Below are 112,718 nucleotides of genomic sequence, written 5' to 3' on the forward strand. Positions count from 1 at the left end.
GCTCCCCGCTCCCCGCTCCCCGCTCCCCGCTCCCCGCTCCCCGCTCCCCGCTCCCCGCTCCGAAAAGGCTCCCATCCTGGCCTCTGTTTCACGTGAAACAACGGTCTGCCTGACTTCCTCGCTGCCGAACTAACGACCTCGAGGATCTCCTCGCGCGCCAGGCCCCGGTAGAGGTCGCCAGGAAGCGCACAATGCATTTGCGGTCGACGTGTCCCGGTGTCCCGAGCGGGTCGGCGTGCGTTGGGACGAGCCCTTCACTTCCATGGGCTCGTTCAAACTCCCCCATCCAGCGCGCGGGCAGGCGTCCCTAGCTCCGGTCCGTGTGTCGGGGTGGGCCCCGTAGCGCCAGCTCCGACCGGCCACGGGAGCTGAGCCGAACGACGTCTGATCCGCAGCCCCCCGATCGGCCGTACGGTGAAGGCTGCGGGAGGTGGCGGCCAGCAGCAGCACGCTCGCGGCGTGGGGGTTCGGCGACCGGCGCGTCCTGGCAACTGCCCGCCCGGCCCGCACCGTGCCCCCAGGCATCGCGGCACGCTGCGGCGCCCGGCGAGTCGCGGTTCTCGCGGCCGCGACGGCCGCCGGGGTCGCCGCACCAGGGCGTCGCGGCCAGCCTGCCCGCCGTCACGCGGCCTACCTTGCCGCCGTGACGCGGCACAGGGATCTGAAGGCTGGTTGCACACCCACGCGGCCGACGGCGACGAGCGCCATGCGTGCGTTTCACGTGAAACACCGCGCCCAGCGCCCAGCACCCAGCGCCGAGGGCTCTCTCGTCCGGGGCTCTGTTTCACGTGAAACGGAGCCCCGGTTTCGGTCGCGGCGTCGTGGTGGGGTTCGGCAGGGCGGCTGGTGCTGCGGAGCTCTACTAGGTGTGTGGCGTGGGGGCAGCCAGGGCGTGGTGCCTGCTTGCCTGGGGACTGGAGGCTTTCCCGGAACCTCTGTGTGCTCTGTTGGTCCGGTGCTGGTGACTTGGAGGGTCCCGTTTCACGTGAAACAGCGGGCGATGGGAGCGAGTTCCAGTCAGGGAGGCGGGGTGGGTTTCACGTGAAACAGAGACTTGCCGGGGTGTGGTGTCGTGGTGGGAGGAGGGAGAGGTTTCGTCACCCTGGGCCACCTTGTGGGGGGTGCGGATCTGGCGGTCGTGCTCGGGAGTTGAGGAGGTGGGGAAGTGGGGAGGGTTGGGTGCTGACTACTTTCGGGTTTGAGGAGGCGGCCGGTCCCCTCAGGGCCAGCCGCGGGGACCGGCCGACGTGGAAGGACACGAAAGTAGTCAGCGCTGAGCCTTCGGAGCTTTCCGAGACCTGCACCCTTGAGCAGACCGTCAGGGCCGTGACTGCAAGGTGGCCCGGGGGTTCCGGGATCTGGCCGCGAAGGTCTAGCCGGCACCCGCTCCCCTCAGGAACCTGCACGGACGACCACGCCCGGCGGGATCTGCCACGGACGACCGCTCCTGGCGACAACCCGCGCGGATGGCCGCTCCCGGCGCAGGAATCTTCTCCCCTGGTTGGGCCGCGCCTGTGCGGACGAGGGTTGTGGAGTCGGGGTGGGGGCGGGGGTGGTGGATGGGGGGCGGAGCACTAGGGTCCTGGGTATGGAACGGGTGATCGTGTTGGCCGGTGGCATGTCCTATGAGCGGGAGGTGTCGCTGAGTTCGGGGCGGCGGGTCGCGGACGCGCTGAAGAGCGCGGGCTTCCAGGTGGAGATCCGTGAAGCCGACTCGGCGCTGCTGCCACTGCTGGCCGAGGATCCGCCGGACCTCGTGTTCCCCGTGCTGCACGGCGCGGAGGGTGAGGACGGATCGATCCGCGAGGTCCTCGAGCTCCTCGACATCCCCTATGTCGGCGCCCGGCCCGACGCGTGCCGGCTCGCCTGGGACAAGCCGACGGCGAAGGCCATCGTGCGCGCGGCCGGCCTGGAGACGCCCGAGTCGGTGACCCTCCCGAAGGAGGTCTTCCACGACCTCGGCGCGTCCGCGGTGCTCGGCGCGATCGTCGAGAAGCTGGGCATGCCGCTGTTCGTGAAACCGACGCGGGGCGGTTCCGCGCTCGGCGCGTCGGTCGTCCGGGAGGCGTCGGAGCTTCCCGCCGCGATGGTCGGCTGCTTCTCCTACGGCGACGTCGCCCTCATCGAACGCTTCATCACGGGGACTGAGGTCGCGGTGAGCGTCGTCGAGGTCGACGGGGTCCCGACCGCGCTCCCGGCCGTCGAGATCATCCCGCTCGGCGAGCGCTACGACTACACCGCGCGCTACACCGCCGGCCAGACGGAGTTCGTCACGCCCGCCCGCATCTCCCCCGAGGCCGCCGTCCACGCCCACGACGCCGCCCTCACCGCCCACCGCGCCCTCGGCCTCCGCCACCTCTCGCGCACCGATCTCATCGTCACCCCGGAGGGCACGCCCTACCTCCTCGAGGTCAACGTCGCCCCTGGCATGACCGAGACGAGCCTCCTCCCCTTGGCCCTCCAGGCCGCCAACCTCTCCATCCCCCAACTCCTTCCCGCCACCTGAACCCTCTGTTTCACGTGAAACCGTGGGCTCCGCGTCCCGGCGACGCAGCCTTCGCGGGGCTCCGCAGGCGTGGGCCGGCCTCTCGCACCTCGGGACCCAGCCCACCACGACGCCCCCGGTCCTGCGTTTCACGTGAAACATGACGCGTGGCGGCGTGCGAGTCTCCTCGTGGGCGCGGGCGCCGAGCTTCTCGATGATCGCGCCGACCACCGCGGACGCGCCTAGGCTACGGACCGCCCGGCTCATCCCACGGGCTCGTCTCCGTCGTCGAGATACGACTCCGCGGCCCCCACTCGAAACGCCGGCCGCCCTCCACCATCGGCGCCCGTGCCCGCAGCCAGCTAGGCCGCCGCCCCACGCGCCACGCGCCGCTCTCTGCTTCGCGCCCCTCGCTCGGCGACCGCCGCCCTCGCACTCCTGTGCGCCACGTCTTGTGCTCCGCCCAGCGCCCTGCTCCTCAGCGCTACGCACCCTGCGCCCCGCACCCCTGAGCGCCCCGTGCCGTACGCGCCACGGGCTACGTCTTGCTCGCTGGCCAGTGCCTAGGACCCTGAGCGCTCCCCAATCCGCCCACACCAAGCGACCCGAGCTCCTCAGTGTGCCGGCAAGGCGGCCGGTGCCCAGCACAGGGTGCTCCACGCCGTCGCCTTCGGCGGTCCACACGTGCCGTCTTGCGTGAAGAGATGGCGGCCAAGAGAGGGGTCCAGCTCATCGGAGTGGACACGCGGTCTGGGCTAGCGCCTCGGGGCGCTCATCACGATGTTGCGGGTGACCGCCACTGAATCGTCGCCCTCCGATCCGGCCCGTGCCGGTGCAGCCATTTCAGCGCAGCAAGGGTTGGCGCACCCTGCTCGCACGCCCCCGCTAGCGCGCGCCTGCTCTCGCTCCCCCAACCGGTGCGCCCTCGCTCGTCCTTGCCCCTCGGCGGTGGACCCCCGCCGGGGCAGCGCGTCTCGGGGCAGACCGGGTCGGTCCAGCCTGTGTCGAACGGAGCCGAAAGATTGGTGCTGCGTTGTCAGGCGTCGGGCTGCTGGGCAGGCGGGTAGGCGATGGAGGGGGTCAGCGTGGGGGTGCCCTTCGTTGCCTCCGTGTAGAGAGCACAGGCGGGGTGATGCACGGCAGGCTCGGCGTGGGAGGTGGCTGCTGCTGGGCTCGCTTCGGTTGACGCCGTCGCACCGGGTGCCCGGATCCTCTTCGCGGTGCCGCATGTTTCACGTGAAACGAGGTGCTCGGGTGCGCAACGCCAAACGATGGACCCTCGTGCGAGCCTCAGCAGAGAGCTCTGGGTGCGGGCCTGTGGTGCTGCTCGCGCCGGAGCCAGTGAATTGCTCGGGACGGGGTGGTGGGGCACCAGGTAAGGGGCGGATCGTCAGTCGGCCAGACGGTCATCGGTCCAGGGTTCAGTGTGGTGCACCTTGCGGGTGCGGGGCTGACGGTCGCGCTCGGGGGACGGAGGGGGTGGGGAGCGGGGAAGCCTTGGTGCTTAGCACTTCGGGCTCTTCCACGTCGGCCGGTCCCCTCGGGACCGGCCGAAAGCCTTCCGCAGAGGCATTCGTTGAAATGGCGGTGCTTGTGCGACCCGCCGAGCTCGCTCTGGATTGAGAAGCCGGATGGCTGTTTCACGTGAAACACGGGAAGGTCGAGCAAGACGTTGCGGAGCATGGGGCTGTTCGGGGCTGGAAGGGGCTGTCGGGCCCTGCGGGATCGGGAGATCTCTCAGGGCGGGAAAGGGGTCAGCGAGGGCCCTCGGGCGGGTTCAGAGCGTGTGGGGGCGGGTGTGGGAGGTAGGGGTGAAGGAGAGGGAGGTGTAGAGGCGGAGGGGGGTCGGGTAGGCGGGGTCGGCTCGGGCCAGGACCGTGACGGTGTGGGCGCCGACGGCGGCGAGGGTGTGGAGGGCCGCGGTGCAGGCGGCGCGGGCGAGGCCGAGGCGGGTGTGGGACGGATGGGTGCCGACGGGTTCGAAGCGGGCCGTGCCGTTGGTGTCGTCGTACCAGGCCTGGCAGTAGGCGGCCACCTCCCCTGACGGGGCCGTCACGATGACGTCCAGGGAAGGGCGGTAGGGCCAGCGGGAGCGCATGGCGTCGTGCAGAGCGGAGGTCACCCGGGTGGAGGAGAAGGCGGCCCGGTGAGCGGCCGCTCGTCCTTCGATCTCCCCTGGGGTGGCCACCCACCCCAGCCGGTACCCGTCCGGTAGGGAGGGCGCAGGAGGCAGCGACTCCAGCGAGCGCGACAGGCTGACGAAGTAGGGCCCGCCCTCCGCCACCGGAGCGGCCCCGTACTGCCGCAGGGCCTCCAGCAGATGCCGCTCCGTCCCCAGCACCTCCACGGAGACCGGGCCATCGAACCCCGCCGCCGCCTCCGCCGCCCACCCGACGACGGTCGCGGCCGCTTCCGGTGAGGGCTCCGCCTGTAGGAGCAGCTCCCCCGATGGCTGGAGCCATGCCCATCCGACGGTCCGCTCCCCGTCGGACCACACGGAAGTCAGATGCGCCGCCGGGTCGTCGGCAAGAGCGAGGCACCAGTACCAGGCGAGGTCCCCGGCGTGGTGGAGCGCTCCTTGGGGGAACACCCTTCCGGCGAGTTCCTGCATCGTCGGAAGCGCGACCGGCCAGGCGTGATCGTTGCATCGAAGGCCCATCCGGTCATCCTCCCCACCCCTCCGCCACGACACAACAGGTTATCCACAGCCCTGTGGATAACCGTTCGAGGTCGTGTTTCACGTGAAACAGCGGCCACCGTTTCACGTGAAACAACGCAGGAACCACAACAAACGGGCCCCTCCGCCGAAGCGAAGGGGCCCGTTGAAAAGGGAGGTCTCAAGACGAAGCGTCGTCTCCGTCCGCCTCTGGCGCCATGGCCGAGAGGATCCTGTCGAGGTCCTCCATCGTCGCGAACTCCACGACGATCTTGCCCTTGCGTGACCCGAGGTCGACCCGGACCTTGGTCTCGTACCGCTCGCTCAGCCGGTTGGCGATCGCCTCGAGCCCGGGTGCCGTCGGCTTGCGCACCGGACGCCGCACAGGCGACGGCGCGGCGGGCGTCTCGGCCTCGCGCAGCGCGATGATCTCCTCGACGGCCCGCACCGAGAGCCCCTCGGCGACGATCCTGGTCGCCATGGACTCCATGGCCTCCTGGCTCGTGAGGCCGAGCAGCGCCCGGGCGTGCCCCGCGCTCAGTACCCCGGCGGCGACCCGGCGCTGCACCGCGGGCGGCAGGCCCAGCAGCCGCAGCGTGTTGGTGATGTGCGGCCGGGAGCGCCCGATCTTGGCAGCGAGCTGCTCGTGGGTGGCGCCGAAGTCGTCCAGGAGCTGGCGGTAGGCGGCCGCCTCCTCAAGCGGGTTGAGCTGCTGCCGGTGGAGGTTCTCCAGCAGGGCGTCGCGCAGGAGGTCGTCGTCGGAGGTCTCGCGGATGATCGCGGGGATCTTCCGCAGCTCGGCCCGCTGCGACGCGCGCCACCGCCGCTCCCCCATGATCAGTTCGTACTTGGCCGGCTCGAACGGGGTGTCCGGCGACAGTTCCCGGACGACGATCGGCTGGAGCAGCCCGACGAGGGAGATCGAGGTGGCGAGTTCCTCCAGGGCCTCCTCGTCGAAGTGCGTCCGGGGCTGGCGGGGGTTCGCGACGATCGAGGTGACCGGCAGCTCCGCGAAACGTGCCCCGTCGACGGGGACGAGTTCGGGCAGCACCGACGTTCCGGGCGCGGTCGCCGGCGCGGCCTGCGCCGGCACGGGCGCAGGGGCTGGGGCGATCACCGGGGCCGTCGGAATGAGCGCGCCGAGGCCCTTGCCCAGGCCGCGCGGCTGACGTGATGCGCTCATCAAGATCCCCCGTTGACGTACTCGGTGTTGCTCACGAAGCGACCCCGGCCCAGCGGTGGGCGATCTCCGAGGCGGCTTCGCTGTAGGCGAGGGCACCGGTCGAACCCGGGTCGTAGGTCATGACGGACTGCCCGTAGCTGGGCGCTTCGGACACCCGGACGCTCCGGGGAATGACCGTCTTGAGGCAGGTCTCCCCGAAATGCGACCGGACCTCTTCGGCCACCTGGGAGGCCAGCCGGGTCCGCGCGTCGTACATCGTGAGCAGGATCGTCGAGACGTTCAGCGTCTGGTTCAGGTGCGAGGTGACGAGGTCGACGGTGCCGATGAGCTGGCTGAGGCCTTCCAGTGCGTAGTACTCGCACTGGATGGGGATGAGCAGCTCGTCGCCGCCGACGAGGGCGTTGAGGGTGAGCAGTCCCAGCGACGGCGGGCAGTCGATGATCACGTAGTCGAACTTGGTCTTGTCGTAGGCGTCCAGCGCGCGGCGGAGCCGGGACTCGCGGGCGACCTTCGAGACGAGTTCGATCTCCGCGCCCGCGAGGTGCAGCGTCGCAGGGGCGCAGCAGAGGTTGGGCAGCTCGGGCGAGGCGACGATGATGTCCTCGAGCGGCATGTCCTCGATGAGGACGTGGTACATCGACGGCACGTCCGCGTGGTGCTCGACGCCGAGCGCGGTCGAGGCGTTGCCCTGCGGGTCGAGGTCGACGACGAGGACCCGGGCGCCGTGCATGGCAAGGGCCGCGGCGAGGTTCACGGACGTCGTGGTCTTGCCGACGCCGCCCTTCTGGTTCGCCACCGTGATCACCCGGGTGCTGGCCGGGCGTGGCCACTCGCGGTCGCCCCGACGGGCCATCACTTCGAGCGCCGCGGCCGCGGCGCGGGCGATCGGTGTGTCGGTGGGAGGGCTCGGCTGCGGCACGAATGTTTCACGTGAATCCATGGGCGCCTCGGTCTCCATCCGCGGCTCGACGGAAGCCGTCTCGGCGGTCCCCTGCATACTGAACGCGTGGCCTGATGACGGCTCCACCGCGGTCTCCTTAGTCGAAGAGGGCTCAGTCATGCCGGGACCGGTGACCCTTCCGCTGCTTGGTCTTGCTGCCCCCGCGCTCCGGGGGACGCTCGGCGACGAGCCGAACGAGCGTGGTCGGCGGATCGACCTTACCTTGACCGACCAGCAGGAGTTCAGCCGTACGCACACCCATCTTGCGCAGAACCTCCTCCGCTTCGTCCAGTTCGACGGCTGCGCGCTCTCCCTTGAGGGCGAGAAGTTCGCCTCCGGAGCGCAGCAGGGGCAGTCCCCAGCGCGCAAGCCGGTCGAGCGGGGCGACGGCTCGGGCGGTCACGACGTCGACGGCGAAGTCCTTAACGACTTCTTCGGCCCTCCCCCGTCGGACAGTGACGTTCGTCAATCCGAGCTCTTCGACCGCCTCGTTCAGGAAGGTCGTGCGCCGCAGAAGGGGTTCGAGGAGGGTGATGTCGAGGTCGGGCCGGGCGATCGCGAGAACGAGGCCGGGGAGCCCGGCGCCGGAGCCGATGTCGACGACCGACGCCCCCTCGGGCACCGCTTCGCTGAGGACCGCGCAGTTGATCACGTGCCGTTCCCACAGGCGGCCGACCTCGCGGGGGCCGATGAGCCCGCGTTCGACGCCTGCGGTGGCGAGGAGTTCCACGTACCGTTCGGCGAGGGGAAGCGCGGCCCCGAACACCTCGCTCGCCACGGCAGGAACGGGTTCGGGTACCACGGGCTGGTCAGTCATCGCTCTTCCCCACAATCCACGATGGTTCCACATACGCCGCACCGCTGAGAAACGCGGTGAACCACCGACACGCATAATTCTGGTCAAACGGGTACATCTTCCCTAGGACAAGATCTAGGGAGAGGAAGCATGGGCATCGGAGTCGGATTGACCCTCGTCGCGATCGGAGCGATCTTCGCCTTCGCGTTCGACTTCTCGCTGAGCGGCGTGGACGTCAACGCGATCGGCTGGATCCTCATGGTCTGTGGCGCCGCCGGCATCGCCTTCACCCTGCTCTACGTTCGCCCGCGCCGCGCCGTCGTCCCCGTCACCGAAGAGGACGCGGCCGCGCTTCGCCGAGCCGAGGAGATCCGCGCGGAGGAGCACCGCCGCGACGGCATCCTGTAGCGCGAGCGGATCAAGCGGAAGGCCCCCGACCTCATCACAAGGTCGGGGGCCCCGTTCGTCGGGTGTGTCGCGCGTCAGGAGGCGTACGCGACGACGTAGCGCTCGGGCTCTTCGCCCTCGGACTCGCTGCGCAGGCCGGCCGCGGCGATCGCGTCGTGCACGATCTTGCGTTCGAACGGGGTCATCGGGGCCAGCGGCTTCGGCTTGCCCGTGCGCTTGACCTCTTCGGAGACCTCGGTGCCGAGCTTCGTCAGCTCCGCGCGGCGGCGCTCGCGGTACCCCCCGACGTCGAGCATCAGGCGGGTGCGATTGCCGGTCTGCCGGTGCACCGCGAGCCTGGTCAGCTCCTGGAGCGCCTCGAGGACCTCGCCGCGCTGGCCGACGAGCTCGTCGAGCCCGGTGCCGACGACCGAGACCATGGCGCGCTCGCCCTCGACGTCCAGGTCGATGTCACCGTCGTAGTCGGCGATGTCGAGCAGGCCTTCGATGTAGTCGGCCGCGATGTCGCCCTCCTGCTCCAGCGCTTCGATGTCCGGCGCTGCGGTTTCCGCCACCCGTGCCTCCCTCACCTACTCGTGACCCCGGCCGCATCCGAGCGCGGCCTTCGACCATGGGTCCTGCTCATGACCATGGGACTGTCACAGACGATACAGCGTGCCGGGCACCGCCCGCGCCAGGCCCGCTCCTCCAGGGGTTTCCACGTTCTCCCCACCCGGTTCGGCGCGCCGCGCACCCGGCGACGAACAACGCGCAGGACACCGAATCGTACAACTCGCCGGGGTCCGGACAACAAAAAAAGGCCGGGCGGTCGAAGGACGACGCCCGGCCTGAAAAGCAGGGGATGTCAGCGCTTGGACGATCCGGAGCCGCGCTTGCTGCGGGACTGGCGGACCGGCTGCTTGCGGACCGCCGGCTCCTTGCGGATCTCGGCCGCGGCGGCGGCCTCCTCGGCGCGGCGCTTCTTCAGCAGGCCGCCGGTGGCCGGGGCCTCCTTCTTCGCCGGGGCCTTGGCCGACGAGGCGGTGGCGGCGGAGCCGTTCGTGTCCTGACCGGTGGGCATCGGGTACCGCTTGTAGATGTAGTGCGACTGGGCGAGGGTCCAGGAGTTGGACGTGACCCAGTAGAGCAGGACACCGAGCGGGAAGCCGAGGCCGAAGAGGCCGAAGACCGGGGCGAGCCAGACCATCATCTTCTGGGCGGACGCCATCGGGTTGTCCGGGTCCATCGCCGGCTGACGCTTCATCGACGCCCGCATGGTGAGGAACGTCGTCGTCGAGGAGATGATGACGAAGACGGCGCAGACGATCAGCGCGGTGACCGACTTGGGGTCGTTGCCCCAGGCGGCGATGAAGCTGTCGGAGATGTGGGCGCCGAAGATGTTGGCCTTCTGCGCGCTCTCGACGAGTTCGGGGCTGATGCCGTGGCTGCCGTTGCCCTCTTTGGCCTTGGCGACCTTGCTGAGCACCTGGAACAGCGAGATGAAGACCGGGAACTGCACCAGGAGAGGCAGACACCCGGAGATCGGGTTGGCCCCGTTCTCCTGGTAGAGCTTCATCATCTCCTGGTTGAGCCGCTGCTTGTCGTTCTTGTACTTCTTGCGCAGCGCCTGCATCTGCGGGTTCAGCGCCGCCATCTTGCGCGACGACTGGATCTGCTTCACGAACAGCGGGAAGATCAGGATCCGCATCAGGACGGTGAGGAGCACGATCGAGCCACCCCACGCCCACCCGCTGTCGGGGTCGAGGAAGGTGCTCAGGCCGGAGTGGATCTGGACGAGGATCCACGCCACGGCCCGGTACAGCGGATCAAGCGTCACCGGATGCTCCTAGCGAATCTGAAGGCTCGTGTGTCGTACTGCCTTCGGCGGTCCCGGAGGCGGCCCGGCCTGAGTCCTGGCCGCGGCTTTTTTCTGCACGGTGTGCAGGGACGGGATCGTACCCGCCCGGATGAAATGGATGACACCGGGCGATCCGCCGGATGATCAGCCAAGTACCGTAGAACGCCCCGTGAACCTGGAGCGCCTCAAGCCCGTAGGCGCTGCACGACGGCGCGAAACGGCACGTCGGCGGCAGCATCGGGCTGATCACTTTGCGATAGACACGCACGAAAGCGATGAGCAACCACGCGACCGGACCCGGTCTGTCGTTCATCACCGCCCCTTGCCCGACTGCCGCAGCACCTTGTCCAGAGCCTTGTCGAGGTCCCTGGCCAGTTCCTCGGAGGGCGCCGCCGCCGCGAGGGGGTTCGCGCGCACCACCAGAAGGCTACCCGCCGGAAGCAGGTCGAGCCTGGCCCGGACGAGATGCCTCAGGCGGCGCTCCACCCTGTTGCGCACGACGGAATTGCCCACCGCTTTGGAGACGATGAAGCCGGCCAGAGAGTTCCCCTGGTCATTACCACCGGGCAGAAGGTGCGCAACGAGATGCGGCCGCCCCGCGCGGTACCCGCGCCGGACGGCCAGCGTGAACTCGTGGCGCCGCCGCATCCGGTGACCGGACGGCAGCATGTGCGAACCCGAATCTGGGACGCGAGGCGTCAGACCGCGACGCGGGCGCGGCCCTTGCGGCGGCGCGCGGCGAGGATCGCCTGGCCGGCCCGGGTGCGCATGCGCAGCCGGAAGCCGTGCTTCTTGTGACGACGACGGTTGTTCGGCTGGAAAGTACGCTTGCTCACAACTGGCTCCTGCTGCTCTGACGTGGACATCCGACGGATCGGCCGGAGCCCGGGCGGCGTCGCATCGCGGGCACGTCTGGTCCCTCGCAGCGGGGGCCCGCCCTCGGCGACCCGGCCCTGCCACGGGCAGAGGCGGGACAGATGCGGGCACGCGTCACCATCGTCGATGCGACTCGACCTTAGAACGTTACGTTCTGGCGGGCCGTCGGGTCAAACGGAGACCACGTGTGCGGTCCGTACCACCGCCCGCCAAGTTATACACAGCATGTGGACAAACCTGTGGATGAATCGTGAGAGAGTAGGGGCTCCCGTTCCGCGAAAGTCCCCCTGAGCAGCGCAGCGAAGAGCCCGCGCGAGGACGCCGGGCCGGGGGTCGAGGGTACGAATCCGGGGGGAGGCGCACGTGGACGGACAGGACCTTGAGGCCCTGTGGAACCGCTCCGTTGACGCGCTCCCCGAAGTCCCCGCCCACCAGCGCGCGTGGCTCGGCGTCACACGGCCCATCGGGATCTTCGACGGGATGGCGCTGCTCGCCGTCCCCAACGACTTCGCGAAGAAGACCCTGGAGCAGCGTGTCACGTCGCTGATCGAGACGACGCTCTCCCAGGAGCTCGGCACCCCTGTGCGGGTCGTGCTGACGGTCCAGCCGGACATCTCCCGGCAGCCGCCCGCACCGCAGCAGCCCGCACCCCAGGGATACACCCCGACGCCGCCCGCCGCCCCCGCGCCCCAGCCGCAGCAGCCGCCCGCCCAGTCGCCGTTCCCCCAGCCGCAGGCGCGCCCGGCCGAGCAGCAGGGCCGGTCCGCACAACCGGGGCAGCCCCGGGATGCGGTGCCCGAGACGGCCTTTCCGCGCCCTCCCCAGAACGAAGATCCACAACGTTATCCACAGGATGAGGGCCTCTTCAGCACGGGTTCCGCGAGTTATCCACAGGATGTGGGTTATCCACAGGACGGGTCGCAGCAGCAGTCGCCTCCCCCGGCTCAGCCGTCCCATCTTTCCGGACACACCTTCGGTGGCGGGGCCCCGCAGCAGCCCGAGCCGTTCCCGGCGGCGTCCGGCTACGCGCCGCCGCCCGTCGAACCCGCCACCGAGACCGTGCCGACCCCGGCGCCCTGGCAGCAGGGCGGATCGACCAGCCCCGTCAAGGGTTCGATCGAGGCCGCCCGGCTCAACCCGAAGTACACCTTCGAGACCTTCGTCACCGGCGCGAGCAACCGCTTCGCCCAGGCCGCGGCCGTCGCCGTCGCCGAGTCGCCGGCCAAGGCCTACAACCCGCTCTTCATCTACGGTGAGTCCGGCCTCGGCAAGACCCACCTGCTGCACGCGATCGGCCATTACGCCCGCAGCCTGTTCGACGGCGCGCGCGTGCGGTACGTGAGTTCCGAGGAGTTCACCAACAACTTCATCAACGCGATCCGTGACGGCAAGGCCGAGGGTTTCCGCCGCAGATACCGCGAAGTGGACATCCTGCTCGTCGACGACATCCAGTTCCTCGAGGGCAAAGAGCAGACGCAGGAAGAGTTCTTCCACACGTTCAACACCCTTCACAACGCCAACAAACAGATCGTGATCTCCTCGGACCGGGCGCCCAAGCAGCTCGTCACCCTTGAGGACCGCCTGCGGAACCGGTTCGAGTGGGGGCTGATCACTGACGTGCAGCCCCCCGAGCTGGAGACCCGTATCGCGATTCTGCGCAAGAAGGCCGTCCAGGAGGGCCTCGCCGCGCCGCCGGACGTGCTGGAGTTCATCGCCACGAAGATCTCCACCAACATCCGCGAACTCGAGGGCGCCCTCATCCGGGTGACGGCTTTCGCCAGCCTCAACCGCCAGTCGGTGGACCTGCGGCTCGCGGAGATCGTCCTCAAGGACCTCATCCCCGACTCCGACAGCTCCGAGATCACCATCGGCATGATCATGGCGCAGACGGCGACCTACTTCGGGATCGAGATCGACGACCTGTGCGGCGCCTCCCGTTCCCGCGTGCTGGTGACCGCCCGGCAGATCGCCATGTACCTCTGCCGCGAGCTGACCGACATGAGCCTGCCCAAGATCGGCCTCCAGTTCGGCGGCCGGGACCACACCACGGTCATGCACGCCGACCGCAAGATCCGCTCGCTGATGGCCGAGCGCCGCTCGATCTACAACCAGGTCACCGAGCTCACCTCCCGCATCAAGCAGCAGACCCGCGGCTGACCCGGCTCGCTTCTCCCCCATCTTCACGCACCCCCTCACCACGCTGCCTCGTCGGCCCATTGCCGACCGCCGCGGCCCGTCACGGGCCCGCAGCCCCTCGCTCCGATCGGCACCCGACCCGCCCGGTCCGCTCGTCGCCGTCACTGGGAAATGGCCGCACGTCACGCCTCGTTACCGCCTTTCTCGAAAGTTTCTTCGACCGCGGCCAGAAGCCTCGGCAGAAGCTCCGAAGGCTTGACGCGGTGTCGCCGCCACCGTCGACGGGGAGGCCGTGCCCGACCGGCTCGCGGACTTCCACGCGCTTCTACGCGCCGGACAGGGCACAGGAGGCGCTGAGCGCACTGGGCCCGACCGACTTCCCGCCACACCGCCGCCAAGGCCTCGGCGGCGGGCTCCTGGACGGCGGCATCATGCATCGGCGCAGAGGAGGGCTACTCCCCTCGGCGGTCCCGGCCGCCCCGAGCCTGCCGTCCATCGCTGAGCACAGCTCTCCGAAGGGGGCAGGACCTCGCTGTGGCGGCACTCGCGTCGGGCCTCCAAGACTCACAGGGGGTATGCGCGCTGCGAGGGGGCTCCGTGTGTCTCGCTGTCGGCCACCGCCGTGCGGAGGTGGCCGACGGCGTTCGGGGCCCAGGGCGAGGACTGCAGGGGGCTTCTGAGGCTCACCGTGGATCCACTGAGCGGGGGTGTCCCGGTGCTGTGGACGAGGCCGGGGCGGTGCGGGCGGACCGGGCGGGCTCGGGGCAGGACCGGGACGGCCTGGAAGACGTTCTCCCTGGTCGCAGGGGGCTTTCACAGCTTGTCCACAGGTCGTCCACAGGGGGAACGGGGTTCTCCACAGGTCATCCACAGGTTCGTCCACAGGTTCGTCCACAGGTGCGGGCTTTTCGCGGTTCCGGGGTGGTGATCCCCAGGGGGTGTGGACGGCCGCCGGAGCCTGTGGATATCGGCTTCCGAGGGCTTTCCACAGGCTCGCGGCCGACCCGTAAGGGCGCGCTGACGAGCTTCGAGGTCCGAAGTGTCCGTTCCGGTGCGCACGCGGATCGGGCCTCGGCGGCCTGTCGGCGAGCATCGGCGCAGGTCACAGGCGTATCAGTGATCCCATAAGACGTGTCCGGCCCCGTTGTGCACGGGGGATCACCGCGAAGTCCACAGGATCTCGCCTGTGGATGAAGCTGTGGACCACGTTGGGGACAACGTGTGGATAACCTGTCTAACCTGTGGACGACCTGTGGAGAGTACCGTTCGGTATTCGAATGGCCTGTGGACAGAGCCGTGGATAACCTGTGGAAAAAGTCCCCGAGCCTGTGAATTGCCTGTGGATACCGAGGTTTTCCACAGGCCGGGAGTCCGCAGAGTGTCGTACGCCTATGTCACGATTTACCGTGACTCGCATTTAGCCCTGTGGACAGATCTGTGGAGAACATGTGGACAAGTGGGGGTCCGGCTGTGGACGGAGTGTGGACAACTTTTCGTCGTCCACAGGGGGCTCGGTTGTCCACAGGTGAGTACCCACAGGCGCTGGGGATAAAAAAGTGGCCTTGAGCAGGGGAACCATGAGTTATCCACGGTTTCCACAGCCCCTACTACTACTACGACTCTCTCTCTATAACTGAACAAGGAAAAGCCAGAACCAGTAAGGGCCTTGTGGATCATGTTCCCCGAGCGCCCTTCGCGAAACCCTCAACGATCAAGGAGGCGGGTCCCGTTGAAGTTCCGCATCGACCGTGACGCCCTTGCCGAGGCGGTGGCCTGGACGGCCAGGACGCTCCCGGCGCGGCCCCCTGTGCCCGTGCTGGCCGGCATGCGGCTGGAGGCCACCGAAGAGAGCCTCACGCTCTCGGCCTTCGACTACGAGACCTCCGCCGAGGTCTCCGTCGCCATCGGCGGCCAGGAGCCCGGGACGGCCCTGGTGTCCGGCAAGCTCCTCGCCGACATCTGCCGCGCCCTTCCTCCCCACCCTGTGGACGTCACCACCGACGGGGCGAAGGTCATGCTCCAGTGCGGGTCGGCGAAGTTCACACTCCAGACGATGCCTGTGGAGGACTACCCCTCGCTGCCGCAGCTCCCGCCGGTCGCGGGCGTGGTCGGCAGCGACGAGTTCGCCGCGGCCGTCGCCCAGGTCGCCATCGCCGCGGGCCGCGACGACACGATCCCGATGCTCACCGGCGTCAAGGTCGAGATCGAGGGCGACACCGTCACGCTCGCCTCGACCGACCGCTACCGGCTGGCCGTCCGCGAGTTCAAGTGGACCCCGGAGAGCCCCGACCGCTCGGGCGTCGCGCTCATCCCGGCGAAGACCCTCGCCGACACCGCCAAGTCGCTGACCTCCGGCGCCGAGGTGAAGATCTCGCTCGGCGGCGGCGCCGACGGCCAGGGCGAGGGCATGATCGGCTTCGAGGGCGGCGGGCGCAAGACCACCTCCCGCCTCCTCGACGGCGACTTCGTGAAGTACCGGTCGCTGTTCCCCGCCGAGTACGCCGGCTACGCAGAGGTCCAGACCTCCCAGTTCGTCGACGCGCTCAAGCGCGTGTCCCTGGTGGCCGAGCGGAACACCCCTGTGCGGCTCCAGTTCAGCCAGGGAGAGGTCGTCCTGGAGGCCGGTACCGGAGACGAGGCCCAGGCCGTCGAGGCCCTGGAGGCCACGCTGGAGGGCGAGGACATCAACATCGCCTTCAACCACCAGTACGTCCTCGACGGGCTCTCGCACATCGGCTCGGACATCGCGCGCCTGTCGTTCACCACGCCGACCAAGCCGGCGGTCCTCACAGGCAAGCCGGTCGATGAGGGGGCGCCGACCTACCGCTACCTGATCATGCCGGTCCGGCTGTCGGGCTGAGTCCTGTGGAAAACCCACTTGTCCACAGGCGCCGGCGATCCGGCGCGGCCCTGTGGACAAGTGGGTGTTCGCTTTCGCGGGCGGACGTGCCGATGCCGGGGTAGGGACGGGTTGTGGAGGACTAGCCTTGAAGGCGGTTTCCCACAAGGAACGGCTTTCAGGCACCTCCGCACCGGAGGGCCTGTCCCTAAGAGGAGTGGCATGGAACTGGGACTCGTCGGCCTGGGCAAGATGGGCGGGAACATGGCCGAGCGGCTGCGCCGCGGCGGCCACACGGTCATCGGTTACGACCGCGACCCGGCCCTCAGCGACGCGGGCTCGCTGGCCGAACTCGTCGAGCGGCTGCCCGCGCCGCGCGTCGTGTGGGTGATGGTCCCCGCGGGCGCCGCGACACAGGCGACGATCGAGCAGCTCGGCGAGCTGCTCTCCCCCGGCGACCTCGTGGTCGACGGAGGCAACTCCCACTACGTGGACGACCAGCGCCACGCCGCGGAGCTGAAGGCCAAGGGCATCGGGTTCGTCGACTGCGGAGTCTCCGGCGGCGTCTGGGGCCTGGAGAACGGCTACGCGCTCATGGTCGGCGGCACGGCCGACGACGTGGCCAAGGCCCAGCCGATCTTCGACACGCTGAAGCCCGAGGGCGAGTTCGGCTTCGTCCACAGCGGCGAGGTCGGCGCGGGCCACTTCGTGAAGATGGTCCACAACGGCATCGAGTACGGCATGATGCAGTCCTTCGCCGAGGGCTACGAGCTGATCAAGGCTTCCGGGATCGTCACCGACGTGCCCGCGACCTTCAAGAGCTGGCAGGAGGGGACGGTCATCCGGTCCTGGCTGCTCGACCTCCTGAACCGCGCGCTGGCCGACGACCCGGAGCTGGAGAGCATCCGGGGCTACGCCTCCGACAGCGGCGAGGGCCGGTGGACCATCCAGGCGGCGGTCGACCACGCGGTCCCGCTGCCCGCGATCACCGCGTCGCTGTTCGCCAGGTTCGCCTCCCGGCAGGACGACTCGCCCGCGATGAAGGTCGTCGCGGCGCTGCGCAACCAGTTCGGCGGCCACGCGGTCGTCAAGGAGTAGCGGTTCTCCCCAGCCTGGGGAAGTCCTCCTCGGGCCTGTGGACGACGGCGGGCCGAGCCCCCTGGCTGGACGCCGTCGTCCACAGGCCGCAGCGGCCTGTGGAAAGTCCCGTGGGTGACGCGGGACCGCTCGGTGGGGTCTTCCCAGGGCGGTGTCAGGCCGGTTGTCCACAGGTTGTGCGCGGGCGCCTCCTCATGGCGGGGTCCGCCCTAGACTCGTGGCTGTGCACGTCGCCCACCTGACCCTCGCGGACTTCCGGTCCTATGCCGTCGCAGAGGTACCTCTCGACGCGGGAGTCAGCGCGTTCGTCGGGCCGAACGGGCAGGGCAAGACCAACCTCGTCGAGGCCATCGGCTACATCGCCACGCACGGCAGCCACCGGGTCGCGGTCGACGCGCCGCTCGTCCGCCAGGGCGCGCCGCGCGCGATCGTGCGGGCCCGGGTGCACCGGGACGTGCGCGAGGCACTCATCGAGATGGAGATCAACCCGGGCCGGGCGAACCGGGCGCGGCTGAACCGCGCGCCCGTCCCCAGGCCCCGCGAGATCCTGGGGATGCTGCGCACCGTCCTTTTCGCCCCCGAGGACCTCGCCCTGGTGAAGGGTGACCCGGGCGAGCGCCGCCGCTTCCTCGACGAGCTGCTCACCACGCGCCATCCGCGTTTCGCGGGGGTCCGGGCCGACTACGACAAGGTCCTCAAGCAGCGGAACGCCCTGCTGAAGAGCGCGGCCCAGCAGCGCCGAGGCCTCAGCGCGGAACTCGCCGCGACCCTCGACGTCTGGGACACGCACCTCGCCCAGGTCGGCGCGGAGCTCCTGGCGGCCCGGCTCGATCTCGTGGCGGCGCTTTCCCCGCTGGTCGCCAAGGCCTACGCCGAGCTGGCGCCGGGCGCGGGTGCGGGCCTGGAGTACCGCTTCTCGCGGGGCGAAGGGCCGGGAGAGTTCTCCACAGGCCGTGCGCAACTCGTGGAGTACCTGCTCGAAGGCCTCGCCGAGGCCCGGCGCCAGGAGCTGGCCCGCGGCACCACGGTGATCGGCCCGCACCGCGACGAGCTGCTGCTCAAGCTCGGCGAGTTCCCCGCGCGCGGGTACGCCAGCCATGGCGAGTCCTGGTCCTTCGCGCTCGCGCTTCGCCTCGCCGCCTACGAGCTCCTGCGCGCCGACGGCGACGACCCGGTCCTCATCCTCGACGACGTCTTCGCCGAACTCGACTCCGGCCGCCGCCGCCGCCTCGCCGAGATGGTCGCCCCCGCCGAACAGGTCCTCATCACCGCCGCAGTCCCCGAAGACGTCCCCGTCGAGCTGACCGGCGCCGTCTACACCGTCGCCTCCGGCGAGGTGACCCGTGCCGGCTGATCCGCCGCCCCGCTCGGCGCCGATCCCGGCCCTTCCGGCCCGGGCGGCCCATGACGTTCGTCTTCCCCAGGCTGTGTCCGGAGGCGCGCGGCGGTCTGCGGCGACCGCGGGTTCCTGCGGGTGCGGGGAACCGGTCGGCGCGTCCTGGGCGAACAGTTATCCACAGGCTGTGCGGCGGCTTGGGGCAGCCGGGAATTCAGGTGAGTGCGGCGATCCGGTCGGCGCATCTCGGGAGAGCGGTCGTCCACAGGCTGTGGGACGGGGTGGGGGCTTCGTTCGCGGGGAGGGTGATCGTGTCGGGTGATCAGGGGGCGCGGCCGGCCGAGGAGCCGAAGCCGAAGAGCGGGATCGAGTTGGCGCGGGAGGCGCTGGCGCAGGCCCGGGCCGACGCGGCGAAGCGGCAGTCGGTGCCGGGGCAGCGGCGGCGCAAGAAGAGCGGGGACACGCCGCGGGATCCGACGCGCGGCGGCGGTCCCCAGCTGTTCGGGGCCGGGATCAAGAAGCTGCTCGCCGAACGCGGGTGGGAGGAGAAGGCTGCCGTAGGCGGGGTCTTCGGGAACTGGGCCGCGGTCGTCGGGCCGGAACTCGCCGAGCACACCAGGCCGGGCGCCTTCACCGACGGCGAGCTCACCATCGACTGCGACTCCCCCGCCTGGGCGCAGCAGGTGCGCCTGCTCGCCGGGCAGTTGGTGCGGCGCCTCAACGAGGAGCTCGGGGACAATACCGTCACACGGGTGAAAGTCGTGGGTCCGCAGGCGCAGCGCCGCCCTGGGCAGTGGCGTGTCCGATAAGTCCGCTGGACGTCACCGGCGCGTTTGTCAAGCGCCACGTACGCGCCAGTACGGCCCGGGTCGCGTAGGGGGATGTCACTTCCGGCCCGTTCGGCCGCGAGGCGCGACCTCAGCGACCGTCAGCGCCACTTTTGGAGCCCTGACCCTGTAGACTGGCCATGGGTTCAGGACACTGCACCGTGAGCATGGCGCTCGGTATCGGACACGAGACCGGCGCCATCTGTGATTCAACCAAACCGCGTGTTACGGGGCATGCGCAAGCGGTGGGTGTCCCCGGCAGGAGGCTTCCCTTTGTCGTACGACGCTAGTTCCATCACGGTCCTCGAAGGTCTGGAAGCGGTACGCAAGAGGCCCGGCATGTACATCGGGTCCACCGGTGAACGGGGCCTGCACCACCTCGTCTACGAGATCGTGGACAACGCCGTCGACGAGGCGCTCGCCGGGCACAACGACACCATCGTGGTGACGCTCCGCAACGACGGAGGGGTGAGCGTCCTCGACCGGGGCCGCGGCATCCCCGTCGGGCTGCACCCGGTGGAGCAGGTGCCGGCCGTCCAGCTGGTGCTCACCACCCTGCACGCGGGCGGCAAGTTCGACAGCCAGTCCTACGCGGTCTCCGGTGGTCTGCACGGTGTCGGCGCGGCCGTGGTGAACGCGCTGTCGACGCGGCTCGAGGTCGACGTCCAGAACGACGGCTTCCACTGGCGCCAGCAGTACGAGATCGGTGTGCCGGTCGCTCCGCTGAGCAAGGACGAGGAGACCGAGGAGACGGGCACGACCGTCACCTTCTGGGCCGACGACTCCATCTTCGAGAGCACCGAGTACAGCTTCGAGACCCTGAGCCGCCGCTTCCAGGAGATGGCGTTCCTCAACAAGGGCCTGTCGATCACGCTGATCGACGAGCGCGAGGGCCACGAGACCGACGACGGCGACCCCTTCAGCGTCACGTACCACTACGAGGGCGGCATCTCGGACTTCGTCCGGCACATCAATGCCAAGAAGGACGCCGTCCACAACACCATCATCGACTTCGAGGCCGAGGGCGACGGCATCGCCGTCGAGATCGCGATGCAGTGGAACGGCTCGTACACCGAGTCGATCTACAGCTTCGCCAACACGATCAACACGGCCGAGGGCGGCACCCACGAGGAGGGCTTCCGGGCCGCGCTGACGAGCATCGTCAACCGCTACGCGCGCGACCAGAAGCTGCTCAAGGAGAAGGACGACAACCTCACCGGCGAGGACGTCCGCGAGGGTCTGACGTCGATCATCTCGATCAAGCTCTCCGACCCGCAGTTCGAGGGCCAGACCAAGACCAAGCTCGGCAACACCGAGGCGAAGTCGTTCGTGCAGAAGACCTGCAACGACCACCTCAGGGACTGGTTCGAGGCCAACCCGGGCGAGGCCAAGGAGATCATCAACAAGGCGACGCAGGCGGCCCGCGCCCGGGTCGCCGCGCGCCAGGCGCGCGATCTCACCCGGCGCAAGAGCCTGCTGGAGACCACCTCCCTGCCGGGCAAGCTGAGCGACTGCCAGTCCGCCGACCCCTCGGAATCCGAGATCTACATCGTCGAGGGCGACTCGGCGGGCGGCTCGGCGAAGGGCGGCCGGGACCCGCGGTTCCAGGCGATCCTCCCGATCCGCGGCAAGATCCTGAACGTCGAGAAGGCCAGGATCGACAAGGTCCTGAAGAACACCGAGGTCCAGGCGATGATCACCGCGCTCGGCGCGGGCATCCACGACGAGTTCGACATCACCAAGCTCAGGTATCACAAGATCATCCTGATGGCCGACGCCGACGTCGACGGCCAGCACATCCGGACGCTCCTGCTGACCCTGCTGTTCCGCTTCATGAAGCCGCTCGTCGAGGCCGGCCACGTCTACCTGGCGCAGCCGCCGCTGTACAAGGTCAAGTGGAACAAGACCGGCACGGAGTACGACTACGTCTACTCCGACCGTGAGCGTGACCTCGTCATCGAGCAGGGCATCGCGGCCGGCCGCCGCGACCCGCGCACCATCGACGGCATCCAGCGGTTCAAGGGTCTGGGCGAGATGAACGCCGACGAGCTGTGGTCCACCACGATGGACCCCGCCCGCCGGATCCTCCTCCAGATCACTCTGGACGACGCCGCCCAGGCCGACGACCTGTTCTCCGTCCTCATGGGCGAGGACGTCGAGGCGCGCAGGGGGTTCATCCAGCGGAACGCCAAGGACGTCCGCTTCCTGGACATCTGACGCCCGCCGGCACCCAGACCGTTTCCTTACTTCATGACGCAGTAGAAGAGGTTCGCAGTGACCGAGGTGACCAGCGAGGGCCAGCACGACCGGATCGAACCGGTCGACATCCAGGACGAGATGGCCAAGAGCTATCTCGACTACGCGATGTCGGTCATCGTGGGGCGGGCCCTGCCCGATGTGCGGGACGGGCTCAAGCCGGTGCACCGGCGTGTCCTGTACGCGATGTACGACGGCGGGTACCGCCCCGACCGCGGCTACTTCAAATGCGCGCGCGTCGTCGGCGACGTCATGGGTTCCTACCACCCGCATGGCGACTCCTCCATCTATGACGCCCTTGTCCGCCTCGCCCAGCCTTGGTCGATGCGCTACCCGATGGTCGACGGCCAGGGCAACTTCGGTTCACCGGGTAATGACCCGGCGGCGGCCATGCGTTACACGGAATGTCGGATGGCCCCGCTCGCGATGGAGCTTCTGCGGGACATCGACAAGGAAACTGTTGATTTCTCCCCGAACTACGACGGCAAGCAGACCGAACCCGACGTCATGCCGTCGCGGTTCCCGAACCTGCTCGTCAACGGCTCGGCGGGCATCGCCGTCGGCATGGCCACGAACATCCCGCCGCACAACCTGCGCGAGGTGGCGGACGGCGTCAAGTGGTACCTGGAGAACTTCGGCACCGAGGACGAGGAGCTGCTCGACGCGCTGATCGAGCGCATCAAGGGCCCGGACTTCCCCACCGGCGCGCTCATCGTCGGCCGCCGAGGCATCGAGGACGCTTACCGGACCGGCCGCGGCTCCGTCACGATGCGGGCCGAGGTCGAGGTCGAGGAGATCCAGGGCCGCACCTGCCTCGTCGTCACCTCCCTGCCGTACCAGGTCAACCCGGACAACCTGGCGCTGAAGATCGCCGAGCTGGTCCGCGAGGGCAAGCTGACCGGCATCGCCGACGTCAAGGACGAGACCTCCGGCCGCACCGGTCAGCGCCTGGTCATCGTGCTCAAGCGCGACGCCGTCGCCAAGGTCGTCCTCAACAATCTGTACAAGCACACGCAGCTCCAGGAGACCTTCGGCGCGAACATGCTCGCGCTGGTCGACGGGGTGCCGCGCACGCTGCGCCTCGACCAGTTCGTGCGCTCGTGGGTGACCCACCAGATCGAGGTCATCGTCCGGCGCACCCGCTTCCTGCTGCGCAAGGCCGAAGAGCGCGCCCACATCCTGCAGGGCCTGCTCAAGGCCCTCGACCGGATCGAAGAGGTCATCGCGCTCATCCGCGCGAGCGCGTCGGCGTCCGACGCCGAGCAGGGCCTGATCAACCTCCTGGAGATCGACCAGATCCAGGCGCGCGCGATCCTCGACATGCAGCTGCGCAAGCTCGCCGCCCTGGAGCGCCAGGCGATCCTCGACGAGTACGAGTCGCTGATGGCGGAGATCTCGGACTACAACGACATCCTCGCCTCGCCGGAGCGGCAGCGCTCCATCGTCGCCGATGAGCTCGCGGCGATCGTCGAGAAGTTCGGCGACGAGCGCAAGACCGCGATCATCCCCTTCGACGGCGACATGTCCATCGAGGACCTCATCGCCGAAGAGGACGTCGTCGTCACCATCACCCGGGCCGGCTACGCCAAGCGCACCCGCACCGACCAGTACCGCGCGCAGCGGCGCGGCGGCAAGGGCGTGCGCGGCGCCCAGCTCAAGCAGGACGACATCGTCGAGCACTTCTTCGTGACCTCGACGCACAACTGGATCCTGTTCTTCACCAACAAGGGCCGCGTCTACCGGGCGAAGGCGTACGAACTCCCGGACAGCGGCCGTGACGCGCGCGGACAGCACGTGGCGAACCTCCTGGCGTTCCAGCCGGACGAGAAGATCGCCCAGGTCATGGACCTGCGCGACTACGAGGTCGCCCCGTACCTGGTGATCGCCACCAAGGGCGGCATGGTGAAGAAGACGACGCTCTCGGCGTACGACTCGCCGCGCGCCGCCGGCCTCATCGCCATCGACCTCAAGGACGACGACGAGGTCATCGCAGCACGTCTGGCCTCGCCCGAGGACGACCTGCTCATGGTGTCCACCGCCGCCCAGTCGATCCGCTTCAAGGCCGACGACGACCAGTTGCGGCCGATGGGCCGCGACACCCGGGGCGTCATCGGGATGCGGTTCGAGGAGGGCGGGGAGGTGCTCGACCTCCACGTCGTCCGGGAAGGCGCCGACGAAGAGGTCCTCATCGCCACCGAGGGCGGTTACGCCAAGCGCACTCCCGCCGAGCAGTACCCCGTCCAGGGACGGGGAGGCAAGGGTGTGCTGACCGCTAAGATCGTGCAAAACCGCGGCAGGCTCGTCGGGGCCCTTATGGTCCGACCGGAAGACGAGGTATTTGCTATGACCTCCAGCGGTGGTGTCATCCGCACCAGCGCCGGGGAGATCAAGCAGTCCGGCCGTCAGACGATGGGCGTCCGGCTCGTCAACCTCGCTGAGGGCGACGTCGTGGTCGCCATCGCCAGGAACGTAGAGTCGATCGAGGACTCCGCGGACGCCGAGCCGGGGGACGAGGGAAATGAGAACTCGTGAGCACCACCTCTAAGAACGAGAACCGGGCCGGCGGGCCGCCTGAGGGTGGGGCGGCCGGGGGCTCCGTGAGCGGCGAGGCCGCGGCGGCGAAGGCGGATCCGGGGAAGGCCGAAACCCAGGTCGACCTCGCGAAGGACGGCAGTGCCGCCGCGGCGTCGGCCGACGCCCCGGGTCCCGCCGAGGCGGATAAGGCAGGCAGCATGGACAAGGTCGTCGCCAACGGCGCCGGGGACACCACCACCGAAACGGTCATCGACCCGCCTTGGGCGAGGGCCGCCGAACCGGCCACCTCGGTGTTCGCTGACCGGGCGGGGGCCCCGGCGTTCGGCCCCGCCGCGGCCCAGCCCGCAGGCGTTGCGCCCTTGCCGCCCGGCGCGGCGGCCGCGCCCTCCGGACAGCAGCCGTCGACGGACCGTCCCGTGGCCTCGGCCGCCGCGGGACTCGGCGCGCGGCTGAGGGCCGCCGCCACGCAGGCCGGGGGCGGTGCGGACGGCAAGAACCCGCGCCGGGCGCACCTGCAGATCTCGCGGTTCGAGCCGTGGTCGGTGATGAAGTTCAGCTTCATCATGTCGCTGGTCTGCTTCGTGGTCCTGTTCGTCGCGGTCACCGTGCTCTACATGATCCTCGCGGGCCTCGGCGTGTTCGATTCCATCGCGGAGGCGATCAACGAGACGACGAGCAGCCCCGGGGGCGGCACCGACGCCGGAAGCTGGTTCTCGGCCGGCCGCATCCTCGGCTACACGGCGCTCATCGGCGCCCTGAACGTGCTGCTCATCACCGCTCTGTCGACCGTCGGGTCGGTGATCTACAACCTCGCGGCGGACTTCGTCGGCGGCGTGGAGGTCACCCTCAAGGAGGCCGAGTAATCCAGTTCGCGTTGCCACGCGCGATGGGGTAATCTCACTTCTCGTCGCCGAGGGAAACCCCCTCAAGGCAACGCCCCGGGCGTATAGCTCAGTCGGTTAGAGCGCATCCCTGATAAGGATGAGGCCCCAGGTTCAAGTCCTGGTACGCCCACCGGAGAAAGACCCAGTTCAGAGGCCGTGTCCCCCGTAAGGGGGAGGCGGCCTTTTTGCTTTCCGCCCGGAAAGCGGGGCGATAGTGGGGTGACTTCGACGGGCCGTTTTCCGGAAGCGGCCTTCCTTTTCTCGAGCTCTGGACGCCGCTCTCCTGAGCGGCTCGCTGCGGCCTTGGATGGGCTCCGCCGTGCGCGGCGGCGGGCTCGGCGCGTTGCGGCCTCTGGTGGCGTTCTGCGGGCCTCTGAAGCATGATCACGGCCCCGGCCCAGGTGCGACGCCGTGGGCGAGGTGCTCGTCTCCGGGTCCCGGGCAGGGCGGGACTCTGCTCACGGTCGAAGCGGACATTCCATGCCTAGCGTGGGGCGGCATGGAAATGGGATTCGAGGAGTTCTACGGGGCCTGCGGCGCGGTGATCAGCGGTGATCGCGAGCAGGGGAGGCGAGACCTGGAGGGGGTCCTGCCCGCGGTCGTCGCGAGGGGGCCGCGCTGGATGGAGGGGCTGGTGCGGGTGCTGCTCGCCGACCTCGCCGGGCGGAGCGGGGACGTCGGGGAAGGCCTCGGGCAGCTGGGAGCCGCGGTGGACGCAGGGTGGAACGACTGCGTCGCGTGGGGAGAGGAGGCGGGGCTCGCGGCGCTGGCGGGGTCGCCGGGCGGCCTGGAGCTGCGCGGGAGGATCGCGGTGTCGCCCGCCGACCTCGAGGAGCTGCGGTGGATCCACGCCGAACGGGCGAGCGTCGACCACGACACGATGATGATGATTGGGGAGAACATCGGCCGTAAGGACAGCTCCGCCACCGAAGTGCCGCAGGTCGCCCTGCCGATCCGGTCCCCGGACGGACTCGGGGTGCTCGCGGCCCGGGCGATGCTGCGGATGCGGCAGCGGAGCCAACTCGACTCCGTGCTCGCCTCGGACACGATGCGCCGCTCGCACGTCACGTCGATGTCGATCATCGGCAACATGGGGTCGTCGCCGTTCGGCGGGTCGGGATTCGGATCGGGCTTCGGCTACGGCTCGGCGGCGATGGAGGCCGCTTCGTCCCAGGCGCTCGCGAACTCCCGGGCCGCTACGCGCCGCCAGGCGGTGCTCGCTCGTTCGTTCCGCCCGACATCCGGCCTGTCCAACGTTCCCGTCCCGGTGGCCTGAAGGCCCGACGTTCAGAGGTAGTGGAAGGTCGGGTGGGGGTGCATGAGGAAGGAGTGGTGGGAGATGTTCCAGGCGTAGGCGCCGGCCATGGAGAAGGCGACGAGATCGCCTACGCAGACGTGCTCCAAGGGGATGTCGCGAGCGAGGACGTCCTTCGGGGTGCAGAGCTGGCCGACCAGGGTGACCGGCGTGTTCAGGACGGAAGGCGCGTCGCCGAGGCGGGGGCCGGGGACGAGGTGGAAGGGCTGGTCATGGCCCTTCGTCGCGGGAGTGCGCAGGTGGTGGGTGCCTCCCCGGACGATGGCGTAGGCACGTCCGTGTGCGGTCTTCACGTCGAGGACGTCCGTGACGTACCAGCCGTGGTGAACCGTCATCGCCCGTCCGGGTTCGATGCGCAGGGTCTCGCCCGGAAGGGCGAGTGAAGACAGCGCCTTGCCGTAGGCGGCCCAGTCGAAGCGTTTGTTGGGACGCGCGTAGTCGACGGCCATTCCCCCGCCCAGGTTCACCTCGGGAAGGGTGACGCCCGCGCGGGCCAGCCAAGGCCGGGCCCAGTCGAGGATCTCGCGCTGCTGCGCGATGAGTTCGGGCACGTCCAGGCCGGACGCCAGATGGGCGTGCACCCCGCGTAGCCGCAGCCGGGGCGCGGCCGCGAGGATCGGCAGGCAGTCGCCGATGAGACCGGGGTCCATCCCGAACGGGCCGCTCATCGCCAGTGCCGCGCCCGCTCTGTCGCCGGCGAGGTTGACGCGCAGCAGCACGTCGACGTCGCGATCCTCCCCCTCGGCGGCCTCGGCGGCCTCGGCGAGCCTGCGCAGCTCGTAAGGGCTCTCCACGTGGACGCGCTCGGCCCCGAGCCGGACGGCGAGGCGGAGTTCCCGTTCGGTCTTCCCGGGCCCGCCGAAGGCGATCCTGGCATCCGGCAGCAGCCGCCTGACGTGCTCGAGCTCTCCCCCGCTGGCCACCTCGATCCCGGCGACCTCGGCGGCCACCGCGCGCAGCACGGGCGCGTCGGCGTTGGCCTTGGCGGCGTAGAACACTTCGGCTCCGCCCGCGACCGCGGCGACGACCTCCCGGGCGTACTCCCCCAGCCCGGAAATGTCGTACACGTACGCGGGCAGCCGCTCCTCCCCCAGTCCCGCCGCGAACCCGTCCACGTTCACCGGCACACCGGCCTCCCTCCGCGCCACGCCCCCGATCATGCCGCTTCGGCCGCATGCCGGGTCGGCGGGGCGCATTGCTCCCGGCGCGCCGCCGCCGACCCCGCCCCCCGTGGGACGCGGCCCCCTGCCGCTTCCGACAAGTCCCGAGGATGTCCTGCGGGGCCGTCGAAGACTCCCTCGAATGGGGGATTCCTTGTGATCTTTCGGGTTTCTGGGCGGTCCAGTCAAGGGCACTCGGTGCCTTAATCGCAGGGGTGGGCGGGATTTGCGGAACACCGACCAGAGAAGCGGGCGAAATCAGTTTTATCGGCTGGGATAGAGGGGCTGAATACGGTGAATCGTGACACCATGGTCCTCAGGAATCCCGCCGGAGCGCGGGCCGGTGAGCGCACGGGCAGCGCACGCCGGGCCGACCGGGGCGGCCGGAGGGCCGGGGCGGCCGTCCGGAACCCCGAGGCGGGGCCGCGACCGACGCTGAGGAGACCATGACCCGGACACACCGGGCGTGTGCGACCCGCGCTGCCGAAGGCCGAGTCCGGATCGGCCATCACCGCGCAGGACCGACGACCGCCATCCCCTCCCCCGACAGCTCCCCCGAGAACCCCGCCGAATCCTCCATCACCGGGCCCGCACCGAAAGGGCGACGCTGATGGCCGAACGCTCAGGCTCGTGGCCGAAGAGCAGCCTCATAGGCACCCTCACGGAACAGGAGCGAAGCGAACTCCTCCATCTGGGCACCAAGGTCGAGTTTCCGCACAAGGCGGTCCTGGTCCTCCAAGGCGACGAGGACAACGACGTCCTGTACATCCTTCTCGACGGCTTCGCCAAGGTGACCGTGGACACCGCCGACGGAAACCACACAGTCCTGGCCATCCGTTCCCGGGGCGACCTCATAGGAGAGTTCGCCCTTCTCGACGGAGGCCCCAGGACGGCCACCGTCACCGCCATCAACACCGTTGTGGCCGTCCGAATAGGCAAGTCGGCAATGGACGCCTTCCTCGCCGACCATTCGGACACACGCAACAAGGTCATCGCCAGTCTTCTCGCCAAGATGCGCACCTCCACCGAGCGAAGAGTCGAGGCCAAGGCGTGGGGCGCGAGGGAACGGCTGGCGCGCCTGCTCTGCGAACTCGCCGAACGGTACGGAGAGGAGGACGCCGGCGGCGTCGTCATAGGACTGCCGCTCAGCCAATTCGAACTGGGCGGGCTCGCCGGGGCGGGCGAGGCGACCACGGAACGGGTGCTCAACGAGTTCCGGCAGGCGGGCCTCGTCCGGACGAGTTGGCGGCGGATCGTCGTCCTCGACGAGGTCGGGCTCCGATCCCTCTGGCAGGGCTTCTGAGCCGGCGGTCCGAGCCGTCCCGGTGCAAACCCCTGCAAAGAGGGAGTCTCCCCCGCCGGTCGGCGCGACCATCATCGGATGAGCCGACCGGTGGGCGGGATTAGACGGGTCACGTTGGCGCTCGCGGCCGACGCGCCGGTGCGCGGACTGATCGACCGTTCGCCGTTCGACCGCGCGCTGTGGAACGAGGCGGAGGCGGGCCTGCGTACGGGCGTGTTCCCTCCGGGGGTCGACGAGCCCGATCTGCTCGGCGCGATGGTCGAGACCGTTCGGGACGCGCTGCGTGCCGGCTGCGCCGGGTCGCTGGTCCTCGCCCTGCACGAGGGGCTCGCCGCGCTCGTCGACGGGCAGTTCCGCGGGCCGGGGCTGGAGACCGTCAGGGACCTCGGGCGGGTCCGGTTCGACAGTCCATGCTCGATCGTGATCTCCGGACGCCTCTTCGAGGATCTGAGGGCGCTGGAGCGGCCCGTCCTGCCCGTGCACCGGTTCCGTCCGGTCGCGGTCGGTGGGATGACGGCGATGCGCGCCCACCCGCTCGACTGGTCCTGAGCGGCAGGTACTCCCCCGCATCGGTCCGGTGATCTTAGGCTTGTCCCGTGCGACGTGAACCCGGCCTGCGCGAGCGCAAGAAGCGGGAGACCCGGCAGTCGATCTCCGACATCGCCACTGCCCTGTTCCTCGAACGCGGCTTCGACGAGGTGACGGTCGTGGAGGTCGCGGCCGTCGCGAACGTGTCGGCCAAGACCGTCTTCAACTACTTCCCCCGTAAAGAGGACTTGTTCCTCGACAGGTTCCCCGATCTCCTCGAACGTGTCGCCTCGACCGTCAGAGAACGTCCAGAGGGGGTGACGCCGCTGGAAGCGATCAGAGCCGAGTACCTGGTGATGCTCGACGAACGGGACCCCATGACGGGCTTCGGAGACGACCGGCTCACGGCGTTCCGGCAGGTGATCCGGAACTCGGCGGCCCTCCAGGGACGGGTCCGCGAGGTCGTGCAGGAGCTGGAGGGCCTCCTCGCCCTGCTGTACGCCGAGGCGTACGGGGTGCGCAGGGACGATCCAGAGGTCAGGATGGCCGCGGTGACGACCGTGGGCGTGCTCCGGACCATCAACTGGGCCAGCGCCGGGATGCTCGCCGAAGGCGTGTCCGGCGAAGAACTCGCCGACCGGCTGCGCGACCTGGCCGAGGGGATGTTCACCCGCCTCGAACGCGCCCTTGACGCCGGTTGACGCTCCGCGGGGCGGGGGAAGGCCCGCAGCAGAAGGGATCTGTGTCCCGCGAAGAAGGTGACCCCGAAGGTGACCTAGGACAGGTTCGGTAGTGTACGAGGCGTTGCTAGGTTTGAGTTCTGTCCACTTTCGAAGGTGAAGGGGTCCTCATGAAGAAGCTTCTCGTGCTCGCCGTCCTCGCGCTCGGCGGCTTCGCCGTCTGGAAGCGCCTCCAGCAGGACCGCGCCGAGCTCGACCTGTGGACCGAGGCCACCTCGGCCGAGTAAGGCGCCCCGGGGACGGCCCGGCGCCGCGCCACCCGCGGCGCCGCCGCCCCATTTCCCACTCACCCCCGACCCCCGGTACGCTGACCACGCACATGGGGCCATAGCTCAATTGGTAGAGCACTTGCCTTGCATGCAAGAGGTCTGGGGTTCGATTCCCCATGGCTCCACAGAAGGCGCCCCACCGGCTTCGGCCGGTGGGGCGCTTCGCGTTTCGGGGGTGGGGCGGCGGGGGACGGCTGGATGCTGCGGCGGGCGTGAGGGGGAGTGCGGTCGGTTTCACGGGCGGTGGCAATTCGCGGGTCCGCTGTTCTTGTCGGCGGTGCGACGGCGAACGTGTCAGGTGACATGGATTTGCATTAGTGAATAACCAGTTGGTCACTGTGCGGATTCTTTTCGGTATCAGGATTGAACGAGAGGTGGTGACGGGACATTTAATTGCGGGGGCAAGTGCTTCGGGGGAGGGGCGGGGATCGTGCGGGGCGTGGTTTGCGTGTTGCTCGTGGGGGCCTTGGTCACGGGATGCTCCGCGGTGGGGCAGCCGCCGGCGGGCGGTGCGGTGCCGCTCGGGGCGGAGGGAAGGACCCCCGTGGAGAAGGGGCGGATCGGAGAGATCGTCGAGGACGGCGGATTGGCGTTCAAGGTGACCGCGGTCCGCAAAGGCCCGAAGAGGATCGGCGAGATGGCGGCCCGGGGAAAGTTCGTGCTCCTCGACGTGACCGTGCGCAATGTCGGGACCGGCCCCGTGTTCTTTTCCGGAGTGGAGCAGGAGCTCATCGCCGGAGGAACGGCATATGAGGCCGACAGTGAGGCCACCGCACGGTTGGGGCAGAAGGCGCGGAGCCTTCTTGAGGAGATCGAGCCGGGCGGGCTGGTCAAGGGAATCGTCGTCTACGACATTCCGCGGAATGCGCGGCCGAGCGGGGTGGAGTTGCGCGCGTCGGTCCTGTCCGACGGGGTCCTCGTGATGCTCGGCAAGGTGTGACCCTTGTCACTGGAGTCTTCGCCGGGCCTCCGCAGGGGGGTGTCCGGGATGGCCGCACCGTCCGTTCGCCTGGCATTGACCTCTTGGACATTCCACCTGTTTCCTTCTCATAACAAATCTGCACATCCCTCGGAGCGCCGGTTGTTCCGGCTGTACCGGCTGGAAGAGTTGCGGCTGGTCGTATAGACGGATTTCTTCTGACGCGGCACCGCGCCTCCTAAGGTTGGCCGCGGACGCCTGGACGACACGGGGGAGTGGATGGTGCGCAGAGTCCTGGGGGCATTCGGCGGAGGCCTGATCCTCCTCGCCGCCGCGTCCTGGCCCGCCCAAGCCGCGCCCCCGGCGGCCGTCGACCTGGTGCCGGTGAAGGCAGGACACGTCGATCTCCTCGTACCGAAACTCGTCAACGGTGCTCTGGAGGTCTCGACGATCGTCGAGGCCGAGCCCGCGGTCGCGGCAGGGGACAAGGACGTGCTGCTCGGCGATGCGGACAAGGTGCAGCTGACCGGTTCCCCCGCCCTCGCGGATGGAGACTGGTGGGCGAGTCCCGAGGTCGCGGACGCCGCGAAGGGGCCGCTCCTGGGGATCTCCCCGGCCGACGTCCAGACGACGGGCACCACGGAGGTCACGCTCAACCTCCTCGCAGACAAGGTGGAAGCCCCGGCGGGCGCCACCTTCGAACTGCTCAACGAGCCGCCCCTGACGGCCGCCAAAGCGAACCGGCTTCTGTCGTCCGACGCGAAGGAGAACCTCCTCACGCACAAGCTCGGCGCCGTGCATGAGGACTTCTCCTGGACGTTCAGCGATCAAGGACGGTACCGGCTGCCCTTCACGATCAGCGTGAAGACGGCGAGCGCCACGGTGACGTCGCGGCCGATCACCCTGACGTTCTTCGTGGGCGCCGGTGTGCTCGCGAACAAGGACCTTGTGGCCGCGACGCCTACGACCACGACGGTCACCGCGGCCGCGGGCGCGACGGCAGGGCAGACGGCCCTCACTGCGACCGTCGCCGGGGGAAAGGCGGGCAGTCCTCGGGGGTTCGTGGAGTTCAAGGACGGGGTCGATGTCCTGGGGACGGCACCTGTGGCCGTCGAAGGAGGGGTCGCGAAGGCGGAGTTCGCGCTTGCCGAGGGTGAGCATGAGCTGACCGCGGTCTTCTCCCCCAAGTACCTCCTCGACTACGAGAAGTCTGCCGAGTCGGCGCCCGTGGTCTACACGGTCCCGGACGGCGCCGGCGGCGACCCCACCGAGAGCCCGTCCCCGACGGCCTCGCCGACCGAGACGGACGACGAGCCCGCCGACACGGACTGCACGATCATCACCGACGGCGATGTCGACTACGCCGTCCGCGTCACCGGCGGGAAGGCCGAGTCCGGCGTCAAGGACGGCTCCACGCTCTGGCTGGATCCGGCCGAGGCCGTCATCCGGGTGCCGGACGCCGCCAAGGTCGCGCTCCCGGAGGGGCAGGCGTTCCTGGGCGACGCGGGCGAGGAGGCGTGGCTGCTCCCGCAGGCGGCGCAGGCGGGGATCCCGTCCGTGGGCTGGGCCGCCGAGGGCACGGCGGCCACCTGGAAGCTCACGGAGGCCGACGGCCCCGGCAAGGCGGTCCTGTTCGAGACGGACGGGGACGGCACCCCCGAGGTCGTCTTCGACGGCGCGGGCGACTCCAGGCAGCTCACCGCCTCCGAGCACGGCCACGCCACGTGGGGTTTCACGGCCCCCGGCGTCTACCGGTTGACGTTCCAGCACACGACGGCGTCGCAGGGCTCCGACGAAGGCGTGCTGACGTTCGCGGTGGGCGCCTACGACGAGGCCGACCTCCCCTCCTGCGAGGTCCCGGAGGACGGCGCCGACAGTCTCGCCGACACGGGCGCTCCGGTGCTCCTCTACGGCTGCGTCGGTGTGATCTTGGTCACCTGCGGTGCGGTCCTGCTCACGGGGGTCAACCGCCGGTTCGGGCTGTTCTGAGGACAAACGCGAGGTCCGCACGAGGTCCCCGTGTCGCAGGCTTCGCAGGGGGTATGGCCGTCCGGTTCGGCGACCCGTGCGGGTATGCTGGGCAGTCGCCACGGAAAACACGGGCAATAAGGGCCCGGCGATCCATGGCGTTAGACCGCAACCATGTCGGCGCGCCGTTGCCTCGGCCGCCGGGCTCGTCCTTGCAGCGACCCTCTTGTCGACCCGTACCGTGCCCCGCCCTGCGGGCTGTGGTGCCGAGGGCCTCCCGAGACGTGCCCCCCTCTCGGAAGGCTGTACGTGTCAGACGTCTCCGCTGCTGTGTCCAACGCTGCCCCGGAAGAGGAGAACCTCCCTTCCTTCGCAGAGCTGGGCCTGCCCGCCGCCCTCGTCGAGTCCCTGGCTCGCGGCGGCATCACCCACCCGTTCCCGATCCAGGCCGCGTCCATCCCGGACGCCCTCGCCGGTCGCGACATCCTCGGCCGGGGCAAGACCGGCTCCGGCAAGACCCTCGGCTTCGGCCTGCCGCTCATGACGCTGCTCGCGCAGCGCCAGGCGCGTCCGAAGAAGCCCCTCGGCCTGATCCTCGTGCCGACGCGTGAACTGGCCCAGCAGGTCCAGACGAACCTCGAGCCGCTCGGCCGGGCCGTCGGCCTGCGCATGAAGACCGTCATCGGGCAGACCTCGATGCCGCGCCAGATCGACGCGCTGCGCCGGGGCGTCGAGATCCTGGTGGCCACGCCGGGCCGCCTCAAGGACCTCATGCGCCAGGGCGCCTGCGACCTGTCCGACGTGCAGATCGCCGTCCTGGACGAGGCCGACCACATGGCCGACATGGGCTTCCTGCCCGACGTCACCGACATCCTCGACCAGGTCCGCCCCGGCGGCCAGCGGATGCTGTTCTCCGCGACGCTGGACCGCGAGGTCGACGTCCTGGTGAACAAGTACCTGAACAACCCGGTCACCCACGCGCTCAGCGAGATCAACGACCCGGTCGACACGATGGAGCACCACCTGATCCTCGTGCCGCCGAAGGAGAAGAACACGATCACCGCGGAGATCGCCAACCGCGAGGGCCGCACGATCATCTTCGCCCGCACCAAGCACGGGGTGGACCGGATCGCCAAGCAGCTCACGTCGGTGGGCGTCCGGGCCGCGGGCCTGCACGGCGGCAAGTCGCAGAACCTGCGCACCCGCACCCTCGCGGAGTTCCGTGAGGGCCGGATCGGCGTCCTGGTCGCGACGGACGTCGCCGCGCGCGGCATCCACGTCGACGACGTGAGCCTCGTCCTGCACGTGGACCCGCCGGCGGACCACAAGGACTACATGCACCGCGCGGGCCGCACCGCCCGGGCGGGCGAGAAGGGCACCGTCGTGACGATGGTGCTCTCCCACCAGGTGCGCGCGACCACGTCGATGATGCGGCGCGCGGGCATCCAGGCCGAGCGGCTCAAGGTCACCTCGATGGACCCGTCGCTGGTGAAGCTGACGGGCGCGCGTGAGCCTTCGGGCGAGCCGATCCCCGAGCCGATCATTCCCGAGCACGACAAGCGCCCGGCGCGTCGCCAGGGCGGCGGCGGAGGCGGTTACGGCCGCGGCCCGCGCCGCGGCGGCGGCCCCCGCCGGTTCCGCGACGGCGAGGGCTCCGGCGAGGGCCGGCCGCGCCGCGAGGACGGCGGCCGCTCCTTCGAGCCGCGCGGCGAGCGCGGCGGCTACCGCGGCGACCGCGAGGGCAACAGCGGTGGCGGCTACCGCGGCGGCAACAACGGCGGTAACAGCGGCAACAACGGTGGCTACCGCGGCGGCGAAGGCAACGGCGGCGGCTACCGGGGCAGCGAGAGCAACGGCGGCGGCGGTTACCGCGGCGGCGAGAGCAACGGTGGCGGCGGTTACCGGGGCGACAGCAACGGTGGCGGCGGCTACCGGGGCGGCGAGAGCAACGGCGGCGGCTACCGCGGTGGAGACCGTGAGGGCGGCCACCGGGGCGGCGACCGTCCGCACCGGACCGGCAACCGGCACAGCGGCGGCGGCCGTCCGCGGCGCGCGACGAACGCCTGACGAAACGGCGAAAGGCCGGAATTCTCTCAGGGGAATTCCGGCCTTTTGTATTGGTTTTTCCGCTGAAGCGCCGTGGTGGCCTCCGGGGTCCTAGACTCCAAGGGTTCATGGTGGCCACGGAGTAAGCCAGGGGATCTGTTGCGTCTGGGCGAGAGACCGGCGACCGCTGTCGCGCTGGCGGCCGCGGCCCTGCTGCTCACCGCCGGGTCGGTCCCGGGCTCCGGCACCGTGCCCAAGACGCCCACCGCGGCCCCCGTCGTCAAGGCGACCCCTGCGGCCTCGCCGAGCCGCCCCCCGCTCAAGGACTTCCAGCGCCCGGTCACCGACTGCACCGTGCACAAGTGCGTGGCCCTGACCTTCGACGACGGCCCGGGCGACCACACCGGCCGCCTCCTCGACCTGCTGTCCGCTGCGAAAGCGAAGGCGACGTTCTTCGTCGTCGGCGGACAGGCCGTGCAGTACCCCGATCTCGTGTTCCGCGAGGTCGAGGAGGGCCACGAGGTCGGCAACCACACCTGGCACCACACCCAGCTCGACGCGGCTTCCACGGCGCGGATCAAGCGCGAGGTCGAGGGCACGTCCAAGGCCATCGAGCGCATCCTCGGCTTCAAACCGACCCTCATGCGCCCGCCCTACGGCGCCACCGACTCCCGCGTCGCCAAGATCGCCAAGTCCAACGGCCTCGCCGAGATCATCTGGTCCGTGGACACCGACGACTGGCTCGACCGCAAATCCTCCGTCGTCGCCCGCCGCGCCATCCGCGGCCTGCGCCCCGGCGCGATCATCCTCCTCCACGACATCCACCCCACCACCGTCGCCGCAGTCCCCGCCATCCTCAGGGCCGCCAAGAAAAAGGGCCTCACCCTTGCCACGGTCACCGACGTCCTCGGCGGCAGACTCGAACCCGGCAAGAAGTACATGGGCCGCTGAGAGGCCTGCGGATTCGCCTTAGGCGGGGTCTTTGCGCATTCGGTCTTGGAACTCTTGGAGGCCTTCCATGGTGAGGGCCAGGAGGGCGAGTTCTTCCGCGGTGGGGACGGGGCGCTCCTTCATGGGAGGGATCCAGCCCTCGTCGGGGTCGTGGCGACGGAGGATCTTGGCGGGGATGCCGCCGATGACGCAGTTGTCGGGGAATTCGCCGCGGACGACGGCGCCGGCGGCCACGGCGACGTTCTTGCCGAGTTTCGTGCCGGGGAGGATGACGGCCTGGGTGCCGAGCCAGCAGCCGTCGCCGATGACGACGGGGGAGTTCTCCGGCCACTGGCGGCCGATGGGGGCGTCGAGTTCGGCGTAGGTGTGGTTCTGGTCGGTGATGTAGACGTAGGGGCCGGTGAAGACGTCGTCGCCGATCTCGATGGACTGGTGGCCGACGATGTGGCTGCCGCGGCCGATGGAGCACGCCGAGCCGATCTTGACGATGACGTCGGGGCCGAGGTCCAGGTCGGGGACGAATCCGGCGGAGATCGACACGTGGGTGCCGACGAGGGTGTGGGCTCCGATGGAGATCCAGGGGTCGCCGAAGATGGCGCCTTGCGGGAAGGCGATGCAGACGCCTTCGCCGAGGTGGTGGAACCGCTTGCCGCCGGGGGTGGCGGGGGTGATCTCACCCAGTCGGCGGACCGTCGCGCTCATGCGGTGCACGGCCGCCGCGGCAAGCTTGCGTACCCCATCCTTCAACATGGGGCAAAGGTACCGGTAACCGAAAAGTCGGCTACCTGCCGGTAGGCAGGTAGCCCGCCGACCGGGCGCGCGGGTTCCCGGGGCGCCCGGTCAACGGCCTAGGAGCGTTCAGTCGTGGCCGATGCCGCGGCTGTGGCCGGTGCCGCCGCCGCGGCCCATGCCGCCGCTGTAGGAGGAGCTGCTGTAGCCCGTCGCGGGCTGGTAGGAGCCCGAGGTGTGCTCGTCGGTGTACTGCCGCTCGCTGATGCCGATCTCCGGCTCCAGCAGGTCGGCGAGGCGGTTGCGACGGCGGGCCGCGATGATCCCGGCGCAGGCGCAGCCGAGGGCGAACAGCGCGGCCCCGCCGACCATCATCGACCTGCCGCGGCGGTGCCGCGTCGGCTCGACCCAGTGCGCGGTGCCGTGCATCATCCCGCTTATGCGCGGCGCGATGTAGTCGTCGAAGAAGTCGGCCGAGCGGTCTATCTGCGGAGCGGTCCAGCCCCGGGTGGCCAGCATCCGGTCGGTGGCGAAGCGCCTGGTGCTCCCGTAGGCCGGCGACATCCAGCCCGCGGCGTTCGAGGCGCCGCTGCGCGCATGGGACATGGCCGAAGTGCCGTAGTCCATGAGCCGCTGAGACCGGCTGACCTCCTTGGGAACCCTGCGAATTGACAGTCGTATGGACACGCTTCCCCCCGATGCCTGAAGTTCTGAAACCCACCATTCCCCGCCCCCCGGACATCACACCTGGTGACGATACGGGCACTTCGCGCTGTGACCCGCGTCGTCCGGTGGGACGCGGTCGTGGCAGGATGACGGGAGAGGCAAAGAGAACCAACGACGGAGGACTTCACCATGGCGGAGACGCTCGCCACCTTCACCACCAACCAGGGCACGTTCAAGGTCCGGCTGTTCCCCGACCTCGCGCCCAACACGGTCGCCAACTTCGTCGGGCTCGCCGAGGGCACGAAGGAGTGGACGCACCCGGAGACCGGTGTGAAGTCCAAGACGCCCCTGTACAACGGGACGATCTTCCACCGCGTGATCGACAACTTCATGATCCAGGGCGGCGACCCGCTCGGTCAGGGCATCGGCGGCCCGGGCTACGACTTCGACGACGAGATCCACGCGGAGAACAAGTTCAACCGCCCCTACCTGCTGGCGATGGCCAACGCGGGCAAGCGCGGCGGCCGGGGCACCAACGGCTCCCAGTTCTTCGTCACCACGGTGCCGACCCCGCACCTGAACGGCGGCCACACCCTGTTCGGCGAGGTCATCGAGGGCCAGGACGTCGTCGCGGCGATCGGCAAGACCCAGACCGGCCGCAACGACAGGCCGGTCAAGGACATCGTGCTGGAGTCCGTGACGATCGAGCGCGCCTAGTCGTTGTCCCTGACGTGACCGAGCAACCTCCCGCCCCGCACCCGGCCGAGGCGCCGCCGCAGTGCTACCGCCATCCCGGTCGGGAGACCTATGTCCGCTGCACCCGGTGCGATAGGCCGATCTGCCCCGACTGCATGGTCCCCGCGTCGGTCGGCTTTCAGTGCCCGGAGTGCGTGCGCGAAGGCAACAGGACGGTCCGCACCGCCACCGGCAGGTTCGGCGGCGACGTCGCGACGCGGCCGGTGCTGACGTGGACCCTGATCGGCGCCAACGTCGCGGTGTTCCTGCTCGCGTACCTCACGAACGGGGTCGCGAGGTTCGAGGCGGCCTTCGGGCTGCGACCGTTCGACGTCGCGATGTACGACGAGTACTACCGCTTGGTCACGTCGGCGTTCCTGCACTACGGCCTGCCCCATCTGGCGCTCAACATGTGGGCGCTGTGGGCGCTGGGCCAGTCGCTGGAGCTGTCGCTGGGGCGTGTCCGGTTCGCCGCCCTCTACGTGCTGAGCGCATTGGGCGGCGCCGTGCTCGTCTACTGGGCGTCGCCGCTGTGGTCGGCGACGGCGGGCGCGTCGGGCGCGATCTTCGGCCTGTTCGGCGCGGTCTTCGTGCTGTCGCGCAGACTGAACCTGGACATCCGGCCGATCGCCCTGATCCTCGTGGTGAACCTGGTCTTCACCTTCCTGCCGGGCTTCAACATCAGCTGGCAGGGCCATATCGGCGGTCTTCTCACGGGCGCCGTCGTGGCGGCGGTCTACGTCTACGCTCCGCGCGCGAAGCAGACGCTGATCCAGGCCGCCTTCTCGGTGGCTCTCCTGGCGGTGTTCGTCGCCCTGGTCCTGGCCCGCACGGCGGTTCTCTTCTGACGCCGCGGGCCGCGCCCGTTCCGCGAAGCCGGCCGATCGCCGCCGCCTCGGCGCGCGTCGGCCGGTTCTGTTCTTTTCCGGAGGCCCATCCCGGTGCGAGCGCATGACGGAGCACCCCTGTGGATAACTCGAAGTTATCCACAGGGGTGTGGAAAAAGTCGTGGATTAGTGCTGCGAAAAAGTGGGTAGGGGCTAGCGCCACTTGGTCGACAGGACCACGCCGACGATGATCAGCGCGAAGCCGATGCCCAGGTTCCAGTTGCCCAGGTCGCTGATCAGCGGGATGGTCGAGCCCGTGCTCGCGCCCACGTAGTAGGTGGCGATCCAGCCCAGGCCGATCAGCCAGGCGGCCAGCATGACGGGCACCAGCCAGCGGGGCGATACGGCGGCCTGCTCAGCCCGCACCGGCGGGGTGTAGACGGCCTTCTTGCGGGTCTTGGACTTGGCCACGGCTTCTCCTATTGCGGTGCGCGGTCAGCGCGCCCGCGCAGAAATCCAGTCGGGGGAAGTCTAGTCGCCTACCTGCGGTGCCCACAGCGTCCGAGTCGCCCCGAGACGCGAAGTGGCCGCCTCGCGCCGCGCTGATAGGTTGACGCCATGATCCGCGGCTTCATCAAGGGTCTGGGGGAGCTGTTCCTGACCTTCGGGGTCGTGGTCGTCCTCTTCGCCTGCTACACGCTCTGGGGAACCGGCCGGTACACCACCGAGGCCCAGGAGGACCTGCACCGGCAGCTCGACCGCGTGTGGGCGCAGCCCCAGAAGGTCACCACCGAGAAGGTCAGACTCGGTGAGGGCGTCGCTCTCATCCGTATCCCGAAATTCGGGAAGAAGTACCGTTTCGTCATTGTGGAGGGCGTCGGGGTGCCCGACCTCCGCAAGGGACCCGGGCACTATCCGGACACCGCCATGCCCGGCGGCCTCGGCAACTTCGTGGTCTCCGGCCACCGGACGACGTACTCGGCGCCGTTCAACCGGATCGGCGAGCTGGACAAGGGCGATGAGATCCTCATCGACACGCGGGAGATGCAGTACGTCTACAAGGTGACCGACCGCAAGGTCGTCACGCCCGACCGGGTGGATGTGACCGATCCTGTCCCGTTTCATCCGGGAAGGAAGCCAAAAGACCGACTTATCACTCTGACGACGTGTCATCCGAAGTACTCTGCGGCGCAGCGGCTCATCATCTTCGGTGAGCTCGACTCGCAGACCCCCCGGGTCACCGAAGAACAGAGGAAGTCCGCCTGATGTACCTGTGGATCTGGCGCCACCTGCCCGTCCGGCACCCCGCCGCCAAGGCCGGGATCTCGCTCCTGCTCGTGCTGATCGCCGCCGCGGTCCTGTGGTACTGGGTGTTCCCGGCGGTGATGCCGATGCTCCAGTTCGACAACGGCACCGTCCATGACGGCACCTGAGCGGCCCCGCGTCCTCGTCGTCGACAACCGCGACAGCTTCGTCTACAACCTCGTCCAGGCGCTGCTCGCCCTCGGCGCGGACTGCGACGTCAGGGAACGCGCCCGCACCTCGCGCGCCGACGCCGCGGCCGCCGACGGCATCCTGATCAGTCCGGGCCCCGGCCACCCCGCCGACACCGGGATCTGCCTGGACCTCCTGCGCGACGCCGAGACCACGCGGCGGCCCGTCCTGGGCGTCTGCCTCGGCATGCAGGCCCTCGCGCACGTCCACGGCGCCTCCGTCGGCCACGCGCCCGCCGTCGTGCACGGCTACACGAGCGAGATCCACCATGACGGCGCAGGCGTCTTCGCCGGGCTGCCCTCCCCGTTCAAGGCGACCCGGTACCACTCCCTCGCCGTGGATCCCGCGACCGTCCCCAAGGTCCTTGAGGTCACCGCCAGGACGCCCGACGGCGTCGTCATGGGCCTGCGGCACCGGACGGCACCCGTCGAGGGCGTCCAGTTCCATCCGGAGTCGATCCTCAGCGAGCACGGCGACGCGATGCTCGCGAACTGGCTCAGGAGCCTGCGGCGGGATCCGGAAGAAGATTCCTTCCACCGGATCTGAGAAACCTGTAACGGGGGTGTACGAGGCCGCGATCACCGTATGAGGGGTTTCCGCCATCGCCCCCGAGTGGCGGAAGCCCCTTGTGCATTTCCGCGGCCTGCCGAAGGCCTCAGACGCAGAGGAGCCCGGACCCTTCGAGGGTCCGGGCTCCGGCGTTCTCAGCGGACTCAGGGCTCCCGGTAGAGCCCCTCGCGGACGCCGTCGTCGCCTTCGACGGGCGGGGTCGGCACGTTCGGGTCGACCGGAGGCGTGGTCGCGGTCGGGTCGGTCGGCGGCGTCTGGATGTCCTCGGCCACGTAGACGACGATCGACTGGTCCTTCTTGACCTGGGTGCCGGCCTCCGGGTTGGTCTTGAAGACCGTGCCGGGCTCGACGTCGCCCTCGGGGGCCACGGTCTGGAACCGGAATCCGGTCAGGCCGAGGCGTTCGAGTTCGGCCTGCGCCTCCTGCGGGTTGAGTCCGAAGAGGTCCGGCATCGTGATCAGCTCTTCGGCCTTGGCGACCGTGACGGTGACGGTCGCGCCCGACTCGACCTTCTGTCCGCCGCCCGGCTGCGTCTTGATCACGGTGCCCGGCGCGGCGCTGTTGGTGACCTGCTTGACGTTCACGGACAGCCCGAGGTCCTCCAGGGTCCGCCGCACGTCGTCGAGAGGCTGACCGTTCAGGCCGGTCGGGATCGTCACCTTGCCCTTGCCGGAGGAGATGAACAGCGTGACGTCGGATCCGGCCTTCACCTCGGTGCCGGCCTCAGGGTCGGTGCGGGTGGCGTTGCCCGCGTCGATGTCGTCGCTGGGCTCCTGCTGGGTCTTCACCGTGAGCCCGGCCTTCTCCAACGAGGCCTTGGCGTCCGCCTCGGACTGGTTGACGATGTTGCCGATCGTGACGGTGTCGCTCGAACCGTCGTCCCCGCCGCCGCCGCTGGTGACCCAGGCCACCAGGCCGGCGAGCAGGCCGAACACGACGACGCCGACCAGCACGTAGAGCGCGAGGTTCTGCGCCTTCTTGCCGGGCTGCTCGTCGTCGTCACGGCCGGTGCCGCCGGCGCCGCCGGGGCCGCCGGGGCCCTGCGCGCGGTTGCCGTACTGGGTGTCGTCGTAGCGGACCGGCGGGAGGTCGCTGTAGCCCTGGCCCGCGTAGGTCGCCGGGCCCACGGGCGGCTGCACGCGGGTCTGTCCGGGCGCCGCGCCCATCACCTGGGTGCCGGCCATCGGCGGCACGACCATCGTGGACGTCGACTGCGAGGCCACCTGCAGGCCCTGCATGGCCCGCTGGATGTCGGCGCGGAACTCCGAGGCGCTCTGGTACCGGTGCGCCGGGTCCTTCGTCATCGCCTTCAGCACGATCCGGTCGGCCCACTGGGGGATCTCCGGGTCGATCTGCGACGGCGGGATCGGCTCCTCGCGGACGTGCTGGTAGGCGATCGCCACGGGGGAGTCGCCCTGGAACGGCGGCCTGCTGGTCAGCAGTTCGTACAGGACGCAGCCCGCGGAGTACAGGTCGCTGCGCGCGTCGACGCGCTCGCCGCGGGCCTGCTCGGGCGAGAGGTACTGGGCGGTGCCGATCACCTGGGCGGTCGCGGTCATCGTCGCGGCCGAGTCCGACATCGCGCGGGCGATGCCGAAGTCCATCACCTTGACCTCGTGCGAGCGGGTCAGCATGACGTTGGCCGGCTTGATGTCGCGGTGGATGATCCCGCCGCGGTGGGAGTAGTCGAGGGCGCGCAGGATGCCGTCGGTGATCTCCAGCGCGCGCTCGGGCCGCAGCCGCCGCTCCTGCCCACCCTCGGGGCGGATCAGCTCGCGCAGCGTGTGGCCCTCGACGAACTCCATGACGATGTAGGGGATCGGCTGGCCGTTGAAGTCGTCCTCGCCGGTGTCGTACACCGCGATGATCGACGGGTGGTTCAGCGACGCCGCCGACTGCGCCTCGCGCCGGAACCGGGCCTGGAACGTGGCGTCCCTGGCCAGGTCGGTGCGCAGTGTCTTGATGGCGACGGTCCGGTCGAGGCGAAGGTCACGGGCACGGAACACCTCGGCCATGCCGCCGCGCCCGATGACCCCACCGAGCTCGTAACGGCCACCGAGCAGCCGAGGCTGTGTCATGTCTTCGAGTTCCTTCGATCCGAGTCAAACCTTGTTACCCGAACCTAGCGCCCGAGGGGTAGTGCTCTCGGGATTAGGTTCGGCGAGGGAAGAAGGTGTGGTAATCGTTACCGTGGCTCCGAGCGCGTGCCCGTATGCTTTCCGGAGCGCGGGGATCACGCTGCGCTGTCGTTGCGATGTGATGGGACTCACTTCTTCCCCAGGGCGTCGATGATGTCCGCGGCGATGGGGCCCGAGGTGCTGGCACCGAAGAGGCTCGTGCTGCCTTCGACGAAGACGGCGAAGCCGTACTTGGGGTCGTCCGCCGGGGCGAATCCAACGAACCAGGCGCCTCCTCGGGTAGCCGTCAGTTCCGTCGTACCCGTCTTTCCGGCGATGTTACGTCCCTGGAGGTTCGTCGCCGTTCCGGAGTTGACGACCTCGCGCATCATGTCCTGGAGCTGGCTCGCCACGTCGGAGCTGATCGGCTTGCCGAAGACCTCCTCCTCGGCCTCGTGGATCGTGCCGGTCTCCTCGGGCTTGCCTTCGTCGCCCTCGATCCGGCCCACGGCCTTGGCGACCAGGTAGGGCTTCATCATCTCGCCGCCGTTGGCGATCGCGGCGCCGACCATGGCCATCTGGAGGGTCGTGGCCTTGGTCTCGCCCTGGCCGAACGAGCCCCGCAGGATCTCGTCCCGGTGCCCGGCGTCGTGGGGGTACTGGGAGGCGGGGGCGCTCAGGTCCTGCTCGATCGGGATCTCCTTGAAGAACCCGAACTTCTCCGACTGCGCCCGGACGCCTTCGTTGTCCTCGACGCCCAGCAGCGCGTAGGTGGTGTTGCAGGACTGGGCGAACGTGCCGATCAGCGGGGCGCTGCCCACGCCGCAGATGTTGTCGTTGTGGCTGTTGCCGATCTGGCCGCCGCCGGTCGGCACCGTGGTCGGGGACGGCACCGAGCTGTCCTTGGTGTTGCCGTCCTTGCTGAGGAAGGCAGCCGCGACGACCGTCTTGAACGACGATCCGGGCGGGAACAGCTCGCTGTAGGCCTTGTCGACCATCGGCTGCTGGTCGGCCTTGGAGAGCTTGTCCAGCTTCTTCTGGTCGTCGCCCGGGTTCTTGATGTCGGCGACCGTCGACGGGTCGAACGACGGGTAGCTCGCGGCGACCTTGATCGCCCCGGTCTTGGCGTCCACGACGACGGCCGCGGCGCGCAGCGGGTTCTGCGCGGCGAGCGTCTGGTAGGCCTTGATCTGGGCCTTGGAGTCGATCGTGGTGTACAGGCTGCCGCCCAGGGGCTTCTCCCCGGTGAGCATGCGGACCCACGAGTCGGCGCTGGCGCTCTGCCGAGGGTCGGTGCCGTCGAGCAGGGAGTTGTAGGCGAGCTCCAGCCCGCCCTTCTGCATGGTCCCGGCGTAGTAGCCGGTGACGGGCATGAACGCCTCGGCGTTCTTGATGTAGCGGCGCTGGTACTTGGTCTTGGCGTCGCCCGGGCTGAGCGCGTCGGACCAGGCCATCTTGACCCCGTCGGCCGAGACGATGTCGCCGCGCGCCCGCAGCGCCACGCCCTGGAGCGGCCGGTTGTTCAGGGCGTGGACCCGGAGGTCCTCGGCCTGCCCGGCCTGGATCCAGTTGACGTTGATCGCGAGGACGCCGATCAGCGCCAGCCCGACCAGGCCGACCCGCTTCAGCTCCTTGTTCATGTTGCCCGCGCTCATTCCTGGGCCCCCCTCAGGTTGACGATCTGCGTCATTCCCTCGTCCTGGATCGCGACCGGCGCCGGCTTGCGCGCCTCGTGGCTGAGCCGCAGCAGGATCGCGATGAGGATCCAGTTGGCCAGCAGGGACGACCCGCCCTGGGTCAGGAACGGCGTCGTCAGACCGGTGAACGGGATGAGCTTCGTGACACCGCCGCAGATCGCGAAGACCTGGAGTGCGAAGACGAACGAGATGCCGCCCGCGAAGAGCTTGGAGAACTCGTCCTTGGTGGCGATCGCGATCTTGAAGCCGCGCTCGACGAGCAGGACGTAGACGAGCAGGATCGCCATGAGGCCGGTGAGGCCCAGCTCCTCGCCGAACGAGGTGAAGATCTCGTCGCTGAAGGCGAGGTCGTTCAGGTACGGCTGGCCCTGGCCGAGGCCGGTGCCCATGATGCCGCCCTGGCCGAGCGCGAACAGGCCCTTCATGAGCTGCTCGCTGTTGGAGATGTTGCCGCCGCTCTCGACGCAGGCGTTGTAACCGTCGAGGTCGCTGACCTTGTTGAAGATCTCGCCGCCGTGCGAGCAGCCGTTGCCGAAGAACGCCTCGGGCTCCAGCCAGATCTCGATGCGCTGGTTGACGTGCTCCAGCGGTCCGCCGATCACGTGCGCGAGGCCGTAGAGCAGCAGCGCGCCGCCGAGGAACATGCCGACGCCGATGATGACCCAGGAGGCCTTGCCGGTGGCGATGTAGACCATCGAGACGAACAGGCCGAAGAACAGCAGCGCGGTGCCGAAGTCGTTCTCCACCGCGAGGATCATCAACGCGATCACCCAGAAGACGAGGATCGGCATCAGGTCGCGCGGGCGCGGCAGCTCCAGCGGGCCGACCTTGCGGCTCACCAGGGACAGCGCCGCCCGCTTCTTCACCAGATACGCGGCGAAGAAGGCGATGAAGGCGAACTTGCAGAACTCCGCGGGCTGTACCGACAGCGGACCGAGCTGGATCCAGATCTTGGAGCCGTTCACGCCCGGGAAGAAGACCGGCGCGACGAGCAGCACGAGGCCGATCGCGCCCAGCGTGTAGTGGTACCGCTGGAGGATCTTGATGTCGCGCAGCAGGATCAGCGCGCCGATGAACAGGCCGATCGACAGGACCGTCCACAGCAGCTGCCCGTTGACGTTGGCACCCGCGCCGAACGGCACGTACTTCTCACCGGGGTGGGCCGTCTCGAAGCGGGCCTTGTCCTCGGCGAACGTGGCGATCGTCGTCTGGTCGATCCGGTAGATCATCGCCAGGCCGAGGCCGTTCAGCAGCATCGCCAGCGGCAGCAGCACAGGGTCGGCGTAGGGCGCGAACCTGCGCACCACGAAGAACGCCACACCCGACAGGGCCGCGATGGCCAGGCCGTAGCTGTACATGCCCGTCGGCAGGGTGCCGTCGCGGGCCAGGCCGACCTGGGCGAAGGCCGACACCGCGACGACGATCGCGAAGATGAGCAGCCCGAGGGATGCCCCGAGACGGGTGCGTCCCGCCGTCGGAGTCGCTGCCTCGCTCATGAGCGGTGGAATCCCTTCCTCGTCTGCTCGATCAGCCTGAGCACGAGTCCGTGTCGGCCCGGCACTTGCCGACCTGCGCCTCAAGGACGGTGAGCTTCTCGATCGCGTCCTCGACCGTGGGGTAGGTCGTGGCCCTGATGGACTCGAGGTCCTTCGCGGTCAGGAACTTGACCTCGGGCCTGGGGAGCTCGGTGCCCCCCGTGTCCTTGGTGATCTGCTCGGGGGTGCAGCCCTCCTGGTCGTCTCCCTGGACGATGGCCAGGAACTTCCCGTCGGGGCTCTCGGTGATCTTGAACTGGCACCTCTTGCCGCGCAGTTCCTCGATCCGGTCCGCGATGCCCGCGGTGGAGTTCGCCTTGAGGCCCTTGCCGCGCACGTCCTGCTGCACGCCCTTGGGGAGGTCGTCGAGCCTGAGCTGCGGATCCGGCTGGACGCTGCCGGGCGCCTTCGACGACAGGTCGAAGCCGAGCACCTTGCTGTTGCTGCCCTCGTAGACGACGACCTTGCCGCCCTCGTCGCGCAGGTAGTAGCCGCTGTTCAGCGTCTTGTAGCCGAAGAAGGCGGCGCCGATCACCAGGAGGCCGGTCACGCCCGCCGCACCGAGCAGCAGGGTGGCCTTGCGGTTCCGGCCGCCCGAGCGGCCGGTCGGCGCGGCGAGGGGAACCGGCTGCTGGGGCGGCCCGGGAGGCGCGGGCGGCGGGGCGCCGTGCTGGTAGGGCGGCGGCGGGGCCGAGGCGGGCGCGGGCGCCGGCGGCGGGGCGTACTCGCCGCCGTTCATCATCAGCGCGGGCTGCGGGAGGGTGTCGCGCAGGTCTGCGGCGCGCTGGGCCGGGGTGTCGGCGGGGCGCGGTCTGCCCTGCTCGGCCTCCTGGGCCTTGCTGGCCGCGGCGCCCACGAGCAGGGAGCGGTCCGGCGGCGGAGCCGAGGAGTCCAGGTCGATGACGTCGGCCATGACGCAGGTGATGTTGTCCGGGCCGCCGCCGCGGTTGGCGAGGTCGATGAGCTGCCGGATCGCCCCTTCGGGGGTCTCCTGGCTGGTGAGCACCTGGTGGATCGTGTCGGCAGACACGACGCCCGACAGGCCGTCGGAGCACAGCAGGTACCGGTCGCCGACCTGGGCCTCGCGCAGCGACAGATCGGGCTCGACCTCGTTGCGGCCGTCCAGCGCGCGCAGGAGCAGCGAGCGCTGCGGGTGGGTGGCCGCTTCGTCGAGGCTGATCCGGCCCTCGTCCACGAGCGACTGGACCAGGGTGTGGTCGTGCGTGATCTGGAACAGCTCGCCGTTGCGCAGCAGGTAGGCGCGCGAGTCGCCGATGTGCGCGAGCGCGACCTGCTGGCCGGACCACAGCATGGCCGTCAGCGTGGTGCCCATGCCCTGGAGCGACGGGTCGCCCTCGACGGTCATGTGCAGCCGGTCGTTGGCCGCCCTGACGGCGTGCTCCAGCGCGGCGAGGAGCTGGTCGGTGGGGATGTCGGCGTCGAGCCTGCGGAGGGTCTCGATCGCGGTGGCGCTGGCGATCTCCCCGCCCACGTGGCCGCCCATGCCGTCGGCGACCGCGAGCAGCCGGGGACCGGCGTAGCCGGAGTCCTCGTTGCCCTCGCGGAGCATGCCGACGTCGGACCGCGTGGCGTAGCGGATGCCGATACGTTGAGTGTTCATTTGCGCAACTCGATTACCGTCTTGCCGATACGCACCGGGACGCCGACAGGGAGTTGGACGGGCCGGGTCACCTTCGACCGGCCGAGGTAGGTGCCGTTGGTCGAGTTCAGGTCCTCAAGGACCCAGTCGGCGCCTTGGGAGAAGATGCGGGCGTGCCGGCTCGACGCGTAGTCGTCCGACACCACGAGCGTGGAGTCGGGGGCCCGGCCGATGGTGACCGTGCCGGAGGTGGCGAGGTCGATGCTCGTACCGGTGAGCGGGCCCTCGGTGACGACCAGGACCGCCTGCCCCTGCCCCTGGGGCCGCTGCTGCTGCTGTTGCGGCTGAGCGTGCGGCTCCGTCGGAGGGCGGGCAGGGGCGGGTTGCGGAGAAGGGCTCTGACGCTGCTGCCTCGCGCGCTCCTGCGCGCTCTGGCGAGCCGGTCTCGGGGGGCGGTTCGAGGCGCGCTCGGCGGCTTTGGAACCGAACAGGTCGGCTCGGATCACGCCCACCGCGGCGATGACGAACAGCCATAGCACCGCGAGGAACGCGATCTTGATGAGCGTCAGGGTGATCGGGGTCATCGAGGGGTGCTACTCCCGGTCGCGGCGGAACACGAGGTTGGTCCGGCCGATCGTGATGCGGGTGCCGTCGACGAGTGAGACCCGACGTATCGGCTGACCGTTCACGAAACTGCCGTTGGTAGACCCTAGATCCACGAGCACGATTTCGGGACCTTCTACGCGGATCTCGGCGTGATGCCGAGACACGCCTGGATCAACCAGTCGAAGGTCGCAGTCCGTGCCGCGGCCGAGGAGGGTCACAGGAGTGCTGATGTCGTAGGACTGGCGGGCGCCGTCGCCGGTGGTCACGTCAAGGCGGGGCCGTCCGGGGAAGGCGCCGCCGCGCTGCGGGTGGTCGGTGTGCGGCTGGCGGATCTCGTTGTTCTCGATCGTGGATCCGCGCACGACGCCGGACCGGATGCGGAACATCCCGGTGCCGAGGTCGCCGGCCGGCTCGAAGCGGACCCGGACCGGGCCCACGAACGAGAAGCCCTGCTCCTTGGCGTACTCCCTGGCCAGGTTCGCCAGCTCCTGGCTGAGGCTGTCGGCGTAGACCTCCAGCCGCTGCCCGTCCGGGTGCGAGATCTCCACCACGAAGTCGTTCGGTACCAGGGTGCGTCCCTGGGCCACGATGGCCGCGCGCTCGTCCATCTCGCGTTGCACCGCGCTGGCCACCTCGACCGGCTGAAGCTCCGCCTTGAACGCCCGCGCGAAGGCACCCTCGACCATGCCCTCAAGTCGGCGTTCGAAGCGTTGTAGGACACCCACCGGGCACCTCCTCTCCCTGCTCGTCAGACGATCGTATCCATGGAGTGGTTCGCGGCCCGCCGTCGTTTACAAACCACCCTTTGCGTCGTGCTAATCTTTTCAAGCGCCGCCAAGAGCGGCCAGTCGCAAGGGCGAGTGGCGGAACGGCAGACGCGCACGGTTCAGGTCCGTGTGCCCGAAAGGGTGTGAGGGTTCAAATCCCTCCTCGCCCACCCTGGTCAGGGGCCCTCTGGTTTCAGAGGGCCCCTGACGCCTTCTCCGCGACTCCTGCGACATCTCCCCATCCTCTACGGATAACGCTCCGGTTTCCACTGACGCCATGCTCACGGCATGGTCTCTCGGATCGGGCGTGAGCACATCCCCAGGTGGTGGAAGATTGTTGAACGTTGATCTTTTCAATGTTCAGATGGTTATCCACCGGTGGCCTGTGCGTTGTCAACTACTTCAACGTTGAGATATATGCGGTACGGTCTCTGCCGTGGAGGACGCCTCGCGCGGCGGTGTGGACGACGCCGTCGACCGGATGATCGCCCAGTGGCGCGTCGCGCGCCCTGACCTCGACCCTTCCCCGCTCGGGATCGTCGGCCGGGTGCACCGGCTGAACCGGATCGTCGAGCGGGAGATGGGCCGCTACTACGCGCGGTTCGGCCTGGACGGCCCCGAGTTCGACGTGCTCGCGGCCTTGCGCGGCTCGGGCGGCGAGGGGACCCTCACCGCCGGCGAGCTGCTGCGCGCCTCGACCGTCACCTCGGGCGCGATCACCAACCGGATCGACAAACTGGTGCGCAAGGGCCTGGTGGAGCGGGCGCCCGACCCGGCGGACCGCAGGTCGGTGGTCGTCGCCCTCACCGGCCCCGGCCGCGCCCTGGTCGACGACATGCTGGGCGGCTACTTCGCCGCCGAGCAGCGCATCATCGAGTCGCTGCCCGACCCCGACTCCCTCGCTGCGGCCCTGCGCACCCTGCTGGTCTCCCTGGGGGACTCCGCCCCGCCGGGCCCGCCCGGAGGCCTCTGACGTGGCCTTGAGCGGGCCCTGGGGCCCGCCCCGTCAGGCCTCCGGCGCGCCCGGCCCGAGGATCACGGCGGCGAAGGTCGAGGCGATCCTGCGGTAGCCCTCGGTGTTGGGGTGGATGTCCTTGCGGGCGCACATGTGCGTCCACAGGCAGATCCTGGCGACATTGAGGGGCAGCCTGCCGTAGCCGTCGACGGTGGTCTTCGTGCGGAAGTCGGCGGTGGCGTAAGCGCGCTGGACATCGGCGACCCGGTAGCCGGCCAGCAGGTACAAGGTGGAGGCGAAGCCGTTGACGCTCTGCAGGAGCGGCACGGAGAAGGTGGCGAGGGCCTTGCCGGAACCGCCGCTCAGCCAGGACGCGAGGACGGGGTCGTAGTACGTCATCCCCGTGTAGAGCACCTCCGCGCCGCCCGCCCTGCGCAGCTCCGTGACGATCGTCCACAGGTTCTTCGAGAGCGTCTGGAGGTTGCCGTTCAGGCACTTGGGGTCCAGGGATCCGCCGCGCACGCACTGGTTGATGTCGTTGCCGCCTATGTCGAGCGTCAGGTAGCGGACCTGGCCGGGGTGGGCGGCGAGGAACGCGACGGCGGCCTTGAGCTGGCTTCCTTCGGGGTAGGCGCACTTGCCGCCCTTGACCATCGTGACGGTGGTCTCGCCGCTGCAGCCGAGCTTGGCCGGCTCAAGGCCGGGCGTGCGTTCGGCGAGGAGGGGCAGGAGCTGGTCGGGGTATCCGGTGTCGGTGTTCCCCTGGCCCGGCTGGTAGCCGGTGGAGAGCGAGTCGCCCAGGGAGAGGTAGTACAGGGGCGCGGGTTCCGCTGCGGCGGGGGTGCTCGGGACGCCGGTGACGAGCGCGAGGGCGCTCAGGACGGCGGTCAGGACGACGGCGGGCAGACGCCGGGAGAGCATCGCTGTGCCTCTGGCCTTCTCCCCCGAGTTTTCACTTTTGCGGGGCAGTATCCGCGCCCCGGACACGTCCGCGCCACCGGTCTCCGCAAGTCGTTCGGGCACGGTTCAGTCACAGGGTTATCCACACCCCCTGTGGATATCCCTCTCACTCCTCCTTGGGTGTTTTGTCAGTTGATATGTGCTTTTCGCCACTTTGGAGAGGGGGAATCCACTGGCGTCCCCAAGTTATCCACAGGCGTTGTCCACAGACATCCACAGGGTTGGGGACGGCTGTGGAGAGGCATGCTGTACGACATGCCCGAGCTTCCCGAAGTGGAGTCGCTCGCCGCCTTCCTGCGCGAGCACGCCGTCGGTAAGGCCGTCGCCCGTGTCGACGTCGCCGCCGTGTCGGCGCTCAAGACCTATGATCCGCCCGTCACCGCCCTCGGCGACAGGACCGTGGCCGCGGTGTCGCGCCACGGCAAGTTCCTCGACCTCGATCTCGACGCGGGCGGCGACCCCGCCGACCGGCTGCACCTGGTCTTCCACCTCGCGCGGGCCGGCTGGCTGCGCTGGAAGGACGAACTGCCGCTCGCCCTCCCGCGCCTCGGCGGAAAGAACCCCCTCGCGCTGCGCCTGCGGCTGAACGACGGCTCGGGCTTCGACCTCACCGAGGCCGGGACGAAGAAGGGCCTCGCCGCCTACGTGGTGCGCGATCCCGCCGACGTCCAGGGCATCGCCGACCTCGGGATCGACCCGCTCTCACCGGAGTTCACCCCCGCGGCCCTGTACGCCCTCACCAAGGGATCGCGCACGCGGATCAAGGGGCTGCTGCGCGACCAGAAGATCATCGCCGGCATAGGCAACGCCTACTCCGACGAGGTGCTGCACGCCGCGAAGATGTCCCCCTACAAGATCGCCTCGACCCTCACCGAAGAGGAGGCCGCCGCGCTGCACGCGGTCATCGTCGGCACGCTCACCGACGCCGTCGAGCGCTCGAAGGGGCTCGCGGTGGGGGACCTGAAGTCGGAGAAGAAGCTCGGCCTGCGGGTGCACGGCCGCACCGGGGATCCCTGCCCGGTCTGCGGCGACACCATCCGCGAGGTGTCCTTCGCCGACTCGTCGTTCCAGTACTGCCCCACCTGCCAGACGGGCGGCAAGCCGCTTGCGGATCGCCGTTTGTCCCGTCTGATCAGGTAGATGGGGGGTGGGGGCCGCTGTCTAGCGGACCTTGGGCAGCTCGCCGAACAGTTCGGAGACCTTCTCCCAGCGCTCGATCTCGCAGCCGTCCTTGCGCGAGTAGGAGGCGTTGACGGCCGCGCCGTTCCAGGTGCCGGTCACGGTGCCCTGCTCGGGGCCGCCGTAGCCGTCGGTGCAGGCCGCGTCGGCCGGGAGGGGTGCGAACACGTCGGCGCCCCCGGCGGCCAACTGGGCGCAGGCCTTGGCGGCGGCGGGGTGGGTGCCGCCCGCGGGGTCACAGGTGAGCGTCCAGGTCTCCTCCTGGGCGTTCGGGGCCTTCTTGAGCGTGATCGTGAGCTGGTCGCCCGCGGCGGCCGCGTTGGGGGACACGGTCTCCTGCTCGGCCGACTTGGTGCCGCAGGCGCTCACGGCGGCCACGACGGCGGCGGTGAGCAGGAGCAGCTTCGCTGCGTTCTTCGGCGATGAGGTCCTCATGCGCGATTCGACGTGGGGCCTCGTTCCACGGTTCCATGGGTCCGTGACGAATTTCGGCGAGAGCATCCCCACCGTCGGCGCGCTCCAGATTCCGGACGGCGCCTACCTTCTCGACGTCCGTGAGCAGGACGAATGGGACGCCGGCCACGCGCCCGAGGCAGTCCACATCCCGATGAGCGCCCTGAACGAGCGGGCGGGGGAGATCCCGCAGGATCGCGAGGTCTACGTGGTGTGCCGCGTGGGCGGCCGGTCGGCCCAGGTGACGATGGCGCTGAACAACGCGGGCTGGAGGGCGCTGAACGTCGACGGCGGCATGATCGCCTGGGAGCGGGCGGGCCTGGCCGTGGAGGCGGCAGGCGACGCGGAGCCCTACATCGCCTGAGATATCCCACCTCGCGGTGGGTGATCATCGGGGAGAAGGGTACGATTCGCGCCGAATCACAACCTTTCCGCGGGAGCTCGGGAGAAGGCCGGGCTGAGAGGGCGACCCATCTGTCGCCGACCGCATGAACCTGTCCGGGTAATGCCGGCGTAGGGAGAGTGCTCCTCGCATGTCCGCAAGCACGCTTGAAAACCGCCCCCAGCGCCCCGAGGGGCCCGCTGAGGCGCCGCTGACCCTCGACGAGCCGACCCCCCGGGTCCTGTCGTTCTGGGACCAGAGCGCCTTCTGGGCCAACCTCGGCGTCAGCCTGTTCGCGTTCTCCGGCGCCTACACGGTGCTGGCGCCCGACGTGAACGGCGTGCCGCAGCTCTCGATCGCGGCGGGCATCGCCGCGATGATCATCGGCACCCTCGTCGGCGGGCTCATGCTCGGGCTCGCCGCGGTGCCGGGCGCCCGCACCGGCCGCCCGGCGATGGTGATCCTGCGGGGTCTGTTCGGCGCGCGGCTGTCGTACGCGCCGACGGTCCTCAACATCGCCCAGCTCGTCGGCTGGGGGACGTTCGAGCTGATCGTCATCGCCGACGCCGCGCACGAGCTGTTCGGCGGAGGCCCGCGCTGGGTCTATGTGCTCGCCGCGGGAGCGCTCACCACGGTCCTGACGATCTGGCCTCTGGGCTCGGTGCGCCTGCTGCGCCGGTTCGTCACCATCGCCGTGGGGATCGCGCTCGTCTGGTTCTACATCCAGTTCGTGAGGGAGGGCCTGCCCGACCTCACCACCCACCCGGGCGCCGTCGGCGGCGGCCCGTTCGGCTCCGACTGGAGCCTGTTCTGGCTCGCGATCGACGCGGCCCTGGCCGTCTCCATCTCGTGGGTGCCGGTCGCCGCCGACTACACCCGGCACGCGCGCAGTGAACGCGCGGCCTTCGGCGCGGCGAGCGGCTCCTACGCCGTCACGCAGATCATCGCCTACACCCTCGGACTCTTCGCCCTCGTCCTCGCGGGCCAGGGCAACGGCGTCTACGGGCCCTTCCTCACGGTCACGGCCGGCGCGGTCTTCTTCTTCGTCTTCGTCCTGCGCGAAGCCGACCAGTCATTCGCGAACGTCTACTCCACCGCGCTCTCGATCCAGAACCTTGTGCCGCGTGTGGACCGCCGCGTCTTGAGCATCGGCCTTGGCGCGCTCATCACGGTGCTCGCCCTTGCCCTCAACATGGACGACTATTACGGCTTCCTCGCCCTCATCGGCTCGGTCTTCGTGCCGCTGTCCGGCGTGCTCGCCGCGGACTTCTTCCTCGGCCGCGGCAGGACCGGCTGGAACACCGCGCCGGACGCGCCCGCCCGCTGGTCGATGGTCGCGGCCTGGATCGGCGGCTTCGTCACCTACCAGCTCATCAACCCCGGCGAACTCGGCGCGTGGAAGGAGTTCTGGAACGGCGTCCAGGAGGCGCTCGGCCTGACCGTCCAGCCGTGGATGAGCGCTTCGCTGCTGTCGTTCCTCATCGCGGCGGTTCTGGCACTGGTGATCGGCCGGGTCACCGACAGGAAGGCAAAACCGGTTTCCGGCTGAGCGGGAGGCGCCCGCCGCCGCGGTGGGACGATGGCGGGCGTGATGCTCCCAGACGAGGACCGGACCGCGTGCGCGGTGCTCGCCAGCGCCCCCGATCCGATCGTGGCGGTCGACGAGGCAGGCCGGGTGACCCTGTGGAACCCGGCCGCCGAGCGGTTGTTCGGCTGGGCCGCCGAGGAGATCCTCGGCCAGGTGCCGCCGATCATCCCGGACGAGCTGACCGCCGAACACCACGCGGTCCTGGAACGGGTCCGCGCCGCAGGGTCCCACGTCTCCATCGGGACCCGGCGGCGCACCCGCGCCCGCGAGCTGATCGACGTCCGGATCGACACGAGCGCGATCCGCGGATCGGACGCGCGGCTCGTCGGCTGGGTCTCGGTCTTCCACCCCGTGGCCGAGCCCGAGACGCGCGCGGTGGCGGAGAAGGCCCGGCTCGTCCGCCGGCTGAACGACATCCTCGGCGACCTCAACTCCGCGCTCGACCTCGACACCGTCCTCGACCGGATCACCGCGGCGCTGGTCGAGCTGACCGGCGCGGACGCCGCCGCGTTCGTCCGGATCGAGGGCAGCAGGCTGCGCCTGGTGACCGCCCGCGGCCTGCCCGACGAGATGCGCGGCGCGACGGTCGACCTGGAGCCGAGCCTGGTCGCGGAGCTGCTGGAGTCCGGCCGGGACGTGATGCTGGCGTCCGGGCAGCGGGTCACCGACCTCATCTGGCAGCGGCTGCCGGACCTGCACACCGTCGCGCTCGGCATGGCGCACCTCGGCAACCGGCCCTACGGCGCGCTGTACGCGCTGTTCGCCGGGCGGACCACCGGCCACACCGAGCTCGAACTGCTGGAGCTGCTCGCCGGGCACGCGGGCGTCGCCGTCGGCAACGCCGTCGCCTACCAGGAGGTCGTCCGCCAGCGCGCGCACGAGCGCGCCGTGATCGACGCGAGCGCCGACGGGATCGCGGTGCTCGACACCGCCGGGCTCGTCTGCCAGTGGAACCCGGCAGCCACCCGCATCACCGGACGGGACGCCCTCAGCGCGCTCGGCTCCGGGCTGCCTTTTCCCTTCTCCACCGACGAGACCGTCACCCACCTGCTCCCGAACGGCATCTGGATCGATGTGCTCGCCGCCGAGATCGAGGAGACCGGCGAGATCGTCGTGGACTTCCGCGACGTCACCGCCGCCAAGGAGCTCGAAGAGGCCAAGGACCTCTTCCTCGCCACGACGGGACACGAGCTGCGCACCCCCATCACCGTCGTGCAGGGCTTCGCCGACACCCTCGTCACCCACTGGGACGAGCTTCCCGACGCCGAGCGGCGCAAGGCCGTCGGGATGATCGCCGACCGGGGGAGGGCGATGGGCAAACTCGTCGAGCAGCTCCTGCGCGCCTCCCACGCGGGCTCGGCGCGACCCCCGGTGTCCCCTGCGCCGTTCGACCTGGGCGGGCTGCTGCACCGCGTCGTGCCGGCGTTCCGGACGCTCTCGCAGACGCACCGGCTGGTGTGCGAGGTGCCCGAAGGGCTCCCGACCGCGTTTGGCGACGTGATGGCGACGGACATCATCGTGGGCCAGCTCGTCGAGAACGCCTACAAGTACTCCCCCGAAGGCGGACTGATCGAGGTGTCGGCCGGGGTCGCCGGCGAGCGGCTCGTCGTGACCATCGACGACGAGGGCATCGGCATCGCGGCCGGCGACCACGAGCGGATCTTCGAGCGCTTCGTGCAGGGCGAGGCGGGCGACCGGCGCCGCTTCGGCGGGGTGGGCCTGGGGCTGTACATCGCCCGCAGGCTCGCCACCGCCCAGGGCGGCGACGTCACCGCCCACTCCCGGCCGACCCGCGGCACCCGCATGCGCCTCACCGTGCCGATCTCGGGGGCGGCTCCGAGCGGCTGAGCGGCGTCCGAAACGGCGTCCGCCGGGGCGGCGGGTGCGCGAGGGGCGCCCGGTGCGGGTGGCGGCGGCGGGGGTGCCGCAAGGCTCCGGATCAGGGCGAAACGGTCGCGGATGTGACGGACGAAACGTCCGTGTGACGAATAACCGGGCACTCCTGTGGAAAAGTCTTCAGGTGATCGGCCGTGACTTCCAGGTCGGTAGCTCGTTAAGCCGGGAAACCACTGTTTCGTCCTGGTTTCTTGCCAGGTCATACGGGGCATTTCGGTCGGTACAGATGGTCAAGCGGATGGAGGAGGTCCCGACGATGAGCATCGTCCACCTGCCCCATTCAGCCGCCGGAGTCTCGGCGGTGCGGCGGAGACTCGGACGCGAGCTGCTGGAATGGGGCGTCTCCGACGAGGTCGCCGACGACGCCGCAGTGATCGCCAGCGAGCTGATGAGCAACGCACTCCGGCACGCCCGACCACTCCCCGGCCCCGAACCCCAGATCAAGGTCAGCTGGGCCCGCATCGGCGACATCGTCGAACTGTCCGTCTCCGACGGCGGCGCCATCACCGAACCGCGCAAAGGCCAACCCGCCCTGTCCTCACTCGGCGGACGCGGCCTCGGCATCGTCGAAACCCTCTCCCAAGCCTGGGGAGTACGCCGCGACGACCACGGCAGCACCGTGTGGGCCCACCTGCACGCCCCCGCCGTCTTCCCCCAGATGGACGACGTCGGAAGCTTCGTTAAAGAAACCGGCACCCCTCTGCAAAATCTTTCCTGAGGGGACGCTAAGGTCTGCCACAGCTCGGGGTGCTGCCGCGCCCCCGTCGACAGCACCTCGAGCATCCAGCTGCGTTCATGGCCGTTCCGCGGCCTCGTCCGCCCTGGGGGCTCCCGAGGCCGCAGAACGGCTGTTCGGGCGCTCTGAGATCCCGGCGCCCTCACGGGACCAGCGGTGGCTCGGCTGGAAGCCTGGCGGTCGAGCGGGCTGAAGTGGAACTCCCGGTCCTCGGTGGACTTTTGCCTGGTCCTAGGCGAACTTTCCTGGCTGAGGCGGGCTTTTGCGGGTTCGGGGTGGGGGCTTGGGGCGCGTGGGGTGGGGATCTCGGGGTGTGAGGGGGTCGGCGGGGGTCAGCGGTCGAGGGTGTTGGCCAGGGCTCGGAAGGTGGGGCAGGGCCAGCGGGTCATGCAGGCGCGACACCGGCGCAGAGGGTTGTCGGGGTCGCTGGACAGGCCGCCGGAAGGCTTCGGGTGGTGCAGTTCGAGGATGTGGAGGGCGGCCTCGGCCAGGAGGGTGACCTCATCGCGGGCCTCCCCGAGGAAGACCAGGTCCTCGCGGGTCAGCCTGGCGCGGACGGGGACCTCGCCTTCTCGGTTGACCAGCCGCAGCAGGTAGGCGACCGTGACCCTCCAGGACGTGGACTTGTCGGCCCGGGCGCGCATCGCCTCCAGGCGGTCGCGCATCCGGGAACGCTGCCGGTCGGGCTGGTTCCTCACCCGTCCAGCTTCCCAAAACCGAGGGTCGCGCGCGTCCCGATCGTGCAGATCGAACCTGGTGTTACCGCAGGTAGACCGGATCATCACCAATCGGCTGGGCGAATCACTCGGACTTGGCGAAGACTGTCTGGCTACCTGGCGCGCGGGCCGATAGTGTGCCCGTCATGGAGCTTCAGGTCTCGACTGCATCTCAGGCAGGTCACGCCGTCGTCTCAGCCGTCGGCGAGCTGGACCTGTACACCGCACCCCGCTTGCAGCAGGCGCTCGCCGCCCTGCTCACCGAACAGGAACTCGACCGGGTCGTCGTCGACCTCTCCGGCGTCGAGTTCTGCGACTCGACCGGAATGAACGTCCTGCTCTCGGGGATGAAGCGGGTCAAGGAGCGCGGAGGCGTGTTCGAACTCGCCGCGCCGCGCCCCGCCGTCCTGCGCATCCTCCAGGTGACCGGACTCGACACCGTGTTCACCGTGCACGACGCGGTGCCCGCCCTCGACGCGACCTGACATGCCGCGCGGCGCGGGCGGGCCGGACGCCCGCGACGCCACTACGATCGCAGGCATGTCCGACGAAACGCCGGCCGGCATCGCGGTGATCATTCCGGCCATGAACGAGGCCGATCGCATCGCCGCCACAGTCCGCGCCGCCCGGGAACTCCCCGGAGTGGACCTGGTGCTCGTCGTCGACGACGGCTCCGCCGACGCCACCGCGATCGTCGCGGGCGAGGCGGGGGCCGACGTCGTCCGGCACGCCCGCAACCGCGGCAAGGCCGCCGCGATGGAGACCGGCGCCGAGGCCGTCCGCCTGCTGGACGGCCGCGACGGCGTCCGCCCGCGGCACCTGCTCTTCCTCGACGCGGACCTCGGCGACACCGCCGCCAAGGCTGCCCCGCTGATCGAGCCCGTGGCCGAAGGCGAAGCCGACATGACCATCGCCATGTTCTCCTCGACGGTGAAGCTCGGCGGTCACGGCCTCGTCGTCCGGCTCTCCCGCGACGGGATCAAGCGCGCCACGGGCTTCGCCCCCACCCAGCCGCTCAACGGGCAGCGCTGCCTCACCCGGGCGGCGTTCGAGGCGGCCAAGCCGCTCGCCCACGGCTTCGGCGTGGAGACGGCGCTGACCATCGACCTGCTGCGCCGCGGCTTCCGGATCAAGGAGGTCGAGGTGCCGCTCGCGCACCGCGCCACCGGCACCGACCTGCGCGCGCAGATCCACCGGGCCCGCCAGTTCCGGGACGTCGCGCGGGCGCTGGCCGTCCGAGATCCCGCGGTGAGGGACGGGCTCTCCCGCCTCAAGCGCCGCTGACCCCGGCCGCCCCCGCGCGCCATGGACGCCGACTCCCCCGCCTCCCGGGCCCGCCAGGGCCCGCCCCGACCTCGCGCGAGGCTCTCGCGCGAAGGGCTGGGCCAGGCCTGCTCCGTGCTGTCCCTCGGGGGCTTCCTGACGCTGTCCGTCCTCGGTCCGTCCGCCGTCCAGCCCGCCTTGGGCGCGGGCGGCGGGCCGCCGTGGGCGCTGGACGCCGGGCTCGGCCCCCGTGCCGCCGTCGCGCTGCTCGCCGGCGCGATCGTGCTGGGCGGCGTCGGCCTCGGCCTGTGCCTGAGCGCCGCAGGACGGGGCGCCCGCGCGCGCAGCGGCCCGATCGTCGCGGTCGGCGCCCTGGCCGCGCTCGCCTTCGCGCTGACGCCCCCCGTCGGCTCCTCCGACCACCTCAACTACGCCGCCTACGGGCACATGGCGGTCCTCGGCCTCGATCCGTACGCGACGACCGCCGCCGACCTCGGCTCCGACGCCTACGGCCTGGCCGTCCAGGAGTGGCGGACCACTCCGTCGGTGTACGGCCCGATCGTCACCTGGACCCAGGCCTTCGCGGTCTGGGCGGGCGGCGGGACCGTGCGCGGGACGGTGCTCGTGCTCTCCCTGATCAGCGCGCTGGTGTACGTGCTGGTCGGCCTCGTGCTGCGGCGGATGGCCCGCGACGAGCAGGGAAGGCTCCGCGCCGCCCTCCTGTGGTCGGCGAACCCGATCCTGCTCTTCCAGCTCGTCTCCGGCGCGCACAACGACGTCCTGGCGATCGGCGCCGCCGTCCTGGCCCTGGCGGTGTTCACCGGCGGGGTGCGGCGCACGGCGCGGGCGGGGGAGACGTGGCGGGCGTTCGGCGCCGGCGCGCTGGCGGGGGCCGCCGTGGCGATGAAGTTCCCGGCCGGGCTCGTCGGCGCGGGACCGGCCTGGGTGCTGCTGCGCGCGCGCCGCTGGGGCGGGCTCGCCGCGCTCGGCTGCGGCGCGCTGCTCGTCGCGGGCGCCGCCTACGCCGCCGTCGGATTCGGCGCGTTCAACCAGGTCAGGGAGGCGTCCCAGTTCGTGTCGCTGGCCAACCCGTGGCATCTGGTGGCGGGGCGGGGCGGCGGCGTGCTCGGCGCCGGGCTCGACCGCGACCTCGTGCCGGTGCTGTCGCTGGCGCTGCTCGCGCTGCTGATCTGGCTGCTCGGCCGGGCGCTGCCCGAGGCCGACGACGCCGTGCGGGCCGCCGCCGCGCTCGTCCTCGCCTGGCTGTTCGCCGCCTCCTACGCGCTGCCCTGGTACGACGGACTGGGCTGGGCCGTCCTGGTGCTGCTGCCCTGGTCGCGGTTCGACTGGATCATGCTGGCCAGGACCGTGGGGCTCAGCCTCGCCTACCTGCCCGCGCGCGACCCGGTGCTGGCCGGCCTCCCGGACGGGCTGCACTGGCTCGTCACGGGCCTGCGGGCGACCGTCATGCCGTTCGTTCTGGCTGCGGTTCTGGCGGCACTGGTGGCGGCGTGCCTCGCTCGGCGTCCAGTTCCAGCGCTCGTACGCACGCCGCCAGCACCAGCGGGACCGCGAGCGTGAGCACCAGTGCGGGGATCACCACGCCGGAGTCGTTCATGAGCATGCCGACCAGCGTGACGGTGAGGACCGCGACGAGCGACGGGGCGAAGGTCGGGCTGTAGTCGTAGGAGCGGGCCAGGGCCGAGGCCCGCCACGCCAGCGGCCGGGCGAGGACGAGGTACAGGAACAGCAGCGCGCTGATCGCCATCAGCGTGAACGGCAGGTAGCCGCCGAAGCTCCGCAGCATCGCCTCGGTCTTGCGGGTGACGACGCCCAGGGCCTCGCCCGCGGCGAGCTGCTCCCAGAACTTGCCCAGGTGGGTCGGTTCGGCCCGCAGCGAGTCGAGGAACGCCATGCCGAGGACGACGGCGGCGCCCACCGCGCCCGCCAGCGCGATCCGCAGCGCCGAGACCCGCTGCCCGCCGACCTGGAGCGCGAGGACCGCGGTGCCGAGGAGGATCGCCACGACGCCGCCGAAGTCGCTGCCCCAGCCGGGGAACCCGTCGACGACCATCGCGCCGAGCCCGATCACGATCACCAGGCCGGCCGCCGCGCGCCGCCGTCCGGCCCGCACGAGCGGTTCGGCGAGCCACGCCGCGGTGAGGATCGCGGCGGTGGCGAACAGCGCGAACGCCATGTTCCCAAAGCCGTAGAACCGGCCGGCGACCAGCGCGGTGTAGCCCATGAAGGCGTTGAGCTGGAGGTGTGAGCCCGTCATCGCGTCGAGGCCGAGGACCGCGACGGTGATCATGGCGATGACCAGTCCCGACCCCGTCAGGGAGCGGCGCCACGGGCCGGCCAGGGACACCGCGGTCACCAGCGCGATCGCCGCCGAGAGGCACAGGCAGAGGGAGACGACGGGGTGGTCCGACCGCCACCAGGGGATGAGGTTCGCCAGGTAGGTGGCGACGGGGGCCGCCGCGCCGCCGAGCGCGACGATCCGGGTCAGCCCGAGGACGCGCCGCCGGTCGAAGGCGCGACGGCGCAGGGACAGGGCGGCCCACCCGTAGAGCAGGAGCTGGGCGGCGAGCAGAACGATGAAGAAGGCACCGCTCAGACTCCGTATCGCTTGTGCGGCGACGTCCTCGTCATGCAGAACATCTGCCTTCTGCGCGGCGGTGTCCGGTGACGGAACAGCCCGCCAGGTCGCGCCGACCATCCCCTTCGGCTGGGACAGCCCGAGGACGGACAGGACCGTCGAGCTGAGGTCGGTCAGCGTGACGAGGCCGCGCCGGCGGGTCGAGGAACTGGTGAGGTAGCCCGCGGAGAAGTCCGGGCCTTCGGCGATCGCCACGTGCAGGTGCGGGTCGCCGGTGGTGTCGGCGAGCCCCGCCAGCAGGACCGTCGCGTTCGCCGGGAGCCTGCCGAGCAGCGCGGCGACCCGGGTGTCGGCCGCCGCCGCAGCGTCGGCCCGGGCCGCGGCCGGGACCTCGGCCTGCTCGCCGTCCTCGTCTACCCCCGCCTCGACGAAGGCGCGGTAGACGTCGTCGATCTCCACGACGGTAAACGCGCAGCGCGACCAGTCCTCGACGTCCTCGGGGACCCGCGCGTAGTCGTCGATCCGGCCCTCGGTGTCGGCCGCGCCCAGCGCCGCGCCCGGGCCCACCGCGCGGGTGCACGCGCCGGAATCCTGGACGCGTGAGCCGAGCGCCCCGATCTGGGCCTGGTAGGAGGTCGTCCCGTTGTCCTCGGCGATCTCCGCCCAGCCCGGCACCTCCGCGCCGCCGCCCGGCGCGGCGCGCGGGGTGGGCGGCAGGGCGCACGCGCCGTGCTCCAGTCGGGCGCGCTGGCCCGCCGAGAGGGTCAGCCAGCCGTCGATCGGGCAGGTCCGGGTGGTCGTGGTCCGGATGGACAGGGACGCCGCCGCGCCCTTCGCGGACATCTGCCAGAGAGCCGGAGTGTCGGCCGGCGTGATGTCGGACCATTCCAGCCCCGGCACACCCACGACCACCACAGGCCCCGTCGCCGCCCGCGCGGCCGACGGCAGCGCGACGAGCGGGATCAGCGCCGCGACCAGCGAGAGGAGGAGAACCCGTCCCGCTGCGGCGGCGTTCCGTCCCCGCGACCGCCAGCGGATCACGGCACCTCCCCTAGGCCCCTTGTCGAAACTCGTCCCCAGGTTAGTGGTCGGCTTACGCCAGGATGGACCCATGGCCGGACCCTGGAGACGCACGATCGCCGCCGCGGGCGGCCTGCTGGTGGCCGGAGCCGCCCTCGTGCCCGTCGCGACGACCTGGCTCAGCAACCCCGAAGACCAGCGGCTCGTCGACCTCGACGTCTACCGGACGGCCGGGCAGGCCGTCCTTGACGGGACGTCCGTCTACGACTTCGTCACGCAGGCGCCCCAACTCCTCCCCTTCACCTACCCGCCCTTCTCGGCGATCCTGGCCGTCCCCATGGCCTGGCTGCCTTGGTCGGTCGCCCAGTTCGTCATGATGGGGCTGGTCTTCGGCGCCCTCGCGCTGGCGGCCTGGTGGGCGTTCCGGCCGCTGATCGCGCGCGCCGGCGACCTCGGCCCGCTGGTCCTCGGCGGGCTCGTCGCCGCGCTGATCCTGCCGCTGCCGATCCACGACCAGGTCCGCTTCGGCCAGGTCGGGCTGTTCCTCCTCGCCCTGTGCCTGGTGGACTGCCTCGCGCCGCGGACGTACTGGCCGCGCGGCATGCTCGTCGGCCTGGCCACCGCGTTCAAGCTCGTGCCCGGCGTTTTCCTGATCTACCTCCTGATCACCCGGCGGCGCGAGGCCGCGGGCAACGCGGTGCTGACGGCGGCCGGGGCGACCCTGCTGACCTTCGTGCTGCTGCCGCGCGACTCCGTCGACTTCTGGTTCGGCGCGCTGTTCTCCAGCGACCGCCTCGGCTCCAACCTCGGCACCTCCAACCAGTCGCTGCGCGGCTTCCTGATGCGCATGTACTGGCCGGACGCGCTGACCTCGCTCGTCTGGTTCGCCGCCGTCGCGGCGGTCGCGGTCATCGGCTTCCGGTACGCCAGGAAGCTGTCGCTGCTGGCTGATTCGGGCGGTCTGTCCCCGGCGAACGCGTGGTCGGCCGAGACCGCGGGGATCGCCGTCACCGGGCTCCTCGCCGTGCTGCTGTCGCCGGTCGCCTGGATCCACCACCTCGTCTGGATCATCCCGGTCATCGGCGCGCTGGCCGGAGACGGCCGCAACTTCCGCCGCTGTCTGGCCGCGGGCGGCGTCTGGCTCTTCTACGTCCTCCAGACGCCGTGGTGGGGCACCTCGCACATCCAGGCCCGGCATCCTGTCTGGGAACAGGCCTTGGGCAGGGCCATGCAGAGCTCGTTCGGGCTCGGCGCGGTGGCCCTGCTGTTCGTCCTCGGCGGGTGGCTGGTGAACGAAATGTGGCGGGAAACACCCCAGCGACGGCCGGAAGAAGGGCCTGAACGCGTCGGCATGGGTACGCTCACCCCGTGATGCTTATCACCGTCGCCGTCGTGGGCGCTCTCAGCGGATTGGCCGGCCTGTGCACGGCGCTCGTCGCGCGCAGCCGGGTGAGCAGGGTGGTCGAGGAGTGCGCCGACGTCCTGCGCCGGCAGATGCAGGTCGCCACAGGGGTCGACAAGAAGGCCCTGCGCGACCTCGCCATCGTGCGCTACGACGCGTTGGCGGAGATGTCGGGCGAGCTGTCGTTCTCCCTCGCCGTCCTCGACGCGGCCGGGGACGGCGTGGTCATCAGCTCGATCAACGGGCGCAGCGAGACCCGCACCTACGCCAAGGTCGTCCAGGGCGGCCGCAGCTCCCAGATGCTCTCCCCCGAGGAGGAGCACGCCCTGCGCGCCGCCCGACTCGGCCGCGGCCCCGTCGTCGAACTCGACGACCCCCTCGCCGACTTCGGCGCCCCCGTGGGCACCTGACCCGGAGATCCGCGTCGGCCGCCGGAGCGGCTCGGGGCTCGGTTACTCTTTTGTTTCATGCCTGACCGTTACGCCTACCTGGGGCCTGAGGGCACCTTCACCGAAGCCGCGCTGCTGACCCTGCCCGGGGCCGCGGAAGCCGAGCGGGTGCCTTACGCGACGGTCCCCGCCGCGCTCGACGCCGTGCGGAGCGGGTTCGCGGGGCGGGCGGTCGTGGCGCTGGAGAACTCGGTGGAGGGGTCGGTGCCGACGACCCTGGACGAGCTGGCGACCGGCGAGCAGCTCCAGATCGTCTCGGAGATCCACCTCGCGGTGGAGTTCGCGCTCCTGGTCAGGCCGGGCACCGCGCTCGCCGACATCAAGACCGTCGCCTCCCATCCGCACGCCCAGCCGCAGTGCCGCCGCTGGCTCGCCGCGCACGTCCCGGACGCCGAATGGCGGGCCGCGACCTCCAACGCCGAAGCCGCCCAGCACGTCGCCGACGGCCTCTACGACGCGGCGCTGGCCGGCTCGTTCGCCGCCGCCCGCTACGGGCTGACCGCGCTGGCCTCCCAGATCCACGACGTCGACGGGGCGGTCACTCGGTTCGTCGAGCTGTCCAAGCCGTGCGCGCCGCCGCGGCGCACCGGGCGCGACCGCACGACCGTCGTCGCCTACATCCGCGACGACCATGCGGGCGCGCTGCTCCAGATCCTCCAGGAGTTCTTCGTCCGGGGGATCAACCTGACCCTGATCCAGTCGCGGCCCACCGGGGCCGGGCTCGGGTCCTACCTGTTCTGGATCGACTTCGAGGGCCACGTCGAGGACGCCCGCGTCGGCGAGGCGCTGATGGGCCTGCGCCGGGTGTGCGCCGAGGTCAGGTTCGTCGGCAGCTACCCGGCCGCCGACGGCGTGCGGCCGGTGGCCCGGCACGGCACCGCCGACGAGGACTTCGCCGCCGCGTCCGACTGGCTCGCGGGCATCCGGGGCCAGGCTTGATCATCATCCGCCGCGAGCGTCCCGCCGACGCCCCGGCCATCGGCGACGTCGTCGCGGCGGCCTTCGGCGGGCCGCACGCGGCCGAGGCGCCGCTGGTCGACGCGCTGCGCGCCGACCCCGCCTGGATCCCGCGGCTGTCCCTCGTCGCCGAACTCGGCGGCGACATCGTCGGGCACGTGGTCTGCACCCGCGGCAGGGCCGGGACCACGCCAGGACTGGGCCTCGCCCCGCTGTCCGTCCGGCCCGACGTGCAGCGCGTCGGCGTCGGCAAGGCGCTGATGCACGCGGTGCTCGGCGCGGCCGACGCCCTCGACGAGCCGTTCGTCGCGCTGCTCGGCGACCCGGACTACTACGGCCGCTTCGGCTTCCTGCCCGCCGCCGACCTGGGCGTCGAGGCCCCCGACCCCGCCTGGGGCGTCCACTTCCAGGTCCGCGCCCTCACCGCCTACAGCCCCGACGGCCTCGGCGAGTTCTCTTACGCCCCGCCCATCATGGGGCTGTGACCTTCGGGCCGCCCGGCAGGGCGGCCTGGAGTACCCATACGATCTCGCCCATGAGCCTGGAAACCGGTGTTTCGGGTGGCGTCGCCACGGTGACCATCACCCATCCCGTCAAACGCAACGCGATGTCCGCGGCGATGTGGCGCGAGCTGCCCGGACTCCTGGACGGGCTCGCCGACGACCCCGGTGTCCGCGCGCTCGTCCTCACCGGGGCGGGCGACCACTTCTGCGCGGGCGCCGACATCACCGAACTGGAGTCGATCAACGCCGTGGGCGAGGCGAACCTGTCGACCCGGGCCGAGGCGGCGCTCGCCGCGTTCCCCAAACCGACGATCGCGGCGATCCGCGGCTTCTGCGTCGGCGGCGGCTGGCAGCTCGCGGGCGCCTGCGACGTGCGCTTCGCCGACACCGGAGCGCGCTTCGGCATCACCCCAGCCAAGATCGGCATCGTCTACCCGCCGTCGGCGATCCGCAGGCTCGTCGGTCTGGTCGGCCCCGCCGCCGCCAAGTACCTGCTCTACTCCGCCGACCTCATCGACGCCCCGCACGCGCTGCGCCTCGGGTTCCTCCAGGAGACGACCGACGACCTCGACGGACGGGTCCGCGCTTACCTCGACGTTCTGATGTCCCGGTCGCAGTTCAGCCTTGAAGCGGCCAAGGACGTCATCGACGGCTTCGTCGAAGGGACGATGACCGACGCGAGGCTCGCGGCCTGGCAGGAGGAGTCGATCTCCGGGGTGGACGCGGCCGAGGGCATCGCCGCCTTCAAGGAGCGCCGCCAGCCCGTCTTCACCTGGACGCGCAAGCCCTGACACGCCACGGTGTGGGAAGGTTGCCTGGGTTCACGGAGATTTTTGAGAATCCTGGTATAACGGGGATGCGTCATAGATCACGACATTTCTCCCGCCCCCCTTCGGAGGACCCGTGCGTATCATCGCCGTCCCCACCGGCCTGGCGCTCCTCGCCGGCGGCCTCGCGTTCGCGCCGCCCGCCTACGCGGCGGTCGGCAGCACCCTGACCATCAAGGTCTCCGAGGCGCCCGCCTACATCGGCGACGAGATCACCGTCACCGGCAAGCTCACCAGCTCCGCCGGCAAGGCCCTCGCCGACCGCGACATCCTCGTGAACGTCGCCGGCAAGCGCCAGATCGTCGAGACCAACGGCCAGGGCCTGTACATCACCGAGCTGAAGGTGCCCAAGAGCGGCGCCTTCACCGCCGACTTCTTCGGCGACTCCTCCTACAACGAGTCCACGGCCACCACGCCGTACTACACCGTCGTCTACCGCAGCGGCATCGACGACTTCGGCGCCAAGCCGCGTCCCGTCGCGCAGAACAAGCCGCTGAACATCTCCGGCCGCGCCTATCGCTCCGGCCTCGCCGGCCGCGAGGCGCTGGCCGGCGCCCAGATCGACCTGCTGTTCTCGGCGGACGGCCAGAACTGGAGCTGGGTCGCCGCGGGCACGTCCGACGCCAAGGGCCGCTTCCGGTTCGCCCCGACCGTCGCCCAGGACGGCACCTGGCTCGTCGTCCTCGCGGGCAACGGCGCCGCCGACGGCTGGGCGAAGGCCGAGCGCAAGATCTGGGTCGACTCCCGCTACCCGACCCGCCTGTCGGCCCACGCGACGCCCAAGAAGGTCTCCTACAAGGGCAGGGTCAAGCTGTACGGCTCCCTCGGCCACAAGGTCGACGGGATCTGGGCGGCGCTCGGCAAGGTCCACGTCGGGGTCTACTTCCGGGCCAAGGGCTCGGGCAAGTGGACCTTCAAGGGCAACGCCTGGGTCGGCGCCGACGGCAAGTACGGCAAGAAGTTCACCGCCACCCGCGACGGATACTGGCGCACCGTCTACAAGGGCACGGGCGCCGACTTCAAGGTCACCAGCGGCAAGACCTACGTCGACGTGCGATGACGCCGTAAGGCGTCCCTGCAGGGCTCCCGGGGCGGGTCGGCGCGCGGCCCGCCCTGGGGATAACCCGACGCGCCGGGGTGTCCCGGGGCGATAACCTCGGTTCTGTGATTGACCTGCGAGCCCTTCGTGACGACCCCGAACGCGTGCGCGCCTCCCAGCGCGCCCGAGGCGAGGACGAGGCAGTCGTCGACTCCCTGCTCGGCCTCGACGAGCGCCGCCGTGCCGCGCTGACCCGCTTCGAGCAGCTGCGTGCCGAGCAGAAGAGTTCCGGCAAGCTGGTCTCCCGGGCGCAGGGCGAGGAGAAGCAGGCCCTGCTCGCCAAGGCCAAGGAGCTGGCCCAGGGCGTCAAGGACGCCGAGGCCGAGTCCGACGCGCTCGGCGAGGAGCTGAACGCACTGCTGCGCTCCATCCCCAACGTCATCGAGGGCGCCCCCGCCGGCGGCGAGGACGACTACGTGGTGCTGGAGACGGTCGGCGAGGTCCCGTCGTTCGACTTCACCCCGCGCGACCACCTGGAGCTGGGCGAGCTGCTCGGCGCCATCGACATGGAGCGCGGCGCGAAGGTCTCCGGATCGCGCTTCTACTTCCTCACCGGCGTCGGCATGCAGCTCCAGCTCGCGCTGCTGAACCTCGCCATGGAGCAGGCCGTCTCCGCCGGGTTCATCCCGATGTACGTCCCGGTGCTCGTCAAGCCCGAGACGATGGAGGGCACCGGCTTCCTCGGCAACCACGCGCCCGAGGTCTACCACCTGCCCGCCGACGACCTCTACCTCGTCGGCACCGCCGAGGTGGGCCTGGCCGGGTACCACATGAACGAGATCCTCACCGATCTGCCCAAGCGGTACGCGGGATGGTCGAGCTGCTTCCGCCGCGAGGCGGGCTCCTACGGCAAGGACACCCGCGGCATCATCCGGGTGCACCAGTTCGACAAGATCGAGATGTTCTCCTACGTCGACCCCGCGGACGCCCACAACGAGCACCTGCGGCTCCTGGAGTGGGAGAAGGAGATGCTCGCGAAGGTCGAGCTGCCCTTCCGCGTCATCGACACCGCGGCGGGCGACCTCGGCTCCAGCGCGGCCCGCAAGTTCGACTGCGAGGCCTGGATCCCGACCCAGAACACCTACCGCGAGCTCACCAGCACCTCGAACTGCACCACGTTCCAGTCCCGCAGGCTCTCGACCCGCTTCCGCGACGCCGAAGGCAAGCCGCAGGCCGTCGCCACCCTGAACGGGACCCTGGCCACGACCCGCTGGATCGTCGCCATCCTGGAGAACCACCAGCAGGCCGACGGCTCGGTGCGCGTTCCCGAGGAGCTGCGCAGGTTCCTCGGCGGCCGCGAGGTCCTGGAGCCCGTCAAGCGCTGATCCGCCTTCCGTTATCCGCCTTCAGCGTCCGCCTGCGTCCTCTTGCCGGGGCGCGGGCGGTCGCGTCTTCAGGCGGCGTGGTGGCCGTCGAGCAGTTCCTCGAGGACCGCGGCGACGCCGTCGGCGTTGTTGTCGGCCGGGGTGTGGGCGGTGATCGCGGCGAGGACCGACGGGTGGGCGTTGGCCATCGCGTAGGGGCGGCCCGCCCACGTCAGCATCGGAAGGTCGTTGGGCATGTCGCCGAAGGCGACCACGTCGGCCGGCGCGACACCGCGCGCGGCGCAGTACTCCTCCAGGGCGGTCGCCTTGGTGACGCCCAGCGCGCTGATCTCCAGCAGGGAGCGCTCGGAGGCGCGGGTGATCGTCACGAGGTCGCCGACGGCCTTCACCGCGTGCGCCATGAGCGCGTCCGGGTCGCCGCCGGGGTGCAGGCCGAGCAGCTTGGTCGCCGGACGCGCGACGAGCCCCGCGTCGTCGACGGCCTCACCGCCCATCCTGCCGAGGTCCCAGTTGCCGCGACGGTAGCGCTCCTCGAACACGAAGCCCTCGCCGTACTCGACGGCGAAGCGGAGCTCCGGAAGCTCCCCCCGAAGGCGGGCGATCACCTCGGCGAGGACGTCGGCGGGGATCGTCCGTCGGCTGACGATCCGCTCGGTGACCAGGTCGTACAGGACGGCGCCGTTGGCGCAGATCGCCTGGCCGCGGTTGCCGATCTCCTGGGCGACCGCCCGCATCCAGCGGGGAGGGCGGCCGGTCACCATGAGCACGGCGAGGCCCGCCCGCTCGGCGCGGGCCAGGGCCGCCACGGTACGGGGGGAGACGGTTCCGTCCGTGCGGACGAGAGTGCCGTCGAGATCTGTGGCGATGAGCTTCATGGTCGTGCCGGGGAGGCGGGCGGCGGGCCCGCCTCCCCGGCTCACTCCTTACAGGTAGGGCCCGCTGGACCCGCGGTCGTCCTCGTGGCCGACGCCGGGCGGGACCATGCCCGCGGGCAGCGCCCGGCGCATCTGCTCCAGCTGGGCGCGGGCGGCCATCTGCTGGGCGAACAGCGTGGTCTGGATGCCGTGGAACAGCCCTTCGAGCCAGCCCACGAGCTGGGCCTGGGCGATCCGCAGCTCGGACTCGCTCGGCACCTCCGAGGCGAACGGCAGCGAGAGCCGCTCCAGTTCCTCGACGAGCTCCGGCGCGAGGCCGTCCTCCAGCTCCTTGATCGACGAGGTGTGGATCTCCCGGAGGCGGGCGCGGCTCGCCTCGTCGAGCGGGGCGGCCTTCACCTCCTCCAGGAGCTGCCGGATCATGCTGCCGATGCGCATGACCTTGGCGGGCTGCTCCACCATCTCGGTGATCGGCCGCTGCTCCCCGTCGTGCTCTTCGTCGTTTCCGCCGAGCGGATCGCCGCCGATCTTGCCCGGTCCGACGATCAGCACGTGCGGCTCCTGCTCCTGTTCGCTCATGACTCCCCAGTCTCCAACAAGATCTTCCCGAAGTGGCCGCTGTTCTCCATCAGGCGGTGTCCTTCGGCCGCATCGGCCATCGGCAGGGCGCGGTCGACCACCGGTCGGACGGCGCCCGACCCGATGAGCGGCCAGACGCGCTCGCGCACGGAGGCGACGATGCGCGCCTTGTCCTCCAACGAGCGGGCGCGCAGGGAGGTTGCGTGGACCGAGGCGCGCTTGGCGAGCAGCTTGCCGAGATCCAGTTCGCCCTTGCCCCCGCCCTGGAGCCCGATGACCATGAGGCGGCCCCCGGTGTCCAGCGCGGTGACGTTGCGGGCGAGGTACTTCGCGCCCATGTTGTCGAGGATGACGTCGTAGGGGCCCGACTCTACGAAGTCCTCGGTGCGGTAGTTGATCGTGAGGTCGGCGCCCAGCTCCCGGCACAGTTCGGCCTTCTCGGGCGTGCCCACCGTGCAGGCCACGTACGATCCCGTCGCCTTGGCGAGCTGGATGGCCATCGTGCCTATCCCGCTGCCTCCGCCGTGCACGAGGAAGCGGTCGCCTTCGGCCAGCCCGCCGTCCAGGAAGACGTTGGACCAGACGGTGCAGACGACCTCGGGCAGCGCCGCCGCCTCGGTGAGGGAAACGCCGTCGGGCACCGGAAGGAGCTGGGTGTGCGGAACCGCGACCTTCTCGGCGTACCCGCCGCCGGCGAGGAGCGCGCACACCTCGTCGCCGACCTTCCAGCCCTCCACGCCCCGGCCCAGCGCGCTGATCCGCCCGGACACCTCCAGGCCCGGATAAGGCGACGACCCGGGTGGAGGGTCGTAGAAACCCATCCGTTGGAGCACGTCGGCGCGGTTCACCGCGCTCGCGACGACGTCGAGGAGCACCTCGCCCGGCCCCGGGACCGGGTCGGGGACCTCTTCCCAGACCAGGGCCTCAGGGCCGCCCGGCGCCTTGATGGAGATCGCATGCATGGTTCTCACGCTATCCATCGACGAGCACGCCGGTGCCCCGGGCCGCTATCGTGGTGACCTCCACTGGAGGGTTCGCATAGTGGACGAGTGCAGGCGCCTTGAAAGCGCCCGGGCCTTCACGGGTCCCATGGGTTCGAATCCCATACCCTCCGCCCAGTGACACCGCGGGCCTCGGGGCACCTGCCTGCGAAGGGGCCTCAGCCCATGAAGATGACGAGGGCCGCGATCGCGACGGCCACGACCCCCGCCACGGCCGCCGCGGCCGCGATCATGCCCATGGGCAGCCCTGAAGGCGCCGCGGGCTCGGGACGGTTCTGCTCGGTGAACGCGCGGAACTGCTGGGTGCTCCGCGCGGGATCCAGTTCGTTCTCAGCCATGCGCGGGAGGATAACCAACGCGTGTGACGGCTGGGGTTCCCCTTTCTCACGCTTGGGGCTTGACGGGGGCTGAGAAGGCCGGGGGCGGTCAAGCCGCCAGTTCCGCGATCTCCGCCTCGGCCGCGCCCTTGAGGGCCTCCAGATCGACGTGGGCGGCGCGCAGGGCCGTCACCGCGGGGGAGTTCGGGAGCATCAGCAGGCCCAGCAGGACGTGCCCGTCGCAGATGAAGCGGTTCTTATCGCGCAGCGCGACCCGCAAGGCGAGCTCAAGGGTCTTCTTAGCCTCGGAGGAGAATCGGATGTGCCCGCGGGGGCTCGCGCCGGGGCCGCCGTCCAGGGCGCCGGGGCCGAATGTGGCCTCGGTGGCCTCCCTGACGGCGTCGAGGTCGATGCCGATGGCGGCGAGGGCGTCGGGGTCGAGTCCGTCGGCCTGACGGGCGATGATCGGGCGCAGCGCCGCGGCCGTGACGTGCTGGGAGGCCAGCGCGCGGCCTGCGGGGCCGTCCGGCGGGCCGAAGAGGCCCAGCAGAAGGTGGGCCGTGGTGATCTCCCGGTGGTGGAGGCCGCGGGCCTCGGTCTGCGCCCGTTCGACGGCCACGCGGGCGTCCCGGTTGAAGCGTTCGAACACGTCAGTCCTCCCCGTCCCGTGCGACGGACACGCGCCGCACCGTCTCCAGCTTCCGGTGCTTCTTGTGGACCGCCTGGCGGCTGATCCCCAGGGCCTCTGCTATCTCCTGCCAGGACCAGCCGAGGGCCCGGGCGTTGCCGACCTGGAGGGATTCCAGGCGCTCGGCGAGTTCCCTCAGCGCGCGCACCGCGCGCAGGCCGATGGCCGGGTCGCGGCTGCCCGCCTCTCGGGCGAGCTGTACTCCATCGCTCATGTTGTCAACATAGGTTGACGCTCGGGTCCTGTCAACCTTGGTTGACGCGAAGGGCAGTGTGACGCGACCTACTTGGGACGAGTTCTGGTGATTTGCCCACATGCGGGCGCTCGGGAAGGTAATTGTTCAGAGCATGGTCATGTGGTCATGACCCCGCGAACCCCGTACGGCCGCGGTGGTGTCCGCGCCCCCGCCGCGGCCGTACGGAACCAGCGTCAGCGCTTGTCGAAGTGCTGGTAGTCCCGCGTGCCGGACCAGTAGCCGCCCCACTGCCAGCCGATCGCCTCGAACGCCTTGACCGTCTTGTCCCCCGCGGTGATCACCCCGGGCGCAGGAGAGCGGTCCGTGTAGAACTTCTTGCAGCGCGGGTGGGAGACCTCCCCGGACGTCGAGACGTAAGGGTTCTCGCAAGGGTTGATGTCCACGGCCATGCCGTAGGCGTGCCTCGACCAGTTCTTCGAACCCGTCGCCGGACGGCAGTTGAAGGCCGAGGTGTTGTCCGCCTCGATCGAATCGAAGTCGTCGCCCTTGTAGACGTCGACCGGGACCATCTTCCGGATCGGGAACTTGTTCTTGTAGAGCGTCCCGAAGGTGTCCGCGACGTCCTGCGCCACCTCGGCGTTCACGACGAGTTTGCCGCCTTCGTGGGCTTTGCCGTCAAAGCCCCAGTAAGGCATGGTGATCATGCGGAGTCCCGAAACCGGGACCGGGCAGCCCTCCCGCCACGAGTGCTCGAGGTCCGCGGCCGTCAGCTTGGAGATGTCGGCCTTGAAGGCGACCTTCGTGGGAGTGGGCTCCGGGGTCTCCGCTGACTCGGAAGGAGTGGCGAAACCCGATGGCGACGCGGCGCGATCCGGGACCTCCTCGGTCTGGCCACATGCGGCCGACCCGACGAGGAAGACGGCCGTCAGGGCAAGTATCGGAACTGTCCGTACAACGTCCATCACCTCAGGATCGCCCATGACCGAGAAGGACGAACGCCCGACCCTCTCGGACGAGCTCTTCGGCGGCGAGGACGGACCCGCCGAGCCCGTCCGCGACCTTCCCCCCGAGCCCGCGCTCCCGTCCTGGCCCGCGTTCCTCGGCGCCAAGCCCACCCCCGGCCAATGGGTGCTGGGCGGCATCGGCGCGCTGCTCTTCGCCGTGATCGACCTGATCGTCATGTGGGCGCCCCTGCGCGACCGCGACGTGGCCAGCGACGTCCAGTCGGTCGTGCTCATCATCGTCGCGTTCGGCATCGGGACGGTGATGGTGAAGCTCGTCGGCAACTCCTTCAGGGCCATCGGCTTCGGCATGATGGCCGCCTGGATCGCCCTGACCCTCTTCTCCCTCGGCTTCGCCACCGGCCTGACCTAGCGGCCGGCCGGAGGGGACGCCTCAGCCGAGGGCCGGGCGGGCCCGCTCGGCGATCCTGGCGAAGACCCGGCCGACCACCTCGAACTCCTCGGGGCTGAGGAGGTCCACGAAGTGGTCCCGGACCGTCGCGACGTGGTCGTGCGCCGCCTCGCTGAGCACCCGGTACCCCTCTTCGGTGAGGGTCGCGTTCACGCCGCGCTTGTCGTCGTCGGCGGGAACGCGGACGACCAGGCCCTTGCCCTCCAGTCGGGCGCACGTGTGCGACAGCCTGCTGCGCGAGTGGTAGGACATCTGGGCGAGTTCGGCCATGCGCAGGGTCCTGCCGGGGGACTCCGACAGGCGGACGAGGATCTCGTACTCGGGCATGGTGAGGCCGTGCGCGGCCTTCAGCTCACGGTCGAGCAGCTCCAGCAGCAGCGAGCTGCCGTCGAGGTAGGACCGCCATCGGCCTTGCTGGGCCGCGTCCAGCCAGCGGGTTTCAGCCATGCCGCGAGCCTATCGCCAGGTTTTGCCCAGGGTCGGTGGCGAGTCGAACATTTGTGCGTTACGGTGAGCGCACGCGATCGAACGCATCTTCGATCAATGCTGGTCGCGCCGTGTTCGGTGTGCCCTGTTCGGTCTGCTCTGTGTGGTGTCCGAGGTCTAGGCGGGGTTGGGGGGAATCATGGCTGTAGTGGCGACACGCCGTAGATGTTCATACGGAAATCTACGGCCAGGGCTATATGGGCTCATAGAGTCCGAGAGCGTGGATCCCGTACGCAATCCCTATGCACCGGGCGCGGGCCAGCGTCCACCGGAGCTGGCGGGGCGCGACCGCGAACTGCTCCAGTTCGAGGTCGTGCTGGAGCGGGTGGCGCGCGGCAGGCCGGAGCGCAGCATGGTCATCACCGGGCTGCGCGGCGTCGGCAAGACCGTGCTGCTCAACACGTTCCGGTCGATGGCGATCCAGCGGCTGTGGGGCACCGGCAAGATCGAGGCGCGGCCCGAGCAGTCGATCCGGCGGCCCGTCGCGGCGGCGCTGCACACCGCGGTGCGCGAACTCGCGCCCCGGCACCGCGCGCCCGATCGGATCGAGGGGTTCCTCGGCGTCCTCAAGGCCTTCGCCCAGGCAGGGCCGCAACCGACCACGCGGGCCAAGGCCCCGGCGCACCGCTGGCAGCCGGGCATCGACGTGCCCGCCGCACGCGGCCGCGCCGATTCGGGCGATCTGGAGATCGACCTCACCGAGCTCTTCGTCGACGCCGCCTCCGTCGCCACCGATCTCGGCGTGGGCATCGGCCTGTTCGTCGACGAGATGCAGGACATCCCGTCCGAGGACGTCTCGGCGCTGTGCGCGGCCTGCCACGAGCTGTCGCAGACCGGTGGGCCGCTGATCGTCGTCGGCGCGGGCCTGCCGCATCTGCCTGCGGTGCTCAGCGCCAGCAAGTCCTACTCCGAGCGGCTCTTCCGCTACGCCAGGATCGATCGCCTCGACCGCGAGTCGGCCGATCTCGCGCTGCTGGCGCCCGCCGAGCGCGAGGACGTCAGCTTCACCCCCGAGGCCCTCGACGCCCTGTACGAGGCCGCGGACGGCTACCCGTACTTCGTCCAGGCCTACGCCAAGGTCGTCTGGGATCTCGCGCCCACTTCGCCGATCACCGTCCACGACATCGAGGTGGCCGCGCCGGAGGCCGAGAGCGAACTCGCCGTCGGCTTCTTCGGCAGCCGCTACGAGCGCGCCACCCCGGCCGAGCGCGACTACATGCGCGCGATGGCCCTCCTCGGCGACGAGCCGGTGCCCACCGCCTCGGTGGCCGACGAACTCGGTCGCAAGCCATCGAGCCTTTCCCCGGCCCGCGACGGCCTCATCAAGAAGGGCCTCATCTACAGCGCCGAACGCGGCCTCGTCGCCTTCACCGTTCCCCACTTCGGCAAGTTCCTCCGAGCCCAGCCGGCCTGACCCCACGCCGGGCCCGGAGTCCGGATCGGAGTTTCTACAGCTCTCTAGCCTTTTCCCTAGAGAGCTGTAGAAAGCCGTGACCAGAGTTATCTACGTGTTTCTAGCGTCATGCGTAGAAACCGGTAGAGAACTCTTGCCGATCTCCGACCAGGCCCATTGGCCCGTCATCCGGCCGAACCGCCCTGTCTCCCACCGAGGCGCACGGCACGCGTGGGGCACGCACGCTCGACGGCGGTCCGGAAGCGAGCTGCTCGGCGGGATCACGCGGCCGCTCGGCTCGGTGAGGGCCGAAGGGAGGGGGGCGTAGGGTCGGGGTCGCGGCGGGGGCGTCAGGCGAAGACGGGGGCGGCCAGGAGGCCGGAGTCATCGTGGGTGGGGGCCGTCGGGACATGGGCGACGCGGACCTCGCCGTCGGCGAGGGAGACGGCGAAGACGAGTTCGCCGCGGGGCACCGGGTAGACGAGGAAGCGCCAGCACAGCTCGCGCCACACGTCGGAGGGCTCGCCGAGGCCCGCTCCGTGCTTGCGCCAGGCGGTGCTGGAGTGCAGCACCCGCAGGGTGTCGGTGAGCGGCACCGGGCGGCGTTCGCACGGCACAGCCGCGCGCTTCAGCAGCGCCGTCGTCTCCGGCGAGACCGCCGCGATGACGGCGAGTTCGACGAGGAAGACCGCCTCGGCGAGGCCCGGGCCGTCGGCCAGGACGGCCCAGCCCGCCGTCGGCGCCCAGCAGGCGGCGATCGCGACGCCCGCCATGAGCGCCGTGCGCGCCACCGTGCGCCGGCCGATCCGGATGCGGCTCAGCCGGCCGAAGCAGCCGCAGCCGTCGTCCGGCCGGGAGTTGCGCAGCTCGCCGACCACCCACGTGGCCGCGGTGAGCATCACCGCGGTCACCAGGCGCGGCACCAGCGCGTCGGTCGCGAGCAGGGCGAGCGCCAGCACGCCCTCGACGAGCGCGTAGAGAACGCCCGCCCGGTTCTTCGGCGCGTGCAGCTTGCCCCAGGAGGCCAGCGCGAAGACCACGATGATCACGAGGAGCTGCGCTCCGAGGAACTCGTCCGACATCTCACCCCACCACCAGGGTCACGTTGAAACAGCCGACATCCAGATCGCCGCCGAGGTCGACGAAGCTGGCCCGGGTGAGTTCCACCACCCGGCCCCGCGGCGACGTCCCGCAGACGACGCAGCGGTCGCAGAAGCGCGCAGCGGTGCAGCCGCACTCGATCACCCGCGCCTCGGCGCTGCGCTTGCCGCAGTCGTTGCGGACGTGCAGGGCCGAGCCGAGGGAGAGCAGCGGAAGCGGCATGCAGGACGTGGGCGCCTCCGGGCAGCCTCCGGCGGCGCCGTACGGGTCGAGCGCCGGGTACGCGGCGCCGCGGCCGCCGACGGAGAACCAGGTCGCGGTCCCGCGCAGCAGGGCCCCGGCGGCCGCGCTGGGCACCTCGGCGAGCGGTCCCGCCTGTGCGGTTCCCGGCCGCACCGCGACGGGTCCGCGCTCGGAGCGCAGCGCGATCACGTCGAACAGCTGGCCCGGCTCCATGCGGGGATGCCGGACGAGGATGTGCCCGTAGTTCTCCGGCGGGATCAGCACGTGGGCGCGCGGCCGGTGCGGCCCCTGGTCGACCTCGACGTTGTGCGCGGCCCCCCGCGCGCCCCGTTCGCGCGCGACGGAGACGATGACGCCGTTGACGCGCAGGATGTCGACCCAGATCCGATCGGCGGCCAGGCCGTCGGCGGTGGGCCGCACGACCACCTCACGACCAGGAACAAGCGCCGACAAATCCGCCTTTCCTCCATGCCAGATCGTTGTTGATTCCGACATCGCAATACGAAAGTCGTGAAAGACCGGTTCTCTCCCGTGGGAGTGGGCCGGGGTGCGCAGTACGAGCAGGTGGGGACTGGCATCGACGATGCGCCCCTCGACCGCGTGCAAGGACGCTTCCGCGGGGGCCAGGAGCCGTCTCGGCCCCGCCCCCAGCACTGCCGCCCGCAGCTCGCGCCTCCGTCCCATGCCTCTCCTCACCGTCTCGGTGCTCCACACTTACTAGGTATCAACCATGAGTCGACCATTTTGTCCACAAGTCCCTGTCACAGGGGGAGAGAAATCCTCTACCGGGTAGAGATTCCTCTCCCTCAGGTGGTCCGAAATGGAGGATTCTTCTACCGAGGCGGTGGATTCGACGGTGCATGTCATGACATGCGGCAATCGGCGGGACGGACCGGGGCATCAGGGCCCACGCGAGGCGGAACGGCCGGGCGTCGGTACGGTGAAGGCGCTCGGCGGGCACCCCTGCGCCCGCTAGTCTCGGGATCCCCCGCCTCCCCCTGGAGCCACCATGCGCCTGCGCCCGGCCCTCATGGCCGCCGCCCTCGTGCCCCTCGCCGCGTGCAGCGGCGGCGGCTCCATCGACCACGCGGCCGCCTGTGAGGGCTACAAGACGGCGATCAACACGTTGGGCACGACCCAGGTGGGCGTCGATTTCTCCGACCCGTCGACCCTCACCGGCCCCTACAACGACGCGGCCGGCGAGATCCGCGCGATCGCCGGCGACGCCGCCGACGAGCGCGTCGAGGAGGTCGGCGACCAGATCGCCGATGCCCTGGACCAGGTCGTGGAGGCCGCCAAGTCCGGCTCCTCGGCCGACCGCCCGTCCCTCACCGCCAGCGGCCGCCTCGCCGACGCGGTCTCCGCCATGGAGAGCGAATGCGGCCCGATCTCCTAACCGCTTTGCGGGCCTTCCCCATCCCCGGTACCCTGTCACCTGGCCCCCAAGGCCATGGAGGTGTCGCCTAGTACGGTCTATGGCGCCGCACTGCTAATGCGGTTTGGGTTCACGCCCATCGCGAGTTCAAATCTCGCCACCTCCGCCCACGATCAGGGCCTCCGCTCATCAGATGAGCGGAGGCCCTGATCATTTCCCGACCCTGGTTGCAGTTACCGGTTCTCGGTGCCCCAGAGGGCCGATCCGAGCCGGTTCCCCGCGTCCTGGACGAGCTGCGACGCGATCACCGTGTACCGCTCGGTCGTCGTCACCCGGGCGTGGCCGAGCATCTCCTGGATCACCCGCACGTGGATCCCCTGAGCTGCCATCAGAGCGCCGGCGGTGTGCCTGGCGTCGTGCAGCCGCCCGTTGTGGACGCCCGCCTGGTGAAGGATCGCCTTCCACTCCTTCCAGTCCTCGGTCCGGTCCAGCGGGGAGCCGTTCGCCTGGCTGAAGACCACGTCCCAGCTTCCCAGTCGCCCGCCTTCGCCTTCTCGCTCTCCTGGTCGATCTTCTGCTGACGGAGCTCGGGCAGCAGCTCCGGCGGGCACATCAGGACGGGCTTCTTCTTGCCCTTGCGCCGCCGGAACGTCGCCTCGCCGCCGGCGCGCCTCGGGCAGCGGTGCGCGTGGCCGACGCAGTCCTTCGGACACGGCCGCTTGGGGCAGGCATGCCCCTGCTTCGTGCAGCCCGGCTTGCAGGAGCCGCGGTGGACGTACACGGCGCAGTTCTTCGCGCACTTCGCCTTGTGCAGCGCCTCGCCGCACGCGTGCGGGTCGGAGCAGCCGTGCCGCCAGGCGGCCTTCTGCAACTGGTACCACGGCCGGATCTCGCCGGTTTCGAGGTTGACGTCGGGCCAGCGCAGGCCGATCACCTCGCCCTGCCGAAGCCCCAGCGCCAGCGCCAGCGACCACCTCGCCCGGTTCCGCCGCTTCAGCTGGGTCACCTGAAGGATCTTCCGCGCGTCGTCGAGACCGTAGGGGCTCGGCTCGAAGTCCGCCGGTTCGGGTGCCTCGATCAGCCTGGCCACGTTCCGCCCGACGAGCTCACGCCGGACGGCGATCGTCAGCGCCCTGGAGATGATCCGATGGATCTTCAGGACCGTGCTGGACGAGAGCCCCGCCGCGTACATCTGCTGGTAGGCGGCCTCCAGGTGATCGGGCAGAAGTCGGTCCAGCCGGTGCTGCCGAGCAGCGGGACGACCCACAGTCGGTTCTTGCTCCGGTAGTCGTCCAGCGTCCGCGGCGCCATCTTTCCCGACGACACGAGCACCTCGCAGACCGTGCCGAGATAAGTGGCCATCCACTGCTCAAGCGTGGGCGTCCGGCCGGCCTTGCGGGTCCTGCCCGCATCCCGATCGTTCTCCAGCTTCCGGACCTTCTCCGTCACCTCGGCCTCGGTGGAGCCCGAGCGGTGCCGCCGGTCCGGCGACCCGTCGCTCTTGACGCCCATGGTCACCCAGCCGTGCCAGCGCCCGTCCGTCTCGCTGAAGTAGATGGAGGACCGGCCGTTCGGTGTCCTGCTGTCGGCGTTCTTTCGCCTCGCCATCGCTCAGGCCACCTCGGCTTCCCGCTCAAGGACGGCGACGTACTCGTCGATCGCGCGGACGGGGACGAGACGAGTACGTCCCTCGCAGACGGTGCGAAGCCTCGCCGGAGGCGATGAGCTTGTACACCTGGCTCCGGCTCTGCGAGATGAGGATCATCACCTCGGGAATCCGGTAGAGGGCCTTCTTCTGGATCTGGGGAGCCGCTGTCGCGACTTGGTGATTCGTCTTGGGGGAGACGGTCATGATGGGGGTGCTTCTTACTCAGTCCCTGAGGGGACAGGTCGGGTCGGGAGCGGCGGCCCTGATGCGCGTACTTGGCGGTAGGTGGCATCGGGGCCGCGCACTCCGGATAGATCGGGTGTACAAGCGGCGAAGGCATATAGGCCGCAGAACGTGACAGCAGGGGCTCACTCGACGGCATGGGCACACGGCGCACAGAGGCGGTAGGCCATCAGGACGGGACCATGCGCGGCGGACCCGGCGTAGAGCGGCGACGCCAACTGCCCGCACCGATCGCAGCCGCAGCCGCGCCCCTCGGCCGACTGGAGTTCCTCGGCACACGACGCACAGACGAGTCGGTCCGTGGCCCACGCGGCCGTGTGCCCGACATCGGCGAACGCGTGATGTGAGGGCAGAACGTCCCCTCGCCCGCGACCATCGTTCGTCCGAACTCGGCGAACCTCTCCCGGATCCAGGAAGCCTCGGTCCCTTTGACGGCCGTACCGGTCTGTGCGGCGGACCGGTTCAGAACACGGCGGACTTCGGCCTCGGCTGCCCGGTACTGATCGCGGTAGGCAATCTCCGCGGGCGTCATGACGTCCCCGCTTCGACCTTGCCCACTGGTTCAGCGGGGTGGGCAAGGTTGTGGGCAACCTCCTGGGCAATCTCTTGCCTGATGGTCCTGACCAGCACCAACGCCTGCGACTTGGAGATCCGCATGGCCTTGGCGAGGTTGTCGGCGGAGATCGGCCGCCCCCGGCTTGCCCGGTGCTCGGCGTCCAGTTGCCGAGCTTGCCCAAGCCGCTCACGCACCTGGGCAACCTTCTCCTCCGCGGTGACCGCTCTCCGGCGGGTGCGCACCGGCTCGGTCGCGAGATTGCCTGGTCCCTCTTCGACCCCTACCGCGTCCTTGCCTGGTGTCTCCGCAGGCTCGGACTCGCCGCGGACGGCCGGACCGGTCTGGTTCTCCTCGGCATCCAGGACTATGCCCTCGCAGGTCGGACGGTCGGCAATCTCCCGTGCGGACCGCACGACCCACATCGCCAACTCGTAGGAAATGATCAGCGCGACAGCCGGCCATGCCGCGATGGCGGCAGCGAGTGGACCGTATTCGAGTCCCTGGAGCACGTTCGCGACCAACGTCGCCGCGATACCGACGACCAAAGCGGTCTGCGACAACCACCCCGGCTTGAGCCCGTACCGGACCGCCCACAGCTTCGCCATGGAGGAGGCGTAGATCATCCCGTCGATCGTGAGCGGGATCAGGTAGACGGCTGCTTCCCGCTCGGCCCCGTACCGCTCGACCACCTCGACCGCGTGCCAGTACGAGACCCACCCCGCGACGGCGGCGACAAAGATCACGATGACGGTCATCGACAGCCGGATCAGCTGATCTCCAACGCGACGGCCTTCCGCCGCCTCGGCGCGCTTCATCGCGCGGCCACTTCGACCGGCCGACCGTTGAGACGGGCCAGCGCCTCAAGGACGAGACGCAGGTTGGTGCCGTCGAGACCGCTGAGCGCATCGCGCAGGTCGACGGAATGCCCTTCGGCAATGCTCGCCGCGATCCGCAGCATCGCGGCCTCACTGGCGGAACAGACCAGACGCCCCGCCCTGACCGCCCCGACGGCGGCCTTCCAACGGACGAACGCCATCGGGGCGTCGCCGACGTGAGCAGGGTCCGTCTCTACCTCGATGTAGCGGGCGACGAAGTCGGCACGGGACAGCCAGATCCGGTGACCGATCAACATCTCGACGGAGGCCTCCGCCGAGAGGAGACCACGAGCGGGACGACGCAGCATCTCGCCTATCGCGGCGGCGGAGTGGGGGATCTTCACAATCTCTCCAGTCATCTTGGGGAGCGGTCAAAGACGAGAAGGGGCATCGACCGTTGGGCGTGACACCTTCCTCCCCGGCACGCACTCTCCCTCGGGTGCTAAGGGGGACTTAGCACTTAAAAGATGGCAACGCCTCCCGGGTGATGTCAAGTCCCCCTAAGCACTAGTCTGGTGCGGGTAGGAGAGGCCGATCGGGAGGGCGCGTGATCGAGGAAGTTCGCCGGGTCGCTGCGATCAAAGACGACGCCGCTCGGGTGAAGGCCGCCGCCTCCCTGATGACGGAGCTCCAAGCCGGCGTCATGGAGACGGCGCGAATCCGCAGAGAGGGCATCCGCCTGCTCCGCGAGAGCGGTCAGTCCCTGGCGGACGTCGGCCGGCTGCTCGGCGTCAGCCGCGCCCGGGTCGCCCAACTCAAGGACGCCGGCCCGCCGCCCGAAAGAGCCTTCCTCGCCCTGGACCGCCTCAGGGTCGCGATCCCCGAACAGCCGGAAGGCCGCCTGGTCGCCCGCGCCGACGCAGCCGCTGGCCAGCAACTCCTCACCCTCGCGCTCAGCATGGACCTGAGAGGCGAACTCGAATACCTCCCGCCATCCGGCGACATCGACCTCACGGGCGACGACCTCATCATCATCTGCCGCCCCGAGACATCCCCACAGATCACGGCGCTCCTCCAGGCAGACCCGCGCCTGGACCTATCCCCGCACACCGGCGACCAGGGCGAGATCGTCGAGCGTGATGGCGGCAAGACGCACTCTGTGGAAAACGCAGAGAACAGCGCCATCGCCTACCTCGGCCGCCTCCCCGATTCGAGCGGAGACGGCTCCGTCCTCGTCATCGCAAGCGCCCAGCCGATCGGAGCGTACGGGGCGGCCCACTACCTGAACGAACACCTCGCGGACCTCTACAACGCAGCCGGACGGCACCACTTCTCCATGGCCATCTCATCGGTGCACGACCTGGGCACGGACGAGGTGGTGTCTTCTCGGGCACTGACTGGTCCGCTGCTGCATGCGGGGACAAGCGAGTGAGCTTTGTCCCCGGCACGGTCCCCGCGGAAACCGGCTCTGACCAGGAACGGGGATGACGGGGACAGTAGGGACGCCTAACGGCCGTATACGCGTTCTTCGGTCATGCAGGGAGGCTCTGAGGCCCGAGCGGCAGCCGAAATCTGACTCGTACGCATCCGCCGACCATGCCACGGTCGGCGGCGATCCGGCGTGGCTCACCGAGGTCGGCATCGACTTCGGTGGTCGTGATCGATCAGGCGCAATGCGCTATCGAAGATTTTCACGCCCATGATGGGCAGAGCCTGTTTGGGAAGCCTCAGCGAGCGGGCCGCACCGCATCCGCGTGATCGCCCGAAGGGCCTCGCCCCAAGCGATGCCCGGCCCGATGGCGAGTGCCAGTATGCGCCGGGAAGGGCTCTGGCGTGGGGAAACGTGTCCTGGCAATGCAGGATCTCGTCTCCGGGTTGCGATCGGACACACAGGGTGCCACTTAGGTCAGGCGTTCGGCTGCCTCCTCGGCTTCATGCCCAGTCGCCAAGCGCCTTCAGGACTGTCGTGCGTTCGCCGCGGTCGGAAACAGCCGATTGAACAATGCATCTCCGCCGCGTCACCCACCCGTCCATACCTACGTGGCGAACCTGACATCCCTTGGCAGTCGATAAGCCCTCTTGACCAGTCTAGATGAATCCACTTAAATGTTGATCTCTGGCATAGGGGGCGGATGTATGGGTTTGCAGGAGCGCGCGCTGAGTGTCCTGGACACGGATTCCGAGTGGCATTATGTGATTGATCTAGAGACGACTGGACTGGTGGATGAGCCCGGTTACATCACGGAGATCGGTATCACCGACACCACTGGCCGGGCGATCTTCGCGATGAGGTTGGATCCCGAAGCGCCGATCACCCCTGAGGCAGCAAGGATTAGTGGCCTCCACCAGGACTGGGGGCGTTCAGGTTCAGTTCATGGGATGCCTACGTTCGCGCAGATCTATCCGCTTCTCCGTGAAGCTCTCATGGTTGATGAAGCGGAGGGGGGAGGAGGGATCCGGCTCGTCGGCTTCAATGTGGAGTTCGAGCAGGGAATCTTCCGGAACGAGTTGCTTCGGCTCGGAGTGGATGAGGCCGAATTCAAGCGTTGGGCGTCATTGGATTGGGTTGACGCCCAACCCTTCCTCGCTGAGCATCTAGGTAGGAAGGTCACCGAAACATCGCTTACGGGCGCAGACCACACTGCACTGGGAGACTGCCAAGCAACCATCGCAGCACTCGAACTGGTAGCTGGTCGAACTCCGTCATCGGGTCCCAGTGGACAGGCGGTTTCGCCGAAAAAGCTGGCCTGGCTTTACGACCTTACCCGGGAGGCGGAGCCTGACTCGAAGTGGTCCTCGCGGGACTGTGCCGTGGCCATCGTCGGGCGACCGATCACATTTCTTGACGAGCTGGCGCCGGATGAGGTCGAACAGGTAATCGACCATCTGAACTGGAACGACAAAGCCGCAATCGGAGCGGTTCGGACCCTGCGAGGACTCCTGGCCAGCCGGCTGGAAACCACCTCGGGTATGGGTGGTACGAAACTTCTTGCTTCGATCGTTAGCGATCTCCTGGGGCGGCAGGTCGGCAGTGTCTGGGAGCTCGATCCGGAAGTGATTGTCGCTTTGGCGGATCAACTCCAGCAGGAGTCGTGGGAAGAACCTAACGCGGTTCCATCGGCTGACAGACTCATGAAATCTCAGGTAGATCGTTTGAGAAACGCACTGCGTGGGGTATTCGAGGAGTGTGCGACATCCCGCTACATGTTCATGACCCGCGTCCTTAAGAGGAAGGTCATCTCCTTCGGGCAATTGACGGAGGACGAGGCCGCCTCGGTCTTCAACGCAATCGTTAAGCAGCGCGCTAGCCTCTCTCGAAAGCTCCCGGCGTGGAAGGCCTGACGCCGCTACACGTAGTCTCCATGCAAGGTTCCTGACGGTTTACCTGCAACAGCAACGGGCCCCTGAATGAAGGCGACTCCCAGCTAAGCGCCTTGTTGGCTTCGAGGTCAGGATCCAGTTCGATCGCGTGCTTCGGTATGGGCGATCGCTTCGGCCCGTGTGCGCGGTACCCGTGTTCCGCTCCGAGAGAAGCTTACGAGCTCCTCAGCATCCGCAGTTGGTCGCTGGCGCCATTGGCAGCGAGCGATTCTGCCAGTGAGGCTTCGGCTGCCGAAGTGGCAGCTGTAATCTGCTTGAGGAGTTCGGCGGGGACGGTGCTTTGGCTCAGCCCGGAGGCGTCCAGAAGATCGGTCAGCGTGTCCCGCGCGGAGGCGGAGATACGGGCTTGGCCGACGGGGCTACTGAGGATGTCTCGCGCGGCGTACGCGTCCTTCGTCCGCAGCACGTCTGACTCGATCGCCAGAACCAGTCGGCGATCGGGCTCTTCGTCGGCGAGGCCGAGCATGGCGAGGCCGAGTCGTGTCCTGAACAGTACGTGTCGGGGATCGTCGTCATCGAGTGCGAGGTAGCTGTCGGCGAGTGTCGCGTTCGAGACGCCGTGGCCTATGAGGGTCGTGAGCGTGGCCGCGATGGCGGCTTCCCAGCGGGTGGGTGTGGGGGTGTCGTTCAGGAGATCGGCGGAAATCCCGGTGTCGCCGTGGGCGTAGTGGGCGATAATCGCGATTTGGCGGCCGTCGAGGAGACCGTGACCGATGCCCTTGTGGTCATGGAGGTGCTGGAGGGCCTGATCCCAGCATCCGGCTTGGGCCAGGGCGCGGGTTCCATCGGTCAGGAGCACGGTCCACAGCCATCGGACGACTTCTCGGTGGTCATCTGCGGTTCGGGTGAAGCCGTCGAAGTCGGTAGGGATGCCGTCGATGAGGACCGCTTCCCGACGACGAACTGTGGCGTACAACGTGCTGATCAGCTCGTGGCCAGTGATTCCGTCGTCGTCGCGGGTGCGGAGGCGGCCGAGGTTGATCAGAGGCTGAAGGACGAGCTTCGCGGTTGCGGCGTCGAAGGGACCGGCAGCGCGGAAGATCTCGAACTGGCGGCGGCACAGCTGGTGGGCGAGGTCGGGCAGGCCGCAATCGCTGGCGATGAGCGCAGCGAAGTTGAGGGCCTGAGCCGCGGAGGCGGCGGCTTGGTCTGGGTTTCCGTGGGCTCCGGTGTCCGCCAGGTCGGCGATCTGGCGGACACGGACTTCCAGCGGATGGCAGGGAGGCGCGAGGCGGGGCACGAGAGGGAAGCGGCGGGCGACGTCCTCGTGCAGCGCCGGATTCTGGTTCACCAGGTGACGGCCAGTACGGAGTGCGGTTTGTCGATGACGGTGCCGACGGCGGGCTGGGCTGGTTTGAGGTAGGCGTCGATGCGGGGCGTGGTGTCGCGGTGTGCGTCGTCCCATAGACGGATCTGGTCCAGGAACAACTCGGTCAGGGCATTTCCGCCAGGTCCGTGGGCGCGCACTCCCAGCTCGAACATCGGCCGGGCATCTGGCGCATCGGCGTTCTCCCGCTCGGCGGGCCGGATCGTGAGGTAGGCGAAGGAGTCGGTCGAGTTGGTGAGGGCTGCGCCGCCCCAGCGGAAGGCGGGGGTCGCGAGGTCGCTGGTGACGGCGTCGGGGGCGGCGACGATGCGGCAGAAGCCGGGGCTGGTGGTGGCGAGCCAGAGATCGAGGTCCTGGAAGGGTTGGCCCGATCGGACGGTCACGCCGGACCAGGTGCGGGTGGACGGCTGAGTGAGGGCGTCGGACATGGGTTCGGCTGCGGCGGTGCCGCCTTCGCTGAGTAGGAGGTTGACGCCGCTGGCGAGGGTGAGGACGGGTTCGTCTCGGGCGTCGATGCCGCGCATGGCGAGGAATCCGCAGGTGATCATGGAGCGGCTGGTGAGGTGGTCGTCTTCTCGGTCGAAGGCGATGGCTCGGCTGGTTCCGCCGATGATGCGCAGGGGGACGACGAGCCTGCCGGCGGGGGCGAGCTGCTGCCACCAGGCGGGCGGCAGGTCCCAGGCTCCGGCGGTGACGATGATCCGGTCGTAGGGGGCGCCGGGGGCGTGGCCTTGCGCTCCGTCGGCGGTCAGCGCCTCGACGTGGGTGAATCCGGTGGCGGCCAGGGCGTCGCGTGCTCCGGCGACGACGTCGGCGTCGATGTCGACGGTGACGACGTGGCCGGTCGGGCCGGTGAGGGTGGCGAGCAGGGCGGCGTTGTAGCCGGTGCCCGCGCCGATCTCCAGGATCCGCATCCCCGGCCGGACGTCGAGCTGTTCCAGCATCGCCGCGACGACTCCGGGCGCGGAAGCCGAGCTGAGCGCGATGCCGTCGGCATCGCGCTTGGTCACGACGGCGTCGTCGGGGGCGTAGGCCGTCTCCAGCGGCGAGTCCGGAACGAAGGGGTGGCGGGGCACCGCCCGCAGCGCCGCTTCCACCTGGGGCGAGATCACGGTTCCTCGGGCGACCAGGAGGTCAACGAGGCCGGTGTGGAGCTGGTCGGCGGTCGCGCGGGTGTCGGTGTTCATCGTGGGAACCTACCTTCGGTCGTGGCGCTGGACAGAGAGTGAAACGGATCGTGCTCACTCGGCCCGGTACGGCTGGTCGCAGGGGGCATGAGCAGGGCTGTGGTCCAGGTGGCCGGTGTCTCGGGGTCGGCCATGTCTGCGAGGAGTAGGGCGATTCCGGCCGCGCCGACCAGGAGGCCGGGCTCGTCGGTGACCGTGCCGTGGTCGGAGTGGGAGAAGAGGAACGGGAGCCGCTGGTCGTGCTGCGCGGTCAGCTCAGCGAATGCTGCGTTCGTGGTGCTGATGCTGCCCGCGGCTGCGGCGCAAAGCAGGACGCCGGCCGTTCCGTGGCAGATCGTGGCTCCCTCGGTGTCCCAGCGGCCGGACCGCGTGGCGAGCGCGTCGATCGCGGCCAGGCCGTCGCCGATCAGGTCCGGGTCAGCGAGCGCATGGCCCGCAGCGTGGAGGGCGACACCGATGCCGGGGGCTCCGTAGCACCAGGCGTCACGGCGGCCTCGGGTGCTGGGCGCGGTGGCGGTTCCGGCGAGGTCTTCGGCGGTGATCTGGGGCGGCCAGCCGTTGCCGTCGCGCCAGTCCAGCAGCCAGTCCGACGCGACTCGGATGCCCTCGGCCTGTCGGACGGAGCCGTGGCCGGTGAGCTGGCATGCGGAGAGGAAGGCCAGAGGCCCGGCGATGCCGTGCGCGAGTCCGGTGTTGGCGGCATCGACGTTGTGCGGGTCGGAGCGCGCGGCAGGGTGCTGCGGCGTGGGACGCCACCAGCCGGGTCTTGATTCGTCTGGGGTTTCGATCATGGCGATGAGGGATTCCTGCGCTGCGTGCAGGCCCTCTTCGGCATCGGCGTGGCCTTCCTGGGCGGCAGCCAAGAGGACCCTGCCGATTCCCGCCAGGCCGTTGATGACGTCGAAGGTCTGCCAGGGAGTCCCCGCGTCGCCGGCGTACCGTCGGTCGCGCTGCCAGGCCGCGACAGCGGCGGCTCGGGAGGACAGCCATCGGACTGACCGGTCGACCGAGGCTTGATGTCGGCCGGAGTCCGTCAGGTAAGGGGTGCCGAGGATGAGGGAGGTGGCCAGGGCGCCTATCCCGTTGAAGATGCCGCCGGTCCGGGGTGGAGTTTCGATATTGATGCGGGTGGCGCGCGCCCAATGGGCGTCGGCCGCGGCGGCGAATCGCCGGTCATGCTGGGACAGGCGGGCGTGCAGGAGCGCGGTGCCTGCCAGCCCTCGGGACAGCGAGGTCGCGGCGGGTCCGGTGGCGGTGATGATCGGATTTGGGTCGATCAGCCGGTCGGCGATAACGACGGCCGTTTCGACGGGATCGAGAGCACCGGTGGGGATAGGGATGACGGTCATCGGGACGACCCTTCGGTGAGGCGGACGCGGTAGGCGATCAGATCGGCGGCCAACGCGCGGACAAGCAGTTCATCGCCGGGCGCCAACCGGTTGCAGTGCATGTGGATCAGATCGGAGGCGATCGCCTCGTCGGGCTGGTCGAGCGCGGTGGAGTAGGCGTCGAGTGCTGCCTCCCACCCGTCCCCGAGCACCGGGGCAGCGCGGCGAACTTTGGGGCGCAGCGCGTTCATGCGGCGGTGGTCGGCTCGGCCGAGACGCCGACGCAGAGACGCCGCTCCGCCAACGCGTGCGGCGATCTCGACGGCGGCGTGCGCGGCGGCGGCGAGGCGCTGCTCTTCCCGGCGGGTGGTCGACAGGAGGCGCAGGACAAGGCGGCTGTCGGCGTCGAAGAACCTTTCGGCGGCGGTGATGGCGTCGGGGCCGCCGTACCGTTCGATCTCCTGCTCGTATGGTTCGACGCAGAACCCGCTGATCAGCCTCTGCGCTTGCTGATCGGACGCCCACATCGATAGCGACGGCAGCAGAGTCCCGTACAGATAGGCAGGTTCACCCCGGAACCGGACGCGAAAGTGTTCTCCATGGCGGCTGTCGTGGAAGCGCAGCCAGAACCACCGGTCCCAGTCACCGGGAGTGTCCTGGATCCAGCGCCCGAGCGAAGTCAGGATCGGCTCTTGGCAGGTGGTCGGGGCCTGGAGCGCCAGCGATAGCCATGGCCCTCCCGGTAGGTACAGGCCGTCGCCCGCGCGCCGGGGCGATGGCGCGCACGGAACCGGGCGGTCGTCCTGCCGGCTGGCTCGGTCCAGAGAGACGACCAATTCCAGGACGTGGTGCCCGTTGGGACCAGGGATCACCGCGCTGGATCCGGCAGAACCTGGTGGGGCAGCGACCGCTGCCAGCCCGCGCCGGACGTAGCGGCGCAGAAGCTCACGATCGTCGACTCGCGACAAGTCCAGGACGAGCTGCCTGTCGGAGTCGTCTGTGACCACCACGTTGGGCAGGGGCGGAACCACCGTTCGCCGCCATGACGCCAGCGCGCGATCCCATCGGTCGGCGCTGCTCGCAGCCGAGGCCAGATGGTGGGGCAGGGTCCAGCGGGCGCTGGTGAGCCAGGCATCGCGGTAGCGGACGGCTGGGGTGAACGGTGCCTTGAGGTTTCCCCAGGTCCAGCAGTGCCAGGGGCGCTCTCCCGAGTGACCGGCCATCGCCAGGAATCGGGCGGCCGAGGGCAGGAGCGGCAACGCGATCCGGCTGTAGAGGACAGGACGAACCGGCCGGCCCAGGAGCCGAGACCACACGATGAACCGGTGCCCGTCGGAGAACACCATCAGCGCCGCCATATCGAGGTCGCCCGGCCGCGGCGGGACGCCGATTGGAATTCGGCAGGGCGCGACGCTGGTCTGCACGGAAACCGAAGCGAGCGAGGCCCTCAGGGGCCGGACCACGAGTTCGGCGTCAACGGGAGCCGTCCCATCCGCGGGCGGCGGAGCGGGCGCGACGCCGAGCAGCGGGGAGAACCGGTGGCTCGTCGATCCCGCGTCCTGAGATCCCCCGGACACCACGATCTGGAACGAGCAGGACGCCGTCGGATCGGCCAGAAGCCGGAAGTAGATCTCAGCCGTACGAGGCGCGCTTGCGGGAGATCGATTGGTCAGCCGGTCGACGTCCTCCTCGTCCAAGACGATCTCGGTCCATCCGTGTGCCGCGGCGTCAGCCAAGAGCCGGGCCAGCACGGCGGACCGGGTCGGGTCGTCGGCAGCGGCTCCGATCGTCTCCGTCTCTTCCACGGGGCCGAGACCGACAACAGGGTCCAGCAGTTCCAGGAGCGGGACGGCCCGTGCGGTGCCGTAGCGGGTGAGGAATCGCTGGTGGTAGTCGTCCAGCGGATCGGTGCCCCATCCGATCCTCCACAGGAGGCTCGCGGTCGCGGCGGCCTTGCGGGCGACCTCGGTGGGCAGCGTCACGGTGGCGTCGACGGCGGTGTCGGCGCGGAGAATCCGATCGGCTGGCATGAGGTCATGCGCAGTGGCCAGAGCATCGATGAGGAACGCCAGCCTTTTCGAGCTTCCGGGGCGATGGCGGTCCGCCTCGATCAGGAGCGAGCGGAGCCGGTGCAGCTGCTGGCGATGCGAGGAATCCGCAGGAAGTCGACGCAGCAGGTGCCCGAGCGGATCGGAGCGCGGATCGTCAGGGACGAGGTTATGAAGCAGGAAGCCGCTGTCCAGAAGCTCACGCAGCAAACGCTGTGCTGGACCGGCGGGCCATCGTGCCGCCAGTTCAGCCAAGACCGTCGCAGCGCGGCTTCCTCCGCGGCAGGATTCGAGAACGAACCGGGTCACCTCGGTGGCGCGGATACTGATCATCGTCTGCCTCGTGCTGCCGTCGATCGAGGGTTCGATCTCGTAGCGGTCGCCCCGTTCGAAGGTGAGGTTGTTGGTCGTCACCGTTGCTTCGTCCATGCCATCGGGATCGTTCACGACCTCGCTGACCAGCTTGTTCAGCCACGCGGGATCGGGATAGGTGATGGTTCTGTGGTCCGAGCCCAAACGGAGGTCCGCGGTCTCGGCGAAGGCGGCATTGGCGACACCCGCGAACACACCGTGCGGGGTAGTACGGGCCTGCGCCCTGATCCCGTAGGCCCGCCGCGTCAGGCTCCCCGGCCCACTGTGTTCGGCCGCCTCCTGGGCTGACGGACTTGCCAGGCCGATCGCTTCGTCCAGCAGCTCGGCCGAGCCGACGCCGCTGCCGAGTTCGGGGAGAAGAGGAATACGAGCGAGGGCGTGAGGTCGGGCGGTGAAGATCGGACGGGCCACAGCGCACTCTCCTTGAGGGCCGTGGCCCGTCTCGTGGGTAGGGGTCAGCTCTGCGGGTCGGGGTAGCGGCAGGCGGGGAGCGTGCCGCAGCCGTTGTCGGTGATGCTGTCGACGATGAGGAGGTCGCTCGCGACCGTCCGGGCGTCGAGGTCGAACAGATCGGTGGTGAGGTCGTCTAGGACCTCGGTGCTGGTCTGCATGGTCACTGCCTCTCTTTGCGGCGCGGTGATCGTGCTGCTCCGTCCCACTGGCGCGCCGCCGGCCAGGGAGCCGAAGTCATGGGCGGGACGATGTCCCGCTGTGGTTCCGTCATCGCCGGTCCTCACACGGAGGCATCTGATGCGACGGAGTCCTGCTCTGCGCGGAGCATCAGCGTCCGCAGGTCCGGAGTCGGTTCTGAGGTGGCGATTTCCACGAGTTCGCCGTCGGCGTCCAGGCAATAGACGCGTGAGCCGCCTTCCGGCATGTCCTCGCGCGGCACCGCAGGCTCAGGGAGCAATGCGGCGAGGATGGGGTGTTGAGGGCCTTCGCGACCGGTGACCACGTACATCACGCCGCCACCGCCACCCGACCGGTGCCACGCGGGCGGAACATCCCGATGTGGCTGCGGAACCAGCCAACGGGCTCGACGAACGTCTCCGGCTCGGGCGCGGACCAGCCGAGCGCTTCCATGCCGAGGTTCAGCGCGAGTCCGCGCGCCGTCTCGTTCTCGATGAGGCGGTCACCGACGAGCGCCCAGAACTTCCCGGTCGCCTCCCCGAACCAGATGACGGCCTCGGGGAAGCGCGTCTTGAGCGCGTTGAGCGGTTCCGAGATGGGCGTCGGCCCGCCGCCGATGCGGCTCTTCGTCGCGTACTCCCGGACTCTGTGCATGGTCGTAGCATTGGCCACAGTCAGGACTCCGTTTCCTGGCGAGGCCCCGGAACCCCCGTCGTTGGCGCGACGGGCCGGGGCCGTCTTCGTTCAAGGTGGTCACTCGCTGGTGGAAGCCTTATGAGTTTGGCTATCACCCGCAGTTAGATGGTTGCGGGTCCACCCTTTTGCCAGTGACACACCTTGTGTCACCCCGTTTGAATTGCCGGATTAAATGGCTTTTGCCCATTCGGCATAGCTCAGAAGAGCGTGGGGCGGCGACGCGTAGAGGCGGATCAGCGTCGCGAGCGCCTCGCGAACCTGGCGATGCTCGCGCACGTGCTGCGGAGCGATTCGGCGCGCTTCCTGGAGGGACTGGAGTGAGGCGTCGCGTTGCCCGAGCCACAGCTGCGCACGCGCGAGTTCGATGTAGAAGTGCGATCGGCGTTCCGCAGGTAGCGACGCCGGGACCTCCCAGGATTCCGCGGCGTCGACCGCGCGCACGCCGTCACCGAGCTCTACGGCCACAGAGACCTCATGGACGCGCATGGAGTCCGGCCCGAACGCCGTCCCGCTGTAGATGCCCTCCGGGACGAGATCGGCCAGGCGGCGCGCCTCCCGCATGTGCTCATCGGCGACTTCGGTGTCTTCGAGCAGCCGCGCGGCGACGACAGCGGCCCTCATGTGGAGGGCGCCGACCGAGGCGATCTCCTCGGGCGTCCTCGGCGAGGGGATGGGGCGCAAGGCCGCTTGCAGGGCACGGAGGCCGGGCGCGAGGTTGCGGCTCGCGAAGAACGTTTCCGTGCGTACGTAGGCGATCGTGGCAACCAGCACCGGACTTTCTGAGATGGCGGCGCCCCATCGCATCAGCTCGACCATGCGCCCCGACAGGTCGTGATAACCGAACTTGTACGCGACGGCGTCCGCAGATCGGTAGGCGAGTGCGAACAGTTCGGCTGCACGCGCCCGCTCCGCGCCGCGCGCACCGTCCAACACGCGCGACAGTTCGCCGAGAAGTTCGGGAATGGCCTCGCCGAGGCGCGAGTACTGCGACGTCACCCGTAGGTCCGTGGCGGACTCGACCATGTCTTGAAGCTCGTCGAGAGACCGTGTCGGGCCGTCCTCCGGGAGGTCGTAGGCGTCAACGGCATGCCGAATGCGTGGGATGGCCGCATGGACGCGAGTCCCGGTCTTCGCCTCGGCAAGGGTCAGCCGCTCAGGTTCGATACCGAGAGCGTCCGAGATGGCGAACAGGACGTCGTCGGTGAGGTTCCTGCTTCCCTGCTCGACCTTCCGGAGCAGGCTGAGGGAGATGTGTGCACGCTCGGCGAGCGCGGCTTGCGACAGGTGCCGTGCCATCCGGGCCGCGGCGATGCGCTGACCGATCAAGTTCTTGGACGCGATCATCAGGACTCCGCTCGGTCGCGTCGCCGATCAGGTGGACATGATCAGCAACGTCAGTTCGGTGAGTTCGTCTATCTGCCAATCGGCCGAGGTCGCGGAAGGATCGTCGGCCCAGAAGTGGCCCCAGGGACCACGTCGGAGGTGAGCCGTTCGGAGGCCCGCGGCCTGCGCCGGTAGTACGTCATTCGCGGGATGGTCGCCGACATAGAGGATCTCCGCCGCGGGCAGGCCGGCCCACTCGATCAACTCAGCCCAGAACCCGGCGTCGGGCTTGGCGACGCCCCACTCTCCCGAGGTCGCGACGGCGTCCGTCGGCAGGGACAAGGCGCGCAGTAGTTCGGCTGCCCGGCGCGTCTGGTTACCCGCAATGCCCACCCACACACCCTGCTCCCGGAGCGCGGCGAGCGCAGGGCGCACGTCCGGGTAGAGGTCGGCCTCAGTGAGCACTTCCCCGCGACCTGCCTCCTCGCGAGCCTGCCGTTCGACTTCGATGTCGATCCCCGGCCGGACAAGGCGAAGCGCGTCGGCGTTGTCCCTGCCCGTCACTACGACGGCTCCAACGAGAGCCGACACTGTGTGCAGCGGGACTGATAGCCAGTCCGCCCAGGCCTTCCACTCCCGAGTGTCGTCAATCAGGGTTTCGCCGACATCGAAGACAACCGCCTTGATCACGCCACCAGGGTACGTCGCAACGGCGAACCGCCCATGCCTTCCATGAGGAAATGACGGGCAATAGCGGCCTCACCTGCACATGAGTGCGAAAGCTTCACGCTAAATGGCCACCGCCTCAGCCATCGCTCAGGTTTCAGGGCCTCAGCCGGAGCAGGCGTCGGAGCCCGTGTCGCCCGAGCCGCAGTTGTCGTCGGTGCTGGTGGAGTAGGCGGTCGCGACCGGGCCGGCGTCAACGAGGCGGAGGTTCAGCTCGTACTCCATCAGGGGATCTCCTTCTCTTCTGAGGTGAAGGCCAGGACGAGGCGGCTGTGTCGCTTGTCCAGGACCGCCCCGTCGGGCAGGTCGCCGTCCGGGGTCTGGATGGGGAAGATTTCGAGGGTCGGGGCAGGGCAGCCCGCGTCGACCCATGCGCGCATGTGCTCGACCATCCGTCCGGCTGCCGCTTCGGCGTTGGGCCCGTGGGCGTACGCGCCGAGATCGAATCGCCTACCGGTCCAGCGCAGCTCGGACCGGTAGGCGAACGTGCGGCCGTCAAGCGTGGCGGTGGTACCGAACCGCCACGCTGGCGCGACGAGTCCGGAGACTACGGCTTCTTCCTGGGCGGTGAGCATCACCGACTCCGGGCGAAGGCGGGCGGACAGCCACCAGTCCAGGTCCGGCAGGGCGGTGCGGGGCGGCAGGCTCACCCCGGCCCATGCCTCCTTGCGTGGTTCGTCCAGCAGACCGGTGACGGACTCCGCGTCGATTCGCTCTCCCTCGTCGATCCGCAGGTGGACGCCGTCGGCGATGCCGATGTACCGGATGGCGCTGGCGCCGTCGCCCTGCATGGCGACGAACCCGCACAGCCTGCGGCTGTGGCTGACCAGACGATCGCCGTCGCGGCGCAGCGCCCATGAGCGGGTCGAGCCGAACATCCGCAACGGCACGACGAGCACGCCGTCTTCGGTGAGCTGGTCGCGCCATGCGGGCGGAATGTCCCAGGCGCCGACCGTCACGATGATCAGGTCGTAGCGGCGAACCGGTTCGATCGGATGCTCGGCGTCTGCGCACACTACGGTGACGTCGTTATAGCCGGCGGCCTCCAGGCAGGCCGCGGCACGGTCGGTGACGTCCCGGTCGATGTCGACGGTCGTAACGGACCCTGACGGCCCGACGAGTTCGCGCAGCAACGAGGCGTTGTAGCCGCCACTGCCGATCTCAAGCACGTGGCGGCCTTCCAGCCCGTCGAGCGCGTCCGCCGCCTGACCGATCATCTCCGCGATGAGGAACGGAGCCGACACCGAGCTGATGTTCTCCCCCGTGGGGAGCTGCTTGGTGATGATCGCGGTGTTCTCGTACGCCTCCTCCACCGGGATACCCGGCGTGAACAGCTCGCGGGGGACAGCCCGCAGCGCGGCCTCCACCTCGGGACGCAGGGCCAAGCCCTTCGCTTGGTGGTCGGCGGCCAGGCGATCGACCATCTCGTCGCGGAGACTCTGACTGTCCATCGTGCCGACGCTCATAGCGTGCCCTTTCAACGTGTGCGTGCCGCCCGATGCAGGCGGCTTCCGAATGCCCGGTGACGATCCCCGCGGCGAAAACTCATGCTCTCCCACTTGCGAACCACGGTTGCCTGAACGACTCAGCCCGTTCCACATTTCGACGAAATGCTCCATATGCGATAGAGCGCCATCATGTTCGCCGGTGAAGTAGCCGCTTGGCAGATAATTCCAAGACCAGACCTCCCCTGGAAAGCTGACGGTGCGACGTGGCTCTCCAGAGAGATTGGAGGACGATCAAGCCTGTGCAGGCAAAGCGAAAGACGCTGCGAGAGACCGACGTGTCGACGAGCACAAGCCAGCCCACACCTTGCGGTCCTCAGCGGGGACAGCGGGGACGGCGGGGACAGCTGGATGTTGGCCGCTGTCCCCGCTGGAGCTCCTTGCCGTCCCAGCTCAGGCCATCTTTCTCTGTTCCGGGGACAGCAGGGACAGATTCATGACGGTCGCGAGATTGCCGCGCTCTCGCAGGCGGCATCACGTGCTCGGTCAGATTTCTATGCCGGGCTGGGAGAGCGTCCAGGGTCGGAATGGAGAGCCTTGAGAGTTCCCAGACGCCAGCCGTGGGGTCTCGTACAGATTTGTCCAGTGCTGCTGCAATCGAACGAGGCGCTGCTGGGTGGCGTCGGCCCTCTCGATGGCGTGGAGGGCTCGTCGCTGGGCACGCCCGGATTCGAGGATGATCTCCAAGAGTCGGATGAGTTGGCGGAGGAACATGATCTGGCCGTAGTTCGGGGTTGCCTGGGGTGAGGCAGTGCTGGCGACGACGGCGACCGCCCGTAGGTCGAACCTCGGGTGCTTCTGCCGGTGCCGCGGGGGGATGCGCCTGTGACCTGGGTGGGCAAGGTCGTCGGCGCGGGCTTGGGCGAGTTGGGCGGACTGGGCAAGGACGTCGGCGACGTGGGCAAGGGTGCCTGGCCGGTTGATCTCGATCTGGAGAGACCACATCGACAGGACTCCCGCGGCTTCCCGAGCCGCCAGCGCCCACAGTTCCGGCTGGTCGACTGGAACAGCGATCAGTTCGGCGCGGAGCTCGGCCAGCACGGTCGCTGCCTTCTGCCATGTCTGCGAGCCGTACGTCTTGTCGGGGAGCACGTTGCCGGCGCCTGAGCCGCCCCATGCCGCGAGGGTCTCGGCGTGGCCGATCGGGCTTGGTTGGGTCTGGCCGTCTTGGGGCCAGCGGCGTTCGCGGAGTCGGGGGAGGGTGAGCTCGCGGTGCAGGCGGCCTCCCCCGAACCAGATCGTGGGTTGGCGCGGCTTCGGTGGCAGCGCGACGGAGTACCCCACCACCTCATCCCGCCCGCCGGCCGCGTAGCGGGGACGGACCAGGATTCCGAGATCGCGCAGGGCGCCGACGAACTCGGCCTCACTGCGGGCCACCGCGACCGCCGCCCGAACCGTCCGTGCAAGCCGTGCCTGGTCCGGCTCTGCCTTGCCCTCCCTTCTCGCCCGCTCCAGCTGGGCTCTCGACACATCAGGCTGACCCACACCGGCCCCTGCCCCGGCGTTCCTGCCCTCGACGATCTGGAGGCCGAAGCGCTGCTCCATGTCGCGGCACAGCTTGCTGAGCGTGACCCAGTCCCGGAAGTGCGACGCGGTCATGCCGTCCTCACGCAGCAGGCTCGCGACCAGGTGGACGTGCTCGTTGCCCTCCACGGACCGACCGTGATGGACAGCGATCCACCGGCACGGGGCCTTACCCTCGGCCTCGAACCCGAGCCTGCCCACCGCCTCCCGGACGACCTCGGCCCACTGCGCATCGGTCAGCCTGCGCTCTGCGGTCGAGTCGGCCGGTGGCAGGGAGATGGCGCAGTGCCACAGGTGCCCGTTCGGGAACTCCCTACCGAACGCCTTGCGGTGAGAGTCGAACTGGCCACCCAGCTCTTTGATCTCCCCGCGCTGGGTGCGGTAGTCCAGGCGAGTCCCGTCGATGATCCCCAGCGCGGTGGACGCTGCGATCACTCTCTGGCGGGTGTGCTCGTTGGCTTTCCCGGGCCCGAACAGGTACAGCATGAGCCCCACCGGGTTACTCCCCAGCACCCGGACGCCGCCTCGCCGCTTCACGGCGACGTGGGCGATCACGGCTTCCTCAACGCGGCCACGGTGCCGTCCAGACGGTCGAGAACCCGCTTCAGAGCATCCAGCACGACCGGCAGCTCGGCTGGAGTCCGGTTCGTGGCGTTCGCCGCCCGCGCCAGCTGGTTCACGTTGTTCCCGATCGCGGCCACCAGCCGACGCACCGCCAAGAACTCCGCGACCAGGCCCCGCCGCTCCGACGCCGTCCTTCGGCCTCCCGCCAGAGCGGACTCGACCAGCAGCCGCGGAACACTCAGCCGAGCCTCCTCCGCCCGCTCGACGAGTTCCGCTCGTTCCTCATCGGACAGCAGCACTTTGACCGCGTGCTTTCTGCCTCCGGGGTGACGCTCCAAACGCCGCACCTCAGCCATCCGATCGCCCTTCCCATTCCGACAGATGTTGTCGGAATGGGAAGGGCGATCGGGCGCGGAACATGACAACGGCCAGCGCAGCGACCTCGAAGAGGACCCCTCAGGCCCGCCCAGGGCCGCCGTGATCAGGTCACCTGATCGCCTATCTTGCTACCCCACGGCAAGGTAGATGTGGACCCTCTCCCAGGGGCCCGAGCCAGCCTCAAAATCAGGCATCGGCTGAACGGGCCCGCGCAGCCGATGTTTCACAGTGGCGCTTCAACGAGGGTGCGTTGCACCTTGAAGAGAAGATCAGGATCTTCATATTGGGAAGCGATCTGGACGAAATCCGCATGACGACAATCAAGTACTTCTCTACCATCTAAACATGACCTGGGATGAAACTACCGGAACCGTCAGTCGTGCCTTCGACCAATGGGTTGCCACTGATCGTGCGATACAGGCGTTCCACGCGCTTTCTCTCAGGTGGTCAGAGCCTGGCTTCGAGAGTCTTTGGCAGCAGGCCGAAGCGAGGATGAACGCCCACTTCGACCCGGATACTCACTACGGCGACGAGCACCTCAGCTACTTCGAGCACAGTACAGGCGGCCTATGGCCGGACGACTTTAGCTGGATGCTCCGTGCTGCCGTGGTCAAGGACGCCGTCACGGCATTCGACGTCTACATGGAGGAGTCCATCGTCGAAGCCATGGGCAGGCGAGGACTCGAATTCGACGTCAAGGACCTCCGGCCTTCTCCGCCTTGGCCAGAGGTGGTGAAGCTCCACAAGATGATCGGCAACGACCTGTCCACCGAGCGTGTAAGGCACATCCGTGGCCTGCGACACCTGCTAACGCACCAGAGGGGCATCTTCCGAACCCAGAAACTCCTGGAGAAGTACTCCGAGGCTCAACCGCCCCCGGACGGGTGGGATGACGCCGGTCTGCTCGAACCCCTCCTGGCCGATGAGTACGTAGGCAGCCGGGTGCCGCTGAAGCCCGAAACCCTGGAGCAGATCTTGAAAGATCTCCACTCGACTGTGCGAGACGCCGACAAAGCGGTGTGGGCGATTAGCTGGGCCGATGCACCAGCGCCGGAGCTCGATGCACTGCGGGCGACGCTACTCGCGAACGAAGAGACGCCCTAGCAGGGTCTTTGCCAGAACCAATCAGTTGATCTTCCCCATGATCAATATGATTGTCCGTCAGTCCAACCGCTTCGCGAATTGTGAGAGATCGTGACGAGGTCCAGCCATCTCGGTAGACCAACACCGGCAGGCCAAGCCACATCTCCGGGACCGGTTCGGTGTCCCTGCTGTCCCTGGCCTCATCTCCACCGGTCGGAGTCGTTTTTCCAGGGACAATCCAGTCCTGTGATGTCCCCGGTGTCCCTGCGAGTCTGTTCAGCTCCCCTTCTAGAAGAGGATGGGCTCGGGAAGGGACAGCGGGTCACGGAGCAAGCTGTCCAGGGCGGACACTGTTGAACAGCCAACCTGCAGTTCGCATCCGCCGACAGAAGCCTGGTCCATTCGCTTAAGCCAACCAACCACGGACCAGCAGCGGCGGAGGCCGGCCCGGCATCACTGTGCCCTCAGGCATAGAACCGGAACACAGTCCCGTCTCGGTCAGAGCTGAGGCTGCCGGCTGCGATCAAGTAGCTTGACGGGTTCGTGTTCTGGGCGGTGCTCTAAGAAAGATCAAGTGGCACACTGAGAGTCCGCCCAGTTACCGCCATCTGTTGGGGGTGCCTTGCCTGACGAGCCGTACCACTACCCGTCCGAACTGCTTGAGCTCCTGATCGAAACCATCCCTCGCCTGTTCAAGTCGAAGGACGGAGTGCTCGACTTCTTCGTCGGCGCGGGCGTGCCGGACCGCATGACCACTGACCTCCGCGCACGATTGCGCACAGACCGAGAGAACGTCAAGAAGTTTACGATCGCCCGCATGGTCCTGAACAGGATCAACGCCGGTGGAGACAGCACGCTGCGAGCACGGCGTGAGGTGCTGAAGCGAGTGTGTGAGCACGAGGACTTCTCAACGCCTTGGCCTGAAGACCAGCTCAAGGCCCAGGGTCTAGTGGCGGCTGTCCGGAAGTCTGTTGATGCCAAGGATTCCTTCACTCGGATGCAGCAGGCGGCCGAACAGGAACGAAGCGAGCGGCTGCGCCGGCAGCGGGAGTCTGCCGAGGCCGAGCAGCGCCGGCGCGTGGAGCGCCAGGCCCTCCGCTCTCGTCTCGCAGGTCTCTCCTCCATGGAGAACGCCCAGAAGCGTGGCATCGTCTTTGAGGGCCTCCTGAATGAGCTGTTCGCGCTCGACGGCTTGCTTGTGAGGGAGTCTTTTGTACTGAAAGATGGTGACGATGGCATCGTTGAGCAGATTGACGGCGTTGTGGCGCTTGATGGCCAGGACTACCTTGTCGAGGCAAAGTGGTGGAGCAAGCCCCTAGGGCCGGATAAGACCGCCCAGCACCTTGTCCGTGTATACAACCGGGCCGATGTGCATGGGCTCTTCATCTCTACCTCGGGCTACACTGCCGCCGCCATCAAACAGAGTGTCGATGCGCTAGCTGCCAAAGTGCTGGTCCTTGCGGAAACACCTGAACTACTGCTTCTCCTGGAGCAGGATGGAAACCTAGCCGATTGGCTGCGAGCCAAAACCAGAGCGGCAAAACTCGACCGAATACCGCTCTTTCGGCCAGCGTTTCAAGCCACGGTATGAATGTTAATAGTCAAGTTGCTATGCTTCGGTAGCGAGTGGGACGATGCTCCATAACAAACCTGTTTCCGCTAATCTTTCCATTGCTTCTGTATTCGACTTGCTCCGTGGAGTCGCTATCCGTGCGTCCGCAGATGGTTGCACGGTAGAGACTCCAGGTGCTGTTCGCCTTATCCGGCTCAAAAATATAAGCCGTGACGGCGTGATCGCCCCGGTCGATGAGGAGACCGATATTTGGCGGGCTGATATCCCAGACCATCAAAATCTTAGAGAAGGTGATGTCCTACTATCGGAGATAGTCTCAGGTCGCCCTAAGGCTGCCCTAGTAAATGAATGTGATCTTCCCGCCGTGGCCGTGGGAAGTCTCTATATCCTCCGGCCAAAGGTCCCTCTGGATCCGCAGCATCTACGTCTTATTCTGACGTTCCTCCGATCAGCAAAGGTCGGCGCGTTGGCTCGTGGGGCCTTCGGCCGACCGCGCTTGTCCAGGAGGGACCTTGCAGACTTGATCTTGCCTGCCGCGGACACGGCCCTATCTGCTGCGCTTGACGAACTCGACACCGCTCGGCGTCAGCTGGACATATGGGGTGCCGAGGCAGCCAATCTTGCAGAGACCGTGTTCGACACGGACACGAACACCCTGCTCGCCCGCCAGTCGATCATCGACGCTGGACAGTTGACGCGTTTGCGGGCGGAGACGGCTGCACAACTGGACGACCTTGGCTACATCATTCGAACTCGGTTCCCTTACCCCGTTGCGCTGAGATGGCGGGAATCGGAGGTCCGAGAAAGTGCCGGCGATGACGCCCGCGCTTACGCCGCAGTACTAGAAGCAGCCGAGATCCTATTGGCCCACAGTGCCCTACTCGTTCTCGCGCTCGCACAGGAAGCGTCTGTCGAGCTCTCCTCGGCGACAGCGCTTCGCACAAAGCTCACCGGTGAGCGCGGCGGCGGGCCGGGCCTAGGTGAGTGGACCGCCATTCTCCAGGAGATTGCCGGAGCGAAGAAGCGCCGCGGGCTGGGAAGCGACCACCCCCTTCATGAACTAGGCAATCTACTCAGTAGTGAAGCAGCCCAAAAGGCACGCAAACGCATCGCCGGGCGCAGGAACGCCGCTTCGCACCTCCGCCCGGTCGATCCCCTAGACTTGCCTGCTGCTCTTCAGGAAACTCTCGATGACCTGCGACTTCTTGTGGCCCGCGCCCGCTTTCTAGCGGACTGGCCCCTGGTTCAGGTTACATCGGTCGCTTGGGATTCATTTCGAAATGAGTCGACTCTTAGCGTCCGCCAGCTCATGGGTGATCATCCAGTGGTTCCCACCTCAACGATGAAGTATCGGAGTAGTGCGGTAGAGCAAGGAAGTCTATATCTTGTTGATCGGGATCATCGCCTTTATCTACTGCGACCTTTCCTCGTTGGGCAGCTCTGCCCCCTATGCCGTAACTGGTCAACCTTCCACGTCGACAAAGTTGATGGGGAGCTTGTATTGAAAAGTCTGGAGCATGGCCACTGGTTCGTTTATCAGGGGGATCTTGATTCCCTCAAGCAAGTAGGACTGCAATAGTTGCTGTCGGCCCCACCCGACCAGATCAAATAGCCCAGGAACGTTCAGGGACAAGCCACTAGCTGAACCTTGCCTCGGTGCCGGGCGCGATCCGCGATCTGACAGCCGCCCGGAACTGGGGCATAACCAGCGCGCTCGCAGCGTCCGGGTTGATCGTTTCGGCAGGCAAGGGCTTATGCCGGTGCCGACCTGGCGATCTTGGTGTCGTACACGCGCAAGAAATAAGCCTGCCCCCCACGAGTGGGCCAACCGCTTCCACGCCAATCTCCGTGCTCCTGGCGAAGGTGCGAACGCATAGCTCAAAGTCGTGGAAGATCCTCGCGAAGTTCTGTTGCTGGCTCTTCCGCGCCAGCTAACTCGCCAAGGTCATGGTCGGTGTCCTGGATAACCGAGAAGGCCAGTCCAGCGCATGATCGAAAGGCTTGATGGGTTCACTATCTTAACGGTAAAGCAGCCAGGCTCCTATGCTAATTCCCGCAAGTAGTAGGGGTCCATAAACGGGAGCAACTGCCCACGATCTAATATCAGACCAATCGGGCCAATAGCCGACTCTAGAGCCCGCCGGTGATGCGAGAACAGGATTCAAGGAAAACGCGGGGATTGAACGACCGGCCGCCACCTCGTCATAGAGATTACGAAAGGCGCGCTCCTGCTTTATGTAATTAGCGTCAAGGATGGCGAAGATAAGTACCGCCAAGACGCCGAGAAGCGCCGTAACGATCGAACTCTTCGTGATTGCGTATCCGTACGTCGCGGTTACAATCGGAAGTAGCCACGTCTTCGCGGATGATGACGCTTGCGACATTCGCGTAATTGTTGCTTGGATAAACGTCAAGTGCTGCCGACGGTCCTCTGGTCCAACAGTATTTACTTCGTTGAAAAGTGCAGACTGAATCGCGGCGAGAGTCTGGTTTTGAGCTTGACTATCTTCGGCCTCACCTGCGGGCCATCTGATCACCATGCGATCCCCCGACCATCGGGGCACGAGGTGGAAGTGCACGTGAGGTACGGTTTGAGTGGCGACTTCCCCAGTCGACTGAATTACGTTCAGGCCATCCGGAGTTAGGGCTGAGCGGATCGCGCGCGCTGCCCTGAGGAGCGCCTCGCCCAAATCACGTCCCTCGGAAGCATTGAGATCGGTCAGGTCTGAAACGTGACGGTTCGGCACTATCAAAGTGTGACCGCGAGTGGCTTGTTCCAATGGAAAGAATGCGGTGACCTCCTGGGTGCGATACACCAGCCTCGCATTGGAGTCGACCCCTGCGATAATCGCACAAAATGGGCATGTAGATTGATCTACCATGATCACCTAATTATCCCTGTTCTGACCGGGAATCCACGTCACTACGCAGCTTGCCCCTTAGTTCACCGCGAGCTGGTCGTCTTCAACGGCCACAAGCTCTGCGATCTTGGTGGCAACTACTGCCATCGAATCCTCTGCGGTGTCCAACCCGTTTCGGGACGCAAGGAGCGGGCTGACGTCCCGGAGCGCGTTGTAAGTCGTCTCGTGTATGACAGGGAGCAGCAGGTCGCGTGCAAGGAGCTCCGAGAGTTCCTTGTCGGAGACGCCACGGCGCTCGAGGCGTGTCAGTAGTGCAGGGGTGACCAGAACGAGACCCGTGCGCGACTTCGCGAGTCCTCTGTCGATTTCCCGCATGAACGGTAGGCCGAGCGCGATGTCTTTCTCGCTGAACCAGACCGAGACACCCTTTGCTTCCAGCAGGGTGCACAACTCACTGGCAGCACCGCGCCGGTCATCCCACGCGTGGCAAAGGAAGACATCGCGAAGTTCAGGCTGTTCAATCGCGCGCAATACGGCGGCATTGCGAACAGGAGTCAGACTCTTAACCTCGCCAGGTGTGTAGATCATGGAGGAGGTGCTTGACCAAGGTGCCCGTATCTTGCCGCTACTGGAGCTGCCGTTACTGGTCGCACCGCCCCCGCCCCCGCCGCTGCTCCGCGGAGTGTAGGCCGACGGCGTGTAGTAAGAGCGGGCCGAGGATCCGTAGCCGCCGCTGCAAGCGGGGCACGCCGCACGTCCGCTGGCGGTCCGATGACCCTGAACCGGGGCTGTACAACGACTCATAAGTACATGGTAGTCGTGTGACTACTGCTAGGGGCTGTTTTGAAGTCTGGCTTGTTGCGGTGTGTCGTGATCGTGAAGCAGCGAGGTCTTCAAGGGACCGTCCGCTGGACCTTGGGCATCGCAGATAGCTGGTTGCAGTTCTGGTTGCAGTCCAGGGTCATCCGGCCGGGTCCTTGGCGGTTTAACGCGCAGGTCAGAACGGGTGCGGACCGCTGGGATCGGGGTGGTGCGCACTGCTAATGCGGTTTGGGTTCACGCCCATCGCGAGTTCAAATCTCGCCACCTCCGCCCACGATCAGGGCCTCCGCTCATCAGATGAGCGGAGGCCCTGATCATTTCGCAGGCGTGGTCACCGGTCCTCGGGCACAGGGGGCCGAACTGAGGCGGTTCCCTGCGTCGTGGACGTGCGGCGGCCGGCCCGCCGTACGAGAGTCCTGATGGGTGCTCAGGGAAGGAAGATGCCGTATTCGCGGATCTCGGGGGTGAGGTGGGGGGTAGCGCGGCTACGGCGGAGAGCACCTCGGCCGAGCTGAAGCCGATGACCTGGGATCTGACCTGCACGATGAGGTCGGCGAGCTCGGGGGTGATGGCGGTGAGGAAGCGCGGGGACGTGGTTGACGTCGATGAGGCCGCCGTCGTCGTAGTAGCGCGGTAGGTCTGGGCGTCCGATGCACAGGTCGCGCGCGAGGACCAGGTCACGGGCTTGCTCCCGGGCCTGCCGGCGCAGCTCCCGTCGCATGTTCGCGATGGCCAGGGCCTGGGCGTTGTTGGCGTACTGGTTCGGCGCGGGTGGTGCGAACCCCGGATACAGCGGCCCGCCCTGGTGGACGTGACCCCGCTCGTCGACGGACAGAACGATCCGTTTCTCTTTTCGACGACCGCGAGGATGATCCAGACGGGCAGCCACAGCCCGCACAGGAAGAGCGTGATCAACACGTGCACCGCGTGGTTGGTCTGCCCGCCACGCACGAACACGGCGCGTCCGGGGGCCGGGCGCGCCGCGCCGGCTACTTCACGGGGAAGATCTTGGACTTTACCGGGGTGGTGGAGACGGTGCCGGCCCAGACGATCTGGAGGGCCCCCGCGGCCTTGGGTGTCACCGTCTTGGCGAACTTGCCGTTGGCCTTCGTCTTCACCGTGGACAGCAGCGTCCACTTCGTGGAGCCCTTCTTGCGGAAGAGGATCTTGAGGTTCCGCTTGCCGAAGCCGGTGTAGGAGCCGTACTCGATGGTGCGGAGCGAACCGGAGAGGGTGACCGGGGACTTCTTCTTGGCAGGCTTGGGCTTCACGGTCGCGGTGAGCTTCGTCTTCGTGCGGACGGTGATGCCGGTCGTCGGCCCGGTGATGTCGGCGCCGGTCTCCTCGCCGATCGCGGAGGTCTCGACCAGCCACTTGCCGGTCGCGGCGAGCAGCGCGGTGAGCTTGACCGTGCCGGTGTAGACGCCGTCGCCGTCGGGGTCGGTGAGGTCGAGGTACTCGTAGCCGGTGCCGCTCAGCGCGGTCAGCTCGGCGAGGATCTTGTTGTCGTAGAAGGGCTTGCCCTCGTCGATGGAGGCGCTGATGGTGAGCGTCGTCGCCTTGCCGGTGGTCACGACGGCGTTCTTCGGCGTGACGGTGACGTAGGTCGCCCTGCGGTCCGGTTCCGCAGCGCTCGCGGGGGTCGCGAAGGCGGTCAGGGCGACGGATGCGGCGATGAGGGCCGCGAGGGACTTGCGGGACATGGGTTCACTCCTGATTGCCCGGGGGTGTGCAGGAATGAGGCTAATTCTGATCACTCAAGGGATTTGCGTCGTAGGCCGCGTTTGGCGGGCTTGGTTGGGATCTTGAGGGCTGCGTTCATCAAACCGTCATGTGGGCTCACGGAGACCGGGGTGAGCTCCGGGGGCGGGGGCGCTAGGCTGCCAAGATCCCTCGAACCCTCCCATGGAGTGAACTATGCGACGAATCGCCCTTGTTGGCGTCGGCACAGTCGTCCTGGCGGCGTCCTCGGTCTTCGGGGTGGGCGCGGCGCAGGCGGCTCCGGAGCCCGAGCGGGCGGCGGTGCGCAAGCTCTACGTCGACGACGTGACCCCCAAGAAGGGGGAGAAGGTCGGCACCGGGATGCCGATCATGCTGCGCTTCACCCAGCCGATCCGCAACCGCAAGAAGGTCGAGCGGGCGCTGACGGTGACTTCGGGCAAGTCGACCCTCGGCGCCTGGTTCTGGACCAAGAGCGCGTCCGGCATGCCGCTGGCGATCTTCCGGCCGAAGACCGCGTGGAAGCCGAACCAGACCGTCACCGTGACCGCCGCGCTCAAGGGCCTCAAAGGCGCGGGGCCCGGCATCGTCGGATCCAAGAACCTCACGCACACCTTCCGCATCGGCGACGACCACGTCGTGAAGATCGCGGCGAAGAAGTACCGGGCGAAGGCCTACCGGAACGGCAAGCTGGTCCGCTCGTGGCCGGTGAGCCTCGGGTCGGGCGGCGAGGTCGTGAACGGCACCGACGTGCTCATCACCACCAGCGGCACCCACCTCGTCATGGCGCACAGCAAGCTGGAGCGCATGATCTCCCCGGGCAAGGAAGAGGGCGACCCGGGCTACTACGACGAGATGATCCCCTGGGCCACCCGGATCAGCGGCTCGGGCGAGTACATCCACCAGAACATGGACGACCCGTCCTGCCTCGGCAGGCGCAACTGCTCGCACGGCTGCGTGCGCTCGCCCGGCGGCGACGCCAAGTGGTTCATGAACTGGTCCTACCGCGGCGACCGGGTGATCATCACCGGGACCAAGCGCAAGCTGGCCTGGAACAACGGCTGGGGCTACTTCCAGATGTCCTGGAAGCAGTGGGTCGCGGGCGGCGCGCTGGACACGCCGGTTCAGACCTGAGCGGGCACCCGGACGGCGGCGCGGTCCCGCCGCGCCGCCGGGCGCCACGGCGTCACCGCGACCGCCAGACACACCAGCGCGGCCGTGACGCAGACGGCCACGCCGCGGGTGCCTAGGACGGCGACCGCGTAGCCCCCGCCCAGGGCGCCGAGCGGGGCCAGCGTGCCCGTCGCCAGCGCGCTGACCCCGGTGGTCTTGCCGAGGAGGTCGGCAGGGGTGTTGCGGCAGCGGTGGGCGGTGGCCGCGACGTTCATCAGCGAACCCAGCAGGCCGATCCCGGCCCACGCCGCCATGCCGGCCTCCTGCCGGTGCACGACCGCGACGAGCAGGACGAGTGCGGCCCATCCCCACGCGCAGACGGCGGGCACCGCGGGGCCGAGCCGGTCGGCCCAGCGCGGCGCGACCGCCGAACCCACGGCGCCGCCGACCCCTGAGGCCGCGATGAGCACCCCGATCTGGAACGGCGGCGCGCCCTGCCGTTCGGCGAGCACGAGCAGCATCAGCAGGAAGCCCTGGAACAGCGCGTTCGTCGCCGCGCACAGCGCCACCGCCCGCCGCTGGAACCGGTCGCTCCACACGAACATGACGGCCTCCCGCAACGTCCCGGGAGGCCGATCGCCGTGCCGGGTCCGCGAGGCGAGCGGCCGGATGAGGACGAGGGCGCAGAGCGACGCTGCGCCGGCCAAGGCGTCGGCGACGTACGGGACGGCACGGCCCGTCCCGTAGAGGAGCCCGCCGAGGGGTCGGCCCAGCAGGAGCGATAGGTGCAGGCGCAGTTCGTTGCGGGAGACGGCGGCGTCAAGGTTCTTCGTGGGGACGACCCGGGGAAGGGCGGTCTGTTCGGCGACCGTGTAGAAGGCCGCCGCTGTGCCGTCGAAGACCGCCAGGAGAAGCAGCCCCCAGAGGGGAGGCCGCTCGAGAAGCAGAAGGGCGCCCGCGCCGGACAGGGCGAAGACGAACCGGAGAGACTGGCTCCAGAGCATGATGAGCCGCTGGTCGACGCGGTCGGAGAGCCGCCCGGCCGGAGCGTGGGCGAGGATGTGGGGCAGCGTCGCGCAGGCCGCGGCCCAGCCTGCCGCCGAAGGCGACCCGGTGAGGCCGAGCGCGAGAAGCGGAAGCGCGGTCGAGGTGCCGGTGCGGCCGAGATGGGCGGCGGCCGAACCCGCCCAGAGCAGTGCGAAATCACGGCGCCAAGCGCTCACCCCGGTGGTGCCTTCCTGAGATCCCCGCTGGAGGGGCATGCGCCGCCGCGCTCTCGGCGCGGGCGCCCGGCCCGCCGGGCAGTCCCATCGAAGGCGGCCCGGATGCCGAGCAGCCTACTGAAACACCCCGTGAGCGTCCGGTGACCCACGATGTTCACCCGAGTCAAGCCCGGACCCGATCACCGGCCCCGCATCCCGGTCGGCCCCCACGCGGCCGCACAGGGGCGGTGCCGTCGGGGACGGCGCCGGTCGAAGAACCCGCTGCCGATCGGCCGGCGCCCGGCCCGATCGGCGGGTGTTCGGTCAGGGGCGCCGGGCGGTGAGGCGGGTCGCGGTGCTGTGGAGGTGAGGCGGGAGTGGCGGGTCGGTGGCCTGGGTGGCGCGGGCCGCGAGGGCGGCGGCGGTGGCAGGGTCGCCGGTCAGGGCGGCGACGCGGGCGGCGCGCAAAAGGACGAGGGAGCTTTCGGCGGATTCGGGAGAGGCGTCCGCCAGCGCCGTGCGGGCCTCCTTGGGCCGGTCCAGGACGGCCAGGGCGAGGGCGCGTGCGGCCTGGGCGGAGGCGACGGGGGCGGTGAGCCGGTCGAGGTCGCGCAGCGCCGACGCGGCCGAGACCGGGTCGCCGAGGTCGGCGAGGATCTCGGCGCGCGTGCCCAGGGCTTCGAGGGTGCCGCCGTCGAGGGCGAGGACGCCGGTGAGCACGGCGAGCGCGGGGACGGGCCGTCCGGCGAACCACAGGGCGCGGCCGAGGCCGGTCTGGATCGCGGGATCGTGGGGGACCCGCCCCACGGCGGAGTGCAGATCGGCCACCGCGCGCTCGGGGCACTCGCCTTGGCCGAGCCGCAGCCTTCCGATGGCCGCGAGGAGCCTGCCCACCGCCGTCGTGTCCTGGAGCGCCTCGCACGCCACGGCGGCGGCGCGGTAGTGCCCGGCCGCAGCCTCGGGAAGGCCGCGCTCGTAGGCGATGTTCCCCAGCGTCGTCTCGGCGGCGGCGTGGACGCGCAGGGAGCCTTCACCGGTGCGCGCGGCCTCCGCGGCGGCCTGGGCGAGGGCGTGTTCTCCCCAGTGCAGTGCCTTGTCGGCGGCGCGTAGGTGCTCCTCGGGGGAAGGCCGGAAGGCGGGCGCCGGATGGAGCGCGCGTACGGGCTGGACGAGGCGCGGATGCGTCAGCCGGTAGAAGAGCAGCCCGTCCCGGTGCCGGTGGGCGCGCAGTAGGTGCCCGTCCACGAGGTCGCGCAGGACGGCGGCGGGCATGCCCGCGGTCTTGGGCCCGTCTTCGTAGGCGACGCGGGCGCCTCCGGAGCGGGGCGCGAACACGTCGCGGAACCAACCGGTGAGGGCGGCGGGCGTCATCCGGTGGTCGGCGGCGGTCCGGGCGAGCACGTCGGCGGCGTGGTCGGCGAGCGCCTGGTCGACGTCCGGGCCGACGTCGTGGCCGGGACCGGGCGTGTCAGGACCGAGCAGCCGCGCGCACACGGACTGGAGGAGGGACGGCTCCACCCCGGAAGCGTGCTCCTCGCCGCGCCTGGATCCGCCGCGCCCGGTCCGTCCGCCTGCCGCCAGATCGGCGGCGAGGCGTTCGGCGAGGTCGTGGTCGCCGTCCTGGCCGAGGGGCCCGCGGATCGCGGCGGCAGCCGCCGCGAGGTCGAGCGGGCCGAGCAGCATCCTGCCGGGCTCGCCCAGCCGCCCGGCGAAGGCGAGTGCTTCAGGCAGCCTCTCCTCGCGAACGCACAAAAGAAGCCGGACCCTTGGACAGCTGGAGAGCGCCTCGGCCAGATCGTCGAGGAAGGCCATCCGGAAGTCTTCGGCGGCCGACGGCGCGAAGAGTTCCTCCGCCCGGTCGATCGCCAGATGCGCGGCGCCGCGCGGGCCGTCCAGCCCGCGCAGGAACGCCGCGGCGGTCAGCCCGGCAAGGCGCGTGGGCGCGGTCTCGGGCTGCCACGACGAGAGGACGGCGAAGGTGTACGGGTTCTGCCGGGGGATCGCGGCGAGCGGCAGCGCGGGCCGGTGCCCGGGCAGCGCCGGGGGCAGCACCCGCAGCGCCGCGTCGCGCAGCGCGGGAATGACGCCCGCGCGCAGCAGCGAGCTTTTTCCGGACCCCGATTCACCATGCAGAATCGTGATTTGATGGCGCTGCCAGATTTCGCTGAGTTCGCTGATTTCAGCGATCCGGCCGTGGAAGTGCGGACGGTCTCGCGCGGTGAACTCTCGATTTCCGGGAAACGGTGCGGAAAACGTCATTGGCCGCATCCGGCCAGGCATGTCGCGGCGCCCCTTCGGCGGCACGCGCGGCGCGGGCTCAGAAGGCGGGCGGAAGGCTCGCGTTGAAGGCCGCGACGGCGTCGCCGGCCTCGGGCTCGGCGGGGCCGAGGATCTCGGTGAGCACGTGCCACAGGGTGGAGTGGTCGAGGGAGTCGAGATCCGGCAGGGACAGTCCGGAGACGTCCACGAGATCACCGCGGGCGT

107 protein-coding genes, 5 tRNA genes and 1 riboswitch (1 of these 113 running past the window's edge) are annotated in these 112,718 nt (G+C 69.2%); of the genes, 54 read left to right on the forward strand and 58 right to left on the reverse strand.

Annotated elements, in window-relative coordinates; translation table 11 throughout:
- The first annotated feature begins 1,588 nt into the window (after nt 1-1,588).
- Nucleotides 1,589-2,506 carry a D-alanine--D-alanine ligase family protein gene (locus ACYVOM_RS40360; protein WP_460308923.1) on the forward strand — a complete coding sequence of 306 codons (918 nt, stop codon included), beginning with the start codon at nt 1,589-1,591 and terminating at the stop codon, nt 2,504-2,506.
- Between the two features lie 1,756 nt (nt 2,507-4,262).
- Here the strand turns inward: ACYVOM_RS40360 and ACYVOM_RS40365 are convergent.
- From ACYVOM_RS40365 to rsmG, 4 genes are all read right to left on the reverse strand, one after another.
- Nucleotides 4,263-5,144 (reverse strand): GNAT family N-acetyltransferase, encoded by an 882-nt coding sequence (locus ACYVOM_RS40365; RefSeq protein ID WP_460308924.1) that lies wholly within the window; start codon nt 5,142-5,144, stop codon nt 4,263-4,265.
- A 178-nt stretch (nt 5,145-5,322) separates the two neighbouring features.
- Nucleotides 5,323-6,324 carry a ParB/RepB/Spo0J family partition protein gene (locus tag ACYVOM_RS40370; RefSeq protein ID WP_460308925.1) on the reverse strand — a complete coding sequence of 334 codons (1,002 nt, stop codon included), beginning with the start codon at nt 6,322-6,324 and terminating at the stop codon, nt 5,323-5,325.
- Between the two features lie 31 nt (nt 6,325-6,355).
- Entirely contained in the window at nt 6,356-7,282 is a 927-nt protein-coding gene (locus tag ACYVOM_RS40375) for a ParA family protein (protein ID WP_460309044.1), read from the reverse strand.
- Nucleotides 7,283-7,376: 94 nt separating this feature from the next.
- Nucleotides 7,377-8,081, reverse strand: coding sequence for a 16S rRNA (guanine(527)-N(7))-methyltransferase RsmG (gene rsmG / locus ACYVOM_RS40380; protein ID WP_460308926.1), 705 nt, complete (start codon nt 8,079-8,081; stop codon nt 7,377-7,379).
- Between the two features lie 129 nt (nt 8,082-8,210).
- On the opposite strand from rsmG, the gene ACYVOM_RS40385 reads away from it, so the two are divergent.
- Nucleotides 8,211-8,468: a DUF6458 family protein gene (locus ACYVOM_RS40385; protein ID WP_460308927.1), complete on the forward strand. Its 258-nt coding sequence runs from the start codon at nt 8,211-8,213 to the stop codon at nt 8,466-8,468.
- Between the two features lie 74 nt (nt 8,469-8,542).
- On the opposite strand, the gene ACYVOM_RS40390 is transcribed toward ACYVOM_RS40385, so the two are convergent.
- The 5 genes from ACYVOM_RS40390 to rpmH all read right to left on the reverse strand — a co-directional run bounded on the left by ACYVOM_RS40390 (nt 8,543) and on the right by rpmH (nt 11,141).
- Nucleotides 8,543-9,022: a Jag family protein gene (locus ACYVOM_RS40390; protein WP_460308928.1), complete on the reverse strand. Its 480-nt coding sequence runs from the start codon at nt 9,020-9,022 to the stop codon at nt 8,543-8,545.
- A 290-nt stretch (nt 9,023-9,312) separates the two neighbouring features.
- Complete coding sequence (gene yidC / locus ACYVOM_RS40395) at nt 9,313-10,284, reverse strand: membrane protein insertase YidC (protein WP_460308929.1); 972 nt, start codon at nt 10,282-10,284, stop codon at nt 9,313-9,315.
- Complete coding sequence (gene yidD, locus ACYVOM_RS40400; RefSeq protein ID WP_460308930.1) at nt 10,274-10,618, reverse strand: membrane protein insertion efficiency factor YidD; 345 nt, start codon at nt 10,616-10,618, stop codon at nt 10,274-10,276. Before yidD ends, yidC begins: the two co-directional genes overlap by 11 nt.
- Nucleotides 10,618-10,974 (reverse strand): ribonuclease P protein component, encoded by a 357-nt coding sequence (gene rnpA / locus ACYVOM_RS40405; protein ID WP_460308931.1) that lies wholly within the window; start codon nt 10,972-10,974, stop codon nt 10,618-10,620. The genes yidD and rnpA overlap by 1 nt, the downstream gene beginning before the upstream one ends.
- Nucleotides 10,975-11,003: 29 nt before the next feature.
- Entirely contained in the window at nt 11,004-11,141 is a 138-nt protein-coding gene (gene rpmH / locus ACYVOM_RS40410) for a 50S ribosomal protein L34 (protein ID WP_106396750.1), read from the reverse strand.
- A 427-nt stretch (nt 11,142-11,568) separates the two neighbouring features.
- Here rpmH and dnaA point away from each other — a divergent pair, with 427 nt between their 5' ends.
- The 10 genes from dnaA (at nt 11,569) to ACYVOM_RS40460 (ending at nt 26,368) form a co-directional block, all read left to right on the forward strand.
- Nucleotides 11,569-13,338, forward strand: coding sequence for a chromosomal replication initiator protein DnaA (gene dnaA, locus ACYVOM_RS40415; RefSeq protein WP_460309045.1), 1,770 nt, complete (start codon nt 11,569-11,571; stop codon nt 13,336-13,338).
- 1,708 nt (nt 13,339-15,046) lie between these two features.
- Nucleotides 15,047-16,177, forward strand: coding sequence for a DNA polymerase III subunit beta (gene dnaN / locus ACYVOM_RS40420; RefSeq protein ID WP_460308932.1), 1,131 nt, complete (start codon nt 15,047-15,049; stop codon nt 16,175-16,177).
- A 201-nt stretch (nt 16,178-16,378) separates the two neighbouring features.
- On the forward strand, nt 16,379-17,254 hold the full coding sequence (gene gnd / locus ACYVOM_RS40425; RefSeq protein WP_460308933.1) for a phosphogluconate dehydrogenase (NAD(+)-dependent, decarboxylating): 876 nt from the start codon (nt 16,379-16,381) through the stop codon (nt 17,252-17,254).
- Nucleotides 17,255-17,477: 223 nt separating this feature from the next.
- A complete protein-coding gene (recF, locus tag ACYVOM_RS40430) occupies nt 17,478-18,608 on the forward strand; it encodes a DNA replication/repair protein RecF (protein ID WP_460308934.1) in 1,131 nt (376 codons plus the stop codon).
- A gap of 293 nt (nt 18,609-18,901) precedes the next feature.
- Complete coding sequence (locus ACYVOM_RS40435) at nt 18,902-19,399, forward strand: DciA family protein (RefSeq protein WP_460308935.1); 498 nt, start codon at nt 18,902-18,904, stop codon at nt 19,397-19,399.
- 291 nt (nt 19,400-19,690) lie between these two features.
- The gene (gene gyrB, locus ACYVOM_RS40440; protein ID WP_460308936.1) at nt 19,691-21,634 is read left to right on the forward strand and encodes a DNA topoisomerase (ATP-hydrolyzing) subunit B; all 1,944 of its coding nucleotides are present in this window, start codon (nt 19,691-19,693) and stop codon (nt 21,632-21,634) included.
- 57 nt (nt 21,635-21,691) lie between these two features.
- The gene (gyrA, locus tag ACYVOM_RS40445) at nt 21,692-24,205 is read left to right on the forward strand and encodes a DNA gyrase subunit A (RefSeq protein ID WP_460308937.1); all 2,514 of its coding nucleotides are present in this window, start codon (nt 21,692-21,694) and stop codon (nt 24,203-24,205) included.
- On the forward strand, nt 24,202-25,071 hold the full coding sequence (locus ACYVOM_RS40450; protein WP_460308938.1) for a DUF3566 domain-containing protein: 870 nt from the start codon (nt 24,202-24,204) through the stop codon (nt 25,069-25,071). The genes gyrA and ACYVOM_RS40450 overlap by 4 nt, the downstream gene beginning before the upstream one ends.
- Before the next feature lie 77 nt (nt 25,072-25,148).
- Nucleotides 25,149-25,222: transfer RNA gene (locus ACYVOM_RS40455), tRNA-Ile, on the forward strand.
- A 369-nt stretch (nt 25,223-25,591) separates the two neighbouring features.
- The gene (locus ACYVOM_RS40460; RefSeq protein ID WP_460308939.1) at nt 25,592-26,368 is read left to right on the forward strand and encodes a hypothetical protein; all 777 of its coding nucleotides are present in this window, start codon (nt 25,592-25,594) and stop codon (nt 26,366-26,368) included.
- Between the two features lie 11 nt (nt 26,369-26,379).
- Here the strand turns inward: ACYVOM_RS40460 and ACYVOM_RS40465 are convergent, their stop codons facing one another.
- The gene (locus ACYVOM_RS40465) at nt 26,380-27,555 is read right to left on the reverse strand and encodes an alanine racemase (protein ID WP_460308940.1); all 1,176 of its coding nucleotides are present in this window, start codon (nt 27,553-27,555) and stop codon (nt 26,380-26,382) included.
- Between the two features lie 622 nt (nt 27,556-28,177).
- Here ACYVOM_RS40465 and ACYVOM_RS40470 point away from each other — a divergent pair.
- The 9 genes from ACYVOM_RS40470 (at nt 28,178) to ACYVOM_RS40510 (ending at nt 36,291) form a co-directional block, all read left to right on the forward strand.
- Nucleotides 28,178-28,870, forward strand: a complete 693-nt coding sequence (locus ACYVOM_RS40470) for a Crp/Fnr family transcriptional regulator (protein WP_460308941.1) — start codon at nt 28,178-28,180, stop codon at nt 28,868-28,870.
- Between the two features lie 78 nt (nt 28,871-28,948).
- The gene (locus tag ACYVOM_RS40475) at nt 28,949-29,419 is read left to right on the forward strand and encodes a hypothetical protein (RefSeq protein WP_460308942.1); all 471 of its coding nucleotides are present in this window, start codon (nt 28,949-28,951) and stop codon (nt 29,417-29,419) included.
- Nucleotides 29,420-29,466: 47 nt separating this feature from the next.
- Complete coding sequence (locus ACYVOM_RS40480) at nt 29,467-30,099, forward strand: TetR/AcrR family transcriptional regulator (RefSeq protein ID WP_460308943.1); 633 nt, start codon at nt 29,467-29,469, stop codon at nt 30,097-30,099.
- A 149-nt stretch (nt 30,100-30,248) separates the two neighbouring features.
- Nucleotides 30,249-30,365, forward strand: coding sequence for a DLW-39 family protein (locus ACYVOM_RS40485; protein ID WP_211360161.1), 117 nt, complete (start codon nt 30,249-30,251; stop codon nt 30,363-30,365).
- A gap of 94 nt (nt 30,366-30,459) precedes the next feature.
- Nucleotides 30,460-30,532 (forward strand) — tRNA-Ala (locus ACYVOM_RS40490).
- Nucleotides 30,533-30,951: 419 nt separating this feature from the next.
- Nucleotides 30,952-31,347, forward strand: coding sequence for a DUF4352 domain-containing protein (locus ACYVOM_RS40495; protein WP_460308944.1), 396 nt, complete (start codon nt 30,952-30,954; stop codon nt 31,345-31,347).
- Nucleotides 31,348-31,608: 261 nt separating this feature from the next.
- Nucleotides 31,609-33,315 carry a choice-of-anchor M domain-containing protein gene (locus ACYVOM_RS40500; RefSeq protein WP_460308945.1) on the forward strand — a complete coding sequence of 569 codons (1,707 nt, stop codon included), beginning with the start codon at nt 31,609-31,611 and terminating at the stop codon, nt 33,313-33,315.
- A 309-nt stretch (nt 33,316-33,624) separates the two neighbouring features.
- On the forward strand, nt 33,625-35,361 hold the full coding sequence (locus ACYVOM_RS40505) for a DEAD/DEAH box helicase (RefSeq protein ID WP_460308946.1): 1,737 nt from the start codon (nt 33,625-33,627) through the stop codon (nt 35,359-35,361).
- Between the two features lie 138 nt (nt 35,362-35,499).
- Complete coding sequence (locus tag ACYVOM_RS40510) at nt 35,500-36,291, forward strand: polysaccharide deacetylase family protein (protein ID WP_460308947.1); 792 nt, start codon at nt 35,500-35,502, stop codon at nt 36,289-36,291.
- 18 nt (nt 36,292-36,309) lie between these two features.
- On the opposite strand, the gene ACYVOM_RS40515 is transcribed toward ACYVOM_RS40510, so the two are convergent.
- The gene (locus tag ACYVOM_RS40515; RefSeq protein ID WP_460308948.1) at nt 36,310-37,041 is read right to left on the reverse strand and encodes an acyltransferase; all 732 of its coding nucleotides are present in this window, start codon (nt 37,039-37,041) and stop codon (nt 36,310-36,312) included.
- A 108-nt stretch (nt 37,042-37,149) separates the two neighbouring features.
- Complete coding sequence (locus ACYVOM_RS40520; RefSeq protein ID WP_460308949.1) at nt 37,150-37,647, reverse strand: hypothetical protein; 498 nt, start codon at nt 37,645-37,647, stop codon at nt 37,150-37,152.
- A gap of 228 nt (nt 37,648-37,875) precedes the next feature.
- Between ACYVOM_RS40520 and ACYVOM_RS40525 the strand changes: the two genes are divergently transcribed.
- Together ACYVOM_RS40525 and ACYVOM_RS40530 are read left to right on the forward strand one after the other, a co-directional pair.
- Nucleotides 37,876-38,403 (forward strand): peptidylprolyl isomerase, encoded by a 528-nt coding sequence (locus ACYVOM_RS40525; protein ID WP_460308950.1) that lies wholly within the window; start codon nt 37,876-37,878, stop codon nt 38,401-38,403.
- Between the two features lie 14 nt (nt 38,404-38,417).
- Nucleotides 38,418-39,269 carry a rhomboid family intramembrane serine protease gene (locus ACYVOM_RS40530; RefSeq protein ID WP_460308951.1) on the forward strand — a complete coding sequence of 284 codons (852 nt, stop codon included), beginning with the start codon at nt 38,418-38,420 and terminating at the stop codon, nt 39,267-39,269.
- Between the two features lie 192 nt (nt 39,270-39,461).
- Here the strand turns inward: ACYVOM_RS40530 and ACYVOM_RS40535 are convergent, their stop codons facing one another.
- Nucleotides 39,462-39,719, reverse strand: a complete 258-nt coding sequence (locus ACYVOM_RS40535) for a cell division protein CrgA (RefSeq protein ID WP_460308952.1) — start codon at nt 39,717-39,719, stop codon at nt 39,462-39,464.
- 147 nt (nt 39,720-39,866) lie between these two features.
- Between ACYVOM_RS40535 and ACYVOM_RS40540 the strand changes: the two genes are divergently transcribed.
- The 3 genes from ACYVOM_RS40540 to ACYVOM_RS40550 are packed head-to-tail and all read left to right on the forward strand — an operon-like array spanning nt 39,867 to nt 41,288.
- Nucleotides 39,867-40,514, forward strand: a complete 648-nt coding sequence (locus tag ACYVOM_RS40540) for a class E sortase (protein ID WP_460308953.1) — start codon at nt 39,867-39,869, stop codon at nt 40,512-40,514.
- Nucleotides 40,514-40,681 carry a hypothetical protein gene (locus tag ACYVOM_RS40545; RefSeq protein ID WP_460308954.1) on the forward strand — a complete coding sequence of 56 codons (168 nt, stop codon included), beginning with the start codon at nt 40,514-40,516 and terminating at the stop codon, nt 40,679-40,681. Before ACYVOM_RS40540 ends, ACYVOM_RS40545 begins: the two co-directional genes overlap by 1 nt.
- Nucleotides 40,668-41,288, forward strand: coding sequence for an anthranilate synthase component II (locus tag ACYVOM_RS40550; protein ID WP_460308955.1), 621 nt, complete (start codon nt 40,668-40,670; stop codon nt 41,286-41,288). The genes ACYVOM_RS40545 and ACYVOM_RS40550 overlap by 14 nt, the downstream gene beginning before the upstream one ends.
- Before the next feature lie 167 nt (nt 41,289-41,455).
- Here the strand turns inward: ACYVOM_RS40550 and pknB are convergent, their stop codons facing one another.
- From pknB to ACYVOM_RS40580, 6 genes are all read right to left on the reverse strand, one after another.
- Nucleotides 41,456-43,390, reverse strand: a complete 1,935-nt coding sequence (gene pknB / locus ACYVOM_RS40555) for a Stk1 family PASTA domain-containing Ser/Thr kinase (RefSeq protein ID WP_460308956.1) — start codon at nt 43,388-43,390, stop codon at nt 41,456-41,458.
- 188 nt (nt 43,391-43,578) lie between these two features.
- A complete protein-coding gene (locus ACYVOM_RS40560; protein WP_460308957.1) occupies nt 43,579-45,084 on the reverse strand; it encodes a penicillin-binding transpeptidase domain-containing protein in 1,506 nt (501 codons plus the stop codon).
- Complete coding sequence (locus tag ACYVOM_RS40565; RefSeq protein ID WP_460308958.1) at nt 45,081-46,622, reverse strand: FtsW/RodA/SpoVE family cell cycle protein; 1,542 nt, start codon at nt 46,620-46,622, stop codon at nt 45,081-45,083. Before ACYVOM_RS40565 ends, ACYVOM_RS40560 begins: the two co-directional genes overlap by 4 nt.
- Nucleotides 46,623-46,653: 31 nt before the next feature.
- Nucleotides 46,654-48,282, reverse strand: a complete 1,629-nt coding sequence (locus ACYVOM_RS40570; protein ID WP_460308959.1) for a Stp1/IreP family PP2C-type Ser/Thr phosphatase — start codon at nt 48,280-48,282, stop codon at nt 46,654-46,656.
- Nucleotides 48,279-48,845, reverse strand: a complete 567-nt coding sequence (locus ACYVOM_RS40575) for an FHA domain-containing protein FhaB/FipA (protein ID WP_460308960.1) — start codon at nt 48,843-48,845, stop codon at nt 48,279-48,281. Before ACYVOM_RS40575 ends, ACYVOM_RS40570 begins: the two co-directional genes overlap by 4 nt.
- A 9-nt stretch (nt 48,846-48,854) precedes the next feature.
- Nucleotides 48,855-49,592 (reverse strand): FhaA domain-containing protein, encoded by a 738-nt coding sequence (locus ACYVOM_RS40580; RefSeq protein WP_460308961.1) that lies wholly within the window; start codon nt 49,590-49,592, stop codon nt 48,855-48,857.
- A gap of 129 nt (nt 49,593-49,721) precedes the next feature.
- On the opposite strand from ACYVOM_RS40580, the gene ACYVOM_RS40585 reads away from it, so the two are divergent.
- Nucleotides 49,722-49,804: transfer RNA gene (locus tag ACYVOM_RS40585), tRNA-Leu, on the forward strand.
- Nucleotides 49,805-50,070: 266 nt separating this feature from the next.
- Nucleotides 50,071-50,607 carry a MarR family winged helix-turn-helix transcriptional regulator gene (locus ACYVOM_RS40590; protein WP_460308962.1) on the forward strand — a complete coding sequence of 179 codons (537 nt, stop codon included), beginning with the start codon at nt 50,071-50,073 and terminating at the stop codon, nt 50,605-50,607.
- A gap of 33 nt (nt 50,608-50,640) precedes the next feature.
- Here the strand turns inward: ACYVOM_RS40590 and ACYVOM_RS40595 are convergent, their stop codons facing one another.
- A complete protein-coding gene (locus tag ACYVOM_RS40595; RefSeq protein WP_460308963.1) occupies nt 50,641-51,510 on the reverse strand; it encodes an SGNH/GDSL hydrolase family protein in 870 nt (289 codons plus the stop codon).
- Between the two features lie 282 nt (nt 51,511-51,792).
- On the opposite strand from ACYVOM_RS40595, the gene ACYVOM_RS40600 reads away from it, so the two are divergent.
- Nucleotides 51,793-52,689 carry an Fpg/Nei family DNA glycosylase gene (locus ACYVOM_RS40600; RefSeq protein ID WP_460308964.1) on the forward strand — a complete coding sequence of 299 codons (897 nt, stop codon included), beginning with the start codon at nt 51,793-51,795 and terminating at the stop codon, nt 52,687-52,689.
- Nucleotides 52,690-52,710: 21 nt separating this feature from the next.
- Here ACYVOM_RS40600 and ACYVOM_RS40605 read toward each other — a convergent pair whose 3' ends face one another.
- Nucleotides 52,711-53,163 (reverse strand): SSI family serine proteinase inhibitor, encoded by a 453-nt coding sequence (locus ACYVOM_RS40605; protein WP_460308965.1) that lies wholly within the window; start codon nt 53,161-53,163, stop codon nt 52,711-52,713.
- A 43-nt stretch (nt 53,164-53,206) separates the two neighbouring features.
- On the opposite strand from ACYVOM_RS40605, the gene ACYVOM_RS40610 reads away from it, so the two are divergent.
- From ACYVOM_RS40610 to ACYVOM_RS40625, 4 genes are all read left to right on the forward strand, one after another.
- On the forward strand, nt 53,207-53,545 hold the full coding sequence (locus ACYVOM_RS40610; RefSeq protein WP_460308966.1) for a rhodanese-like domain-containing protein: 339 nt from the start codon (nt 53,207-53,209) through the stop codon (nt 53,543-53,545).
- 59 nt (nt 53,546-53,604) lie between these two features.
- Nucleotides 53,605-53,718, forward strand: a riboswitch (TPP riboswitch).
- Nucleotides 53,715-55,112, forward strand: a complete 1,398-nt coding sequence (locus ACYVOM_RS40615; RefSeq protein WP_460308967.1) for a purine-cytosine permease family protein — start codon at nt 53,715-53,717, stop codon at nt 55,110-55,112. It overlaps the preceding riboswitch by 4 nt.
- A 42-nt stretch (nt 55,113-55,154) precedes the next feature.
- Complete coding sequence (locus ACYVOM_RS40620) at nt 55,155-56,999, forward strand: PAS domain-containing protein (protein ID WP_460309046.1); 1,845 nt, start codon at nt 55,155-55,157, stop codon at nt 56,997-56,999.
- Nucleotides 57,000-57,303: 304 nt separating this feature from the next.
- Nucleotides 57,304-57,765, forward strand: coding sequence for an ATP-binding protein (locus ACYVOM_RS40625; protein ID WP_460308968.1), 462 nt, complete (start codon nt 57,304-57,306; stop codon nt 57,763-57,765).
- Between the two features lie 350 nt (nt 57,766-58,115).
- Here ACYVOM_RS40625 and ACYVOM_RS40630 read toward each other — a convergent pair whose 3' ends face one another.
- A complete protein-coding gene (locus tag ACYVOM_RS40630; RefSeq protein WP_460308969.1) occupies nt 58,116-58,448 on the reverse strand; it encodes a hypothetical protein in 333 nt (110 codons plus the stop codon).
- 197 nt (nt 58,449-58,645) lie between these two features.
- Here ACYVOM_RS40630 and ACYVOM_RS40635 point away from each other — a divergent pair, with 197 nt between their 5' ends.
- From ACYVOM_RS40635 to ACYVOM_RS40645, 3 genes are all read left to right on the forward strand, one after another.
- Nucleotides 58,646-58,984 carry an STAS domain-containing protein gene (locus tag ACYVOM_RS40635; RefSeq protein ID WP_460308970.1) on the forward strand — a complete coding sequence of 113 codons (339 nt, stop codon included), beginning with the start codon at nt 58,646-58,648 and terminating at the stop codon, nt 58,982-58,984.
- 55 nt (nt 58,985-59,039) lie between these two features.
- Nucleotides 59,040-59,783, forward strand: a complete 744-nt coding sequence (locus ACYVOM_RS40640; protein WP_460308971.1) for a glycosyltransferase family 2 protein — start codon at nt 59,040-59,042, stop codon at nt 59,781-59,783.
- Between the two features lie 114 nt (nt 59,784-59,897).
- Nucleotides 59,898-61,343: a polyprenol phosphomannose-dependent alpha 1,6 mannosyltransferase MptB gene (locus ACYVOM_RS40645; RefSeq protein WP_460308972.1), complete on the forward strand. Its 1,446-nt coding sequence runs from the start codon at nt 59,898-59,900 to the stop codon at nt 61,341-61,343.
- Here ACYVOM_RS40645 and ACYVOM_RS40650 read toward each other — a convergent pair.
- Entirely contained in the window at nt 61,228-63,402 is a 2,175-nt protein-coding gene (locus ACYVOM_RS40650; protein ID WP_460308973.1) for a hypothetical protein, read from the reverse strand. The genes ACYVOM_RS40645 and ACYVOM_RS40650 overlap by 116 nt on opposite strands.
- Before the next feature lie 70 nt (nt 63,403-63,472).
- Between ACYVOM_RS40650 and ACYVOM_RS40655 the strand changes: the two genes are divergently transcribed.
- The 7 genes from ACYVOM_RS40655 (at nt 63,473) to serS (ending at nt 69,943) form a co-directional block, all read left to right on the forward strand.
- On the forward strand, nt 63,473-64,753 hold the full coding sequence (locus ACYVOM_RS40655) for a glycosyltransferase 87 family protein (protein ID WP_460308974.1): 1,281 nt from the start codon (nt 63,473-63,475) through the stop codon (nt 64,751-64,753).
- Entirely contained in the window at nt 64,753-65,193 is a 441-nt protein-coding gene (locus tag ACYVOM_RS40660; RefSeq protein WP_460309047.1) for a DUF4446 family protein, read from the forward strand. The genes ACYVOM_RS40655 and ACYVOM_RS40660 overlap by 1 nt, the downstream gene beginning before the upstream one ends.
- 57 nt (nt 65,194-65,250) lie before the next feature.
- The gene (gene pheA / locus ACYVOM_RS40665) at nt 65,251-66,171 is read left to right on the forward strand and encodes a prephenate dehydratase (protein ID WP_460308975.1); all 921 of its coding nucleotides are present in this window, start codon (nt 65,251-65,253) and stop codon (nt 66,169-66,171) included.
- Nucleotides 66,168-66,674, forward strand: coding sequence for a GNAT family N-acetyltransferase (locus ACYVOM_RS40670; protein WP_460308976.1), 507 nt, complete (start codon nt 66,168-66,170; stop codon nt 66,672-66,674). The genes pheA and ACYVOM_RS40670 overlap by 4 nt, the downstream gene beginning before the upstream one ends.
- A gap of 50 nt (nt 66,675-66,724) precedes the next feature.
- The gene (locus ACYVOM_RS40675) at nt 66,725-67,483 is read left to right on the forward strand and encodes an enoyl-CoA hydratase/isomerase family protein (protein ID WP_460308977.1); all 759 of its coding nucleotides are present in this window, start codon (nt 66,725-66,727) and stop codon (nt 67,481-67,483) included.
- Between the two features lie 112 nt (nt 67,484-67,595).
- Nucleotides 67,596-68,579, forward strand: coding sequence for a hypothetical protein (locus tag ACYVOM_RS40680; RefSeq protein WP_460308978.1), 984 nt, complete (start codon nt 67,596-67,598; stop codon nt 68,577-68,579).
- 104 nt (nt 68,580-68,683) lie between these two features.
- Nucleotides 68,684-69,943, forward strand: coding sequence for a serine--tRNA ligase (gene serS / locus ACYVOM_RS40685; RefSeq protein WP_460308979.1), 1,260 nt, complete (start codon nt 68,684-68,686; stop codon nt 69,941-69,943).
- Between the two features lie 68 nt (nt 69,944-70,011).
- Here serS and ACYVOM_RS40690 read toward each other — a convergent pair whose 3' ends face one another.
- From ACYVOM_RS40690 to ACYVOM_RS40700, 3 genes are read right to left on the reverse strand one after another with little or no spacing between them, the layout of a single operon-like run.
- Nucleotides 70,012-70,863, reverse strand: coding sequence for an HAD family hydrolase (locus ACYVOM_RS40690; RefSeq protein WP_460308980.1), 852 nt, complete (start codon nt 70,861-70,863; stop codon nt 70,012-70,014).
- 3 nt (nt 70,864-70,866) lie between these two features.
- Nucleotides 70,867-71,397 (reverse strand): bacterial proteasome activator family protein, encoded by a 531-nt coding sequence (locus tag ACYVOM_RS40695; protein ID WP_460308981.1) that lies wholly within the window; start codon nt 71,395-71,397, stop codon nt 70,867-70,869.
- The gene (locus ACYVOM_RS40700; RefSeq protein WP_460308982.1) at nt 71,394-72,359 is read right to left on the reverse strand and encodes an NAD(P)H-quinone oxidoreductase; all 966 of its coding nucleotides are present in this window, start codon (nt 72,357-72,359) and stop codon (nt 71,394-71,396) included. Before ACYVOM_RS40700 ends, ACYVOM_RS40695 begins: the two co-directional genes overlap by 4 nt.
- Before the next feature lie 65 nt (nt 72,360-72,424).
- Between ACYVOM_RS40700 and ACYVOM_RS40705 the strand changes: the two genes are divergently transcribed.
- Nucleotides 72,425-72,511: transfer RNA gene (locus ACYVOM_RS40705), tRNA-Ser, on the forward strand.
- A gap of 45 nt (nt 72,512-72,556) precedes the next feature.
- On the opposite strand, the gene ACYVOM_RS40710 is transcribed toward ACYVOM_RS40705, so the two are convergent.
- The 4 genes from ACYVOM_RS40710 to ACYVOM_RS40725 all read right to left on the reverse strand — a co-directional run bounded on the left by ACYVOM_RS40710 (nt 72,557) and on the right by ACYVOM_RS40725 (nt 74,561).
- On the reverse strand, nt 72,557-72,736 hold the full coding sequence (locus ACYVOM_RS40710; RefSeq protein ID WP_460308983.1) for a hypothetical protein: 180 nt from the start codon (nt 72,734-72,736) through the stop codon (nt 72,557-72,559).
- 88 nt (nt 72,737-72,824) lie between these two features.
- Nucleotides 72,825-73,364, reverse strand: coding sequence for a Clp protease N-terminal domain-containing protein (locus ACYVOM_RS40715; protein WP_460308984.1), 540 nt, complete (start codon nt 73,362-73,364; stop codon nt 72,825-72,827).
- A gap of 1 nt (nt 73,365) precedes the next feature.
- Complete coding sequence (locus tag ACYVOM_RS40720; protein ID WP_460308985.1) at nt 73,366-73,617, reverse strand: helix-turn-helix domain-containing protein; 252 nt, start codon at nt 73,615-73,617, stop codon at nt 73,366-73,368.
- A 215-nt stretch (nt 73,618-73,832) separates the two neighbouring features.
- Nucleotides 73,833-74,561, reverse strand: coding sequence for a M15 family metallopeptidase (locus ACYVOM_RS40725; protein ID WP_460308986.1), 729 nt, complete (start codon nt 74,559-74,561; stop codon nt 73,833-73,835).
- A gap of 16 nt (nt 74,562-74,577) precedes the next feature.
- Here ACYVOM_RS40725 and ACYVOM_RS40730 point away from each other — a divergent pair, with 16 nt between their 5' ends.
- Nucleotides 74,578-74,973, forward strand: a complete 396-nt coding sequence (locus tag ACYVOM_RS40730) for a hypothetical protein (protein WP_460308987.1) — start codon at nt 74,578-74,580, stop codon at nt 74,971-74,973.
- A gap of 21 nt (nt 74,974-74,994) precedes the next feature.
- On the opposite strand, the gene ACYVOM_RS40735 is transcribed toward ACYVOM_RS40730, so the two are convergent.
- Entirely contained in the window at nt 74,995-75,459 is a 465-nt protein-coding gene (locus ACYVOM_RS40735) for a MarR family winged helix-turn-helix transcriptional regulator (protein ID WP_460308988.1), read from the reverse strand.
- A 259-nt stretch (nt 75,460-75,718) separates the two neighbouring features.
- On the opposite strand from ACYVOM_RS40735, the gene ACYVOM_RS40740 reads away from it, so the two are divergent.
- Nucleotides 75,719-76,912, forward strand: coding sequence for an AAA family ATPase (locus ACYVOM_RS40740; RefSeq protein ID WP_460308989.1), 1,194 nt, complete (start codon nt 75,719-75,721; stop codon nt 76,910-76,912).
- A 329-nt stretch (nt 76,913-77,241) separates the two neighbouring features.
- Here ACYVOM_RS40740 and ACYVOM_RS40745 read toward each other — a convergent pair whose 3' ends face one another.
- Together ACYVOM_RS40745 and ACYVOM_RS40750 are read right to left on the reverse strand one after the other, a co-directional pair.
- A complete protein-coding gene (locus tag ACYVOM_RS40745; RefSeq protein ID WP_460308990.1) occupies nt 77,242-77,973 on the reverse strand; it encodes a MauE/DoxX family redox-associated membrane protein in 732 nt (243 codons plus the stop codon).
- 1 nt (nt 77,974) lies between these two features.
- Complete coding sequence (locus ACYVOM_RS40750; protein ID WP_460308991.1) at nt 77,975-78,661, reverse strand: hypothetical protein; 687 nt, start codon at nt 78,659-78,661, stop codon at nt 77,975-77,977.
- A 583-nt stretch (nt 78,662-79,244) separates the two neighbouring features.
- Between ACYVOM_RS40750 and ACYVOM_RS40755 the strand changes: the two genes are divergently transcribed.
- Together ACYVOM_RS40755 and ACYVOM_RS40760 are read left to right on the forward strand one after the other, a co-directional pair.
- Entirely contained in the window at nt 79,245-79,631 is a 387-nt protein-coding gene (locus tag ACYVOM_RS40755; RefSeq protein ID WP_460308992.1) for a hypothetical protein, read from the forward strand.
- Between the two features lie 56 nt (nt 79,632-79,687).
- A tRNA-Ser gene (locus ACYVOM_RS40760) sits at nt 79,688-79,776 on the forward strand.
- Nucleotides 79,777-79,843: 67 nt separating this feature from the next.
- On the opposite strand, the gene ACYVOM_RS40765 is transcribed toward ACYVOM_RS40760, so the two are convergent.
- From ACYVOM_RS40765 to ACYVOM_RS40785, 5 genes are all read right to left on the reverse strand, one after another.
- Nucleotides 79,844-80,101: a tyrosine-type recombinase/integrase gene (locus ACYVOM_RS40765; protein WP_460309048.1), complete on the reverse strand. Its 258-nt coding sequence runs from the start codon at nt 80,099-80,101 to the stop codon at nt 79,844-79,846.
- Nucleotides 79,999-80,877: a tyrosine-type recombinase/integrase gene (locus ACYVOM_RS40770; RefSeq protein WP_460308993.1), complete on the reverse strand. Its 879-nt coding sequence runs from the start codon at nt 80,875-80,877 to the stop codon at nt 79,999-80,001. Before ACYVOM_RS40770 ends, ACYVOM_RS40765 begins: the two co-directional genes overlap by 103 nt.
- Nucleotides 80,766-81,218 carry a hypothetical protein gene (locus tag ACYVOM_RS40775; RefSeq protein WP_460308994.1) on the reverse strand — a complete coding sequence of 151 codons (453 nt, stop codon included), beginning with the start codon at nt 81,216-81,218 and terminating at the stop codon, nt 80,766-80,768. Before ACYVOM_RS40775 ends, ACYVOM_RS40770 begins: the two co-directional genes overlap by 112 nt.
- Before the next feature lie 811 nt (nt 81,219-82,029).
- Nucleotides 82,030-82,872, reverse strand: a complete 843-nt coding sequence (locus ACYVOM_RS40780; protein ID WP_460308995.1) for a hypothetical protein — start codon at nt 82,870-82,872, stop codon at nt 82,030-82,032.
- Nucleotides 82,869-83,276, reverse strand: coding sequence for a hypothetical protein (locus tag ACYVOM_RS40785; RefSeq protein WP_460308996.1), 408 nt, complete (start codon nt 83,274-83,276; stop codon nt 82,869-82,871). The genes ACYVOM_RS40780 and ACYVOM_RS40785 overlap by 4 nt, the downstream gene beginning before the upstream one ends.
- A gap of 203 nt (nt 83,277-83,479) precedes the next feature.
- Here ACYVOM_RS40785 and ACYVOM_RS40790 point away from each other — a divergent pair, with 203 nt between their 5' ends.
- Both ACYVOM_RS40790 and ACYVOM_RS40795 read left to right on the forward strand, forming a co-directional pair.
- The gene (locus ACYVOM_RS40790) at nt 83,480-84,304 is read left to right on the forward strand and encodes a hypothetical protein (protein ID WP_460308997.1); all 825 of its coding nucleotides are present in this window, start codon (nt 83,480-83,482) and stop codon (nt 84,302-84,304) included.
- Between the two features lie 704 nt (nt 84,305-85,008).
- Complete coding sequence (locus ACYVOM_RS40795) at nt 85,009-86,214, forward strand: 3'-5' exonuclease (RefSeq protein ID WP_460308998.1); 1,206 nt, start codon at nt 85,009-85,011, stop codon at nt 86,212-86,214.
- Between the two features lie 193 nt (nt 86,215-86,407).
- Here the strand turns inward: ACYVOM_RS40795 and ACYVOM_RS40800 are convergent, their stop codons facing one another.
- The 13 genes from ACYVOM_RS40800 to ACYVOM_RS40860 all read right to left on the reverse strand — a co-directional run bounded on the left by ACYVOM_RS40800 (nt 86,408) and on the right by ACYVOM_RS40860 (nt 99,839).
- Entirely contained in the window at nt 86,408-87,544 is a 1,137-nt protein-coding gene (locus tag ACYVOM_RS40800) for a hypothetical protein (RefSeq protein WP_460308999.1), read from the reverse strand.
- Nucleotides 87,541-88,767: a methyltransferase, FxLD system gene (gene fxlM, locus ACYVOM_RS40805; protein ID WP_460309000.1), complete on the reverse strand. Its 1,227-nt coding sequence runs from the start codon at nt 88,765-88,767 to the stop codon at nt 87,541-87,543. The genes ACYVOM_RS40800 and fxlM (ACYVOM_RS40805) overlap by 4 nt, the downstream gene beginning before the upstream one ends.
- Complete coding sequence (locus ACYVOM_RS40810) at nt 88,764-90,116, reverse strand: lanthionine synthetase C family protein (RefSeq protein ID WP_460309001.1); 1,353 nt, start codon at nt 90,114-90,116, stop codon at nt 88,764-88,766. Before ACYVOM_RS40810 ends, fxlM (ACYVOM_RS40805) begins: the two co-directional genes overlap by 4 nt.
- Nucleotides 90,113-92,926, reverse strand: a complete 2,814-nt coding sequence (locus tag ACYVOM_RS40815; protein ID WP_460309002.1) for a lantibiotic dehydratase — start codon at nt 92,924-92,926, stop codon at nt 90,113-90,115. Before ACYVOM_RS40815 ends, ACYVOM_RS40810 begins: the two co-directional genes overlap by 4 nt.
- Before the next feature lie 44 nt (nt 92,927-92,970).
- A complete protein-coding gene (locus ACYVOM_RS40820; RefSeq protein WP_460309003.1) occupies nt 92,971-93,132 on the reverse strand; it encodes a hypothetical protein in 162 nt (53 codons plus the stop codon).
- Nucleotides 93,133-93,248: 116 nt separating this feature from the next.
- Entirely contained in the window at nt 93,249-93,479 is a 231-nt protein-coding gene (locus tag ACYVOM_RS40825) for a hypothetical protein (protein WP_460309004.1), read from the reverse strand.
- Nucleotides 93,476-93,799 (reverse strand): hypothetical protein, encoded by a 324-nt coding sequence (locus ACYVOM_RS40830; RefSeq protein WP_460309005.1) that lies wholly within the window; start codon nt 93,797-93,799, stop codon nt 93,476-93,478. Before ACYVOM_RS40830 ends, ACYVOM_RS40825 begins: the two co-directional genes overlap by 4 nt.
- Before the next feature lie 210 nt (nt 93,800-94,009).
- Complete coding sequence (locus ACYVOM_RS40835; RefSeq protein ID WP_460309006.1) at nt 94,010-95,185, reverse strand: helix-turn-helix domain-containing protein; 1,176 nt, start codon at nt 95,183-95,185, stop codon at nt 94,010-94,012.
- 27 nt (nt 95,186-95,212) lie between these two features.
- On the reverse strand, nt 95,213-95,854 hold the full coding sequence (locus ACYVOM_RS40840) for an HAD family hydrolase (protein ID WP_460309007.1): 642 nt from the start codon (nt 95,852-95,854) through the stop codon (nt 95,213-95,215).
- A gap of 141 nt (nt 95,855-95,995) precedes the next feature.
- A complete protein-coding gene (fxlA, locus tag ACYVOM_RS40845; RefSeq protein ID WP_460309008.1) occupies nt 95,996-96,115 on the reverse strand; it encodes an FxLD family lanthipeptide in 120 nt (39 codons plus the stop codon).
- On the reverse strand, nt 96,115-97,341 hold the full coding sequence (gene fxlM / locus ACYVOM_RS40850) for a methyltransferase, FxLD system (RefSeq protein ID WP_460309009.1): 1,227 nt from the start codon (nt 97,339-97,341) through the stop codon (nt 96,115-96,117). The genes fxlA and fxlM (ACYVOM_RS40850) overlap by 1 nt, the downstream gene beginning before the upstream one ends.
- Before the next feature lie 540 nt (nt 97,342-97,881).
- Nucleotides 97,882-99,474 carry a relaxase/mobilization nuclease domain-containing protein gene (locus tag ACYVOM_RS40855; protein ID WP_460309010.1) on the reverse strand — a complete coding sequence of 531 codons (1,593 nt, stop codon included), beginning with the start codon at nt 99,472-99,474 and terminating at the stop codon, nt 97,882-97,884.
- A complete protein-coding gene (locus ACYVOM_RS40860) occupies nt 99,471-99,839 on the reverse strand; it encodes a MobC family plasmid mobilization relaxosome protein (RefSeq protein ID WP_460309011.1) in 369 nt (122 codons plus the stop codon). Before ACYVOM_RS40860 ends, ACYVOM_RS40855 begins: the two co-directional genes overlap by 4 nt.
- Nucleotides 99,840-100,206: 367 nt before the next feature.
- On the opposite strand from ACYVOM_RS40860, the gene ACYVOM_RS40865 reads away from it, so the two are divergent.
- The 3 genes from ACYVOM_RS40865 (at nt 100,207) to ACYVOM_RS40875 (ending at nt 104,096) form a co-directional block, all read left to right on the forward strand.
- Nucleotides 100,207-100,965 carry a hypothetical protein gene (locus ACYVOM_RS40865; RefSeq protein ID WP_460309012.1) on the forward strand — a complete coding sequence of 253 codons (759 nt, stop codon included), beginning with the start codon at nt 100,207-100,209 and terminating at the stop codon, nt 100,963-100,965.
- A gap of 601 nt (nt 100,966-101,566) precedes the next feature.
- The gene (locus ACYVOM_RS40870) at nt 101,567-102,535 is read left to right on the forward strand and encodes a restriction endonuclease (RefSeq protein WP_460309013.1); all 969 of its coding nucleotides are present in this window, start codon (nt 101,567-101,569) and stop codon (nt 102,533-102,535) included.
- Nucleotides 102,536-103,037: 502 nt separating this feature from the next.
- Complete coding sequence (locus ACYVOM_RS40875) at nt 103,038-104,096, forward strand: hypothetical protein (protein WP_460309014.1); 1,059 nt, start codon at nt 103,038-103,040, stop codon at nt 104,094-104,096.
- Between the two features lie 439 nt (nt 104,097-104,535).
- On the opposite strand, the gene ACYVOM_RS40880 is transcribed toward ACYVOM_RS40875, so the two are convergent.
- From ACYVOM_RS40880 to ACYVOM_RS40895, 4 genes are all read right to left on the reverse strand, one after another.
- Nucleotides 104,536-105,399 carry an HIT family protein gene (locus ACYVOM_RS40880; protein WP_460309049.1) on the reverse strand — a complete coding sequence of 288 codons (864 nt, stop codon included), beginning with the start codon at nt 105,397-105,399 and terminating at the stop codon, nt 104,536-104,538.
- Between the two features lie 57 nt (nt 105,400-105,456).
- Complete coding sequence (locus ACYVOM_RS40885; protein ID WP_460309015.1) at nt 105,457-105,966, reverse strand: toll/interleukin-1 receptor domain-containing protein; 510 nt, start codon at nt 105,964-105,966, stop codon at nt 105,457-105,459.
- A gap of 661 nt (nt 105,967-106,627) precedes the next feature.
- On the reverse strand, nt 106,628-107,089 hold the full coding sequence (locus ACYVOM_RS40890) for a hypothetical protein (protein ID WP_460309016.1): 462 nt from the start codon (nt 107,087-107,089) through the stop codon (nt 106,628-106,630).
- A gap of 100 nt (nt 107,090-107,189) precedes the next feature.
- Entirely contained in the window at nt 107,190-107,903 is a 714-nt protein-coding gene (locus tag ACYVOM_RS40895; protein ID WP_460309017.1) for a hypothetical protein, read from the reverse strand.
- Nucleotides 107,904-108,117: 214 nt separating this feature from the next.
- Between ACYVOM_RS40895 and ACYVOM_RS40900 the strand changes: the two genes are divergently transcribed.
- Nucleotides 108,118-109,053, forward strand: coding sequence for a L,D-transpeptidase (locus ACYVOM_RS40900; protein WP_460309018.1), 936 nt, complete (start codon nt 108,118-108,120; stop codon nt 109,051-109,053).
- Here ACYVOM_RS40900 and ACYVOM_RS40905 read toward each other — a convergent pair.
- The 3 genes from ACYVOM_RS40905 to ACYVOM_RS40915 form a co-directional block, all read right to left on the reverse strand.
- Entirely contained in the window at nt 109,044-110,255 is a 1,212-nt protein-coding gene (locus ACYVOM_RS40905) for an MFS transporter (RefSeq protein ID WP_460309019.1), read from the reverse strand. The genes ACYVOM_RS40900 and ACYVOM_RS40905 overlap by 10 nt on opposite strands.
- A 303-nt stretch (nt 110,256-110,558) precedes the next feature.
- Nucleotides 110,559-112,493: an nSTAND1 domain-containing NTPase gene (locus ACYVOM_RS40910; RefSeq protein ID WP_460309020.1), complete on the reverse strand. Its 1,935-nt coding sequence runs from the start codon at nt 112,491-112,493 to the stop codon at nt 110,559-110,561.
- 58 nt (nt 112,494-112,551) lie between these two features.
- Nucleotides 112,552-112,718, reverse strand: partial view of a hypothetical protein gene (locus ACYVOM_RS40915; protein ID WP_460309021.1) — the 3' portion only. 10 nt of this gene lie beyond the right edge of the window; 167 of the gene's 177 nt are visible here — the last part of the coding sequence; its start codon lies beyond the right edge, outside the window — the gene reads right to left on this strand; the stop codon is at nt 112,552-112,554.

The organism is Actinocorallia aurea (genome assembly GCF_054783995.1).

Excerpts from the sequence above, each read along its gene's own strand:
- ACYVOM_RS40360 (WP_460308923.1), top strand. The coding sequence starts at position 1,589 with ATGGAACGGGTGATCGTGTTGGCCGGTGGCATGTCCTATGAGCGGGAG.
- ACYVOM_RS40365 (WP_460308924.1), bottom strand. The coding sequence starts at position 5,144 with ATGGGCCTTCGATGCAACGATCACGCCTGGCCGGTCGCGCTTCCGACG.
- ACYVOM_RS40370 (WP_460308925.1), bottom strand. The coding sequence starts at position 6,324 with ATGAGCGCATCACGTCAGCCGCGCGGCCTGGGCAAGGGCCTCGGCGCG.
- ACYVOM_RS40375 (WP_460309044.1), bottom strand. The coding sequence starts at position 7,282 with ATGGAGACCGAGGCGCCCATGGATTCACGTGAAACATTCGTGCCGCAG.
- rsmG (WP_460308926.1), bottom strand. The coding sequence starts at position 8,081 with ATGACTGACCAGCCCGTGGTACCCGAACCCGTTCCTGCCGTGGCGAGC.
- ACYVOM_RS40385 (WP_460308927.1), top strand. The coding sequence starts at position 8,211 with ATGGGCATCGGAGTCGGATTGACCCTCGTCGCGATCGGAGCGATCTTC.
- yidD (WP_460308930.1), bottom strand. The coding sequence starts at position 10,618 with ATGAACGACAGACCGGGTCCGGTCGCGTGGTTGCTCATCGCTTTCGTG.
- rnpA (WP_460308931.1), bottom strand. The coding sequence starts at position 10,974 with ATGCTGCCGTCCGGTCACCGGATGCGGCGGCGCCACGAGTTCACGCTG.
- gnd (WP_460308933.1), top strand. The coding sequence starts at position 16,379 with ATGGAACTGGGACTCGTCGGCCTGGGCAAGATGGGCGGGAACATGGCC.
- ACYVOM_RS40460 (WP_460308939.1), top strand. The coding sequence starts at position 25,592 with ATGGAAATGGGATTCGAGGAGTTCTACGGGGCCTGCGGCGCGGTGATC.
- ACYVOM_RS40470 (WP_460308941.1), top strand. The coding sequence starts at position 28,178 with ATGGCCGAACGCTCAGGCTCGTGGCCGAAGAGCAGCCTCATAGGCACC.
- ACYVOM_RS40475 (WP_460308942.1), top strand. The coding sequence starts at position 28,949 with ATGAGCCGACCGGTGGGCGGGATTAGACGGGTCACGTTGGCGCTCGCG.
- ACYVOM_RS40485 (WP_211360161.1), top strand. The coding sequence starts at position 30,249 with ATGAAGAAGCTTCTCGTGCTCGCCGTCCTCGCGCTCGGCGGCTTCGCC.
- ACYVOM_RS40515 (WP_460308948.1), bottom strand. The coding sequence starts at position 37,041 with ATGTTGAAGGATGGGGTACGCAAGCTTGCCGCGGCGGCCGTGCACCGC.
- ACYVOM_RS40520 (WP_460308949.1), bottom strand. The coding sequence starts at position 37,647 with ATGGACTACGGCACTTCGGCCATGTCCCATGCGCGCAGCGGCGCCTCG.
- ACYVOM_RS40525 (WP_460308950.1), top strand. The coding sequence starts at position 37,876 with ATGGCGGAGACGCTCGCCACCTTCACCACCAACCAGGGCACGTTCAAG.
- ACYVOM_RS40540 (WP_460308953.1), top strand. The coding sequence starts at position 39,867 with ATGATCCGCGGCTTCATCAAGGGTCTGGGGGAGCTGTTCCTGACCTTC.
- ACYVOM_RS40545 (WP_460308954.1), top strand. The coding sequence starts at position 40,514 with ATGTACCTGTGGATCTGGCGCCACCTGCCCGTCCGGCACCCCGCCGCC.
- ACYVOM_RS40550 (WP_460308955.1), top strand. The coding sequence starts at position 40,668 with ATGACGGCACCTGAGCGGCCCCGCGTCCTCGTCGTCGACAACCGCGAC.
- pknB (WP_460308956.1), bottom strand. The coding sequence starts at position 43,390 with ATGACACAGCCTCGGCTGCTCGGTGGCCGTTACGAGCTCGGTGGGGTC.
- ACYVOM_RS40560 (WP_460308957.1), bottom strand. The coding sequence starts at position 45,084 with ATGAGCGCGGGCAACATGAACAAGGAGCTGAAGCGGGTCGGCCTGGTC.
- ACYVOM_RS40565 (WP_460308958.1), bottom strand. The coding sequence starts at position 46,622 with ATGAGCGAGGCAGCGACTCCGACGGCGGGACGCACCCGTCTCGGGGCA.
- ACYVOM_RS40570 (WP_460308959.1), bottom strand. The coding sequence starts at position 48,282 with ATGAACACTCAACGTATCGGCATCCGCTACGCCACGCGGTCCGACGTC.
- ACYVOM_RS40575 (WP_460308960.1), bottom strand. The coding sequence starts at position 48,845 with ATGACCCCGATCACCCTGACGCTCATCAAGATCGCGTTCCTCGCGGTG.
- ACYVOM_RS40595 (WP_460308963.1), bottom strand. The coding sequence starts at position 51,510 with ATGCTCTCCCGGCGTCTGCCCGCCGTCGTCCTGACCGCCGTCCTGAGC.
- ACYVOM_RS40600 (WP_460308964.1), top strand. The coding sequence starts at position 51,793 with ATGCTGTACGACATGCCCGAGCTTCCCGAAGTGGAGTCGCTCGCCGCC.
- ACYVOM_RS40605 (WP_460308965.1), bottom strand. The coding sequence starts at position 53,163 with ATGAGGACCTCATCGCCGAAGAACGCAGCGAAGCTGCTCCTGCTCACC.
- ACYVOM_RS40615 (WP_460308967.1), top strand. The coding sequence starts at position 53,715 with ATGTCCGCAAGCACGCTTGAAAACCGCCCCCAGCGCCCCGAGGGGCCC.
- ACYVOM_RS40620 (WP_460309046.1), top strand. The coding sequence starts at position 55,155 with ATGCTCCCAGACGAGGACCGGACCGCGTGCGCGGTGCTCGCCAGCGCC.
- ACYVOM_RS40625 (WP_460308968.1), top strand. The coding sequence starts at position 57,304 with ATGAGCATCGTCCACCTGCCCCATTCAGCCGCCGGAGTCTCGGCGGTG.
- ACYVOM_RS40630 (WP_460308969.1), bottom strand. The coding sequence starts at position 58,448 with ATGCGCGACCGCCTGGAGGCGATGCGCGCCCGGGCCGACAAGTCCACG.
- ACYVOM_RS40635 (WP_460308970.1), top strand. The coding sequence starts at position 58,646 with ATGGAGCTTCAGGTCTCGACTGCATCTCAGGCAGGTCACGCCGTCGTC.
- ACYVOM_RS40640 (WP_460308971.1), top strand. The coding sequence starts at position 59,040 with ATGTCCGACGAAACGCCGGCCGGCATCGCGGTGATCATTCCGGCCATG.
- ACYVOM_RS40655 (WP_460308974.1), top strand. The coding sequence starts at position 63,473 with ATGGCCGGACCCTGGAGACGCACGATCGCCGCCGCGGGCGGCCTGCTG.
- ACYVOM_RS40660 (WP_460309047.1), top strand. The coding sequence starts at position 64,753 with ATGCTTATCACCGTCGCCGTCGTGGGCGCTCTCAGCGGATTGGCCGGC.
- pheA (WP_460308975.1), top strand. The coding sequence starts at position 65,251 with ATGCCTGACCGTTACGCCTACCTGGGGCCTGAGGGCACCTTCACCGAA.
- ACYVOM_RS40675 (WP_460308977.1), top strand. The coding sequence starts at position 66,725 with ATGAGCCTGGAAACCGGTGTTTCGGGTGGCGTCGCCACGGTGACCATC.
- ACYVOM_RS40695 (WP_460308981.1), bottom strand. The coding sequence starts at position 71,397 with ATGAGCGAACAGGAGCAGGAGCCGCACGTGCTGATCGTCGGACCGGGC.
- ACYVOM_RS40700 (WP_460308982.1), bottom strand. The coding sequence starts at position 72,359 with ATGCATGCGATCTCCATCAAGGCGCCGGGCGGCCCTGAGGCCCTGGTC.
- ACYVOM_RS40710 (WP_460308983.1), bottom strand. The coding sequence starts at position 72,736 with ATGGCTGAGAACGAACTGGATCCCGCGCGGAGCACCCAGCAGTTCCGC.
- ACYVOM_RS40720 (WP_460308985.1), bottom strand. The coding sequence starts at position 73,617 with ATGAGCGATGGAGTACAGCTCGCCCGAGAGGCGGGCAGCCGCGACCCG.
- ACYVOM_RS40725 (WP_460308986.1), bottom strand. The coding sequence starts at position 74,561 with ATGGACGTTGTACGGACAGTTCCGATACTTGCCCTGACGGCCGTCTTC.
- ACYVOM_RS40730 (WP_460308987.1), top strand. The coding sequence starts at position 74,578 with ATGACCGAGAAGGACGAACGCCCGACCCTCTCGGACGAGCTCTTCGGC.
- ACYVOM_RS40735 (WP_460308988.1), bottom strand. The coding sequence starts at position 75,459 with ATGGCTGAAACCCGCTGGCTGGACGCGGCCCAGCAAGGCCGATGGCGG.
- ACYVOM_RS40745 (WP_460308990.1), bottom strand. The coding sequence starts at position 77,973 with ATGTCGGACGAGTTCCTCGGAGCGCAGCTCCTCGTGATCATCGTGGTC.
- ACYVOM_RS40755 (WP_460308992.1), top strand. The coding sequence starts at position 79,245 with ATGCGCCTGCGCCCGGCCCTCATGGCCGCCGCCCTCGTGCCCCTCGCC.
- ACYVOM_RS40775 (WP_460308994.1), bottom strand. The coding sequence starts at position 81,218 with ATGGCGAGGCGAAAGAACGCCGACAGCAGGACACCGAACGGCCGGTCC.
- ACYVOM_RS40780 (WP_460308995.1), bottom strand. The coding sequence starts at position 82,872 with ATGAAGCGCGCCGAGGCGGCGGAAGGCCGTCGCGTTGGAGATCAGCTG.
- ACYVOM_RS40795 (WP_460308998.1), top strand. The coding sequence starts at position 85,009 with ATGGGTTTGCAGGAGCGCGCGCTGAGTGTCCTGGACACGGATTCCGAG.
- fxlM (WP_460309000.1), bottom strand. The coding sequence starts at position 88,767 with ATGAACACCGACACCCGCGCGACCGCCGACCAGCTCCACACCGGCCTC.
- ACYVOM_RS40810 (WP_460309001.1), bottom strand. The coding sequence starts at position 90,116 with ATGACCGTCATCCCTATCCCCACCGGTGCTCTCGATCCCGTCGAAACG.
- ACYVOM_RS40830 (WP_460309005.1), bottom strand. The coding sequence starts at position 93,799 with ATGCACAGAGTCCGGGAGTACGCGACGAAGAGCCGCATCGGCGGCGGG.
- ACYVOM_RS40835 (WP_460309006.1), bottom strand. The coding sequence starts at position 95,185 with ATGATCGCGTCCAAGAACTTGATCGGTCAGCGCATCGCCGCGGCCCGG.
- fxlA (WP_460309008.1), bottom strand. The coding sequence starts at position 96,115 with ATGGAGTACGAGCTGAACCTCCGCCTCGTTGACGCCGGCCCGGTCGCG.
- fxlM (WP_460309009.1), bottom strand. The coding sequence starts at position 97,341 with ATGGACAGTCAGAGTCTCCGCGACGAGATGGTCGATCGCCTGGCCGCC.
- ACYVOM_RS40860 (WP_460309011.1), bottom strand. The coding sequence starts at position 99,839 with ATGGCTGAGGTGCGGCGTTTGGAGCGTCACCCCGGAGGCAGAAAGCAC.
- ACYVOM_RS40865 (WP_460309012.1), top strand. The coding sequence starts at position 100,207 with ATGACCTGGGATGAAACTACCGGAACCGTCAGTCGTGCCTTCGACCAA.
- ACYVOM_RS40880 (WP_460309049.1), bottom strand. The coding sequence starts at position 105,399 with ATGGTAGATCAATCTACATGCCCATTTTGTGCGATTATCGCAGGGGTC.
- ACYVOM_RS40885 (WP_460309015.1), bottom strand. The coding sequence starts at position 105,966 with ATGATCTACACACCTGGCGAGGTTAAGAGTCTGACTCCTGTTCGCAAT.
- ACYVOM_RS40895 (WP_460309017.1), bottom strand. The coding sequence starts at position 107,903 with ATGTCCCGCAAGTCCCTCGCGGCCCTCATCGCCGCATCCGTCGCCCTG.
- ACYVOM_RS40900 (WP_460309018.1), top strand. The coding sequence starts at position 108,118 with ATGCGACGAATCGCCCTTGTTGGCGTCGGCACAGTCGTCCTGGCGGCG.
- ACYVOM_RS40910 (WP_460309020.1), bottom strand. The coding sequence starts at position 112,493 with ATGACGTTTTCCGCACCGTTTCCCGGAAATCGAGAGTTCACCGCGCGA.